Origin of the sequence: Planotetraspora mira, from assembly GCF_016863275.1 — a bacterium.
GTDB lineage: Bacteria > Actinomycetota > Actinomycetes > Streptosporangiales > Streptosporangiaceae > Planotetraspora > Planotetraspora mira.
Map to the genome: position 1 here is coordinate 1 of NZ_BOOO01000009.1, position 114,220 is coordinate 114,220.

Here is a 114,220-nt window from a genome sequence, read left to right on the forward strand (position 1 = left end):
CATTTCACGAGAATGGGCGTCGGACAACCAATACCGGCGAGTAATTAGCACGGCAATACGAGAAAGAAGCCCCATTCGCCTAATTTAAAAGAATTGAACATAATTGTCCGATATACGCCAGAAGCCCGTCCGCAACGGGACGCGACTTCTGCGTAATTGCGTGACAAAATCCGCAATATGAATGGGGTTGACGGAAGCCTTTCGGGGGTCTTCTATTTCACTCTGAGCCTTGTCAACGCCGGACTCGCACAGGGCAAGGGACGCTCCGGGCTCGCGTGGTGGGCGCTTTCTCTGCTGCTCGGCCCGATCGCCACGCTGCTCATCGTGCTCCTGCCGCGTTTGGAGCCGTACGACCCGGACGACCTCTGACACCGACCGGCCCCCGGACCGGCCCCCACACGGACACACCCACGAACCGGCCCTCAAACGGACACACCCACGGTCCAACCCCGGACCGAACACCCCCGGACCGGCCCCGGACCCACCTCTGAACACACCCACCCAGGACCGCCCGCCCGCCGTCCGCCGCCCGAGTCACTCATCCATCACTGCCGCTTATGGATGGACCACGGGTAGCCGGTCATACTGGAGCATGGATTCCGGTCCGCCACTGCGCGATATCGGCTGCTTCGCGCTTGTCGCGCGGCATTTGAGCTTCTCGCGTGCGGCGGCCGAACTCGGCGTCTCGCAGCCTGCGGTGAGTCAGGCCATCGGCAGGCTCGAGCGGTCACTCGGCGTCCGCCTCTTCGACCGGACCAGCCGCGACGTCCGGCTGTCACCCGCCGGAAAGGCACTGCTCCCGGACGCCGAGACGCTCCTTCAGGCCGCCGCGAGGTTCTCCGCCGAAGCGGCCCGCCTGGCCGTACCGGCTGGGCCGGCGATTCGCCTGGCCTATCCCTCACTCGTCGGGACGCTGGCGGCACGGGTCGCCCGACGGCTGGCACATCGCAGGCCCGCGATCGACGTGGAGTTGATCGCGTCCGGTCGGAGCGATTCTCTCGCGGCGCTGGCGCAAGGGGAGGTGACGGCGGCCATCGTCGGCACGCCGTTCCCTCTGGGGTTCACGACCGCCGCCCGGTTCCATGTGCCGGTCGCGCATCTGGCCGTTCCCGCGGGCCATCCGCTCGCCTCCAAGTCCCGCCTGCGTCTCGGTCAGCTCGTACGGCAAAGGATCGTGGTGCCGCGGAACCGCCCGCCAGGCGGGATGTGGGCCCGGGTCGCCGCCCTGCTGCCCGGCGCCGATCAGCTCCACGTCGTCGCCGGCGACCTCGACGACTTCGCCGCCGCGCTCGACCTCGTGGCGGCGGGCGCCGGCCTGCTGCCGACGCCGTCCCTGCTGGTCGGCTCCATCCGCCGGCACGACGTCCGCTTCGTGCCGCTGGAGTCCGGAGAGCTCCGGATGACCTTCGGGCTCACCTGGGCAGGTGAGCGGGCCTCTCCCGAGCTGATGGCCCTCGTCCAGGCCACCCAGGAATGCCTGTGGACGAGGTGACCTCTATATGGAGCGCACCGGGTATGTCGAGCGCACCGGGACGAACGCCTGAGAGAAGTGGCCGGGAGCAATGACCGCGGCGCGGCGGAGGAGGGCCAGACGGCTCACGACCGCCTGCTCCGGATCCTCGTCGTACACGTAGGTGATCGTCGGATCGGCCAGCTGAACCGGATGGTGCAGCGCGTCGCCGGTCAAAATGTGATCGCCCACCTCCACGCACTGGTGCCCCGGTGTGTGGCCGGGGGCGTGCACGATGCGGATGCCCGGTAGGAGCCCCTCATCGCCGTTCACGACCTGGATCGAGTCCCGCAGCGGCTCGACGACGTCCTGACGCATCGGCCCGGTGACCCAGTCGAGCTCGGCCTGCTGGATCACGTGGCGCGCGTTCGGGAAGACGGGCACGCCGGCCTCGACGCAGCCGCTCGCGTGGTCGCTGTGCAGGTGGGTCAGCACGACGACGTCCACGTCGTCCGGTCCGACGCCCACATCGGCCAGTTCGGTCAGCAGATGGCCGGGCACGGGCGCCCATTCGGCCGCGGGCGAGTCCGTTCCGCCGACCCCGGTGTCCACCAGGACCGTACGGCCTTCCGCCCGCAACAGGTAGCAGTGGAAGTGGAGCACCCACTCGGCGTCATCGGCGAACGAACCCCCGGGGAACATCTCCGGCAGCGGCTTGCTGATGCGCGTGCCCATGGGCCCTACGGCGTCGCAGAGCGGGGTTATCTCGACACCGGCCACGATCTTCGACTCGTACGGCATCGCCCCACACTAGAACGCCCACCGGCCCGATCAGAAGGTCACCAGCAGTAGGTCACCAGCAGAAGGTCACCGGTGGATCTCCGATGAGGTCGGCGACGAAAGCTCGCGAAAGAAGATCCCGAAGAACAAGGAAGTCCGGCACCAGGAGCGGCGTGACCGGACGGTGGCGAGTGACCAGGATCACGCTGAAATCCCCCCATGTGAAAGGCCGTGCGCGGGCCGGACCCGAGTCGGTCACCGGGACGGGCGATGATGGGCGGATGCTCGCCGATGTCATCGATCTCCTGCTCTGCCCGGTCTGCGGCGGCCGGTTGACCCTCGGGTCCGGCACGGTCCGCTGCGAGAACGGGCACGGCTTCGACGTCGCGCGGCAGGGATACGTGAGCCTGCTGACCGGGTCGGGGGTGCCGGGCACGGCCGACACCCCGGCGATGGTCGCGGCCCGCGCGGACTTCCTCGACCGAGGCCATTACGCCCCGCTCGCGGACGCGGTCGCCGGGTGGTGCGGGACGGCGGACGTCATCGCGGACGCCGGGGCCGGCACGGGCCACTACCTGTCGCGGGCGCTCAGCGCGCGTACGGCCGAGCCAGGAACAACGGGGCGTACGGCTGAGCCGGAAGCAGTGGGGCTCACACTCGACGCACGTACGGCCGAGCGAGAGACGGTGGGGCTCGCGCTCGACGTCTCCAAGCACGCGCTCAAGCGGGCGGCCCGAGCGCATCCCCGGATCGGAGCCGTGGTGGCCGACGTCTGGCGGCCGCTGCCCGTCCGGGACGCGAGCGTCGACGTGCTGCTCAACGTCTTCGCACCGCGCAACGCCGCCGAGTTCGCGCGGATCCTGAAGCCCGGCGGCACGCTGGTGGTCGTGACCCCCACCGCGGCCCACCTCCGGCCGCTGGTCGACCGCCTCGGCCTGCTCTCCGTCGACGCGGACAAGGACCGGCGGCTCGAGGAGACCCTGGCAGACCGGTTCGCCATGGCCGTACAGGACGACCTGGAAATCCCGCTGGCGCTGGACCACGAGGCGGTCGAGGCGGTGGTCGGGATGGGACCGAGCGCCTGGCACACCGGCGGCGAGACACTCGGCAAGAAGATCAGAGAACTGCCCGATCCGGTCCACGTGACGGCGTCCTTCCGCTTGTCCACGTGGGTGGTACAGAAGTGACCTGAGAGCCATATGACGGGAAATTCCCCGCGAACATCAGCGATTTGTCGGCCATTTTCCACTTGTACGGGACATACTTGACCGCAACCCCGCCGAAGGACAGGGGAGGGCGTATGAAGGCCGAGGAACGCTGGCAGTCCAGGTTCCGGGCACCACGCACGACCCTGCCGATGTGGGCGCGTCAGTCGCCGCATCGTGCCGTCTACCGCAGCAACGCCTCGGGCGCCTGGGAGATCTACGCCTGGGATCGTTCCACGGGCCAGAGCCGTCAGGTCACCGACCGTCCCAACGGCACCTCGTACGCTGCCGTCGACCCGACGGGGACCTGGATCTGGTGGTTCGCCGACACCGACGGCGACGAGTTCGGCGTGTGGATGCGGCAACCCTTCTACGGCGGCCCCGACGTCCCTGTGGCGATGCCTCCGGGAAACCCGTCCGGCCTCGGTCTCGGAGGCAACGGCGTCGCGGCGGTGGGCCGATCGTTCCGGGGCGGATTCGACGTCCTGATCACCGAGGGTGAGTCGGAGGCCGTCCCGATCTACCGTCACGACGAGTTCGCCGCGGTCGTCGGCATGTCCCTCGACGGATCGCTCGTCGCGATCAACCACAGCGAGCACGGCGACTTCCTCCACCCCGCTCTGCGCGTCCTGAAGACCGACGGCCAGGTCGTCGGCGAGCTCCACGACGGACCGGGGAAAGGCGTCACCGGCATCCGGTTCGCCCCGGTGCCCGGCGACCGCCGGATGCTGGTCCTCCACGAGCGCCGCGGCCGCCGCGAGCCGCTCGTCTGGGACCCCGCCACCGGTGAGCAGCGCGAGATCTGGCTGCGGGTGCCCGGTGAGATCACCTCCGACTGGTACGACGACGGCCGCGCCCTGCTGATCATGCACAGCCATCGCGGCCGTACCGAACTGCTGCGGTACGACCTCGCCGGCGGGGGTCTCACGCCGATCGAGAGCCCGCACGGGGTGATCGACGCCGCCGCCCCGCGTCCCGACGGCTCGGTGGAGTACTCCTGGTCGAGCGCCGCCCACCCCCCGGTGATCAAGTCGAGCAGCGGCCACGTGGTCATCAACCCGGGTCGTACACCGCCGCCGTCGGTGCCGCTCGAGGACATCGACGTGGACGGCCCCGGCGGCCGCATCCACGCCCTGGTCTCCCGGCCTGAGCGGCTCGTCCCGCCGTACCCGACCGTTTTCCTGCTGCACGGAGGGCCCGCGGCGCAGGACGACGACTCGTTCCTGCCGGCCGTCGCGGCCTGGGTCGACAGCGGCTTCGCGGTGATCCGGATCAACTACCGGGGCTCCGTCGGGTACGGCTCGGCCTGGCGCGACGCCCTCCACGGAGACGTGGGGCACATCGAGCTGGCCGACGTGGCGGCCGTACGGGACTGGGCGATCGACCACGGCATCGCCGACCCGGAGCGGCTGGTGCTCTCGGGGTCGTCCTGGGGCGGCTACCTCACGCTTCTGGCCCTCGGCACCCAGCCCAAGAGCTGGGCGGCGGGGATCGCCGCGGTGCCCATCGCCGACCACGCGGCGGCCTACGAGGACGAGGCCGAGGGGTTGCGGGCCGCGCATCGGGCCCTGTTGGGCGGTTCACCAGCGGAGCTGCCGGAGAGGTACGCCGCGTCCTCTCCCATCACCTACGCGGACATGGTCCAGGCGCCCCTGCTGGTCCTCGCGGGGGAGAACGACCCGCGCTGTCCCATCCGCCAGATCGAGAGCTATCTGAGCGTCCTCGCCGACCGCGGCCACGAGGCGTCGGTCTACCGGTACGACGCGGGCCACGGCTCCTTGGTCGTGGAGGAGCGCATCCGCCAGATGGAGGTCTCGATCGACTTCGCGGTCAGGGCGCTCGCAGCACGAGGATAGCCAGGTCGTCGGCGCTCGGCTCGGGCGCGAAGTCCTGTACGGCACGGCGGATCCGCTCGGCCACGGCGCGCGCGGACAGGTCCACGCACTCGGACAGGAGCTTGGCCAGCCCGCCGTCGTCGTCGAGGAGCCGCGAGCCCGACCGCCTCTCCGTCACCCCGTCGGTGACCCCCAGCAGCACGTCCCCCGCCGCGAGATGGACGCTCTCCTCGCGGAAGTCGGCCTCGGGGAAGACGCCGAGCAACGACTGGGGCTGGGCGACCGTGTCGACCACACCGCTCGGCCGCAGCCGCAACGCCTCGGGATGCCCGGCGGAGACCAGGCTGATGTCGAGCCCGTCGGCCACGCGGGTGATCTCCCCGTGGAGCAGGGTCAGGAACCTCGCCCGCTCCCCCTCCTCGAGGATGGCCTGATTCAGCCGGTCGACCACGTCGGCCACGCCGTACCCCTCGCGGGCGAGCAGGCGCAGGGTGTGCCGTGCGAGGCCGGTGACGGCCGCGGCCTCCGGGCCGGTGCCGCAGACGTCGCCGATGGCGAACCGCCAGACCCCCTCACGCATGGGGAACAGGTCGTAGAAGTCGCCGCCGACCTCGTTCGTCTCGCCTGCGGGCTCATAGATGACGTGAGAGTCCAGGCCGGGCGTCTTGGGCTCCTCCGGCGGCAGCAGGCTGCGCTGAAGCGCGCGGTTGGCCGCCGCCTGCTGGGCGTAGAGGCGGGCGTTGTCCATCGCCAGCGCGGCCCTGCGGCCGAGGTCCTCCGCCAGTTGCAGACCCTCGTCGGGAAAGCGGTCCCGCCGTCCCAGGCACATGATCCCGAGCCGGCGGCCCCTGGCGGTCAGCGGGAACGCGAGCGACTGCCACTCGCCCATGTGCAGCACCGCGGGGCCCTCCCCCGAGGGCATCTGGGTCTCGCCCAGGAGATCGCGGAGCGTGTCGATCTGGGCCTCGTCCGCGTGCCAGAGGTAGGCGGGCCGCAGCGGCCCCGCCCCGTGCTCCGCCGTGTAGACCGCGCACCAGGTCGCGAGACGGGGGACGACGATCTGCGCGATGATCGCCGGGACCATGTCGGGGTCGAGCGTGCCGGCCAGCAGATCGCTGGCGTCCGCCAGGAATCCGAGCCAGCCCGGACCTGCGGCCGTCTCCGCGACCCATTCGTCGCCCCCGCCCGGCCCGCCGCCGGGCAGGTCGATCCTGGCCCAGCGGGTGCGTGTCGACGCGGTGAAGGTCACACCCCAGGAGACGGCGTCGGCGGGCGGCCCGTAGGCGGTCGACCCGGACTTCTCCCTGACCTCGACCTGCACGGACTCGCCCTGGTGGATCCACACGACGTCGAACGGCTCGCCGGACACCTCGGCCACGAGATCACGCGCCAGGCGTTCCGCGTCATCGCATATGGACATGACCGCCCACGCGGTCATCACTTCACGAGTGAACCGCACGGCAGCCGGTATGGCCGTCTCTCCTGGCGCGAATGACGCGCCCAGAACGGCACGAGGGGTTGTTGTCACCGGTTCGTGCTTACCACAGTTCCGCTTGACCCGGGGTAAAACAAGGGGGCACCCCGCGCCACGGATCGTGACAGACTGACAAGGAGTCCGCCCCCCGAAGGCCGCTGTGCCTCACCTGCGGCGCTAGACCCCCAAGGGGTGAAGGAGGCCACATGTCGCCCGTCGGCGTTGAACTGGCCGGAACGGAACGGTCGTACACCGAGTCCGATCTCGTGCCTGTTCTGGAAACCCTCATCACGTGGCGCGACGGCGACTTCCGCCGTCGCGTCCCGCACGCGCCTCCCGGCATCCTCAGTGAGATCCGCCTGCTCCTCAACGAGGTGGCGGACCGGCGTGAGCATCTCGCCAACGAGCTGGCCAGGGTCCGCCGTGAGGTGGTCAAGGAGGGCAAGTTCAACGAGCGGCTCACCCCCGGCCCGGGCGTCGGCTCATGGGCCGAGAGCGTGGGCTCCGTCAACGACCTGATCGACGCGCTGGTGACCCCCGTCAGCGGCGCCGCCGACGTCATCGACGCGGTGGCGAAGGGCGACCTGTCCCTGCGGATCGACCTCGATCGCAGTGCCAGGGGCGAGGTGCGCCGGCTCGGCAAGGCGATCAACGGGATGGTCGACCAGCTCGCCCTGTTCACCTCCGAAGTGACGAGCGTGACCCGGGACGTCGGCACCGAGGGCAAGCTCGGCGGACGGGCGAACGTCCGCGGGATGTCCGGAAGCTGGCGCGACCTCACCGAGTCGGTGAACACCATGTCCAGCCGCGTCTCGGCCCAGGTGCGCGACATCGCCGAGGTGACCACGGCCGTCGCCAGGGGCGACCTGAGCCGCAAGGTCACCGTCGACGCGGTCGGCGAGATGTTCGAGCTGAAGAACACCGTGAACACCATGGTCGACCAGCTGTCCGCCTTCGCGGAGGAGGTCACCCGAGTCGCCCGGGAGGTCGGCACCGAGGGCAAGCTCGGCGGCCAGGCCCAGGTGCGGGGGATCTCCGGCGTCTGGAAGGACCTCACCGACAACGTCAACTTCATGGCGAACAACCTGACCTCCCAGGTCCGTCAGATCGCCGCCGTCTCCACCGCCGTCGCCCAGGGCAACCTGTCCAAGAAGATCACGGTGGACGCCCAGGGCGAGATCCTGCAGCTCAAGGACACCATGAACACGATGGTGGACCAGCTGTCCGCCTTCGCCGACGAGGTCACCCGAGTCGCCCGAGAGGTCGGCACCGAGGGCCGCCTCGGCGGCCAGGCCCGGGTTCAGGGCGTCTCCGGCGTCTGGAAGGACCTCACCGACAACGTCAACTCGATGACCACCAACCTGACCTACCAGGTCCGCAACATCGGTGAGGTCACCACCGCCGTCGCCAACGGCGACCTCACCCGCAAGATCGACGTGGACGCCCAGGGCGAGATCCTGGTCCTCAAAACCACGATCAACACCATGGTCGACCAGCTCTCCTCCTTCGCCTCCGAGGTCACCCGAGTCGCCCGAGAGGTCGGCTCCGAGGGCCAGCTCGGCGGCCAGGCCCGCGTCGAGGGCGTGGAGGGCACCTGGAAGCGGCTCACCGAGAGCGTCAACGAGCTGGCCGGCAACCTCACCACCCAGGTCCGTGCGATCGCCGAGGTGACCAGCGCCGTCGCCAGGGGCGACCACACCAGGTCGGTCTCCGTGGAGGCCCCGGGCGAGCTCGCCCAGCTCAAGGACAACATCAACACCATGGTGTCGACCCTGCGCGACACCACGAAGGCCAACGAGGAGCAGGACTGGCTGAAGTCCAACCTGGTCCGGATCTCCCGCCTCATGCAGGGTCACCGCGATCTCATCGAGGTCTCCCGGCTGATCATGAGCGAGCTGACGCCCCTGGTCACGGCCAGCCACGGCGCCTGCTACCTGGTCGTCAACGGCGAGCTGAGCCTCATCGCGGGCTACGGCATCCAACCGGGATCGAGCCCGCGCCAGCGGTTCGCGCTGGGCGAGGGCATCGTCGGGCAGGCCGCCCTGGAGGCCCGGCAGATCATCCTGGAGAACGTCCCGGCCGAGTACATCACGATCGAGACCGGGCTGAGCAGCGCCAATCCCGCACAGATCGTGGTCCTGCCGATCCTGTTCGAGAACCAGGTCCTCGGCGTCCTGGAGATGGCCTCGTTCAACCAGTTCGGCGAGGTCCACCTGGCCTTCCTGACCCAGCTCGTGGAGACCATCGGCGTCACGATCAACACGATCATCGCCAACTCCCGTACGGAGGACCTCCTCAAGGAGTCGCAGCGCCTGGCCACCGAGCTGCAGGAGCGCTCGGACGAGCTCCAGCGCCAGCAGGAGGAGCTGCGCAGGTCCAACGCCGAGTTGGAAGACAAGGCGGCCCTGCTGGCCAAGCAGAACCGCGCGATCGAGATCCAGAACTTCCAGATCGAGCAGGCCCGGCGCACTCTGGAGGAGCGCGCCGAGCAGTTGGCGGTGTCCTCGCGCTACAAGTCCGAGTTCCTCGCCAACATGTCCCATGAGCTGCGCACGCCGCTGAACAGCCTGCTCGTGCTCGCCAAGCTGCTGACCGAGAACGCCGAGGGCAACCTGACCCCACAGCAGGTCGAGTTCGCCAGGACGATCCACAGCGCGGGCTCCGCCCTGCTCCAGCTGATCAACGACATCCTCGACCTGTCCAAGGTCGAGGCGGGCCGGATGGACATCCACCCGCAGCAACTGTCGTTGTCCAAGCTCGTCGACTACATGGAGGCGACGTTCGCGCCGCTCGCGCAGGACAAGGGGCTCGCCTTCGCGGTCGACGTCGATCCCACCGTCCCGAACGAACTGCGGACCGACGAGCAGCGCATGCAGCAGGTGCTGCGCAACCTGCTCTCCAACGCGGTCAAGTTCACGCCGAAGGGCGAGGTCCGGCTGGAGGTCACCCACGCGCCGCCGAACGTGCCCTTCGTCGACGACACCCTGAAGGGCTCGGACAACATCCTCGCCTTCAAGGTCGTGGACTCCGGCATCGGCATCGCGCCGGACAAGCTGGAGGTCATCTTCGAGGCCTTCCGGCAGGCGGACGGCACCACCAGCCGCAAGTACGGCGGCACGGGACTGGGCCTGTCGATCTGCCGGGAGATCGCCCGCCTTCTCGGCGGCGAGATCCACGTGGACAGCACGCCGAGCAAGGGCAGCACGTTCACCCTCTACCTGCCGATGGCCTACTCGGGGCCGCTGGCCGCACGTGACGGCGGCGCGATGACGACCGGGTCCGTCGGAGGCATGAGGAGGGCCCTGGAGCCCCCGATGGACGACGAGGACATCCTTCCGGAGATCCCGTTGCCCACCGACATGCCGCTGCCTCACCTCGAGCCGCTCGCGGAGGGCCAGGAGTGGCAGGGCGAGGACCCGCTCACCGGAGCCAAGATCCTGATCGTCGACGACGACATCCGTAACGTCTTCGCACTGACCAGCGTCCTCGAACGGCACGGCACGGTCGTGGTCTACGGCGAGAACGGCCGTGAGGGGATCGAGCAACTCGAGCGCAACGAGGACGTCGCGCTCGTGCTGATGGACATCATGATGCCGGAGATGGACGGCTGGGCCACCACCTCGGCGATCAGGAAGATGCCGCAGTTCGCCGACCTGCCGATCATCGCGCTGACCGCCAAGGTCATGCGCGGCGACCGGGAGAAGAGCATCGCCTCCGGCGCCTCCGACTACGTGCCCAAGCCCGTCGACGTCGACCGGCTCCTCGAGCGCCTTCGTGGCTGGCTCATCCGGGGACGCGTCGCGACGGCGGAGAATGCGGAGTACGCGACCAGCTCCGACCTACCCGATTCCCGTGAAGGTGCGTGATCGATGCCTGACCGCGCCAAGGTCCTCCTCGTCGACGACCGAGAGGAGAACCTGATCGCGCTGGAGGCGATCCTCAGCTCGCTCGATGTGGTCCCCATCCGGGCCAGATCCGGCGAAGAGGCGCTGAAGGCCCTGCTGGCGACCGAGTTCGCGCTCATCCTCCTCGATGTGCGCATGCCCGGCATGGACGGCTTCGAGACGGCCGCCCACATCAAGCGGAGAGAGCGCACGCGCAACATCCCGATCATCTTCCTGACCGTGGTGGACAGCGCGCCCGACTACGCCTTCCGCGGGTACGCCGCGGGCGCGGTCGACTACCTCACCAAGCCGTTCGACCCCTGGGTGCTGCGGGCGAAGGTCGCCGTGTTCGTCGAGCTCTACAACATGAACCGGCGGCTCGCCGAGCAGGCGGCACTGCTGCGCGAACGGCTTTCCGGCGAGCTGCCGGGTGGCGCGAGCGACCAGGCCGCCGTCCTGCCGGAGCTGTCGAGGCGGATCACCGCCGTCGAGGAGGAACTGGCCCGGGTCCGCGATCTCGCCCGTAAGACCGCCGACGCGACGATGGAGGGCACGCTCTCCGACCTCTCGGACCGCGTCGCCCACCTCCGCGCCGGATTCGACGCCCTCACCTGATCACGGCCGGCGTCGTTTAACCAGTGGAGGACGTGGGGCAGGTCGGACAGGGTGGGTTCATGGACCGCCAGACGATCAGTGCCATCGCGCACCTCGACCACCCCGTCGCCGCACCGGTGAGTGAGCCGCACCTCGAACGCCTCCTCTCCCTGAGCAGGCTCGAGACCGGTGCCCGCATCCTCGACCTCGGCTGCGCCGAGGCCTCCTGGACGTTGCGGGCACTCGAGTTGTTCCCCGGGACGAGGGCCGACGGGGTGGACATCTCCTCGCAGGCTCTGGACACCGCCGCGAGGAACGCGGAGAGCCGAGGCCTCGCCGACAGGATCCGGCTGCACGAGAAGCCGGCGACCGAGTTCCCCGTCGCCGAGCCGTACGACCTCGTCCTGTGCGTCGGAGCCACTCACGCGTTCGGCGGGCTCACCGCGACCATGGAGGAGGTCAGGCGGTTCCTGCGACCCGGCGGCCTCGCGCTGATCGGAGAGGGCTTCTGGGAGACGCCTCCCACGCCGCCGCTGCTGCACCGGCTCGGCGCGACCCTCGACGACTACGCCGACCTTCCCGGCACCGTCACACGCGTGGAGGACGCCGGTTTCCGCGTCGTCTACGGGCACACGAGCGAACTCGCCGAATGGGACGAGTACGAATGGTCCTGGACCGGCAGCCTGACCCGCTGGGCCCTCGATCACCCCGGCCCGGACGGCGACGCGGCTCTGGCGGCCGCCCTCGACCACCGTGACATGTGGCTGAACGGCTACCGCGGCGTCCTCGGCTTCGTCACATTCCTGCTCCGCCTCACCGGCTGAGCCTCAGCGCCGCGCCCGTCCGCACAGACCGGCTCAGCGCCGCGCCCGTTCCAGGGCATCCCAGAAACCGCGGCGCAGAGCATGGCGGACCTCGTCGTGCAGGAGGAAGTCGATGGGCAACGACGAGCCCTGAAGCAGGCGCGCCTCGAGATCCGAGGGCATCCTCGGCTTGCGGGCGAGCACCGCCTCCAGCCACAGGGCGGGCGCGTCCTTGGCGACCGAGTCGCCGAAGTCGTGGCCTTCCTTGTGCGCGGCCTTCACCGCTTCGGCCAGCGTCGTGGTGCCCGCACTCTGGAACGGTACGGGAGCGGGCTGCGGACCGGTGTACGGCCCGAGCGGCGCCGAGTAACTCCCCGTGCCGGACGAGTAGGAGCCCGCACCGGACGGATAACCCCCGGTGTTACCGGTGTTACCGGTGTTACCCATGTTCCCGGCGTTCCCCATGTTCCCCGTGTTCGCCGAATACGGGTTCGACACCGGAGGAGCGGTGGGCGGCGCCTGCGTCACCTGCGGCGGAGGGGCCTGCGGCGGCGCGGGAGGAGGCGGTGCGGGCTGCGGGGGCGGCGGCGTGGGTTGCGGCTCGGGCGTGTACTGCGTGTAAGCGGGCTGCTGCGGCGGCGGAGCCGGAAGAGCCGGCTGGGAGGGCTGCGCGGGCCGCGCGTGGGCGGCGTTGGACGACCGGCCTCCTGCCTGTGAACCGTTCGCGAGCGGCACCACGCCACCCTGCGAGCCGTTCGCCAGGGGGACCACGCCGGCGCCCGGCGAGCCGTTGGCGAGGGGCACGACACCGTTGCCCCGCTGCTGGCCGTTCGGCGAGGGCTGGTGATGCTGGCCGTTCCCGGCGGAATGCCCCTGATCGGCACCGGCGAGGAGATTGACGTACGGGCGGAGATGCCCGGAACCGATCTCGATGAGGTCGTCGCACTCCTGGCGGAGCGTGCGGGAGACCGCCCAGCTTCCGTCGGCCGCGATGTGCACGACCGTCACCCGGATGCCGAGGTCCTGGGCGTCGCTGACCACCTGGGCGAGATCCTCGTCGCCGCTGACCACCACCGCGTCGCAGACCGCGTTGTTGCGGGCCAGCGTCATGAGGTCGCGGTGCACCTGGGCGTCGACGCCTTCACGCCTGCCCGGCCGGATGCGGCCCAGACGGAGCTTGAGACCCGGGATGTCGGCCAGCACGTCGTGCTCAGGGGTTCTGCGCCCCTCGACCGTCGCCTCGTACCAGTAGCAGCGCAACATCGGCAGCCCGGTGCGCTCGCGCGAAAGGTTGGTCAGGAGTTGCAAAAGGCCGGCGAAGTCCCAGGAGACAGCCTCACGATGACGGGTCCCGTGCACGGCCATCGCGCCGTCAGCCAGCAAATAGCCGGCATCAACGAACAGCGCACACCGATCCACGTGACACCGCCCTTCCTCCGTGGTTTTCCCAGGGTAATGAAACGGGTGATCGTCCGAGGGGGAATCCCGGCGATTCAGCCCGCGCGCGCACGATGGGGATCTTGTGGGCCCGCGCCCTGGGGTGGGAGTGTTCACGGAGACCGTACCAGTTTGTCCCCATCTTTCCTTCCCCCTGAACGGTTAGGACCATGAGCGGGCGCTGACCGCCACGACCCCGAAGAGCAGGCTGTTCTCCCTGGCCCTCAGACGGAGCACGGCGTGACGCCCGAGGACGGTGTGAACCGTCTCCACGACGACTCCGCGCAGCCCTCCGGCGGCGTTGGCGCCGGCCGCGTGGGACGAGTGATCGGCCAGCGCCATCGAGCCGTCCTGCGCTCCGTCGGCCTTCCACACCACGAGATCGATCCGGGCCGGGACGGCCGCCGGGGCGAGCCCCGAGAGCGGCACCTTCAGGGGTCCCCTGCCGCCCCCGACGACGGTGGCCGTGTCCAGCACCGCCGCCCTGCTGTACGGCCGGCTCCGGTCGGCGGCCAGGACGACCAGGCTCCATCCCGCACGTTGCGACGTCCCCCAGCGCATCGACGGGTCGGCGACCCACCATCGGCCGCCGCCCGCCCCGCGGACCAGGGACGTCACGTCCGCGAACGCCTGATAGCCGTGCTGGATGGGCAGGTCGCTGCCGGCCACCTCGGACGCGTGGACGGTCGCGTAGCGGGCGGACCCCGGCGCCTTCACCCGGACGGCTCCCACGGGCGTCGTGCCGTGCCCGGTGGCGGACCAGTAGAGGCCGGCCCACAGCACCTGACCGCCCGCGGGCAGATCGAGACGGGCACAACTCGAGCTTCGGGTCGAGGAGTCCTGGTCGAGGTCCACGGGCACCGCGAGCCGTCCGGCGGCCGGATGGGCCGTCGTCGCCTCGCAGTCGGACGGCACGGGCGAGGAGCTCAGCAGGGTGTTGCCGGCGGCCCGGGTGGTGACCCGTCCGTCGGCGGCGAAGCGGGCCGTGGCGCCCGAGGTGCGGACGCCCGTGGTGGATCTCGCGGACACGACCTGGCCATCCGTCCGCACCCGAACCGCGAGCCCGCCACCCGTGGGAGCGTCGGCGGCGACCGTGACGCGGAGGAAGACGGTGGTCGCCGCCCCGGGGGCCAGCGCGCCACGCGAGCAGGTCACGACCTTCCCCGCCGTACGGCAGGCCCAGCCGTCCACCGTGCCGACGGGGGCGGCGGCGCCCCGCGTGGCGGCCTCCGTCATGGCGACTCCCTGAGGCAGGCTCACCGCGGCCTGCAGGTTCCGGGTCTCCGTACGGCCGGTGTTGTGCAGGCGCACTCCGATGATGCCGGGCCTCGCCCGCACCAGAGAGCCGAGCGGGTCGATGCTCGCGGCCAGCGTCGAGCCGAGCGGGTCGGGACCACTCCGGTCAGCCGGCCGCCTCGCGACGGGCGCGGACAGGCGCGAGGGCCTCCCAGCCTCCGGCGACGGCCGCGGCTCCGGCGATCTCCGCGCCTCCGGGGGTTGTCGCACTTCCGGTGGTCTCCGCGCTTCCGGAGACCGTCGCGCCACCGGTACCTCTCCAGCGGGCTTCTTCCGCGGGGAAGGCGTCGCCCGTGGGGCCACTGGGGGAGACGTCCCCGGACGGACCGCGGGCGTCGGGGACGCGGGGAGACGATCGGCTCCCCGCCGGGGTGCCGGTCCCTCGTCGGAGAGCGGCTCGGAGATCAGGATGAACGCGGCGGCGGCCACCGTCGCGGCGACGCCCAGGACGAGGGCCCTGCGAGGAACCGGCACGCGCCTGAACACGGCCGTGGCTCCGCGTGTGGGGGTGCTCGCGGTCTCACTCGCCCTTTTGAGCTCGGCCAGGTAACCGTCGATGTGCGGACCGGCGACGAGCTGCCCCACGATCACCCGCAGCCCCTGAGGCACGTCCGCGAGCTCCAGGAAGACCGCCCTGCAGTCGATGCACTCGGCGACGTGACCGTCCACCACGTGGGCCTCACGCTTGGGCAGGCTGCCCTCGACGTACTTGATGATGTTCGACAGGATCGGGCCGCATTCCTCGCCCGGACCGCCCTCCCGGTGGAGCTGCAGGTACGCCTGGCGAAGCCCTTCACGGGCGCGGTCGGCGAGCGCCGTCACGCCGCCCGCGGACATGCCGAGCAACGGGGCGAGGTCACCGGGCCTGGCGCTCTCGACGTCGGCGTGCCACAAGACCATCCGCCAGCGTTCGGGCAACGAGAAGAACGCCCTGGCGAGCACCGCCCGTTCCAGCCCGGTCAGCTCGGGATCGACGTAGACGGCGTCGGGGTCGGTCAGGTCGACCGCACCGATGGCGGCGTAACGGCGCACCGCCATGAGCAGATGGGGCCGGAACGCGAAGACCGGCCCCGCACCCGCCCTGATCAGGTCCAGGATCCCCGCGAACGTCTCGACGAGGGTGTCCTCGACCTCCTCCTCGCCCTGGATGAACTGCTGGGCGAGCGACCGGGCGGCGACGGCGTGACGCTGGTAGAGCGTGCCGTAGGCCGGGGCGTTTCCTCCCCTTACGGCCTCCAGCAGCTCCACATCGGTTTGCCGATCTGTTCTACGCATTGCGACCTCACGATTACGTTGAGTTGCAACGCCATTAATTCCGCAGCGGGTGTCATGGCTAAACCGCGTACCCGTCTTTACCTGAACGGCCTGTGGTTTCGTGCCCCGTCGCCCGGCCGAGGCCGGAGACGGCTCCGGACGCGCCGGCCGTACGCTGTGCACCATGAGTGACCGTGAACAGCTGCTTGACGAGATCAAGAACAAGGGGGTCGTGCACGGCCGGGTCGTGCTCTCCTCCGGCCGGGAGGCCGACTGGTATGTGGATCTGCGCCGGATCACGCTCGACGGCGTGGCGGCCCCCCTCGTGGGCCGGGTGATGCTCGACCTGACCGAGGACCTGGGCTACGAGGCGGTCGGCGGCCTCACGCTCGGGGCCGACCCGGTGGCGACGGCGATGCTGCACGCCGCGGCGGCCCGCGGCCGCGTGCTCGACGCGTTCGTCGTGCGGAAGGAAGGCAAGGCGCACGGCCTGCAGCGCCGGATCGAGGGCCCGGACGTCGCAGGCCGCCGGGTGCTCGCGGTCGAGGACACGACGACGACGGGCGCGTCGGTGCTGACCGCCGTCGAGGCGCTCAAGGAGGCGGGAGCCGAGGTCGTGGGCATCGCCACGATCGTGCACCGCGGCGGAGACGAGAACCTGGCCGCGACCGGCCTGCCGTACCGGTCGGCCTACACCCTCACTGACCTGGGGCTCTCGTGACCTTGAACGCCTCGCGTTCCCCCTGCTGACCCGCGGGCCGGGCGGTGCCGTTCTCGAACACCTGCACCGTCCCGGCGTCGTCGAGGACCACGTCGAGTTCGGGGTTGAAGTACGAGGCCTGCTCGCCCCGGGCCATGTCACGGTCGATGAGGACGTCTCCGCCCGGCACCCGCACGAAGACGGGACAGATGTCGGCCTGGCAGACCACCTGAACGGTGGGCACCTTCTCCGCGGAGGGCTGCTGGGAGGTCGGCGGAGCACTGGACGCGGCGGGCGCGCCGGGAGGGGTGGCGTCGTCGGAGCTGAGCGAGGAGATCAGCGCCTTCGCACCCACTCCGATCAGTGCCAACAGCACGACGACCGCCAGGCCGGCTAGCGCGAGCCTGGCGATGCCCAGCGGGTCAGACCGGTGGCGTCCCACACTTTGGAGACTAGCGGGTACGGGGGTTCCGGGACGGGGTCATCTCACGGCCCCGACCCGGCGGGTGCACAGGAGTCAACGCCCGGCGTGATGGCGGCCCTTGGGTTCGGGGACGACCACCCTGCGGCTCTTGATGACCTCTCGGACGATGGGGATCAGCGAGAGGGCGATGACGACGAAGACGCCGGGCAGGATGTACTTGTCGATGTTCTCGACCTTGGCGCCCAGGAAGTATCCGACCAGCAGCAGCGCCTCGACCCAGACGACGCCGCCCACGACGTTCCAGACGAAGAAGCGGCGCGGGTCCATCTCCAGAACGCCCGCCACCGGGTTCATGAAGGTGCGGACGATCGGCATGAATCGTGCGGCGACGACCGCCTTGGCGGGGCCGAACTTCTCAAAGTAGAACTCGGCCTTGTCGACGTGTTCCTTCTTGAAGAGCCGGGAATCGGGCTTCTCGAACAGCTTCCGGCCGAACCTGCCTCCAAGGAAATGCCCGAATTGCGCACCCGCGACGGCGGCGACGGGGGCGAAAATCAGCAGGGTGGGGAATGAGAGGGGCGCGATCCCGAGCCCCTGCGCCGCGGCCGCGGAGCTGAAAATGCCCGCGGCGACGAGCAGGGAGTCACCCGGCAGAAAGAAGCCGACAAGTAGCCCTGTCTCGGCAAATATGATGGCAATAACGCCAATCGTGGCAAGAGGGCCGAGCATGCCCAGCCACCACTTAGGGTCAAGAAGTTCCAAGAGCACGTCCACGGTGTGAGCCTACCTGTCCCTTATGAGACGAGACTGAGAACCGGCGGGCCCAAGTGCGCCGTTGTGGAATGACCATGAGCCTCGACGCTTCCCTGACGGGCATGGCCTTGGGGATACTGGCCACCGTTGAACCGTCCAGAAGGAGATGACTTCGATGCCTATCGCGACTCCAGAGGTCTACGCCGAGATGTTCGACCGCGCCAAAGCGGGCGGCTTCGCTTATCCGGCGATCAACGTGACCTCGTCGCAGACGTTGCACGCGGCGCTTCGCGGCTTCGCCGAGGCGGAGAGTGACGGAATCATCCAGGTGTCGACCGGTGGCGCCGAGTTCCTGTCGGGCACGACGGTGAAGGACATGGTGACCGGAGCCACCGCGTTCGCCGAGTTCGCCCGCGTGGTGGCCGCGAAGTACCCGATCACGGTCGGCCTGCACACCGACCACTGCCCGAAGGACAAGCTGGACACGTTCGTCCGGCCCCTGCTCGAGATCTCCCGCGAGCGCGTGGCCCGTGGCGAGGAGCCGCTGTTCCAGTCCCACATGTGGGACGGCTCCGCCGTACCGCTGGAGGAGAACATCGACATCGCCTCCGAGCTCATCGACAAGACCCGCGAGGCGCGCGTGATCCTCGAGGTCGAGATCGGCGTCGTGGGCGGCGAGGAGGACGGCGTCGTCGGCGAGATCAACGAGAAGCTCTACAGCACCCCCGAGGACGGGCTCGCGCTCGCCGAGGCGCTGGGGCTGGGCGAGCGCGGCCGCTACATCGTGGCCGCCACCTTCGGCAACGTCCACGGCGTCTACAAGCCGGGCCACGTCAAGCTGCGCCCGAGCGTCCTCAAGGACATCCAGGACGCCGTCGGCGCCAAGTACGGCAAGGACAAGCCGTTCTCCCTGGTCTTCCACGGCGGATCCGGCTCGGCGGTCGAGGAGATCCAGGAGGCCATCTCCTATGGCGTCGTGAAGATGAACATCGACACCGACACCCAGTACGCCTTCACACGGCCGATCGCCGACCACATGTTCAAGAACTACGACGGCGTGCTCAAGGTCGACGGCGAGGTCGGCAACAAGAAGGCCTACGACCCCCGCGTGTACGGCAAGGCCGCCGAGGCCGGGATGGCCCACCGGGTCGCCGAGGCCTGCGCGCAGCTCAAGTCGGCGGGCACGAAGCTGAAGTAATCCGAGGTCAGCCGGGAACGGGAGATCATACGCAAATCGATCTCCCGTTTCCTGTGACCGATCATTACTCTTTCGGTCTTCCACAGGTAAGACTGTGTCCATGGAAACGCACGAAAACCTCCTTGGCGGTCCGCCGCCGACCCTGCTGCCGGACAACACCGAGGCACGGGAGATGCTCGAGGCAGGCGCCAAGGCGGCCGACGTGGCCGCGCGCTTCCCCACCTACTCGGCGGCCTGGGCCGCCCTGGCGGACGACTTCTTCACCGCGGGCCATGCCGTGACGTCGTATGCGTTCGCGCGAACCGGTTACCACCGGGGGCTCGACCAGTTGCGCCGTGCCGGCTGGAAGGGCCATGGCCCCATCCCCTGGGAGCACGAGCCGAACAAGGGTTTCCTGCGCTGCCTGAACGCGCTCGCCCGTGCCGCCCAGGCGATCGGCGAGAAGGACGAGGCCGAGCGTTGCGCCCAGTTCCTGCGCGACAGCAGCGCCACGGCAGCTGAGGAGCTCGCCGGATCCCGGTGACCTTCGCCGCCTCACCTGGCGCGACACCGCCTCCCGCATTCCGCGGGGGGCGGTTGCGTCTGCGGCCGCCCCGCCCCGTGACGCGTGGTCGGCCGGGGATTCCTGAGACGGCGCGCCATGAGCGGCGGCGCCGGAGATCCCCTAAATCGGAATGCTCAGGTAGTCTCTGTTTGCAAGAGGCCCTTGTCGCGCTTGCGTCAGGGGCTTTCGTTTTGTGCGCAGGAGTAAGACCATGCCGGCTGTCGTTCTCGTGGGTGCCCAGTGGGGCGATGAGGGTAAGGGAAAGGCCACCGACCTGCTCGGCGGCGACGTCGACTACGTGGTCCGCTACCAAGGGGGGAACAACGCGGGCCACACGGTGGTGATCGGGGACCAGAAGTACGCTCTGCACCTGCTGCCGACCGGGGTGCTCTCCCCCGACGTCGTGCCGGTCATCGGCAACGGCGTCGTCATCGATCCGGGCGTGCTGCTCGGCGAGATCGACGGGCTGGCCGGCCGGGGGATCGACTGCGACCGCCTGCTGATCTCCGCGAACGCGCACCTGATCATGCCCCACCACAAGGCGATCGACAAGGTCAGCGAGCGGTTCCTGGGCAAGTCCAAGATCGGCACGACCGGCCGGGGCATCGGCCCCGCCTACGGCGACAAGATCTACCGCGTGGGCATCCGCGTGCAGGACCTCCTCGACCCCGGCATCCTCCGCCAGAAGATCGAGGCCGCGCTCGCGGAGAAGAACCAGATCCTCACCAAGATCTACAACCGGCGCGGGCTCGACGCGGACAAGGTCCTCGACGAGTACCTCGGCTACGCCGAACGGCTGCGCCCCCACATCGCCGACACGTCGCTGATCCTGAGCAATGCACTCGACGAGGACAAGGTCGTGCTGCTCGAGGGCGGCCAGGGCACGCTCCTCGACATCGACCACGGCACCTACCCGTTCGTGACGTCGAGCTCTCCCACGTCGGGCGGCGCGTGCGCGGGGTCCGGCATCCCGCCGAACCGGCTCACCCGGGTCATCGGCATCCTCAAGGCGTACACGACCCGCGTCGGCTCCGGCCCCTTCCCCACCGAACTGCTCGACGAGCAGGGCGAGTGGCTGCGCCAGACCGGAGGCGAGTACGGCGTGACCACCGGCCGCAACCGCCGCTGCGGCTGGTTCGACGCGGTCATCGCGCGCTACGCCACCCGGATCAACGGCGTGACCGACTTCTTCCTGACCAAGCTCGACGTGCTGTCCGGTCTCGAGCGGATCCCCGTGTGCGTCGCCTACGACGTGAACGGCGTTCGCCACGACGAGATCCCGATGACGCAGACCGAGTTCCACCACGCCACGCCGATCTACGAGGAGTTCCCCGGCTGGCAGGAGGACATCACCAGCGCCAAGACCTTCGACGACCTGCCGCCCAACGCGCAGGCCTACGTCCGGGCGCTGGAGGAGATGAGCGGCGCTCGGATCTCCGCGATCGGCGTCGGCCCCGGCCGCACGCAGACCCTGCAGATCCGTTCCCTGCTGTGATTTCCGCAGGCATGTGCCGTACGGGATGTTTTGCGGGCATGCACGCCAGGGACCGGGAGATGCCCGGGGACAAGCGGCGGAGACAGTAAGGTACGCCGTTGTGCACGGATACGTTGAGCTACACGGTCACCGGGGAGCGCGCGGGCTGAGGCCCGAGAACACGCTCCCCGGTCTCGCGTTCGCGCTGGAGCTGGGTGTCGACGCGTTGGAGTTCGACGTGGCGATGTCGGCCGACGGGCAGCTCGTGCTCACCCACGACCTGATCGTCTCTCCCGTGACCAGCGCCGACACCGGCATGGCCACGCCGGACGACGAGATGTTCCCCTACGTGGGGAGGCCGATCAACTCGCTGACGCTCGCGCAACTGCGCACGCTCGACGTCGGCGTACGGCTGCCGCAACGCCCCGACGACGTGTTCGCCCTCACGCAGGTGCCGTTGCCGGACACCCGGATGCCCACGCTGGGCGCGGTGCTCGGGCTGATCGGCGCCCTCGGGGCGGACAAGGTCCGGCTCAACGTGGAGCTGAAGTCCAATCCCACCCGCCTGGACCTGTCCGCCGACCCGGTCGAGTTCGCCGAGCGGGTCGTGAAGGAGCTCGACAAGCACGACAAGCTCTCCCGGGCGTCCCTGCTCAGCTTCGACTGGCGCGTCCTGAAGGCCGCCGAGCAGCTGGTCGACCAGCGGTACGCGCTGATCGAGCGGGTGACGGCGAACCCCGAGTGGATGAACGGGCTCGACCTCGCCGACTTCGACGGCGACATCCCCGCGGCCGCCGCCGAGGTGGGGGCGACGACGCTTTCTCCCGACCGCGTGCTCGTCGACGAGGCCCTCATGGCCGGCGCGTCCCTGCGCGGCATGCCCGTCGTCGTGTGGACGGTCAACGACCCCGAGGAGGCGTCCCGGCTGATCGACATGGGCGCGTCCGCGATCGTCACCGACTACCCCGATCGCATGCGCCGCCTCTGGAAGGCGCGCAACCTCCCGTTGCCGGAGCCGGTCCGCCCGCTCCGGCACGTCGACGCCTGACCAGGTCGTCGTAGGAGGCCTGGGCGCGTCACTCCTCGATCGAGAGCGCTCCGGACGGGCAGAGCTGAACCGCGCGGCGGACCGCCGCCTCGCGGGACGCGGGGGGATCATGATCGAGCACGACCACCGTCCCGTCGTCCTCGCTCTGGTCGAAGACCTCCGGCACGGTGAGCGCGCACATGCCCGCCCCCACGCATACGCCGGTGTCCGCCTTGATCTTCATCGCGTTCCTCCCTACCAGGTGACCGGCAGGCGGTGCACCCCGTAGATGGCCATGTCCGAGCGCATCGGGACGTCCTCGGCCGGCACGGCGAGGCGCAGACCGGGGAAGCGCCGCAGCAGGGCCGGATAGGCGATGCGCATCTCCGCCCTGGCCAGCTGCTGGCCGAGGCACTGGTGCACGCCGTGCCCGAAGGTGAGATGGCCGTGGACGGGCCGGGAGACGTCCAGCGTCTCGGCCTCCCCGAACCGCTCCGGGTCCCGGTTGACCACGGCCGCCGCGATGGTCACCGCCTCACCGGCCTTGATCAGATGGCCGTCCAGATCGACGTCCTCCAGGGCGGTCCGGATCGGGCCGATGTGGATGATGGTGAGGTAGCGCAGCAACTCCTCGACGGCACCCTCCACGACGGCCGGATCATCGCGCACCGCCGCGAGTTGCTCGGGGTTGGTCAGCAGCGCGAACGTGCCGAGCCCCAGCATGTTCGCGGTCGTCTCATGACCGGCGACGAGCAGAAGCAGGCCGACTCCGGCGAGTTCCTCTTCGTCCAGCTCTCCTCCGGCCACCAGGCCGCCGAGCAGGTCGTCGGAGGGCTCGGCGCGCTTGCGCCGGACGAGGTCGCGCAGATAACCGAGAAGGTCGTCCATCGCGGCCTTGGCCTGCTCCGGCGTCGAGCGCAGGCTCAGCATCACCGCGGAGTCCCGCTGGAACCTCTCCCTGTCGTCGTACGGCACGCCGAGCAGCTCGCATATCACCAGCGAGGGGATCGGCATGGCGAAGGCCTGGACGAGGTCGACGGGGCCGCCCTGGCTCTCCATGGCGTCCAGGCGGTCGTTGGTGATCTGCTCGATCCTCGGCTCGAGCTGCTTCATCCTGCGCACCGTGAACTGACCGGTCAGGAGCTTCCGGAAGCGGGTGTGCTCAGGCGGATCCATCCGGATGAAGAAGCCGGGCGGCGTCTTGAACTCCTTCATCTTGATCAACCGGTTCTGGATGGGCGGATGGAGGAGCTCGGGCCGGGTGCTGAACGAGGGGTGGGCGAGCACCGCACGGGCCAGGGCGTAACCGGTCACGAGCCAGCCCTCGTGGTCGTCCGCATAGATCATCCGGTGGATCGGCGTCTCCTCGCGGACCCGGGTCAGTTCGTCAGGCGGGTCGAAGGGGCGCTCGCGAGCAGTCGTGTACGTCAGGCCGGGTATCGCCTCTGTCATGACTCACTCCTTGTCTGCTTGTCAGCTTCCTCCACACCTAGCATCATTCGGTGCAAATTTGCAATGGATGCAAATATGATTTGAATGTCGTAAAGTTCAAGTTATGGGCGATGCGGTGGGCTTGCGGGAACGCAAGAAGCTACGCACCAGGCGAGCGCTGATCGAGGCGGCCCTGCGTCTGTTCGAGGAGAAGGGCTACGAGGAGACGACGGTCGCGGAGATCACCGCGGCCGTGGACGTCTCGACGAGGACGTTCTTCAGCTACTTCACGAGCAAGGAGGACGTCGTCTTCTTCGACGGCGAGTCCCGGGTCGAGGCCGCCCTCAAGATGATCGCCGACCGCAGGCCCGCGGAGACCGTCGTCGACCTCCTCCTGCGGGTCACCAGCCACAGCCTCGACGCCGTCAAGGACGCCGACCTGACGGTGGAACTGACCCCCGCCCGCCGCCACCTGATCACGACGGTGCCGGCCCTCCGGGCCCGCGGGCTGGACCTGCTGTTCGAGACGCAGCAACGCCTGGCCGACGCCCTCCACCGGGCCTACGCCGACGAACTCGACCCCATCGAGGCCGCCGCCGCCATCGGGTCCCTCATGGGCGCGGCCCATCTGGCCACGACCATCAGCATGGAGCGAGGCGAGACCCCCGAGCAGGTGTGGGCCGCGGGCAGGCGGGCCATGGAAATCGCGATACGCGGCCTATCCTCAATCGGCTGACCCCCCACCCCCACCCCCACCCCCCACCCCCTCGCGCGTGATCATGCACACATTCGCGAACCTGCCCCCTGACCAGCCACCCTCTCCGCCGTGATCATGCACACATTCGGAAATCCAGGCCCTGAACAGCCATTTCCCGGTTCGTGATCATGCACATGTTCTGCGGCGGATGCGCTGTGCTGCGGAGAAACCGTTCGTGATCATGCAATTGCCTGATCATGAACTGCATTTCCGCAGGTCGAGACCTGCCTCTACGAATCTGTGCATGATCACAAAATGCGTTGTGGCAGGTGGAGGGGCCTTTCCACGAACCTGTGCATGATCACGCGGAGCGTTCGCGCAGGTCTGTACGGCTCATGCCGAATGTGTGCATGATCACGCCGGGAGGGGTCAGAGCCAGCCGTTGCGGCGGAAGGCTCGGTGCAGCAGCGTGCAGGCCACGATCATGAGGCCGATCACCACGGGATAGCCGTAGGCCGCCCGCAGTTCCGGCATGTGATCGAAGTTCATCCCGTAGATGCCCGCGATCATCGTGGGGACCGAGATGATCGCGACCCAGGACGAGATCTTCCGCATGTCCTCGTTGGCGAGCGCGTTCGAGCGGGCCAGCGCGGCCTGCAGGATGGAGTCGGACAACTCGTTGGACGCCTGGACCTGCTCGCACACACGGGACAGGTGGTCGCCGACGTCGCGGAAGTACTCCCGCATCTCCGACGGGATCATGCGGCGCTGGGGGAGGGCGTTGAACGGCGTCTGCAGGGGGGCGACGGCCCGCTTGAGCTCGAGCATCTCCCGCTTGAGCTGGTAGATGCGGTTGATGTCGCGAGAGCTGACCTCGGCGAAGACGGCCGCTTCGACCTCTTCGAGCTCGGCCTGCATGAGATCGGCGACCTGGAGGTACTTGTCGACGACGTGGTCGGCGATGGCGTGCAGCACACCCGTCGGGCCACGGCCCAGCAGCTTCGGCTTGTCCTCGAGCTTCTCCCGGACGTCGGCGAGCGGGCAGTGCCTGCCGTGCCGTACGGTCACGACGAAGTCGGGGCCCACGAACAACATGATCTCGCCGGTGCCGATGATCTCGCTGGTGGCGGTCAGCACCTCGTGATCGAGGAAGGCGACGGTCTTGAGCACGACGAAGATGGAGTCGCCGTACCTTTCGACCTTGGGCCGCTGGTGGGCCTTGATCGCGTCCTCGACCGCCAGGGGGTGCAGACCGAAGACGTCGGCCAGCCATTCGACCTCGGGCGCCGCCGGCTCGTGCAGGCCGACCCACACGTACGCGTTGGGCAGGGAATTGCCGGTGTTGTGCGCGCGGACGAGGCTCACGGCCTCCGCGATGCCGTCGGCGGCGACCTTCGTCCCGCCGATGTAGGCGCCGAATTCGACGAGGGACTTGCTCGGGGGAACACAACCGCTCAGCTTCTCCGGGGGATTGATCACGGACGCGCTGAGACGAGTAGGGATGACCCGGGTGTTCCTAGTGATACGGGGGAAAATCGCTGAAGAGCGCATGGCGGTCCCTTCCCGCCCGAGCCGGCACGCTCCACGCGCGACGTGATGTCACCCCTTATAAGGCGTGAACTGCCCCTCGGGCTCTGTTGTGAAGTGGTCGGGAGTGCGCACGTCGCACGTGCGCGAGCACGTACTGACGGGATCACCAGAACTCATCCCGAACCACCTCCAATCGCCACGAGAGGGGACGAAGCCTGCCTAAGTTACCACATGCAAGGGTTGGCCGCCTTTTGAGCGTACCCAACCCCCACGTGTGATCATGCACTACTTGTCAAAATCAGCCCGTGCCTCCCGCGATGCGGCAGCGAGCGGAGCGAGCGCACACGAGCAGGCGCGACAATGGACACGTGCGCGTTCTCGTCATCGGATCCGGGGGCCGCGAGCATGCTCTGTGCCGCGCCCTGCGACTCGACCCGGCCGTCTCAGAGCTCCACTGCGCCCCCGGCAACGCCGGGATCGCGGAAGTGGCGACCCTGCACTCCGTGACACCCACGGACGGGGCCGCCGTCTCCGCTCTGGCCGTGCGGCTGGGTGCCGACCTGGTCGTCATCGGGCCGGAGGCCCCGCTGGTCGCGGGCGTCGCCGACGCCGTCAGGGCTGAGGGCGTCCCCTGCTTCGGCCCGTCGAAGGAGCCTGCCGCGATCGAGGGCTCCAAGGCCTTCGCCAAGGACGTCATGGTGGCCGCGGGGGTCCCCACCGCGCGGTCGTTCACCTGCGCGACCGACGACGAGGCCGCCGCCGCGCTCGACGCGTTCGGCCCGCCGTACGTAGTGAAGGACGATGGCCTGGCCGCGGGCAAGGGCGTCGTCGTGACGAGCGACCGCGACGAGGCGCTGGCCCACGCCCGGGCGTGCGAACGGGTCGTCATCGAGGAGTACCTCGACGGTCCCGAGGTGTCGTTGTTCGCGCTGTGCGACGGGGCGGCCGCCGTGCCGCTCCAGCCCGCGCAGGACTTCAAGCGCGCCTATGACGGCGACGAGGGGCCGAACACCGGCGGCATGGGCGCCTACACGCCGTTGCCCTGGGCTCCCGGCGATCTGACCGAGCAGGTCATGGCCGAGGTCGTCAGGCCGACGGTCGCCGAGCTCGCCCGCCGCGGCATGCCGTACAACGGGGTCCTGTATGCGGGGTTGGCCCTCACGAAGGCCGGGCCGCGGGTCATCGAGTTCAACGCCCGGTTCGGCGACCCGGAGACGCAGGTCGTGCTCGACCGGCTGGCGACGCCGCTCGCGGGCCTGCTGCTCGCCTGCGCGACGGGAGACCTCGCGGCGCACGAACCTCTCCGCTGGCGTGGCGGCGCGGCGGTGACCGTGGTGGTCGCGGCCGAGAACTACCCGGCGGATCCGGTTAAGGGCGACGCCATCGAGGGGCTCCCGCCGGCGACCCCGAACGCGTACGTCCTGCACGCCGGCACCGCCTTCGACGGCGACCGCCTGGTGTCGAACGGAGGCAGGGTGCTCAACGTGGTCGGCACCGGCGCGGACATCGCGGAGGCGCGGGCGGCCGCCTACGGGGCGCTCAAGAGGATCTCGATGCGCGGCTCCCACCATCGGTCCGACATCGCGCTGTCCGCGGTGGCCGAGGCCTGACCCGGGCGGTCTCCGCCTGTGCGGGGCCGAATAAACTCGGCACGGTGAAACACCTCCACTCCGGCAAGGTCCGCGACCTGTACGAGACCGACGACGGCCTGCTGTTGATGGTGGCCTCCGACCGGATGTCGGCGTTCGACCACGTGCTCGAACCAGGCATTCCCGACAAGGGCGAGATACTGACCCGCCTGTCGTTGTGGTGGTTCGACCAACTCAAGGACGTCGTCCCCAACCACGTCGTCTCGGCGGACGTGCCGGCCGAGTTCGCGGGCCGTGCCGTCCTGTGCCGCAAGCTGCGGATGGTGCCCGTGGAGTGCGTGGCGCGCGGGTATCTGACGGGCGGCGGGCTCCTCGAGTACCGCGCCGGCGGCGCCGTCTCCGGCGTACGGCTCCCGCCCGGTCTCGACAACGGGTCGCGACTGCCCGAGCCGATCTTCACCCCCTCGACGAAGGCCCCGATGGGCCGGCATGACGAGCCGATGACGTTCGACCAGGTCGTCGATGAGGTCGGCGCCGAGGTCGCGGAGATGCTCAGGCGGATCACGCTCGACGTCTACGCGCGTGGCGCCGAGATCGCCCTCGAGAGGGGCATCATCCTGGCCGACACCAAGATCGAGCTCGGCTGGGACGCCGACGGCGTGCTGACCCTGGGCGATGAGATCCTGACGCCGGACTCCTCCCGGTTCTGGCCGCGTGAACTCTGGGAGCCGGGACGGCCGCAGCCGTCGTTCGACAAGCAGTACGTCAGGGACTGGCTGGTCTCCCCCGAGTCCGGCTGGGACCGTAACTCCGGTGAGGCGCCCCCGCCGCTTCCCGACAAGGTCGTCGAACGGACCCGGCAACGCTATGTGGAGGCATTCGAACGGCTGACCGGATCGGCCTTCAGGAGTTAGTCACTCCAGTCACACCCGCATCAGTGGCATGGAGCTCCATCTAGGGCCCTCCGGGGGTTGTTCCCCCGCGAAACGCCCGGGATAGCGGCTACTCTGGGCCGACGGCGTGGCTGCCGCCATTTTGCGGGTCCCCCACCCTTCCCCCGACTTAGGAGTCTCATTCATGGTTCGTTACCGCGTGCGCGGTGGCAACGTACTGCGTGGAACCGCCTTCATCCAGGGCGCGAAGAACGCCGTACTGCCCATGATCGGGGCGGCGCTGCTCGCCTCAGAGGGCCGCACGGTGCTGCGCAACGTACCCGTGATCGAGGACGTGCGCAGAGCCGTCGAGCTCGCGGAGGCCATCGGCGCCAAAGTGGAGTTCCACGAGACCGAGCGGACGCTGGTGATCGATGCCTCGCGGCTCACCAGCCCGGTTCTCCCCGCCCACATCGCGCGACGGTTCCGCGGCTCCGTGTTGTTCGTCCCCGCCCTGCTGCACCGGCTCGGCGAGGCGATCATCGAGGGCATCGGCGGCTGCAACCTCGGCAGCAGAAACCTGGACTTCCACTACCTCGGCTACAAGCGCCTCGGCGCGATCGTGGACGAGGGTGAGAGCGTCATCCACATCAAGGCGGCCGGGCTCCTCGGCGCTCCGCTTTACCTCGACACGCCCTCTCACACGGGCACAGAGAACCTCATCATGGCCGCGGCCCTCGCCAAGGGCACCACGATCATCGAGAACGCGGCGCTGGAGCCCGAGGTCCTCGACGTGATCGGGATGCTCTCCCGCATGGGCGCCAAGATCAGCGGTGGCGGCACCGGCTTCATCACGGTCGAAGGCGTCGACGAGTTGACCGCGGTCGAGCACACCGTGATGCCGGACCGGCTCGACGCCGGCGTCTTCGCGATGGCCGCCGCCATCACGGGCGGCGAGGTGAACCTCGTCGGCGCCTCCCTCGAGCACCTCGGCGTCGTCCGGTGGAAGCTGGAGCAGATGGGCGTCGAGTTCGAGACCGACGGCGCGGTCCTCCACGTCCGGCGCGACCGTAACCTCCGGCCGATCAACGTGATCACCGACACCTACCCGGGCTTCGCGACCGACCTGCAGTCGCCGCTCATGACGGTGGCCTGCCTCGCGGACGGCTCCAGCTACATCCACGAGCGGATCTTCGACGGGCGCTTCGCGCTCGCGGGAGAGCTCAACAAGATGGGAGCCCAGATCGAGGTCGACGGCAGCCGCGCGGTGGTCCACGGACCCACACCGCTGCACGGCACCGAAGTGACGGCTCACGATCTGCGATCCGGAATCGCACTCGTGCTGGCCGGTCTGGCCGCCGATGGAGAGACGACGATCGACTCCGGATATCTCATCGATCGCGGACACGCTGCCCTCGCTCAGCGTATGCAGGCGCTCGGCGCAGATGTGGAACGGGAAATTTCCCCTTTGAGTGAGGGCTGAGTTCAGAAACCCATTTATCCGCGTCGACCAGCGGAAACATTACATTTCCCGGAACCACCGGCCCCTCGCAGAATGGCATTCGGCAAATCCGGGCGTGACATTACGGCCTTAACAAGCGATCGTTCCAAAGAGAACCACAACAACGAGGGCACGTGGGATGGGACGAACATTGGTCGAACGCACGGAAGAGACTCCGCGCGGGTCGCGCCTGAGCGCGGGGACGCCGGACCTCACCATCGGAGTGGTGGGGTCGCACGACCTCGTCGAGCGGGTGATGCTCATGGGGCATGCGGCGGCTCCGGTACCTTGCCGGTTGGTCGCCGCCGCCTACCGGGACGAGCAGGAAGCGGCCGACAAGGTGACCCGGCTCGGTCCCGGCGTGGACGCCTGCCTGTTCGCCAGCCCGGTCCCGTTCGAGCTGGCCCGGCGGGCGGGGGTGCTGACGGTGCCCGCGACGCATGTGCAACTCGGCGGTGCCGCTCTGGTCTCGGCGATCGCGCGCGCGATGCTGGACGACCGCATCGATCCCCGGCGGGTGAGCATCGATGTGCTGAGCCGATCGGAGATCGACGAGGCGTACTCGGATCTGAACCTCCCCTCGGGGGATGTCCACAGCCGGGACGAGCCGGGGGCCACGGGAACCATCACGGCCTTCCACGAGCGGCTGCTGCGTCAGGGCGTCACGACGGGCGTGCTCACGTGCGTCCAGGGAGTCGCCGACCGGCTGGCCGCCGCGGGGATGCCGGCCATCCCGATCCGGCCGACGTCGGCCGCGATCCGCTCCGCCCTGCACACGGCGGGCCTGCTGGGCGCCCGGCACCGGCTGGAGGAGTCGCAGCTCACCGTCATCCTGGTGGAGGTGCCGACACTGCGCGAGCCCGTACGGCGGGCCTCCCCGCGTTACTGGCGCGACGAGTTGCGACTGTCCCTGCACCGGTTGCTGGTCCAGGAGGCCAACCGGATCAACGCGAGCGTGTGGCCCATCGACGACCACAGCTATCTGGTGGTGGCGACCAAGGGATCGATCGCCGCGGCCACCGACGGCTTCCGGGTCCTGCCGTTCGCGGCCAGGATCCGCGAGGAGCTGGGGCTGGCCGTCGAGGTGGGTGTGGGCATGGGCCGTACGACCCATGACGCCGAGACCCACGCACGGGGCGCGCTGACCCGGAGCCAGGGCGGCAAGCAGGCGCAGGGCTTCGCGGTGGACCGCGAGGGCAGGGCGCTCGTCCCGCCGCCCCGGATGCCGCCCCAGTCGGGCGGGCAGGCCAAGCCCAGAGGCGTCGAGGTGCTCGCCCGCCTGGCCGCCAAGCTCGAGGGTGGGGACACGGTCGTGGACGCGGAGGGTGCGGGGCGCATGCTCGGCGTCACGCCCCGCACGGCTCGGAGGTTGTTGCGCACGCTGGTCGACGAGGGACTCGCGTGGCCGCTTCCGCCGAACCGCACTCCGCAGCCCGGCCGGCCGCGTCAGCTCTATCGGCTCATCGTGGAGAAGCTGAGCCGCTGACCGTGCCCGCCTAGCGGCCGACCCAGGCCGGGATCGTCCGGCTCTGGGAGATATTGTCATGCGCCATGGGGAAGAACGGTCGTGACATCCGGGTCTGGTTGGCGCTCGCCGCGGTCTATGTCGTGTGGGGATCGACGTATCTCGCCATCAAGTTCGCCACCGAGAGCATCCCTCCCCTTCTGAGCGGTGGGATCCGGTTCATCACGGCCTCGCTGATCCTGGGCACGGTGCTGCTCGTCCGCAAGGGGTTCGCGGCGTACCGGATCACCTGGCGGGAGTTCGGCGGCGCCGCGCTCGTCGGGCTGCTCCTGCTGACCGCCGGCAACGGCATGGTGGCCCTGGCCGAGCAGTACATCTCCAGCGGCCTGGCCGCTCTGCTCGTCGCGTCGGTGCCGTTGTGGCTGATCGTGCTGAGGACGGTCGTCCGCGACCGGCCGCACGTGCTGACGATGGCCGGCGTGCTCGTGGGCTTCGTCGGCGTGGCGGGGTTGTCACTGGGCGGCGGGACGTCGGCGGGCACCGTCGGAATCGTCGTGATCCTGCTGGCCTCGGTGTCCTGGTCGCTCGGCTCGTTCCTGTCGCCGCGGATCCCGATGCCGAAGGATCCGTTCATGGCCAGCACCATCGAGATGGTCGCCGGAGGCGCGGGTCTCCTGCTGCTGGGCACCTCGTTCGGCGAGCACCTCGACATCGCGGCCGTGACCGGGCGCTCGTGGCTGGCCGTCGCCTATTTGGTGGTCGCCGGATCGCTCGTCGCGTTCACGTCGTACGTGTGGCTTCTGGGGAACGCGCCGATCTCTCTCGTGTCGACCTACGCGTACGTGAACCCGGTGGTGGCGGTGCTCCTCGGGATGGTCGTCGTCGGCGAGCAGGTGACGCACGGCATGCTGCTCGCCGGGGCCCTCATCGTGGTCGGCGTGGCCCTTGTGGTCTCCACCGAGCGACACTCGCCGGCGGTTGAGGCGGATGCCTCGTCACCTCGGGTCGGCTCCCCGGAACCCCGGACATGAGCCTCCACAGGCCGGTCAGCCCCTGAACTCCTCGGCGACGGCGAGGAAGACGTCGTTGGCCTCCACGTCGCCGATCGAGACGCGCGCGCCCTCCCCCGGGAAGGGACGGACGGCCACGCCGCTTGCGGCGCAGAGGTCGGAGAACTCCATGGTGCGGTCACCGAGACGCATCCACACGAAGTTGGCCTCGGTAGGCGGCACCGTCCAGCCCTGTGCGATCAGGGACTCCCGCACGCGGGTCCGCTCCTTGACGACGGACTCGACGCGCTCGAGCAACTCGCCCTCGGCGTCGAGGGACGCCAGGGCCGCCGCCTGAGCGAGGTGGTTGACCGCGAACGGCAGTAACGTCTTCCTGACGGCCGCCGCCACCGGCGCATGGCCGATGAGGTAGCCGACCCGCAGCCCCGCCAGGCCGTACGCCTTGGAGAACGTCCGCAGGACCGCCACGTTGGAGCGGTCACGGTAGAGGGTCAGCCCGTCGGGCACGTCGGCGTCCCTGACGTACTCCCGGTAGGCCTCGTCGAGGACCACCAGCACGTTCTCAGGCACCCGGTCGAGGAAGCGCCGCAACTCGGCCGTGCGGTTGACCGTGCCGGTCGGGTTGTTCGGGTTGCAGACGAAGATCAGGCGCGTCTCCGGCGTCACCGCATCCGCCATGGCGTCGAGGTCATGGGTCTCGTCCACGAGCGGAACCTCGACCGACACCACTCCGGCGAGGCTGGCGAGCGTCGGGTAGGCCTCGAAGGACCGCCAGGCGTACATCACCTCGGCCCCCGGCTCCCCGACGGTCTCCAGCAACTGCTGGGCCACCGCCACCGATCCCCCGCCCAGGGCGACATGGTCGTACGGCACGCCGTACCGCGCCGCGATCGCCTCGGTCAGCTTCACCGAAGCCGGATCGGGATAGCGATTGACCTCGCCGGCCGCCTTCGCGATCGCCTCGACGACGGAGGGCAGCGGCTCGTACGGGCTCTCGTTGGAGGAGAGTTTGAACGACCGGCCTTCTGCGGAAACCACGGTCTTGCCCGGCTTGTAGGCCGGCATCGTGTCGAGGATCGCACGGAATCGAGGCATGTTCTTACCTTAGGAGATGGGTGGGAGAGCATCGCAACCCGCCGGGATTCGGCGGCTTGGAGCGGGCTTGGGCCGAGTTCCGACCTCCGGCCCGATTCGTCATGATCACGACCCTGCCGGCTCCGCTGCGGGACGAGGAGTCGCGTCGCGGCCGGATCCACCCGCGCGGGCCAGGTGGCCGTCCGCGCTGATCGAACGGTCGAGTGCCGCCTTCAGAGGGCGCTGCAGGGGCTTCTCCACCAACCGGTGCACCGCGAAAGCGACTCCGAGAGCGATCATCACGATCACCGGCAGGGCCAGCCGGTGGCCCAGCGGCTCGTGCAGCCAGCCGATGAGCAGGAAACCGACATGGTGGTGGAACAGGTACAGCGGGTAGGTCAGCGCTCCCAGCGTGGTCAGCCACCGCCAGTCGACCCGGTCGAACACGCCGACGGCCACCAAGATCATGAGCACGAAGATGAGGGTGATGACGCCGGCCAGGAGGGCGGACCCCAGCCCGCTCCCGAAGCGGTCCACGGCGGCCGAACCGGTCCTCAGCTCCTGGATGACGCCCAGCGCCCAGGCCAGGCCCACGAACAGCCAGAGCAGGAGCGACCCGCCGAAGCGGTGGATCAGGAACAGCGCCATGCCGCCGATGAAGTACGGCGCGCTGTAGGGGACGAGCACCGCCTTGATCAGACTCGAGTTCACCTGCTGGGCGAAGACCATGAGGATCACCCAGATGCCGAGGAACGCCAGGCACCGGCGATAGGTGATGCCGATCGCGGCGAAACACATCATCAGGACGTAGAAGACCAGTTCCGGCCACAGCGTCCAGTACACGATCTCCAGGTCACGTATCCGCAGCCCGTTCTGCATCATGGTGAGGTTGGCCAGCAACTCGGTGAAGGTGGGCCGATGATCGGTGATCAGACCGCCGAGTGCCAGCCCGCCGAGGAGGATCACACTCGCCCAGTACGCCGGGTAGAGTCGCGCGATCCGCGAGGAGGCGAACGCGCCGGGGCTGCGTCCCCACGCGCTCATCAGGATCACGAAACCGCTGATGACGAAGAACAACCGCACGCCGTACACGCCGAACATGGTGACCGTGCTCAGAGTAGGGAACGCATGCGTGGTGCCCCAGGCTCTCGTCTCCGTGTAATGAAAGAGCACCACCATGAGTGCGGCGCAGAATCGGAGCAGGTCGAGAACTCGCAACCGTCGCGAGTTAGCCACTTTGACCGACAAATCGGAAGTACGTGGCAAATCAGAAATAGGGGGCGCCGTGTCCAGCATGTGCCGGAATATATCGGCACTGCCATCTTAGTAGGAAAGCGCCCAGAGGGGACGCGCTAGACGCGGAGCATGGGGGGGTGAAGCAGCACAGCGGGGCCGCGGCGGTGGAGCATGGCCGGCCGGCCGCCGTCCCTGGTCGTGGTGTGCCCGGTGGGCATGAGGAAGCCCTCGGTCTTGGTCACCTTGCGGTGGAAGTTGCGCGGGTCGAGTGGGCGCCCCCACACGATCTCGTAGACGCGGCGCAACTCGGCGACGGTGAACTCGGGTGGACAGAAGGCGGCGCCGAGCGAGGTGTACTCCAGCTTGGCCCTGGCCCGTTCGACCCCGTCGAGCATGATCCGGCGGTGGTCGAACGCCATGTCCGTCAGTGAGGCGACCGGCTGCCAACTCATGTGCGCCTCGGTCGAGGCCGGCAGGTCGGGAGCGAGCCCGAGGTAGGCCACGCTGACCACCCGCTGACGCGGGTCACGGTCGGGATACCCGTACGTCTGAAGTTGTTCCAGATGGACGGGGACACCAGGCAGTCCCGCGCGTTCGGCCAGGACGCGGCCGGCCGCGGCGGGCAAATCCTCCTCCAACTGGATGAACCCGCCCGACAGTGCCCAGCGGCCTTCGTACGGCGGCTTGTTCCGCCGCCATACGAGCGCGCTCAACTCCTGGCTCCTGACAGTGAGGACGACCAGATCCACGCTGACCGGTATTCGCGGGATCACGGAAGGCACGCTACACGCCGTTGTCGTAATAAACCGGTTCCGCCGCCTTGCGGCCGTCCGCCGAGGTGATCTCGACCTGCACCCAGGTGTTCTTCGGGACGGCGGCCCAGTCGAACGGGACCCACACCTTCTCCGCGCCCTGGGGGAGTCCGGCGATCGGCGTGGTGTCATGCCAGCCGACCTTCGCCGAGTCGATCTTTCGCGGCTCCTTGAGCGTGCTCCAGGACACGCTGACCACGGCGTCACCGAGGTGGTAACCGGTGATCTGCAGCCCGTCCTGGATCTGCCGCGACTGTCTGCTCGCAGCGATGGGAATCGGCCGGTCCCAGTCCTCGGCGATCTGCTTCGACAGCGGCGGCGATCCACAGGTGTAGAACCCGTTCCACATGTAAGAGATGATCTTCGAGACGTACGGCCCGGCCAGCGTCACCTGGGTGTCGAGTCGCGGCTTGTTGATGTTGCCGCGGTAATCCTGGTCACCGCAGCGCCCGACCGCGGTCGGCTGGAACGCCTCCAGGTTGGCCCAGAGTTGGACGTTCACGCCCTCCTTGGCCAGTTCCTCGCGCGCGACGGACATCGCCGCGAAGTACCCCCGGGTCGCCGCGTGGTAGGCCTTGGCGTACGTCGTGTCGCCCACGATGGGCTTCAGCCGCGAGTCCACCGGCTGGTCCGTCCAGTTCGGCCAGAACAGGCCCAGCTTGCCGGTGCCTCTGCCGTCCTGGGGCGCGATGATGTCCACACCGGTCTTGGCGAGGACCTTGAAGCCCTCAGCCACCTGACCCGGCGTCGGAGAGTAGCTGTACTTCTTGCGGGCGTCCATGTACGGGCTGACCATGATCGGCACGCCCGGCATCTCCTCGCGGACGACGCGGTTCTGCGCGCTGTACACCTGGAGCGTCCCCACCCGATCCGGTTCGGGCCAGTTCCTCAGTGCCAGCTCATAGGTCTGATAGACGCCACCCAGGGACGCACGCCCCTTGAAACGCATGGCGTAATCGCGCGTGACCCGCCGGGTCAGGTCAGTGAGGGGACCGATGTGCCGTACGTCGGCCTGGAATGTATCCGCATCGCGCGGCGAGGGGGGAAGTGAGGGGAAGACCTTGATGCCGAACCGGTCACCCAGGTCCAGCAGTTTGCTGAGGCTGTCCGTCGCGCCCCCGGAGACCAGGATCAGGTCATAGCCGGTTCCCTTGGAGAAGTCACAGGTGGCGTTGTCCGCCCCGTCCGGCAGGACGATCAGCCGATAGAACACCGAGGTTCCGACAGTGATCTTGTGCTCCATCGACGGGCAACTGAAGACGCCGGGGCCGAACCGCTCATCGGTGTCGTAGGCATAGGTGCGGAGGATCTTGTTGCCGGGGTTGGCGGCCTTGAGGTCCTTCTCCGCCGCCCGCACACAGGTGAGCCCGTTCTCCTTGCACGCGCCGTAACGAGCGTCGGGCTTGGCCTTCTTCTTCGGACCCTCCGTCAGGACCCTGCCCTGGGAGTCGACCTCGCGCGGCGAGAGCTTGAATCCGAACCGTATGACCGTGTCGCCACCGATTTGGTGGACTCCCTCGAACTGGCGCTGCCAGGTGCAGGGGTCCTTCTCCGGCATCACCCAGAAGCCGGTCACCGGATACGCCACAGGCGACGGCGCAGCGGAGGTGCCACACGGATCGGCACTCGGACTTGGGCTGGGGCTTGGACTGCGACTCGTTGGGCCCTTGGAGGCGGTCGATCCAGTCGTCCGTACTTCGGCGACGCGGGAATCCCAGGCGTCATGCCGGAAGACGGTCACGGCGACGGCGACGCCGAGAAGAACCACCACGCCCAGAACTACAGAAAGGCCGCGCACGCTCGAACACTACCGCCCGTCGAGTAAGACAAATCGCATCCGGCGCCTTAACTCTTGACGCCCGCCCACTCCTCCAGGTGACTGACGAACCGTGGCGCGGAGTTCGGCCAATGGTGGTTCGCCCGTGCGGCGGCGTAGCCGCGCGCGCTCGTCCCGGCACGCTCCACCGCGTCGTCCCGCAGTCGGAGCACGGCCCGCGCGATGGCCTCGGCGTCCCGCCAGGGGACCACCGTCCCGGACCGGTAACGTTCCACGAGCTCGACGGCCCGTGGTGACGGCGTCGTGATGACCGGAACGCCGTGTGCCATGTATTCGACGATCTTCGTGGGCATGGAGTGGCGGTAGTTCGGCTCGTCGTGCAGGAGCGATAGCCCGGCGAGCGCACCGTCGAGCCGCTTCAGAGCCTCGTCGTTCGGCATGAAGTCACGCCATTCGAGGATGCCCTGCTCGACCGCCTCCTTCAGGATCGGCCGGGTCCTCGGATCGGCGTACCCGATCAGCTCGACCGCCACCTTGTTCCGCTGGAGGATCCTGGCCGCCTCGACGGCCTCGTGGACTCCCCGGGCCTCCGATAACCAGCCGAGATAGACGACTCGGTCGTCCCCGGAGGGGCTGACGTGGTCGGGCACCCAGGTGTCGTTGGGGACCACCGGGTGAGGCCGGCGGAACCGTCCCGTGTACGCGCTCTCGGCGAGCAGCAGGTGCAGGTGGCGCTCCGCCGTCCCTTCCATCAACCGGGCGAGGAAGCGCACCGGCGGACGGAGGAAGGCGGGGAGCCACGGCTTCAGCGACAGTGTCGCCGGAGTGTCCTCGTGCACGTCCCAGACGACGGGCGGGCGCTTGCGCACCCCCGCCACCGCGAGCAGCAACTCTGGGTCGTGGATGAGCGCCAGGTCGACGCGGCCGCGCATGCTCTTGAAGAGCCGGCGCGCGGCCCGTACGGCCGTGACGCGGCGCCGTTCCGCGGCCCGGGGCAGGTCGACACCTGTCACCCAGGAACGTGGAACGGCGCCGCGCGCGGTGTACGGCGCGGCATACGTGACCTCATGACCGGCATCGACCAGCGCGCGGATCTGCCGGTGCAGGATCCGGGCGTCTTCGGGGTGATGGACCACCGTCATGACGAGCACGTGCACGAAACGGACCCCCCTACAACCGCTCGACGCGATCGCTCGTGGTGAGCACGCCCCGCGTGTCGAGCACAAGGTTGGACCGCTCCTCGATGAGGTCGAGGTCGAACACCGAGTGCTGCTGGAGCAGGACGGTGACGTCGGCCTTCGCGAGGGCCTCGGCGAGATCGGCCTCGCGCGGAATCGGGGCCCCGTTGACCGACCACTCCTTGACGTACGGGTCGCAGAACGAGAGCTCGGCCCCCAGTTCCAGCAGTGCCTCCGCCACGGGGATCGCGGGCGTCTCCCGTTCATCCGCGATGTCCGGCTTGTACGTCACACCGAGGAGCAGCACGCTGGAGCCGTTCACCGGCTTGCGCGCCTGGTTCAGCAGTCGCTGCACGCGAGTCGTGACGTACGACGGCATCCGCTCGTTGATCTCCTGCGCCAGCTCGACGAACCGGAACGGGTAGCCCAGCTTGCGGACGGTGTACGACAGGTAGGACGGGTCCACGGGGATGCAGTGGCCGCCCACGCCCGGGCCGGGAAGGAACTTCTGGAACCCGAACGGCTTGGTCGAGGCCGCCTCGATGGACTCCCACAGGTTCACGCCGAGCTCGTCGCAGAAGATGGCCATCTCGTTGACCAGAGCGATGTTGACGTGGCGGTAGGTGTTCTCGAGCAGCTTGGCCATCTCCGCCTCACGCGTGCCGCTCACCGGCACCACGCGCTCGACGAACTGTCCGTAGAAGGCGCTCGCCCTGTCCTTGCAGGCGCTCGTGTACCCGCCGACGACCTTCGGCGTGTTGCGCAGCCCGAACTTGGCGTTGCCGGGGTCGATCCGCTCCGGCGAGAACGCCAGGTGGAAGTCGACGCCCGCGACGAGCCCCGACTTCTCCAGGATCGGCCGTGCGACCTCGTCCGTGGTACCGGGCCAGGTGGTGGATTCGAGAACCACGAGCGTCCCCCGCTGGAGGTGCTCGGCCACGGTCCGCGTCGCGCCTTCGACGGCCGACAGGTCGGGACGGTGGTCCTCGTCAAGGGGAGTCGGCACACAGATGACGATGGTGTGCGACTGTGCCAGCACCGACGCGTCCAGGGTGGCGGTGAAGCCACCCGAGATCATTGCGTCGAGATCGGCGTCGGTCAGGTCGTCGATGTACGAACGACCTGCGTTCAGCGCGTCGACCTTACGAGGGTCGACGTCGAGACCTGCAACCCGGAGCCCGGCGGCCGTGGCCTCTTTGGCCAACGGCATGCCCACATAGCCCAACCCGATGATCGTGAGATCGAAGCCGGTCACGACGCTACCTGGGTGTAGAGACAACACTTCATGGTTGCAAAGGCTATCCCAAGCTAGCACCAAGAATGCCTAAACCGGCGCATCCGTATTTGGGGGGATTATCTGGATTCGGTCAGGATCTCGTAGATCCCACGGTACGTCCGCGCGAGACTACTCCAGGTACGCCGGGCGGCCACCTCGGCCCTGCCCGCCTCACCCATGACACGCCGCCGCTCCGGGTCGTCACGCAGGGCTGCGAGAGCCTTCGCGAAGGCCTCCGGGTTGCCCGGCGGCACCAACAAGCCGGCGCCGTCGGCGCCCACGAGCTCGGAGAGCGCCGGGAGGTCGCTCAGGACCACCGGCTTGCCGAGCGCCATCGCCTCGACCGGCTTCAGCGGAGTCACCAGACGACAGACCCGCAGATCCTCACGGGGGCAGGCGAAGATGTCGATCGCCGCCTGCGCCTGGAGCGCCTCGTCGGGACCCACCCGTCCGGGCAGGAGGGCGATGTCCCGCAGGCCGAGACGCTCCACCTGGGCGAGCAGTGCGGGCCTCTCGGCGCCGTCGCCGACGATGAGGACCCGCACCGGCGTACCGGCATCCCTGAGCAGGGCGGCGGCGCTCAGCAGGGTCGCGAACCCCTCATAGCCCACGATGCTCGACACCGACCCGACGACGATCTCGTCCTTGGCGATGCCGTACATGTCGCGGAACGCGGAACCGTCGTAGTTCGCGGTGAGCAACGCGTCGTTCACGGCGTTGGGTGCGAGGTGGATGCGGTCCCGGGGGACGCCACGCTCGACGATCTCGGCGGCCATCGTCTCGGCGAGCGTGACGACCGCGTCGGCCTCGCGCATGATGTGCGCCTCGCGATCGCGCTGCATGACATGGCGCTCGCTGCCGATGCGGACCGGGTCCCTGGACGTCCAGGTCTCCTCGAGGAAGCCGCGCACCTCGTAGACGAACGGGGTGCCGGTGCGCTCACGCACGGCGAGCGCGACCGAGCCGTTGCGATGGTCGGTCGCCGCGTGCAACACCTGCGGCCTGAGGGTCCGTACGAGCTCCGACACGTCGGCCGCGCCGCGGATCATGCGGCCCCTGCTCTCGAACGGGATGTCGCCCTTCGGCAGCAGCCGGTAGTAGGGCACGCCGTCGATCTCCTCGTACGGCGTGGCCTCGGTGTGCCCCTGGAGCATCGGCCAGCCCCAGCTCGTCACGACGTGGGGGTCGAGCCCCTCTTCGGCCTGCGCCGTGACGATGCGATGCGTGCGGACGGTGTAGCCCGCCTGCGTGTACGGCAACGCGTTGGTGACCATGTGCAGAACCCGGCCGGCCACGCGCTCACCCATGATGACCCTGGGCTTGGGCGGGATGGGGTCGGCCCCGATGGCCGCCTTCTCCCCCTCGTAGTACGCGATCCGCTTACGGACCAGCGGCCACTTGGTGCGCGGCCGCAGCAACTCGACGGCCTCCGTCATACGTCCGGCCTCGAACTCGGCCTTCGCCTTGTCCAGGGCCGGGCTCATGATCCTGTGCACCGTCAGCCTGGCGGACTGGGTCACCCAGCCCACCATCGGGCGCATCCGGGTCGGCATCGCGTCGGCGGCGGCATGTGCGACCCGGGCGGGGTCGGACGTGACCTTGCTCACGAATATTCGTGAGACGACGACGGGGTTCTTCACTAAGCCACGAAGAAACCCGCGAAAACCGGCCTTCGCCGACTTAGCTGAGACCTTGGATGGCTTGATGGCCTCGGATTCCACGGCGTGACCGTACCATAGGCTCCGGATTGCCCCAGGCTTACATGAAAGGCGAGGTAATGGCGGAGAACGCCCTTGTTCTACACGTGCTGGGCGCCCGGCCCAACTTCGTCAAAGCGGCCCCCGTGGTCAGCGCGCTGGCCGAACTCGGAGTGCGGCAGGGCATCGTTCACACCGGCCAGCATTACGACGCTCTCATGTCGGACGTCTTCTTCGCCGACCTGGGCCTGCCCGAGCCCATCGCCAATCTCGGCGTCGGTTCGGGAACACACGCCCGGCAGACGGCGGCCTTGCTGACCGGCCTCGAAGACGTCATGACGGAGCACTCCCCGTCGCTCGTCGTGGTCTACGGCGACGTGAACTCCACACTGGCCGCGATCCTCGTCTGCGCGAAACTGCACGTGCCGACGGCGCATGTGGAGGCGGGCCTGCGCTCGTTCGACCGGGACATGCCCGAAGAGGTCAACCGGGTCGTCACCGACGCGCTCGCGGACCTGCTGTTCGCCACCTCGCCGGAGGCCCTGTCCCACCTGGCCAACGAGGGTGTGGACCCGGCGAGGGTCCATCTCGTCGGCAACCCGATGATCGACAGCCTTTTCTCGGCGCTGCCCAAGCTCGACCCCGCACCGATCCAGGAACGCCTGGGCCTGTCCGGCCGCTATGCCGTCGCCACGCTTCACCGGCCGGCCAACGTCGACGACCCCGAATCGGCACGCGAACTCGTGAACGCGGTGGCGGAGGTGGCCGAGCAGGTGCCGCTCATCGTGCCGCTGCATCCCAGGGGACGCGGGCGGCTGGCCGAAGCCGGGCTGGTCGACGGGCCGAACATGAAGATCATCGATCCGCTGGGCTACGTCGACTTCCTGTCCCTCGTGCGAGGCGCGGCACTGGTCGTGACCGACTCCGGCGGCGTGCAGGAGGAGACGACCATGCTCGGCGTCCCCTGCCTGACCATCCGTCCCAACACCGAACGGCCGATCACCGTCACGCACGGCACCAATCGGCTGGTCACCCCCGCCTCGCTGCCCGCCGCCGCGGGCAAGTCGCTGGCGGACGGCGCCACCACGCCGAGCGGCGAACTTCCCCCATTGTGGGACGGCGCGGCCGGCCCTAGGATCGCGCGGGTGATCGCGGCCTGGCTGCGGGGCGACAACCTTTCCCCTGCGGCCAAAGGCAAGGTCGGCTAGCTCCCGTGCACGGCAGCACGAAGGTGGCGAGGGCCACCGCACGACAGATCTTCCTTAGGGGGACGAAGCATGGCTGAGAATCCAGACCCGCCACGTTTTCAGCGGCTCGGCCCCGCGAACTGGCTGCCTGAGGAACGCAAGATCATTGAGCGTTACGAGCAGCGGATCCGCGAGCTGGAGTTGAAGCTCGCCGGCAAAGAGGCCCGCGCGGAGTACGCGGTCTGGAAGCTCAAGGCCACCCAGGTCCGGCGCCCCTACCGGGTCGTGCAGGCGCTCGCGGGGGCTGCGAAGTCGGCGGATTTCGTCCGCCTGCCGCGGGACCTGGGCAGGGCCATCAAGGGACGCAAGAGCCCCAAGCCGCCCTTGCCGGTGGTCGAAGCGGTGGCGCGCGTCAAGGGGCGGGCTCCCAAGGTGGAGATCCCCACTCTGCAGTGGCCTGACGGCCCCATCGTGCGGCCCGACATGCGCGTCGCCGTGATTTTGGACGACTTCTCCCGCATGGCATTCCGCTACGAGTGGGACCAGATCGAGTTCGGCCTCGACGACTGGCGAGAGGTCTTCGCCGACAAGCGCCCCGAGATGCTGTTCTGCGAATCGGCCTGGCACGGCAACGAGACCAGATGGCGCTACCAGATGACCGGCACCAACGCTCCCAAGCAGGAGCTCCGCGACCTCATCGCGTGGTGCAAGCAGGAGGGCATTCCCACGGTCTTCTGGAACAAGGAGGACCCGCCCAACTTCGATCTGTTCATCGACACGGCCAAGCTGTTCGACTACGTGTACACGTGCGACGGCGACATGGTGCCGAAATATCGTGAAATTGTGGGTCACGACCGGGTGGGAGTCCTGCAGTTCGCGGCCCAGCCGCGGATCCACAACCCCATCCAGACCCGCGAGGGCCGGCCGTACGACATCGTGTTCGGCGGCATGTACTTCCGGGACAAGCACCCCGAGCGGCGCGAGCAGATGGAGACGATCCTCGCCCCGGTCCGCAAGCTCGGCCTGCACATCTTCGCCCGCAACGGCACGGTGGACGACAAGTACGCGTGGCCCGAGGAGTACGTCCCCCACATCGTGGGCGAGCTTCCGTACGAGCAGATGCTCGCCGCGTACAAAATGTACAAGGTCTTCCTGAACGTGAACTCGGTGATCGACTCGCCGACCATGTGCGCCAGGCGGGTCTTCGAGCTGTCGGCCTGCTCGACCACCGTGCTGTCGGGCTGGTCCCGCGCGATCGAGGAGACCTTCGGCCCGCTCGTCCCCATCGCCCGCACGGAGGAGGAGGCCTACAACCGGGCGCTGTACTTCATCAACAGCCCCGAACTGCGGGCCCGCCAGGGGCACCTGGCCATGCGCGAGGTGTTCGACAAGCACCTGTTCTCCCACCGGGTCGACCAGATCCTCGCCGATGTCGGCCGGCCGGTCGTCCCCCGGTCACGGTCGGTTTCCATCGTCCTGCCGACCAACCGGCCCGGCCAGATCGACCACGCGATCAGCCAGGTCGCGCGACAGCGGCACCGCAACCTGGAACTCGTGCTGGTCCTGCACGGCCTGTCCGAGGACACGAACGTCATCAGGGACAAGGCGCTGGCCGCGGGCATCCCGGCGGTCAAGGTGCTGAAGGCCGACCGTTCATGGACGTTGGGCGAGGTGCTCAACCACGGGATCGCTCACGCCGAGGGTGAGCTGATCTCCAAGATGGACGACGACAACCTCTACGGCGAGCACTACCTGTCCGACCTTCTGCGCGCCTTCGACTACAGCAATGCGGAGATGGTGGGCAAGGGCGGGCATTACACCTACTTCGCCCACCAGGACGTCACCGTGTACCGCCTCCCCGGGCTTGAGCACCGTTACACGCATCTCGTCCAGGGCGGGACGATCACCGCCAAGGCCGATCTCATGCGGTCGATGCTCTTCGAGCCGGTCAACACCGGCGAGGACACCCGCCTGGTACGGCGCTGCCAGGAGGAGGGCATCCCCATCTACTCGGCCGACCGGTTCAACTTCGTCTACATGCGCAACTCCGACGCCGCCGCCCACACCTGGCAGGCCGCCGACCACGTGCTGACCCGGAACGCCCAATTCTCCTTCGTCGGCAACCCGGAAGCCCACGTAATGCTCTGATCACCGCCCTGACGCCTGAACCCCTGCCTCTCGGCTGCGATCACGTGTGATCACGGCGGAGAGGCAGGGGTTCATGTCGTTCAGGCGGGGTTGACGGGCTTGACTGGGGCCGCTGGCGGTTCGGAGCCGTTGACGCCCGCGGGCCCTTGCTTGGCGAGCAGGGACCGGGCCAGTCCGAGGCCGGTGCCACCCAGCGTCAGGGCCTTGGCCAGCATCTCCTCGATCCCCTGTGCGCCGTTCAGCACGACCATGTGGTCGATGTTGCCGAACGCCTTGGAACCCGCCTCCACGATCTGCGGCCAGTTCTCGGCGAGTTGCTGCGCGATGACGGCCTCCTGGTTCTCGGCGAGGGCCTCCGACCGTGCCCGGATCGCCTCGGCCTCGGCGAGACCACGGGCCTTGGCGGACTCCGCCTCGGCCAGACCGCGGGCCCTCGCCGCCTCCGCCTCCGCGAGACCGCGGGCCTTCGCCGCCTCCGCCTCACCGACTCCGGTCGCCTTCGTCGCCGCCGCCGCGGCCTCTCCGCGAAGCCGTACCGACTCGGCCTCGGCGGCCGCCGCCTGCTTGACCTGAGACGCCTGAGCCGCCGCGCGGAGCTCCGTCTCCCTGGCCTCCGCCTCGGCCTGCGCGATGCGCGCGTCCCGCTCGGCCTGAGAGAGCGTCACGGTCTCGTACGCCTTGGCGTCGGCGGGCTTGCGAACCTGGGACTGCAACCGCTGCTCGGCCAGCTGGGCCTCGAGCTCGGCGGCCCTGGTCTCCTGGACGACGACCTCCTGGCGAGCGGTGGCCTCCGACAAGGGCCCGGCCTGCCGCGACTTGGCCGCGGCCTGATCGACGTCGGCCTGGTATCCGGACTGCTGGATCTGAGATTCACGGATGGCGGCCGCCTTCTTCGCGGCGGCGATCTGCTCGGCCTCGGTCGCCTCCTGGTCCCGCTGCGCCTGGGCGATCCGCGCCGCGGCGGCGATCTTGGCGGCGTACGGCTTGCCCAGGTTGATGATGTAACCGGTCTCGTCGTCGATCTCCTGGATCTGCAGGGAGTCGACGACCAGGCCCAGCTTGCCCATCTCGTCGGCGGCCGAGCTGCGGACCTCGGCCGTGAGCCGCTCGCGGTTGAGGATGAGGTCCTCGACGGTGAGGTTGCCGATGATCGAGCGAAGGTGGCCGGTGAACAGCTCGTGGATCGCGCTGTTCATGAACTCCTGCTGGTCGAGGAAGCGCCGGGCCGAGTTGGCGATGCTGGCGAAGTCGTCGCCCACCTTGTAGATCACAACGCCCCGCACCTGGACGGGGATGCCCTGCTGGGTCACACAGGACACCTGCAGGTTCGATACCCGGCTGTCGAGCCGGAGCCGGCGCGCGGTCTGGAACCCCGGCATCACGGCGGTGCCCTTACCTGTGACGATCTTGAAGCCCAGGCTGTCGGCGAGGTCGTTCCTCGACCGGGCGCCGAGACCCGAGATGATCATGGCCTCGTTCGGCTCGGCCACCCGCCAGACGGCCTTGAACAATAAGACGATGACGACGAGGGCGACGATGATCGCGCCACCCAGAACAGCGATCTCCGTAGGCATGCGAGCCTCCGCGACGTGGGGAGTGGAAGGTCAGACGACCGCGCGAGCGACGTAGACCGTGCGTGGCGGTGAATACTCCACGACAACGATGATCGACCCCACCGGAATCTCTTCGTCGGGCACGCTCGGATAGGCGTAGAACGCCTCGACCCCCCCGCGGATCGGCACCATCACCTCGCCGACAAGGCCTGGGCCGATCTTGCCCGTGACTCTGCCCTGTCTCCCGACCACCCGTGTCACCCCGTCGTCTTCGCATTCACTGCGAATACGCAGGCTACTCGCCGGAAACCGAAACGTCAGTATTCGTAGGAGATGTAACGGCGTGTCTGCCGTACGACTTTCAGGCGATTCACATGTGCCCAGGTGAACCGCGTTGCGCCCATGTAGAAGGTCTCACCCGTGTACGGCAGGCTCGCGGGAGTGCACGCTTTCGCCGTCGCTCGCAGCCGGCGCCGCGGATGGCTGCGAGCCCGCCTTGGTACGCGACTCCGGCCGCCTGAGCTTGGTGAAGGCCCAGGACATGTTCGGTTCGACCGCCCAACTGGTGAGGCGCCGGACAGGCGGCGTACAGAGCACGGTCGCCAGCACCAGGCCGAAGACGATCACCAGCGTGACACCGAGCGGGTTGTCGAGCCGGCCGTAGAACCGTTCGACCATCTTGACCACGAAACCGTGCAGCAGGTACGCGTACATGGTCGCGGCACCCAGCCCGGTGAACCACATGCGGCGCCGCGGCGTGATCGCGATGAAGGCCGCCACCAACAACGCCCCCGCCACCAGCAGGGCGAGCCGGATGAGGCTGCCGCTCAGATCGTCCACGCCGATCTGTGAGTTCGCCTGCCGCCAGCGGATCCACTCGGTCGGCACCTTCATGTGCACGGCGAAGGCGACAACGAGCCCCACGAGCAGGACGGCCGCTCCGGCGAGCCTCGCCCACCGCTGTCGCAGGATGTCGAGATGCTCCGGCTTCAGCATGAGGCCGAGGACATAGAACGGCAGCAGGGCGAGCGTGCGGTTCATGGACAGCTCGTCAGGCAACGCGCTCGTCCCCGACAGGAGCGACAGGCCCACCGCGACCACCAACGGCCACCGCAACTGCTGCCACACCGGCGTGGAAAGCCGCCACAGGAAGAGCGACATCAGGAACCACGTCAGGTAGTACGGATCGAGCAGGCTGATCTCCAGCTTGCCGTACAGAAACAAACGCGGCAGCGAATAGGCGACCTCGAAGATCACGTACGGCACGGCGAGGCCGCTGATGAGCTTCCGCGCCTTACCTGCAGAGAACGTGAAATTTCGTGACAAATAGCCGCTGATAACAATGAAGAGCGGCATGTGAAACAGATAGATGTAGAAGTAGAGGGCGTGCGCGCCCTTCACATCCCGCAGATTCTCGATGAGGTGGCCACAGACCACGAGAAGGATGGCCAGGTACTTGGCGTTGTCCAGGAGGGGGTCCCGAGCGGACGTGCCAGGCTTCACAGAGGCGGCGGGAGACGCGGTCACGGTGCCGGACCCTACCGACTGCGCGTATGTCGTGATAGGTAACGGCGAACAAATTTTGCCGTAACCCTCATCGACCACTCCACTACGTGATCACAAACTGAATATTCGCAGCTCAGGCCGTATTCATACGAATTCGCGCATGATCACGAACCGTGGTTTCGCAGCTCAGTCGTCATCTTTCCGAATGTGTGCATGATCACGCACCATGATTGCGCAGGTCGGAGGGGCTTTCTCCGAAGGTGTGCATGATCACGCGGGAGGGGTGGGTGGTGCGGTGCGGTGCGCCTGAGCGGGGGTCACAGGGAGCAGGCGGTCTGGCTGGCGGACCAGAGGGCCTCGGCGAGCCGGGGATCGGTCATCGTCCGGGGCACGGTCGCGGGGACGTTCTTGACGAAGAACCGGCCCGGGTGGCCGACCCCGTCGGCGTGGGTGACCAAATGGACGATCCTGTCCGCCCCCGCCTCCGGCGGCTCGCTCATTCCCGGCACGACCGTCAGGAACTTCATGAAGAACGTGCCCGCGGCGAAGCCCGTGTTGAGGACGCCGGGATGCAGACAGGTGGCCGCCAGCCCGCGGTCGGCGAGCGCGACGGTGAACAGGGCGTTGGCCTGTTTGGTGTCGCCGTACTGCAGCCATCCGCTCCACCGGCGCCGATCCCTGGACAGGTCGGCCGGATCCAGGCGGCCCGTCCTGGCCGCGCGCGACGAGGTCGTGACGACCCGCGCGGACGACTCCTTCAGGCGGTCGAACAGCAGGTTCGTCAGGAGGAACGGAGCCAGATGATTGACCTGCATCATGAGCTCGTGCCCGTCGGCCGTCCGCTCCCGCCGGGTCGTCATCACGCCCGCGTTGTTGACCAGGACGTCGATGCGTTCGTAGCGGGCGAGCAACTCGTCCGCGAGTCTCCGGACGTCGTCCAGGACCGCGAAGTCGGCCTGGAACGTGCCAGGCGCGGTTCCGGTGGCGGCGGCGACTTGATCGGCCACCGCTGCCAGCCTGGCGGGGGTACGCCCCACGAGCACTAGTTGGTGCTCCCGCTTTGCGAGTTCAAGCGCCACAGCAGCACCGATTCCGGCACTGGCCCCAGTAAGCACTGTAATCATCAGGACCTCCACTGCGCCAGAACTGTATCGGTGCTAGTCTCCTATGCGATCTTCCGGAGGTGCATTTCCCCATAAATGCGGCGTGAGCCTCCACGCACTGCAGGAGTGGCCATGGGTTCCAGAAACCGGTCGATTCGGTTCAAGATCTTCTTGTTACTACTGCTCCCATTGCTCATGCTGAGCGCTTTGTGGGGATTTGTCCTTAAGCTCACGGTCGGCGACGGCGTCGCCCTCCTCCAGGCCAAATCGTTGTACGACTCGATCGGCGTGACCTCCGCCGACCTCGGCCTGCACATCCAGGCCGAGCGTGCGCTGACCATCCGCATGCTCAGCGCGAACCAGACGAGTTCGTCCGCGGTCACCACGCAGCAGGCCAAGACCAGCTCCGCGGCCGACACCTTCACCAAGGCCGTGCACGAGCAGGAGGACGGGGGCGCCCTCGGCGGCGACCTCAAGGCCCCGCTGGACGCCCTGCTCGCCTCGCTCGACCGCCTGCCGTCGATCCGCGAGTCCGTCACTCTCGGCAAGTTCGACCGGCTCGAGGCGATGAACGCCTACAACGGGGTCATGGACGAGTTGTTCGGGCTCTACGACCGCCTCGTCTCGGTGCCCGACCTGTCCATCTTCCAGCAGGCCAGTGCCATGCAGGCGATGGGCAACGCCTACGAGATGATCGCCCGCGAGGACGCCCTGGTCCGCGGGACGATCATGAGCGGCGGCAGGCTGACCCGCGACGAGCACAAGGCCTTCACGGAATGGGCCGCCGACCGCCGGTTCATCTACCAGAAGTACCGGCCGATCCTCAAGGGCGGCATGCGGCAGCCGTACGAGGACGTGCTGAACTCCCAGACCTTCGACCGGTTCGCGACGCTCGAGGACGGCGTCGTGACCGCGACCACCGGCAGCCTGTACGCCATCGACCGTGACAAGTGGGCGCCCACCGTCGACTCCCTCAACGCCCGGCTGGACACGGCACGCGTCAAGGCGTCCGACGCGCTCACGACGGAGGCCACCTCGGCGGCCGGCGCCATCGTGACCCGCATCGCGATCGCCGGCGGGCTCGGCCTGCTGGCGATCCTGGCCACGATCGTCTTCTCCGTCCGCTTCGGCCGCCGCCTCGTCGGCGACCTCGCCGGCCTGCGCGGGGCCGCGCTCGACCTCGCCGATGTACGGCTTCCCGATGTCGTGGACCGGCTCCGCCGCGGCGAGGACGTCGACGTCGACGCGGCGGCGCCGCCGATCAAGGCGACCGGCTCGAGCGAGGTCGTGGACGTCGCCAACGCGTTCGGCACGGTGCGGCGCACAGCCGTGGAGGCCGCCGTCGGCCAGGCCAACCTGCGGCGGGGCGTCAGCCAGATGTTCCTCAACCTGGCCCGTCGCAAGCAGAGCCTGCTCCATCGCCAGCTGACCCTCCTCGACTCCATGCAGCGCCGGTCGGCGGACCCCGAGAGCCTGGAGGACCTCTTCCGGCTCGACCACCTGACCACGCGCATGCGCCGGCACGCGGAAGGCCTGATCATCCTCTCCGGCGCCACGCCCGGCCGCTCCTGGCGCAAGCCGGTGCCGGTCATGGACGTGGTCCGCGCGGCGATCTCCGAGGTCGAGGACTTCACCCGCATCTCCCTGCCGACGATGCCGAACGCCTCCGTGACGGGCTCGGTCGTGGCGGACGTCGTCCACCTGCTGGCCGAGCTCCTCGAGAACGCGACGGTCTTCTCCCCGCCGCAGACCAAGGTGCTGGTGCGCGGCGAGGTCGTCGCCAACGGACTGGTCATCGAGATCGAGGACCGCGGTCTGGGCCTGTCGCCCGAGGAGTACGCCGACATCAACGAGCGGCTGGCGAACCCGCCGGAGTTCGACCTGGCCGACAGCGACCGCCTCGGGCTCTTCGTGGTCGGCCAGCTCGCCGCCCGTTACGGCATCGGCGTGTTGCTGCGCGGCTCGCCGTACGGCGGCACGACCGCGATCGTGCTCATGCCGCGGGCCCTGGTGGCCGACGACGGATCCCCTGCGGCGATCACCGGCTCCGTGGCCCATGCGACGGGCGTGGGACCCGGCGCCAGGCGGGCCATCACGGCGCCGGTCACCGCGGAGGTGACCGAGCGGGAGGCGATCTCCGAGCTCGCGCTCTCCCAGGGCGCGGCTCCGGAGACCGCGGCCTCCCCGGCTGCCGATCAGTCCAGCCCGGACACCTCGCCGTTCTTCACACCCGCCGCGCTGCGGACCGAGGCCGTCCCCTCCGCGGCGCGCGACGACCTGCCCGAGAGCGAGCCGGCACCCGGTCTGCGGGCGGTGCCACAGGACTCCCCTCTCGTTCCCGGCCTCGACGACAAGCGGATGGGCGCGTTCGCGGACCTCTCGGGGGGCGGCCCCGGCGCGGGTTCCTCGAACGGATCCACCGTCAACGGCCTTCCCGTCCGCGAACGCACGACGCGCGGCCGCACGGTTCACGAAGGCGCACCCCACGCGGACCTCGCCAGGCCGCCGGCGGCCGGCGCCTCCAACGCGAACGGCACGCACGCGGGATTGCCCCGGCGCGTACGGCAGGCCAATATCGTTCCTCAGCTCCGCGACGGGTCGCAGCCGCTGGGCGCTCCTACGCCGGACCCCGAGGAGCGATCGCCGGAAGAGGCCAGGGCCATGTTCTCCGCCTTCCAGGCGGGCGGACGGCGTGGCCGCGAGGACTCCGAGCAGCCGGAAGGCAACGAGTACGGAAGCTTCGCAAACAACACGCATGGCGAGAAGGGTGACGAATGACCGGCAAAGCGACGTCGACCGGCGAGCTCAACTGGCTGCTCGACGATCTCATCAGCAGGGTCGCCGCCGTCCGCCAGGCGGTGATCCTCTCCACGGACGGCCTCGTCGTCGGAGCGTCCCAGGGCCTGAGCCGGGAGGACGCGGAGCATCTGTCCGCCGTCGCCGCCGGCTTCCAGAGCCTGGCACGCGGCGCGGGGCGTCACTTCGGCGGCGGCGAGGTGCGTCAGACCATCGTCGAGATGGAGTCGGCGTTCCTGTTCGTGACGGCCGCCGGGCAGGGCACCTGCCTTGCCGTGCTCGCGGCGTCCGACGCGGATGTGGGCCACATCGCCTACGAGATGGCCATGCTCGTCAAGCGTGTCGGCCAGCACATCTCCACGAGCCCGCGGCGGTCCCCGTCATGAAGCGGGGCGCCGTATGACGGGGCCGCGCTGGATGGACGAGGAGGCCGGACCAGTCGTCCGGCCTTTCGCCCTGACCGGGGGCCGAGCACGGTCCTCCGGTGACAACCTCGATCTCATCGCCATGGTGAGGTCGACCGGAACGCCTCCGCACGGTGACACGACCATCGGTCCCGAGCAGCGGCGGATTTTGGAGATCGCGCGCTCGGGGGCGTCGGTCGCGGACATCGCATCCGACGTCGACCTGCCACTCGGCGTGGTCCGCGTACTGATCGGAGATCTGCACGACCAAGGGCTGATCGTCGTACGGCCTCCGGTCACGGTCGCGCCGCAGCCCAGCGAGCGCATTCTCAAGGAAGTGATCAATGGCCTTCGCGCCCTCTGACGAGCCGGTCGCTCTGAAGATCCTCGTCGCCGGCGGCTTCGGCGTCGGCAAGACCACGCTGGTCGGCGCCATCAGCGAGATTCGTCCCCTGCGCACCGAGGAGGTCTTGTCCGACCGCAGTGTCGGTGTGGACGACATCGACGGGGTGGAGGGGAAGACCACCACCACCGTGGCGATGGACTTCGGCCGGATCACGATCCGGGAAGGCCTCGTGGTCTACCTGTTCGGCACCCCCGGGCAGGAGCGCTTCTGGTTCATGTGGGATGAGTTGTCCTACGGCGCCCTGGGAGCGGTCGTGCTGGCCGACACCCGTCGCCTGACGGACTGCTTCCCGTCCATCGACTACTTCGAGCAGCGCGGCACGCCGTTCATCGTCGCCGTGAACTGTTTCGACGGCGCGGAGCGCCACGAGCCCGACGACGTGCGGGTCGCACTCGACCTCGATCCCGAGGTCCCGGTGCTGCTCTGCGACGTCCGCAGGCGGGCGTCGGCCAAGGTGGTCCTGGTCACTCTGGTCGAGCACGCGTTGAAGACCCTGACGGCCGCCCAGCGCTGAATCACGCAGCGAGCTTCGGGGGCCCCGCGGACGTCAGGGCCCCCGAAGCGCCCGCCGGGTCCAGCGGCCGCACAGCGGCCCGCTCCCCGACGGTCACGAACCGGCGCCGCCGCACATCGGCCACCTCTCGCAGCGTCCCCGCCCACGTGAGCCGCAGCAGCCGTACGGCGAGCACCAGGAGAACCGCCACCTCGGTGCCGAGGAGAAGCCGTTCGACCAGGCCGACCATCACGCCGTGCCCCGGCAGCGCCACGTAGGTGATGGCCGCGAGGCCCAGCCCGCCGGCCAGCGCGAGCCACTCCACCGGCCGCGCCGCCGGGCTCCATCGCTCGTCCTGCGCCAACCGCCCGACCAGGAGTGTCGCCGCGGCCGGAAGGCTCACGAAGGCGGCCGCCGACAGAACGAGGTGCACGGCGGTCGCCCAGCCGCGCCCCGCGCCCGCGGCCGTCGTCGGCACGAACGCCGCCGCCATGAGCGACATGCTCCAGACGATCATCAAGATGCGCGGCCAGCCCTCGACCGGGGCGCGCACGGCGCGCATTCCGGCCAGCAGCGCCAGAGACGAGAGCCCGAGGACCGCCATGGCCGCCTCGATCCCGACGCCGCGGTCCAGTGAGGCGTACTCGCTGATCGTCATCGTGACCGGGTCGAGGGCGGAGTCTCCTGCCACCTGAGCCGTGACCACGTAGATCACCGCGAACAGGATGCCGCCACAGGCGATCACGGGATAGAGCCTCTTGACCATGTCTCGAGGATCCCGCGAGTGGGTGCGTCCGGGCATCCGGGTAAACGCCCAAGATGTCCCGGACACACCCTCAGGGTCGCCTCAGGGTAGGTGTTTCCGCCCTCGCCTCCGGCAAGGCACGCCGGGGCCGCTCTAGAGGTCGCTCGCTTCCCGGTAACGGTCGCGGAGCCCCTTGGTGACATCGGCCTCGTAGAGCTCGGTGTCCGCCGCCTCCCAGCGAGGAGGCTCGGGAGCACCCGAGACCAGCCACGCCGCCTGGCGGGCCGCCCCGTCCGCGACGTACTCACCCGGGCTCGGCACCAGCACGGGCGCGCCGAACACGGTGGGAGCGATGCGCCTGACCGCCTCGGACCGGGCTCCGCCGCCGATGAGCAGCACCCTGTTCGCCGTGAGCCCGAGCGCGTCGAGCGCGTCGGCGAGGCCGCAGAGCATGCCCTCGACGGCCGCGCGGGCCAGGTGCTCGGGGGTCGCCGTGGCCAGCCTCAGCCCGTGCAGCGAACCCGTCGCGTCAGGCCGGTTCGGCGTGCGCTCCCCTTCCAGGTACGGCACGAGCACCAGGCCGTCGGCACCGGGCGGAGCCTGCAGAGCCAGGTCGCTGAGCTGTTCCTGGGTGACCCCGAGCATGCGGGCGGCCGCCTGCAGCACTCGGGCCGCGTTCAGCGTCGCGACCAGCGGCAGGAACCGTCCGGTCGCGTCGGCGAACCCGGCGACCGCTCCCGAGGGATCGGCCGACGGCAACTCCGCGACGGCGAACGCCGTACCCGATGTGCCGATCGAGACGACGACGTCTCCGGGCCCGATGCCGACTCCGAGCGCGGCGGCCATGTTGTCGCCCGTGCCCGGCGCGAGCCGTACGGCGCCGGCGACACCGGCCTGCTCCGCCGGACCGAGCACGCGCGGCAGTGCCGGGGTGGCGCCCATCGCCATCTGGAGGAGATCGGTCCGGTAGGACCCGGTCGCGGGCGACCAGTAACCGGTGCCGGAGGCGTCTCCCCTGTCGGTGGTGATCTCGGTGGGCCGCCCGGCGAGCTTCCACGTCAGCCAGTCGTGCGGAAGGCAGACCGAGCTCGTACGGCCCGCCTGCGCGGGCTCCTGCTCGGCCAGCCACCGGAGCTTGGTCACGGTGAACGACGCGACGGGAACGCTGCCGACGGCGGCGGCCCACTTGTCCGGGCCGCCGAGCTCGGTCACCAGATCGGACGCGGCCCGGGCGGAACGGGTGTCGTTCCACAGAAGCGCGGGCCGCACGACCTCGCCGTCCTCGTCGAGGCACACCATGCCGTGCTGCTGGGCGGCCACGCTCAGGGCCTCGACGTCGTCGAGGCCTCCGGCCTGGTCGATCGCCGTCCGCAGCGCCGCCCACCACGCGTCGGGATGAACCTCTGTCCCGTCCGGATGCGTGGCGCGCCCTTCACGCACGAGCGCGCCCGTCTCCGCGTCGCGGATCACCACCTTGCAGCTCTGGGTCGAGGAGTCGACCCCCGCCACGAGGCTCACGATCGTCCTCCAGCCCCGATCGTCCCCGCGCACGTCGTCCGTGCGGGTGCACGTCCCACGAGCGGACGCCTCATCCGCGCACGCCTCATCCGCGCACGCCGAACAGGTGCTCCAGGGCGAGCTGGTTCAGGTGGGTGAAGTGGAAGCCGCGCTCGGCCGCCGCGTCAAGGTCGAAGTCGTCGTTGAACAGGTCCGCGACCGTCTCGCCCTCGGCCATCGTCGGCACGGCGATCTCGGTCACCCGGCTGGCGGCGAGCGCCTCCTGGACCTCGGGGTCCGCGCGGAAGGCCTTCGACTTCTCCTTCAAGATGAGGTAGGTCCGCATGTTGGCGGCGGCCGAGACCCAGACGTCGGCGGCGTCGTCGGTGCGCAGCGGCTTGTAGTCGAAGTGCCTGGGGCCCTCGTAGCCGCCGTTCTCCAGGAGGTCGACGAGGAAGAACGCGTTCTTCACGTCGCCGTGCCCGAAGATCAGGTCCTGGTCGTACCTCGGGCCGTGCTGGCCGTTGAGGTCGAGGTGGAAGAGCTTGCCCTGCCACAGTGCCTGGGCGATGCCGTGCGCGTAGTTGAGGCCCGCCATCTGCTCGTGGCCGACCTCGGGGTTGAGGCCCACCATCTCGGGGTGCTCGAGCATGCTGATGAGGCCGAGGGCGTGCCCGATGGTCGGGAGCAGGATGTCGCCCCGCGGCTCGTTCGGCTTGGGCTCGAGCGCGAAGCGGATGTCATAGCCCTTGTCGATCACGTACTGGCACAGGATGTCGAGGCTCTCCTTGTACCTGTCCAGGGCGGCCCTGACGTCCTTGGCGGCGTCGGACTCCGCACCCTCGCGGCCACCCCAGCACACGTAGGTCGTGGCACCCAGCTCGGCGGCGAGGTCGACGTTGCGCATGACCTTACGCAGCGCGTAACGGCGTACGTCGCGGTCGTTGCTCGTGAAGCCGCCGTCCTTGAACACCGGGTGGGTGAACAGGTTCGTGGTCGCCATCGGCACCTTGAGCCCGGTCTCCGCGAGAGCCTTCTTGAAGCTCTCGATGGCCTTGGCCCGGTCCGGCTCGACCGCGAGCAGGTCGTCGTCGTGGAACGTCACGCCGTAGGCGCCCAGCTCAGCAAGCCGGTGAACGCTCTCGACCGGGTCCAGCGGCGCCCTGGTCGCGTCACCGAAGGGGTCGCGCGCCTGCCAGCCCACTGTCCACAGCCCGAATGTGAACTTGTCCTCGGGAGTGGGGGTGTACATGTTCGCCTCCTGAATTAGTCTACGTTGTGGACTAAATATCGGACTCCGCGTGCGGCAGGTCAAGTGGCTCATGTCTACGATTTCAATTCCCGGCCCCGGAGGGTGTGATGGCACAGGCCGTACGGCATGACGCGATGCGCGCGCGGAACCTGGCACTCGTCCTCGGGGAGGTGAACGCCAGGGGTTCGCTGACGCGTGCCGCGTTGGCCGAGATCACCGGACTGACCAAGACGACGGTGTCCAAGCTGGTGGCCGACCTGATCGAGGCCGGGCTGGTGGTCGAGACCGGCGCCGTCCGTGACGGCGAGCGCGGCCGGCCCGGCGTGGTGGTCCGCGTCAGCGGCGAGCACGTGGCCTCGGTCGGTCTGGAGATCAACGTCGACTACCTCGCGGTACGCGTCGTCGATCTGTCCCGCACCGTACGGCTCCGCCGTACACAGGCTGTGGACAACCGATTCGCACAGCCTGGGGATGTCGTCGCGCTCCTCCGGGATCTGGCCCTCAAGGCTGTGGACGACGCTGTGGACATGGGGTTGCGCGTGGTGGGCGGAGTCCTCGCCGTCCCCGGCCCGGTCGACCAGCGGACCGGGACCGTGCACAACGCCCCCAACCTCGGCTGGCGTGACGTGCCCGTGGCGGCGCTGCTCGAACTGCCCTTCCCCGTCCAGGTCGAGAACGAGGCGAACCTGGCGGCGTTGGGAGAGTTGTGGTTCGGGTCGGGCCTGTCCGACTTCCTGCACGTCTCGGGGGAGATCGGCATCGGCGCCGGCCTCGTCGTCCGCGGCCGCCTGTTCCAGGGATCACACGGCTTCGCGGGCGAGTTGGGCCATGTGGTCGTCTCCCCCGACGGCCCCGCCTGCCGGTGCGGCGGCAAGGGCTGCCTGGAGCAGTACGCGAGCCAGGACGCCCTCGCGGCCGCGACCGGCCTCCCGCCGGGCGCGGGCCCGCACGGGAACGGCGCCCAGCGGACGGGTGCACAAGCAGGCGGCGCCTCCGGGAACGGCACGCAGGCGACGCCTGGCGGCACCACGGCCGGGGACATCTCGTGGATCGTCTCGCGACTGGAGGCCGGGGACGCGGCCGCCCTGGCGGCCTGCGAGCGGGCCGGGTGGGCGCTCGGGGTCGCCCTGTCCTCCGCGATCAACCTGGTCGACCCCGACACCATCGTCCTCGGCGGGATTTACGGCCCCCTCTTCCCCTGGATCGGCGAGGCGGTGGCCGCCACGCTGACCTCCCGCCTCGGCCAGATGCGCGACGCGGTGCCCCCCGTCGTGGTGTCACGGCTCGGCACAGAGGCCGCCGCGCTGGGCGCGGCCGGTCAGGTCATCCAGCGCGTCATCGCCGACCCCGCCGCCCTGCTGCAGACCTGAACACCCCCGGGAAGCCCGTGGGTCTCACAGGCCCGAGGGGTCACGGCCGACGCTGATCTCCTCTGCGATCCGGCGCAACTCGGCCTCGTCGAGGCGGGGCGTGCCCGGCAGGGTGCTGGCGAGCGCGGACACCACCTGGTGGAACGGCTCGCCGGCATGGCGGCGCGCCACGTCGTGCACGGCCCGGAACAGGACCATGTTGGCTTCACGCTCTCGCGAGACTCTGTCGGCGGCCATGATGAGTTCCCCCTCTGTCGGCTCCCGTCCGGAGGTCACCGTACGGCCTGGCCCCGACAGTTTCCGGGAACGCCGCTCGCGGTAGAATTAGTTGAGAGTTCAAGAGTGCGAGGAGGGGTCATGCCGATCCAACGTCTCAACCACGCGGTGCTGTACGTCCGCGATGTGGCGCGCAGTGTCGCCTTCTATCAGGAGGCGCTCGGCTTCCGCGTGGTCAACTCGTTCCCGGGAGCGGCGTTCCTGCAGGCCTCCGGATCGACGAACGATCACGACCTCGGCCTCTTCCAGATCGGCGCGCAGGCGGGGCCGTCCGCGGCCGGACGTTCCACGGTGGGGCTCTACCACCTCGCGTGGGAGGTGGACACGCTCACCGAACTGGAGCGCATCTCGGCGAAGCTCACGGAGATGGGCTCGCTGGCCGGGGCCTCCGACCACTCCACCACCAAGGCGTTGTACGCCAAGGACCCCGACGGGATCGAGTTCGAGGTGTCCTGGCTCGTCCCCGCCGCCCTGCTCGACGAGGAGACCCTCGCCGGCCGCTCCCACATCAGGCCGCTCGACATCCCGAAGGAACTGGAGCGATACGGAGCGCAGACCCGCGGCGGCGTCGGCGTATCCATTTAGCGCAGGAGCGCCCCTTCTCGCCGCAAAACGGTTCCCAGCGGACAAGATCACAATTATCGTGATCTCGACCAGCGCGCCGCGAAGCGATCAGGGATGGGCCCGTGCCGGACAGAGACCACGCTGTGACGTCCACCGATACTCCGAAGGACAACGCGCGATCCCCCGTGGACACGACGAAACCGAGCATCTCGCGGGTCTACGACGTCATGCTCGGAGGCAAGGACAACTTCGCCGTCGACCGCCAGGTGGCCGAGATGGCGTTGCGGATCGCCCCCGACGCGCCGGCCGCCGCCCGGGCCAACCGTGACTTCCTGAAGCGCGTGGTCCGCCATCTCGCACGGGACACCGGCGTCCGGCAGTTCCTCGACATCGGCTCGGGCCTGCCGACCCAGGGCAACGTGCACGAGATCGCCCAGGAGTTCGCCCCCGATGCGCGCACGGTCTACGTCGACATCGACCCGATCGTGCTGGCCCACGGCCGGGCGATCCTGGCCAAGGACGACCGCACCACGGTCATCGAAGCGGACATCCGCGATCCGGGGTCGATCCTGGGCCACCCGGAGGTCACCAGGCTCATCGACTTCAGCCAGCCGGTGGGCCTGCTGCTCTTCGCGATCCTGCATCACCTGAACGACGACGAGGACCCGGAAGGGACGGCCGGGCGCTACCGTGACGTGCTGGCCCCGGGCAGCTACCTCGCCATCTCGCACTTCCACAATCCGGGCGCCAGTCATCCCGAGGTGTCCGCCCAGGCCACCTCTGCCGAGAGGTTGTTCAACGAGAACCTGGGCACCGGGCGGTGGCGCACCCACGACGAGATCGTGTCCTATTTCGGCGACCTGGAGCTCCTTGACCCGGGGCTCGTGCCGCTCGCGGAATGGCAGCCGGAACCGGACGTCATTCCCGAACAGGGCATCACCTATCACACCTTCGTAGGAGGCGTCGCCCGCAAGGCGTGACGCACCCCCCGCCAGGGAGATCGTTGCGCACATCGGTTGACAGGCGTCGTCACGGGCGATGATGCTCGAAATGGTCCCGCCCCACGAGAGGAAGGCGGCGCTGCCCGATGGCGAAGGTCAATGGACGCCCGTCGACGGCTTCGACGCCGGACGTCCTCTACACGGACGCGCAGCTCAACATCCGGTGCTCGGGCCGCGGCCACATCCGGCTCAGCGGCCAGATCGACGTGACGAACAGCGACGCCGCGATCAAGGCCCTGCTGCTCCTGTACGGCGGAAAGCAGGCCCCGACCTGCGACGTCGGCGACCTGGAGTTCATCGACCTCTACGGCCTGCGCACCCTCGCCCTGCTGTCCGACGACCCGGTCGACCATCCGGTACGGCTGCGCAACGTCCAGCCGGGGCTGGAGCGCGTCCTCGAACTGCTCGACTGGCCCACCTTCGCGATCACTTAGGCGATCCTCCGCCAGGACTCACCCATCTGCCCGTTTTCTGGACCGGTGCGAGTTTCCGCCGCGGCCGATGGAGGAAAGGTAGAAGGGACGGCTTCACGGCCGCCTGAACACACGTCACACAAGTCCGCCCAGCTCGGGCGGATTTCATTTTTCGGACCCCCCGGTTCGTGCCAGGAGGGGTCATGACTGACATGCGGGCGGGCGGATGTTGCTGACCCGCGTGCTCACGACGTCGGCCGCACTGCTGCGTGGCGTGTTGCCCGACCCCCTCAAGGACGTCCTGCCGTGCCCTCGCCAGATCAGGCCCTGCCCCGCCGGCCTGCGGATCGACGTGCACGGCATCGGAGCCCCCGGCACCGAGCGCTCGGCCGAGCGGCTGGAGAAGCAGCTGTGCGCCGTCCCCTACGTGGAGCGGGCGGAGGTCAACGGGCGCCTCGCCTGCGTCTTCGTCGGATGCGACCCCGAGGAGGTCGACCAGGACGAACTGCTGGCGATCGTCACCGAACTCGACGAACAGGAGGAGCGCCCGCACCACACGCCGATCCGGCTGGCCGAGGAGCACCTCCGCGCGACGATACGTCTGGCCGCCGGCGTGACGGGCATCGGGCTGGTGTTCGCGGGCAGGGCGGCGCAGCTGCCACGGCTCACCCCTGCCGTCCCCGCACTGCTGCATCTGGCGCACTCCACGCCGATTCTGCGCGAGGAACTGGACCGGCGCCTCGGCCGCCGCGCCACGAACGCCATGTTCACCACGGCGACCTTGATCACGCAAACGCTGACGCTGCGCCCGATCGGGCTGCTCGTGCACTCGTTCGTGTCCTCCGCACGTTACGTCGAGGCGCGAGCGGGTCGACATGCCTGGGAGTCGCTTGAAGAGCGGCTGGCCCGTCAGCCGGGCGCCTACCGTCACATCAGGACGGCGGCGCGGCCGCGGCCGTGCCCCCGGCCCCATGGCCCGATCGAGCGCTACGCGGACGTGGCGAGCCCGGTGGCGGCAGGCGGGTACGCCGTCACACGGATCGTCACGCGCAGCAACCAGCGGGCCCTCGCCATCCTCATCTCCGCGACGCCGAAGGTGGCCGGCGTCTGTCGCGACGCCTTCGCGGGAGCGGTGAGTCGCGCGCTCGGGCAGCGCGACTCCCTCGTCTTCGAAACCGAAGCCCTGCGCCACATGGACCGCGTCGACACAGTGATCTTCGATGCCGACAGCGTCACCACCGGTTCGTGGACGATCGACCGGCTCGTGCCTCTCGGCAACGGCATGGACACCGGCGAGCTCTACGCCCGGCTCTACTCACTGATCGACTTCACCGATCCGGCCGGGCCCTGGACCAGCGAGGACATGGTCGTCGAACCACTCACCGACCTGGACAGGCACCTCCCGGAGGAGGCCGCGGCGTGGCGCCGGCGCGGGCTGCGTCCCGTCGGAGTCACGCGCGGAGGCCGCCTGGTCGCCGTCGCCGGGCTCGCCCACGAGATCGACCCGATGGCGGAAACCGTGATCGCCACTGCCAAGGCGTCCGCGACGACGGTGATGCTCGCGGGAGACGATGAAGGGCTCGCCCAGCGACTCGGCATCGAGCGGCTGGTTCCCGGCGGCCCCGATCTCGGTGACACGGTCCTCGAACTGCAGTCCGAGGGTCACTGCGTCATCGTGGTGTCACGAGGGTCCGGTCAGGGCCTGGTCCAGGCCGACATCGGCGTCGGCGTGATGGACGAATCGGGGACCGTGCCCTGGGACGCCCACGTGGTGGGTGAGCTGAGCGGCATCCATCTGCTCTTGAGCTGCCTGCCCAGAGCCGTGAGCGTCAGCCGCAACGGCGTACGGCTCGGCGCTGCGGCGGGCGTCGTCGGCGGCCTGCTGGCGATCGCGAGCCCGGAGGAGACGTCCCTCCACCGAGGGCAACTCGTGAGTGCCGGCGTGTCGACGATCGCCCTCCTGCTGGGCGAATGGGCCGGGCGCAGCGCCGGGCGCGTCCCGGTTCCACTCCGCGCCGACACCACGCCCTGGCACGCCATGTCGGCCAAGGACGTCCTGTCCCGCCTGCGCTCGTCCACCCACGGGATCGCCGAGACGGAAGCCGTAGAGCGCCGGGTCGCCACGGGAGACGGCGGGGAGCCCGAGGGGCCGCCGTCACTGGTGCGCACGACGTTCGAGGAGCTGGCGAACCCGCTGACCCCCGCTCTGGCGGCCGGGGCGGGCATCTCGGCTCTGGTCGGATCGGTCCTCGACGCCATGCTGATCGGCAGCGTCATGATGATCAACGCCCTCCTGGGCGGCGTGCAGCGGTCCCGGGCCGACCGTGCGCTGAACCGGCTCACCGAGGCCACCGCCATTCGTGTACGGCTCCGCCGCCCCGAGGGGACGGTGGAGGCGTCCATGGAGGACCTGGCTCCCGGCGACGTGATCGAGTTGCGCGCCGGCGACGCCGTGCCGGCCGACGGGCGCGTGATCAAGGCGGTCGGCCTCGAGGTCGACGAGTCGACCCTCACCGGCGAGTCGCAGCTGGTCACCAAGACGGCGGCGCCCACGGTCGCCACCGCGGTCGCCGACCGGAACTCGATGGTGTACCAGGGCACGACGATCGCGGCGGGCAGCGGCCGTGCCGTGATCGTCGCCACAGGCGAGATGACGGAGTCGGGGCGCAGCGCGATGCTCGCGGGAGCGCCCAGCCCGCCGACAGGCGTCGAACTGCGGCTACGCGAGCTGAGCAGCCGGATCCTCCCCGTGTCGATCGCGTCCGGGTTCCTGCTGCTGGTCATCGACCTGTTCCGGGGACGTCCCCTGTCCGCCGCGCTCACGCCGGCGGTGAGCCTCACCGTGGCGGCGGTGCCCGAAGGTCTCCCCTTCGTGGCCACCGTCGCGGAGCTCGCCGCGGCCCGGCGACTGTCGAAGCGCGCCGCGCTGGTGCGCAACCCGTCCACGATCGAGGCACTCGGCCGGGTGAACGTGTTGTGCTTCGACAAGACCGGGACGTTGACGGAGGGGCACATCAGCCTGCGCTACGTGTCCGACGGCCGGGAGGGCGGCCCCACCGACGCTCCGAATCCGGCACTGAAGCGGATCGTCGCCGCTGCGGTGCGCGCCAGTCCCAAGTCAGGTGGCGGCCGGGTCATCGCCCACCCCACCGACCAGGCGGTCGTGGACGGCGCCGAGCGGATGGGCGTGACCCCGGAAGAGGGGCTGAACACGTGGAAACGCGTCGACGAGCTGCCCTTCGAGCCTGGACGCGGCTACCACGCCGTGCTCGGTCTCACGGAATCGGGACACCTGCTCAGCGTCAAGGGCGCGCCCGAGATCGTGCTCACCCACTGCACCACGATGTTCGACGGGACACGACAGGTGCCGTGTGACGAGGCCGCGCGGCGGGAGCTGGAGCGCGAGGTCGACAGGCTCGCGCACCAGGGGTACCGCGTCCTCGCCGTCGCCCAGCGGCCTGCCTCCGACCGCCGTGACCTCGACGAGTCACGCATCGACGACCTCTGCTTCCTGGGCTTCCTCGGTCTCGCCGATCCGGTGCGCCCCACCGCGGCGGAGAGCGTCGGCCGGCTCAGGCGCGCCGGCGTACGGATCGTCATGGTGACCGGAGACCATCCCAGCACCGCGGAGGCGATCGCCGCCGAGCTCGGTGCGCTCAACGGTGGACGCGTCATGGCGGGCCCCGAGCTCGACGAGATGGACGACGAAACGCTGACGAAGGCGCTCCCCGAGGTGGTGGTGTTCGCCCGGGCGACCCCGGCCCACAAGGCGCGGATCGTCACCTGCCTGCGCCGGGCCGGAGAGGTCGTCGCCGTCACCGGCGACGGCGCCAACGACGCCCCCGCCATCCGCATGGCCGACGTGGGCATCGCCCTGGGGACGCGCGCCACTCCCGCCGCCCGCGGCGCCGCCGACCTCGTGGTCACCGACGACCGGATCGAGACGATCGTCGACGCGATCGTCGAGGGCCGCGCGATGTGGGCCTCGGTCAGGGACGCGCTGAGCATCCTGCTGGGCGGGAACATCGGGGAGATCGTCTTCACGGTGGGCTCAGACGTGCTCGCCGGCAAGAGCGCGCTCAACGCCCGTCAGCTCCTGCTGGTCAACCTGCTCACCGACATGGTGCCGGCCATGGCGGTGGCGGCCCGGCCGCCCACGGCGACCGACCCGGAGAAGCTGCTGGCCGAAGGACCGGAGGCATCGCTCGGAGCCTCGCTGACCAGGGACATCTACCTGAGGGCCGCCGTCACGGCGACGGCCGCGACGGCCGCGTGGATGCTCGGACGTGTGACCGGCACACGGGGAAGGGCGGACACGATCGGGCTGGTCGCGCTCGTCTCGGCGCAGCTGATGCAGACCCTGACCAGCGGCTGGAGGGACAAGGTGGTCCTGCTGGCCGCCCTGATGTCTCTCGCCGTCCTGTGGACGATCGTCACCGTTCCCGGTGTCAGCCGGTTCTTCGGCTGCCGTCCGCTCGGCCCCCTGGCCTGGTCCATCGGTCTCGGAAGCGCAGCGGCGGCAGCGGTCGTCGGCATGATGCTCCAGCCGATCGCCGAGGCGGTGACCGATCTGGAACAAGAGCCGGAGCCGGAGATGGAACCGGAGAGAGAACCCGAGCCCGAAGCCGCCTGAATCAGACGTCAGACCGCTCTGAAGTCGGCGAAGTCGAATCCGGGGGACACCACGCAGCTCACCAGCACGCCCTCCGCGCCCGCCGGGCGGGCAGCCTGCCAGGTCCCCGCGGGCACGAGCGCCTGAGGCACCTGGCCGTGCTCGACATCGGGACCGAGCGTGACCGTCCGCTCGTCCCCTGGCCGGTCGCCTGACCCTCCGAGCACGAGGGTCAGCGGGCCGCCCCGGTGCCAGAACCAGACCTCGTCCGAACGGACCACGTGCCACACCGACTCCTCTCCCGGGTGAAGGAGGAAGTAGATGCCCGTGGCGCTCTGGCGTGCGCCGCCGTACCCGGGAGGCTCGAAGCTCGCGGACGTCCGCCATGTCTCGCGGAACCACCCGCCCTCGGGGTGCGGAAGCAGACCGAGGGCCTCGGCGATGACCGGCCGCTCCTGGACCGCGACGAACGCGCCCGTCACGTCTCTGCGCAGGAACCGGACCCGCCCGTCGTCGCCCACGGCGACGACCGGCTCGGGTCCGCCGAACTTTTCGGCCGCGACCCGCAACGCGTCCGCGTCGTCCGAGGCGGAGGCGGAGGGTCCGTCGGGATAGGCGGCGAGCGTCATGACCAGCACGCCGCCGATCGTACGGCAGGGCTCCGCGCGGGCGGCACGTGCCTCATCCGGCGGCGGGTCAGGTGACCATGGCGAGCACTCCGCCGACCTGGTCCGCGACGGCGTCCACGCCCTTGGGACTTTCGGCCGCCGTGAGCAGCAGGGCGAGGGCCCGGTGTGCGAGACAGGCGCGAACGGTCTGTTCGTCGCTCGCGGCGACCGCACGTTCGAGGACGAGATCGGCGATCGGCCCGGAGCCGGAGGCGACCGAGGCCAGCAGCGACACCAGGTCGATGGTGCGGGTGCCGCGTCCGAAGCCCTCGACGTCGACGACGGCGCTCAGCCTCGGGCCACGGGCGAGCAGGTTGCGCGTGGTGAAGTCGCCGTGCACGAAGTCTCCGCTCGGCAACGCGGGAACCGGCCGCGGCACCAGGGCCAGGGCCCGGTCGGCCAGACTCGCGAGCCGCGGGTGGAACCGGTGCTCCGCGATCCCGCCGTTGAGGAACTCGGTGATCATCGTTGACCAGTCGCGGATCTCCGGCGGACGCACCGCGGAATGCAGATCGACGGCGGCCAGCACGTCGCGCGCCAGCCCCGCGTCCAGCCCGGCGGGCTGGACGCCCGGGACGAACTCGGTGGCCAGGTAGAACCGGTCCCCGCCCAGCGGCCCGAAGCCCAGCACGGGTGGCGTCGGATATCCGGCGGCGCGCAGCGCGTCCACGAGCTCGGCCGCCCGTTCCAGCTGGGCCGCCCACCACGCACCGTGTTTGATCTTCAGTACGGCACGGGCCCGGCCGTGCCCCAGCAACTGCACGATGTCGGATCTGCCGCCGGTGAGCCGGCCCAGCACGCTCCACGCCCGGCCGGTGGCCCGGTTCACCACCGCCAGATCGTCCGGTCCGGCCGTCCCGTGCTGCGCGTGGTCGCCTGGCATGAGCCCCATCCTGGCGACGCGCCCTGACCTCGCGCACCACATTTACGCCCGTCCCGTTCGCGCCCGGCGCCCAGGCAGGCCGTCGTGGACCCGACCGCCCACAGGTGAGATCAGCCGTTATGGGGTCTTAGACTCCGATTCATGCGGCGGCTGAGCAGCACTGTGGTCGTGGTGGCGGGAGATCGGGCGCCGGACGTGGTCTCCGCGCTCGACGGCCTGCACAACGTGCGAGCGATCACTCGTGGCGAGCGTCCGGCGGCGGAGGTGACCGAGACCGTGACCCGCGCTCGGGCGACCTACGTGGTGCACGACGCCGATCCCCTCGCCGACGTGGGCGCCGCCTGGGCGGACTTCTTCGACGGCACCGCTCCCACCGGCGGGCTGGAGGTCGCGATAGAGGCGGCTCTCACGGGGCTCCGGGGCGACCGGCTCATCCTGCCGGACTACTACGTCGTCCTCGACCCCGACGACCTGCCGGCCACCCGACGGCACTGGTGGCTGGGCGTGCTCGCCGGAGCCGCGCCGACCCGCGTGGTGCCCGCCCCGGCGTCCGCGGCAGTGGTCGGAGAGATGCTCGGGCACCTGGCGCCCGGCCGGTGGTGGCCCGACGACCTCGACGGCTGGTTGCGCGCGCTCCCTCAGGCCGTACCGGACCGGGTCGGGCTTCCCCGCGATCCGTCGATGCGCGGCTGAGACCGACCAGACCCAGGCAGCCAACCGGCACGCCACCGTCGCCGGACCCGTTGGGTTATGGAAGAGGTGCCGCTGGCAGCAGTCCTGCAGCTACGGACATATTCCCTCCGCACAGCGGCGTCACGACCGGCGGTGCCTCGACTTGATGTAGTCGTTCACCCACTTCTTGCTGCTCCGCCACATACCGTCGTCCCCCTTGACCGCACGGAGTCGCCCCCGTGCGGCAGCGACCCGGAGCGCGTTTTCGGTCAGGTCCCGCGTCGCGAGAGCGGGTCGAGAGCGGGTAGGGGAACAAGCTTGACCGGACCGGCCACCGCTGGCATGACAAAGCGGTACAGATTTGTCGTCACACTGCGTGCGATGAGTTCACCCAAGGGGCCGAACCCGTCGTTGTCGGCTCGACGCATCGCCTGGAGGTACTTGTTGCGATCGCGCTTATAGATGATCGCTGGTGGATATCCGATTCGACAAAGGATCAAGTTGAGCACCAAACGGCCCGTCCGGCCATTGCCGTCGAGGAACGGGTGTATCTGTTCGAATCGGTTATGAACGCCGGCCAAGCGTTCGGGTAGGGCTTCGTCGGATGCGCCGCGAAGGTCATCGACCGCCTTTACCCAGTCCCGCATCTGGGCGTCGACTTCCGGCCATGGACACATGGCTCGCCGGGCCCGTTCGACCTCACGATCCTGCGGCCGGTTGCAATCCAGTGGGCGATGCGTACAGCGGACTCGTCGAGGTGGAACCTAGGAGAGCGACCTGTGTCACTTCCCGCTTTCGCGCGACACGTCAAGGCGACCATGGGTCACTGACTGGTGAAGCGGGTGGGCCGCACGACGAGGACCACCCTGCGCTCGGCGTCGCCGACCGGCGCTTCGTACTCCAGTTGGTAGCGCTTGGCCAGCACGTCGAAGAAGACGCCCTCGGGGTCGGGGTCGATTCGCTCGACGATGCCCCGGACCTCCAGGTAGCGGTATGGCCGGTCCGGGTCGTTGATCGAGATGGCCACGTGAGGGCGGGCGCTCGCATTGCGCCCCTTCTGCCGATCGGTCGTGGTGGTGAAGCGCAGGAACTCGCCATCCCAGATGGCCCACACCGGCGTCACCTGCGGCGTCCCGTCGGGCATCAGCGTCGCCAGGTGAGCGTACAGAGGGCGGGTCAGCAGGTCGAGGTGGCTATCCGGAATCACAGACATGAAGAGCACAGTATCAAAGCTTTTATATCTATAAATACTCTTATGAACGGCAGGGCTTATAGGCTCCGCGCATGGACATGCCGGCGGAGGAGCGGCTCGGCCTCGACGTGAAGCGTGCCGAGCAGCGGCTCATGGCGGCCAAGCACATAGCGGTGAAGGCCGCGGGGCTGACTGTGCCGCAATACGCCGCCCTGCTCGTTCTCGCCGCCAACCCGGGCATCTCCGCAGCCGCCCTGGCCAGGGAATGCCTCGTCACCCCGCAGGCGATGACCGTCGTGCTGAAGAACCTGCTGGAGCACGGCCTGATCGAGCGCGGCCCGCATCAGTGGCATCGCACGATGCTGGAGACCCACCTCACCGACGCGGGACGCGAGGCATTGCGCACCGCGGACGCGGCGGCCGTGGTCATCGAGCGCAGGATCGCCGACGCCTTCACCCCGGACGAACGCGACACCTTCCGCGACCTGCTCGCCCGCTTCACCCAGGCGATCTAGTCCCGCGCCGGGGGCCCACCGGCCGGCGCGGCTTCTTGGGCAACCGCTCGGACACCGCCGCGACGAGGTCGTCGAAGGACGGGGTGAGGCCCCGCGTCTCGCTGGACGGGCCCGCGCGCATCCAGACGTCCAGCCTCGCCGACCAGGACATGGATCCCGATCGCATGTGACGTCGCCGACCCTCACGTGTCATACGAAGGACGAGCAACCCCTGCCCCCTCAACCGCCGGCGGGAGAAGCCGTCGATGTCCTCCCACGGAATCGGCTCCGAGGTCAGCCGGCGATCGTGGAAGCCCGCAGGACCCACCCGGATGACCACGGGATCGCGGGCGAGGAGCGGCCGCACCCAGCGGTAGACCTGGATGACGAAGAGCAGCACCACCACGCAGCCGATGGCGATTTCGTCCCCTCTTGCGGGCTCGAGCACCATGTACTTGATCACCATGTATACGCAGAGGGCCACGAAAGGGACGACGCCGAGAAGTGTCAGCAACATCTTCGGCACGGACCTGCGCCATTCCCGTACACCGTCGTCCGGCAACTCCACCGCCGCCCTCCGTTCGCACTGGCGCGCCATTCGGGGCCCAGATCGGATGATCTCACCGCGAACGCGCCACTAGGGTGACGCGGGTGGACATCGACGCCTGGTGGACGCTCATCGAGCGCGCACGTACGGCCGTCGGCGACCGGGCCGACGACAGGAATCATCCCGACGACCCGCTACCGCACGCCCTCACGGATCTGCTCGCCGAACTCGACCCGGCCGAGATCATCGATTTCGCGCGGCTTGAGATCCAGGTCACCGACTCCGCCTATCGATGGCCACTCTGGAACGCGGCGTACCTCATCGAGGGCGGCTGCGGAGACGACGGCTTCATGGACTTCCGCGACGGGCTGGTCCTGCAGGGCCGGGAGACTTTCACGCGCGCCGTCGCCGATCCCGACTCGCTGGCCGATCTCCCCGTCGTCGCGCTGATGAGCCGTGACGAGGGCGGGTGGCTCGGCTACGAGAGCCTCTCGTACCTGCCGCGCGAAGCGTACGGACGGGTCACGGGCGAGACCGGCTCGTTCGACGCGGCGATGGAGGCCGCGGTGCCGCACATGGACAGACCCGCCCGCGCGTCCGGCGAGGACTGGGACGTGGAGGACGACGACGAGAACCGCCGCCGCCTTCCCCGTCTCGCCGCCCTGTTCCTCGACGGGGACGACTGACCGCCCGGCTCAGCCCGCGCGCTCGGCCGCACTGCGCTCGACGCAGAACTCGTTGCCCTCGATGTCGGTGAGTGTCGCCCATCCGGTGCCGTCCTCACGCCGGTGGTCGCCGACGAGGGTCGCGCCGAGCGCCAGCAGCCGTTCGACCTCCTCGTCCCGCGTGCGGTCCTGCGGCTGCAGGTCCAGGTGCAGCCGGTTCTTGACCGTCTTGCCCTCCGGCACCTGGATGAACAGCAACGAGACGCCCGGCGTCTTCACCAGCGCCTCCGGATCGCCGGGGTTGTCGTCCTCGCCGAGGGAGCCGCCGAGCACCTCGGCCCAGAAGGTGCCGAGGCGATAGGCGTCGGCGCAGTCGATTGTCACGTGTCGCACGGAAGAGGTCATGGCGGCCATTGTGGGTTCCGCGCGACACCGCGGTCCACTCGGAATCGGCCGGGTCAGCGGCGGGTCATCTCCATGATCCAGTTGGTCACCCAGGTCTGTCCCTCGTCCACGGAGAACGCCTGCTCCCAGCGGGCGGTCGTCTCCGTGATGCCCGACCAGACGAAGCGCGCAAGGATCTCCTTGCCGGCATAGGTGTCGTAACCGAGGAACTCACCCCTGCCGTCGGTGAACCGGCCGACCACCGGGGGGTACAGCTTGCCGGTCGTCGAGCTGGACCAGTACAGCGACCACTCCTCGCGCTCGACGTCGTAGAGCCGGATGGTGAGCCCGCTGAAGCCCTTCGTCGTGAACTCGAGCTCGTCGAAGTTCGCGCCGCCGTCGAAGTGCCGGGAGGCGTGGCTGACGGCGGGGAACTCCTCCCACTCGCTCGTCTCGTCGAGATAGTCCATCCGTCGCCGGTTGGCGACGTCCCAGGTGCCGGTGAGGAAGTCGAAATCGTTCATGAGCGGTCTCCTGTGGTGCCTTCGGGGAGCGAGTCGGCGAGGTAGGCGTCAAGGTCGGGGAGGTCGGGCGTGAGCATGTGCCGCACCCACGCGTCGCGTTCGTGCAGGATCGGCGGCAACTCCCACACGCAGCCGATCAGCGGGCCGGCCAGCCGTACGAAGTGGGTGGAGTCGTCGTCCGGGCAGTCGAGCACCGGCTGGCCGGCCACCGCACCCGCGAAGTGCAGGGCGTTGTCCCACATCCAGCTGTAGGCGTTGAGGTAGGCCCCGTCATCGCCGCCCCGGTGGAGGACGACGAAGGTGGCGGGCGGCGTGCCGTCCGGCTCCGGGAGTATCTCAGGAAGGATCGCATAAGCCGCCATCTCGATCTCGGGATCGATGCCGGCCGGGTCGGCGGAGACGTGGTACCGCTTCACATATCGGCCTCCCACCTCGATCGGCGGCGGCACCCACAACAGTTTCTCTGCGAAGGCCATGACTGGACCCTAGGGCCACTTCACTGCCATCTTGTGTCAGTGAAGTCGAGCCGCCTTCTGTCGATCCTTCTGCTGCTCCAGACGAGGGGCCGGATGACCGCCGCCGATCTCGCCGCGGAGCTGGAGGTGTCCGTTCGGACCGTGTACCGCGACGTCGAAGCGCTGCACGCGTCGGGCGTGCCGCTCTATGGAGACGCGGGGCACTCCGGCGGCTACCAGTTGGTCGCCGGTTACCGCACCCGGCTCACCGGGCTGAGCGCCCCCGAGGCGGAGGCGCTCTTCCTCTCCGGCGTCCCCGGACCCGCCGCCGAACTCGGGCTCGGCTCGGCGCTCGCGGCCGCCCAGCTCAAGCTGAGTGCGGCGCTCCCGCCCGAGATGCGGGCTCAGGCCGACCGGATGCGGTCGCGTTTCCACCTCGACGCACCCGGCTGGTACGCGGAGGACGCCGACGTCCCCCATCTGCCTCAGGTCGCGGACGCGGTGTGGCGCAGCCGGGTGCTCGATGTCCGTTACCGCCGCTGGAAGGAGCCGACCGACGTCGATCGGCGGCTGGAGCCGTACGGCCTGGTGCTCAAGGCGGGCCGCTGGTACATCGTCGCCGGGCCGGGCCCGCGGACGTACCGCGTCGACCAGATCCTCGGCGTGACCGTACGGGACGAGGAGTTCGAGCCTCCCGAGGAGTTCGACCTGGCCGGCTACTGGGCGCGCTATCAGGCGGAGTTCCACGCGCGCCGGTTCCAGGGCGAGGCGGTCGTCCGCGTCTCTCCGCAGGCCGCGTCCCGTCTCACCGGCGCGGCCGCCCAGGCCCTGGCCGCGACGGGAACCGCGGAGCCGGACGGCTGGACCCGGGCGGTGCTCCCCATCGAGTCGCTCGATCACGCTCACGGGACGTTCCTCGCCCTGGGCGCGGAGATCGAGGTCCTCGGGCCGCCGGAACTGCGCGCCCGCCTGGCCGAGACGTCGCGCGCCATGGCGGCCCATTACACCTCCGGATGACCGAATCGGACATTTAGCGCATAATGGCGCAGCGATCCGGTCGCGCGCATGCCGTCCGGCCGAGGTCCGGAAATCAGGTATCGAACTTTCCGAGTCGCCCCCGCATCTGGTCGGGGGGCGCCGAGTGCGCCGGGGAGGGGGAGCAGCGTGCTGTTGAGCACGGAGTCGGATATGGAACTGGTGCGTGCCGCCCAGGCCGGAGACGCGGCATGCCTCGGGCTGCTGGTGTCGCGGCATCAGGCCGGCATGCGGGCGGTGGCGTTGAGCCTGCTCGGATACGGGCCCGACGCCGACGACGCCGTCCAGGACGCCATGCTGGCGGCGGTGCGGCGGATCGGCGATCTGCGCGACCCGGCGGCCGCGGGCCCGTGGTTGCGGGCGATCGTACGGAACGCGTGCCGGATGCGCCTCAGGAAATCGACCGCCGTGCCGATCGGCGACGTGGAGTCCCTGGCGCTGCCGTCCAGCGAACCGACGCCGGAGGAACTGCTGGAGCATCGGTCGCTCCGCGACTGGGTCTGGCACGCCGTGGGGGAGCTGTCCGAACCGGTGCGCATGGTGGCCCTCCTGCGTTATTTCAGCGACGTGTCGTCGTATGAGCAGATCGCCGCGCTGTGCGGGGTGCCGATCGGCACCGTCCGGAGCCGGCTGAGCCAGGCCAGGATCAAGCTCGCCGAATCGTTGCAGGACACGGCCGCTCTCCCACACGACGACGCGGCGGCGTTCACCGCGGCTCGCCGGCAGGAGGCCGAGGAGATGATGGCGCAGGCCCAGCAGGGCGAGTTCGCCGGAGTGGTCGAGGAGCACTGGTGGCCCGACGCCGAGTTCATCGGGCCCACCGGGGAACGGCTGGCCGACGATCGTTACTTCGCCGTCAGGGCGATGGAGTTCGACCTGTCCAACGGCGTACGGCAACGCATCGCCGACGTGGTGGCCAGCCGGAATCTGACGATCTGGGAGGCCGACCTGATCAGCCCGCCCGACGACCCGACGCACTGCCCGCCCGGTGTGGTCTGGATGCACGTCCTGCGAGAGGGCCGGGTTCAGCGGCTCCGGCTGTTCCACCCGCGACCGGCGAGGGAGCCCTGAGATACCCGCCTGAAAAACGACAGCCGGCCGATCGAACTTCTCCCCCGGCCGCGGCATCCGGATGACGTCAGCTGAGGCCCGCCTTCCGGCGGGCCGCTACGTCAGGAGATTCGAAATGAGTTCCACCGCCGCGCTTTCGCAGGGAACGCGTGAGATCAGCGTCGACGGCGTCCGGCAGGTCTTCCACGTCGCAGGGACGGGACCCGTCTGCGTGGTGCACTCCGGAGGACCCGGCATCGGCTGGGAGTACCTGCGGATGCCGGCCCTCGAGCAACACCTGACCATGGTGTACCTGGAACCGATCGGCACCGGGGCCTCCGGCCGCCTCGCCGACCCCCGCGACTATCGGCTGGACACCTATGTCCGGTTCGTCCATGGCGTCGTCGAACACCTCGGCCTGCCGAAGGTGTTCCTGCTCGGCCATTCTCACGGCGGATTCGTCGCGCAGCGATACGCCCTGGAGCATGCGGACCGGCTCGCCGGCCTGATCCTGTTCGCGACGTCGCCGGTCACAGGGCCGGAGTTCTGGGCCGACGCGGTGGCCAACGTCAACCGGTTCCCGGAGCGGCACCCGAACCGGCGGGAGGCGGCCGAGATCCCCCAGGCCTTCCAGGAGGCCGCGGCCGCCGCCGACGACAAGGCGTACACCGAGGGGCTCCGGCGGATCCTGCCCGCCTACTTCGCCGACTACTGGGCGCATGAGGACGCGCTCGAGCCGATGCGCGCCGTCCTGCAGGCGTGGATCGACCCGATGCGCGGGGAGGAGCCGGCGCCCTTCGACGTGCGGGACAGGCTCGGCTCGATCGCGCTCCCGTCGTTGGTCGTCACCGGCGCGCACGACTTCATCTGCGGAACCCGCTGGGCGTCGATGTTGCATGACGGCATCCCCGGCTCGCGTCTGACGCTCCTTGCGGACAGCGGCCACATGGGCCACCTCGAGCAGCCCGAGGATTTCATCCGGGCGGTCGCCGAGTTCGCCCGCGCCTGACGATCGCCCCTCAGCGCCTGGCCGCCGCCCCCGGCGGGAGACGGCCGGGCGCGGAGGGCCTCCACGCTGTCGCGCCTGCTCAGCAGGGCCGACGCCACGCCTCAAATGAGGCTTCCTGGCCTGAGACGGTTTCACGAGCGATCATGACCCTCGTTGGCTTCACACAGTCTCGGGGGAAAAAATGATAGGCAAGCTCGTATCGGCCGCGGCGGTCGCCGCCCTCGCGGTCGGGTTGTCCGCGTCTTCTTCCTGGGCGGCCTCGGCCGGCTCCGCGTCGCGTACGCAGGCCATGTGCACGCCGGACGGGACGTCGTCATGCGCGGCCGTCATGTGCGCGCAGGGCTACACCTGCGTGCCCGCGCCCAAGCAGTGCTTCACCACGCCGTGCCCGCAGTTCGACTGCGTCCCCGTGGTGACCACCGCCACGCCGCGCTCGGGGGCCTCGGTGGTTCTCGGCGTCTTCGCCCAGGTCGGAGTCCCGGCCACGCGCACGGTGTACGTCCGCTCAACGCCGACTCCGGTGTTCGTCCGCACGACCCGGACGACCGCTCCGGTGCTCGTCCGTACGACACGGACGACGACCCAGACGACCGGTCCTGTTGTGGTCCGCACGACGCGGACGACCACGCAGACGAACCAGACGACCCAGACGACGACCCAGACCACTGGGTCGACGTTCGCCGGAACGACGCAGACCGCCACTCAGGTGCCGTAACTCGACGCCGCCGTACGGAGAAATCGAAGGGTCGCTTCCGACGATCGGGAGCGGCCTTTCGGCCGCCCGAAGTGGGCTCCCCGGCGGGGATCAGCCCGCGGTCCGCTCGTAACGGGCGAGCCGGCCCTGCATGTCCGGGTACGGCGTGGCCGTGGGGACGGCCAGGCCGTCGCGGACGGCGATCGCCACCTCGGCGGCGGCGTCGATCGCGACGCGGTAGGGCAGGGATCCGGTGCTCACACGGCGCACACCGAGGTCGGCCAACTCGCCGATCGAAAGCGCGGGGACGACGAGCACGTTCAACGGAACGCCGATGCCGCCGGCCAGTTCGCGGAGTACGGAAGGCTCAGTGGCGCCGGGGACGAAGACTCCGTCCGCGCCCGCCTCGACGTAGCGAGCGGCGCGTTCGAGCGTCGCATCGACCGTGGCCTCCTCGCCGAGCCAGTACGTGTCGACGCGGGCGTTGACGAACAGGCCGGGACAGCGGCGTTTGACCTCCCTCACCTTCGCGGCGTGCGCCTCCGGCGCGATGAGCTTCCCCGCGGAGCTGTCCTCGATGTTGACCCCGGCCACGCCGAGTCCGGCGACATACTCGGCGACCTCGTCCGGTTCGTCGGCGTAGCCGTCCTCGACGTCCACGCTGATGTGGCAGGGAAGCCGCGACAGGGCACGGGCGAGGGAAAGGTTCGCCTCTCGCGTCGACCTCCCGCCGTCCGGGCGGCCGAGGCTGGACGCGACGCCGAAGCTGGTCGTGCCGATCGCCGCGAAACCGGCGCGGAGGAATGCCAGTGCGGACGGCACATCCCAGGCGTTGGGAAGGATCAGGGGCCTGTCGCCGTGGTGAAGTTCGTGGAAAGTCATTCGTCCGATGCTCCTGTCTGCCCGATCGGTTCAACGGCGAGCGCGACGTACACGATGACGATGCTCGGCGGACCTCGGGTCGGCCTGCTCGCAACACTAGGTCCGGATCGCTTCGGCGACCGTCGAAACGACGCCTGAACAGGCTCACACTCAGCCGGGCTCCCCGGTCGATGCGACGGTGACCCGCCCGGTTCCCTCTGACGGGGGACCACATCCCCCCGCCAAGGGGAGGCCTCCCGCGCAGGCGGACGGGAGAGTCGGCGGCATGGAACTCAGATCGCCGCGATGGCGGCCGTGGGCGGCGCCGGCGTGGACCTTCTCCTACGGCGCGCTGCACGTGTGGTGGCTGACCGGCCCCGGCGCATCGTCCGCCCCTCCTGACGAGCCGTTCTCGCCCGGCCGGTGGGCGGCCGTGACGCTCGCCCTCCTCGCCGCGGCGGCGTGCTCGCTGATCGCGGCGGGAGCCGGACGCCGTTGGACGTCGCCCGCACGATGGGCGCTTGTGATGGCGGCGTGGGCGGCCGGCGCAGGCCTGATCCTGTACTCCTACCTGCTCGCCATCAGCCTCGTCGCCACGGTCTTCGGCCAGTACGGCGACTGGGCGAGCCTGCTCACCCGGGCGGCCGGAACGACGGGCGGCGTGCTGACAGTGGCGTGCGCCGTCGCCGAGCAGCGCCGGGTCCGGCGGGGCTGCCCCGCCTGCGGCCGGGTCCACGGCCGCTCACCCGAGCGACGCACCGACCCCACACCCCGCTGGGCATACGTCGCCGCGTACGTCGCGGTCGCCGGATGCGTGGCGCGCGTGGCCGCGTGGGTGATCGACGCCGTCCGGCCGGGCGGGCCGTCACCGATCGCACTCGGCTGGCCGTTCATGCTCTTCGTCGTCCTGCTGATCCTCGCCGGCACCGTGTTGCCGCTGTCGCTGGTGCATCGCTGGGGCCGGATCTGGCCGCGCCGGGTGCTGCCGGGCGGGCGCGGGGTGCCGCGATGGCTCGTCCTCGGTCCCGCCTTCTTCGTCGGCGCGAGCCTGACCGGCTACTTCGGCCTGGCGGGGATGACGGCGTGGATACTCGGCGAGGGCAACCTGGCCGGGGACACGATCGTGGTCTGGCACCTGGCGATGGAGATGTTCGGCTACACGCTCTGGGGCCTGGGCCTACTCGTCGCCGCGACCTCCTATTACGGCCTGACCAGGCCGGACTGCCCTCTGCACGGGGTTGCGACACCCCGGACGGACGGCTCCGCCCTGCGCGTGCCTCCCGGGGCGTGACCTCACGTGACCCGCGCCCTGGGATGCGACGTACATCGCCGGTGGAAGGGCGGCCCCGCTCCTTCTTCTGAGGGAACGGGGCCGCCCTTCGATGCAGGTCAGATCACCTGCAGATTCGCCTGAACCCTCTCTCATAGCCGGCCATCCAGCCGGTCATGAACTCGGTCGGGGCCGACCGGCGCAGATGCGCGCGGGGGTTGTAGCCGCGGCGGCAGTCGGTGCGGCCGTCCCGCATGCCCTGGGTGTAGCCCTCTTTGTATCCCCGCTGGTGAGGGTCGCGCGGCTGCGCGCTCACCCCCGCGGTGGTGTCCGCGGAAGCGGGGGCGGCCGAGGCCTGCGCCGTGTCGACGGCTCCGAGACTGAGAATGGTGAGGAACGCTGCACCGAGCAGCATGGATCGTGGCTTGTTGTACATGGGTGTCTCCTCCGATCGGGGGCCACCCGCATGATCGTTCGTTGGCGGCATGGCCAGTCCGAAACGGTCATCAGGGATATTCCCGTCACTTAACGCCGGGACTCCAGACGTAACCCAAAAGGTGGGAGCCCCAACGGGGACGGCCCCGGTTTCGAGGAAGGGAACGAAGGAGTCATCATGGTCAAGAGCGAGCCCGCATGTACGCCCTGCTCGCATAGCCATGTGGTCCCGGAGGCGAAGGCCGGCCCCTGATCGGTGCAGCCGACCGGAGAATGCCCGCGTATCGCTCTGGCGCCTGTGCGACGGTCGATCACAGGTGTGGTCCGGGCGAAGAGTCGAACTAGAGGCGGTCTTGGTGGCTGTGGTTTCATCGGTGGTGCGGAATCCCAAGAGGCTGGCGGCTGTGCGGGCCACGGGTCTCCTCGACACCGACCCGGAACCTCAGTTCGATCAGTACACGCGACTGGCGGCCCTGACCACGAAGGCCCCCCGGGCGTTCGTGTCGATCGTCGACGATCGGCACGCGTTCTGGAAGAGCACCATCGGCTTCGGGGACCTGGCGGTGGCGGATCGGCAGTACCCCGTACAGGGGACCGCCTGCCAGGTCCTGATCGCGACGAATCAGCCGTTGATCGTCGAGGACGTCGCCCGCGATCCTCTGATCCGGGACCTGGCCATGGCGGAACGCTGGAGCATGGGCGCCCTGGCCGGTCATCCCGTGCACGGTCCCGGCGGTGAGGTCCTGGGCGGGTTGTGGGTCATGGACTCGGCGCCCCGGGCCTGGTCGGAAACCGAAGTCCTGGTGCTTTCGACTCTGGCCCAGGCGATATCGGCCGAGATCGCGCTCCGCGACGCACTGAGCCGCGCGAACCGCCACGTGAGCCTCCTGCAGGCGGCGGGAAAAGTCTCATCGGAGCTCGCGCAGACACTGCAGCGAAGCCTGTTGCCGCCGCTGATTCCGAAGATGCCGGGCATCGATGCTGCCGCCTCGTTCATTCCGGCCGCAGGCGGCGTGATCGTCACCGGGGATTTCTACGATCTGTTCCCGACGGGGGGCTCCCGCTGGTGCGCCGTGTTGGGTGACGTCTCCGGCCACGGTGTGTCGGCCGCCCAGATCACCGCACTGGCCAGATACACCATCCGCGCCGACGCGCTCAACACGCTCTCGCCGAGCAGAGTCCTGGAACAGCTCAACCAGGCGTTGCTGGCCCAGCGAATCCCCGACGAACGTTTCCTGACGGCGGCGTGCGCCATCCTGCGGCCGGAGGAGGACGCCTTCACGGGCCTCCTCACGACCGCGGGGCACCCTTCAGTGCTCCTACGGCGGGCCGACGGCTCCGTGGAGTCCCGATGGACGTCCGGCACCTTGCTGGGTCTGTTCGAGGACGCCGACCTCGGGCAGGACCGCTTCACCCTCCGGCCGGGAGACGCGCTGGTGATGTATTCCGACGGGGTCACCGAGGCGCACATTCCGGACGACTGGGACCTGTTCGGAGAAGGACGTCTCATCAAGCTGCTCTCCGAGTCCGCCCATCTGGACGCCGAAGCCCTGGTGAAGCGGATCAGCGACGCCGCCTTGCACCACAGCCGCGGACACATGATCGACGACATGGCCATCTTGGCGCTTCGCGTCCCGCCGCCCAGCTGACACCCGACCGATCTTGCTCAGGCGAGAAGCATCCACGGGCTCGGGATCTCCTCGATCAGGAAAGCGAAGGCGGTTCAGTCCGGCTTGGCAGCGCCGGGACTCTCGCAGTGGGGACCAGGCCGAAGGGTCCGGTCACAGGTCCTGAGGTCGCCCCGTATCGGACTGGTAACAACATCTCGCCCTTATGTGAACCAATGCGTACTGTCGCGATCCATGAGACCCCCCATTCCCCTCATGTCCCTTGCGGTGCTCCTCGCACTGGCCGGATGTGGCTCTGACGCGACCGCTGAGGACGCGCCCTCCGGTGCGCCATCCGTTGTGGTGGCGAGCATCGCTTCCGTGACCGGGCTTCCGCCGATGCCGGACGAGGAAACGGAGGCGAAGTACATCAAAGCTCTCGACGTGATCGACCCGGAGATCGTGGGCGACCAGGACGAGACCGAGGTCGTGAATCACGGCCGCGACCAATGCGTCTCGGTCAAGGAATGGCCGAAGGAACAGGCGAAGCTCCTCGAGTTGACGGCCAAGCGCTTCAAGGCGCCCGGTCACTCTGACGGGTTCGGCGCCACGAAGAACAAGCTGATCCTCGCGGCGGTGCGGAAGTACCTCTGCCCCAAGTACTAGCTCCCTATATGCGAAAGCCCTGCTCGGGGGCAGGGCCGTTCGGCCTTGCGGGGCAGAGGGAGGCGCTCGGCGATCGTGGGGGTCGATGCCGTCGCCACCGTCTGGTCAGCCAGGACGAGTTCCGCGACGAGGCGGTCCGATCCCGCCTGAGCGTGATCGGAGGGCCTCGTCCGACGAACGCGGCCCGAGTCGTACAGCCATGGCCGTACGGCTCCACGCGACACGTCGAACCGCGAGCGCTTGCGGAAAGCGGCGAGAAAGGTCTCCGTAGCCAGGTCGTCGGCGACGTCCGCGCCGAGACGCCGGGCGATGTAGCGGTGGATCTCAGTGAAGTAGCGGTGGAAGATCTCGGCGAACCGTTCGGGCTCATGCCACGACGACTCGATCACCGCGACGTCGGATGGCGGCGCGGCCGCCACGTCGTGGCTCGTATTCATAGGAGTCCTCTGAAGCCGGGGGTCGGTCACCCCGTTCTCATCCGAACCACCCGAATCCCTTCACGCAGGCCCGGCGGCGGACGGGAGCGGCTCCCCGAACGCCTGCCCGCGAACCCCGACCAGGTGGCAGAGCCTCCCAGGTCAGCCTGAGCCGTGCCCTCGACGGGGGTGGGCCGACATAGGGTTTGACGAGCGAACCGGGGGTGACGGGTCTCGTGCCACACCGCCTGCTCACCGGCGCCGATGGAGCGAGGGGGAATGACGCGGATGGGCTTGGAGGTCGAGAGTCGATCGTCCGATTCGCCGTACATCGAGCGGGTGTGGCGGAGCCGCAGCCACGGCGTCGACCGGATGACGTCGATCGCGACAGCGCATTGGGATCTGGTCTTCTGGGAGCACCGCGGTCAGGTCAGCGCGTCTGTTCAAGGGCCGGAGTCGGGTGCGGGTCCCGCCCCCGTCCCCGAAGACACCACGTTCTTCGGGATCAGCTTCTCGCTCGGCACTTCGATGCCACATATCCCGATCAACCAGCTCGTAGACGGTTTCGCCGAGATTCCCGATGCGACGCACAGATCGTTCTGGCTGAAGGGTTCCGCTTGGCGCCTTCCCGACTACGAAAACGCCGAGGCGTTCGTACAGCGGATGGTGCGTGAGGATGTTCTGGTCCGCGACCCGATCGTCGCCGCGGTGCTACGTGGCACGTCGCCGGACGTGTCCGAACGCACCATCCAGCGGCGCTGCGTGGCGGCGACCGGACTCACCCGCGGCGCCATCCGGCAGATCAACCGAGCCAGGCAGGCGGCGGTCCTGATCCAGGAGGGCGTGCCGGTCCACGACGTGATCCACCGGCTCGGATACTTCGACCAGCCGCACCTGGCGCGGTCGCTGACCCGTTACATCGGGCGGACCGCCACGCAGTTGAGCGATCGGGATCCGTCGGAGCCGCTGTCGCTTCTGTACAAGACCTGAGCACCCGGTCCCGCCTAGCCTTCCAATCGCACGGAGCACTCGACCGGCTCGCCGCTCCTCGCATATATCGAGACAAACCTGGAGATCAGCCATGAACACCGTCACCTCCAAGGACGGCACCCTCATCGCCTTCGAACGCCACGGCGAGGGCACGCCCTTGATCCTTGTGGACGGCGCCTCCTCCTACCGGGCGTTCAACCCGCTCGGAGCCCAGCTCGGCGATCTGCTCGGCGCGTCCCACACGGTCTACGCGTACGACCGCAGGGGTCGCGGAGACAGCGGTGACACCGCCCCCTTCAGCGTGGAGCGCGAGATCGACGACCTGGCGGCGCTCATCGCCGAGGCGGGCGGAACGGCCCACGTTTGCGGCTTCTCCTCGGGCGCGGTGCTCGCCCTGGACGCGGCCGCCGCCGGGCTGCCCATCACCCGGCTGGCCGTGTACGAGCCCCCGTTCGTGGTCGACGACAGCCGCCCGGCCGTACCCGACGACTACCTGGAGCGCCTCGACGCGCTGCTGGCCGAGGGGCGTCGTGGCGACGCCCTGGAACTGTTCTTCACCACGCCGTGCGCCTTCCCCGCGGAGATGGTCACCGGAATGAAGGACGCTCCGATCTGGGCCGCGTTGGAAGCGATCGCCCCGACGCTGGCCTACGATGGCCGCTTCATGGCGGACACGATGTCCGGCCGTCCGCTTCCGCGCGACCGTTGGTCCTCCGTCTCCGTTCCCACGCTCGTGATGTACGGCGGGGCGACCGAGCCCTGGATCGTGAGTGCCGCCCACGCGATCTCCGACCTCCTCCCCCAGGCCGATCTGCGCGACCTGCCCGACCAGACGCACTCTGTCACCGCCGAAGCCCTGGCCCCCGCGCTGGCCGCCTTCCTGGCCGACGGAGACCGCGCCTGAGCCTGCGGGGCATTCTGAGCACACATCACGACCGAGTCACCCCGTTCCCGACGACAGGCCATCCACCCGCCGTCCAAACGATCTGGTGAACGAGAAGGCCCCTGACGGCGCATCGCCCGTTCAGGGGCCTTCTTTTCGGGGTTCTCCCCCGCGGGATCAGCGAACGCCCACCCATTGTTCGCTCAACATTTATGTCCTATTTGCCGAGGTGCCCGAGGCTGCTGTGCGAGTACTGCCCGGCGTCTGCTGCGGCGACCTGCGAAAAGGACATCAACGTTGCATAAGAATTGGCGTGCGCCAATCAAATTGATAATCGCGTTCCTGACCGCTGCACCGTTTCTCGTCGCGGTGTCGCCCGCCTCGGCGGACGATCTGGCTCCCTCCACCGTGAAGATCAACGAGGTCGAGTCCAACGGCGGCACGCCGGGCGACTGGGTCGAACTCGTCAACACCGGCACGACTCCCGTCGACGTGTCCGGCTGGATCGTCAAGGACAACGACGACTCTCACGCGTACACGGTCGCAGCGGGCACCACGATGGCCGCCGGCGCCTACTTGGCGCTCGACGTCGAAGCGGCCTTCGGGCTGGGCGGCGCGGACTCCGCCCGCCTCTACCTGGCGGACGGCACCACGCTCGCCGATTCCTACACGTGGACCGCCCACGCGGCGACGACCTACGGCCGATGCCCCGACGGCAGCGGCGCGTTCGTGATCACCGCATCCTCCACCAAGGGCGCCCCGAACGACTGTGGCAACCCCTCGGCGGCCGTGAAGATCAACGAGGTCGAGTCCAACGGCGGCACGCCAGGCGACTGGGTCGAACTCGTCAACACCGGCACGACTCCCGCCGACGTGTCCGGCTGGATCGTCAAGGACAACGACGACACCCACGCCTTCACCATCGCGGCCGGCACGACGGTGGCAGCCAAGGGCTTCCTGGCACTCGACGTCGACCCGGTCTTCGGACTCGGCAGCGCCGACTCCGCCCGCCTGTACCTGCCCGACGGCACGACGCTGGTCGATTCCTACACATGGACGTCTCACGCGGCGACGACGTATGGCCGGTGCCCCGACGGCAGCGGTGCGTTCATGACCACAACGTCGTCCACCAAGGGCGCCCCGAACGACTGCGGTGCGCCGTCCTCGGTAGTGAAGATCAACGAGGTCGAGTCCGACGGCGGCACGCCGGGGGACTGGGTCGAACTCGTCAACACCGGTACGGCTCCCGTCGACGTGTCCGGCTGGATCGTCAAGGACAACGACGACTCTCACGCGTTCACGGTCGCGGCGGGCACCACGATGGCCGCCGGCGCGTTCCTGGCGCTCGACGTCGATCCGGTCTTCGGGCTGGGCGGGGCGGACTCCGCCCGCCTGTTCCTGCCGGACGGCACCACGCTCGCCGATTCCTACAGTTGGACCGCCCACGCGGCGACGACCTATGGCCGGTGCCCCGACGGCAGCGGTGCGTTCGTGACCACAACGGCATCGACCAAGGGCGCTGCGAACGCGTGCCCCGGTCAGGTTTCCGCCTCGCCGTGGCCGGGCGGCGCCGCGGTGGCCACCGCCGACGACGCCAACGTGTTCGGCACCAACATGAGCGGCCTGGCCTACGAGGCATCCGGCGACGCGACGCACGGGGTGCTCTGGGCGGTGAAGAACGGCCCCGGCACGCTGTACCGCCTGGAGTGGGACGGCACCAGGTGGACGCCCGCCACGACCGACGGCTGGAACGCGGGCAAGGCGCTGCACTACCCGGACGGCACCGGCGATCTCGACTCCGAGGGCGTGACCCTGACCGGAGCCGGTCCGGCCGGCGGCGTGTTCGTCTCGACCGAACGCAACAACGCCAACAGCGGCGTCAGCCGCCCTGAGGTGCTGCGCTTCGACCCGGCCGGTACGGCGACCAGCCTCACCGCCACGAAGGAGTGGAACCTCACCGCGGACCTGCCGGCGGTGGCCGCGAACAGCGGCCTGGAGGCGATCTCCTGGATCCCCGACTCGTTCCTGACCTCGCACGGCTTCCTCGACGAGCACACCGGCGCGGCCTACGACCCGGGCGCCTATCCGGGCCACGGCGACGGCCTGTTCTTCGTCGGCCTCGAAGCGAACGGGACCATCTACGCCTACGCGCTCGACCAGACCGGCAGCGGATTCACCCGGGTCGCCACGATCGCGAGCGGGTTCCCCAGCGTGATGGACCTCGAATTCGAGCCCGAGACGAACCACCTCTGGGCGGTCTGCGACGACACCTGCAACGGCCGCACCGCGACCCTCGACATCGACGCCGGCGGGAAGTTCGCCGTCACCGACGTGTACGAGCGGCCGGGCACGATGCCCAACCTCAACAACGAGGGCTTCGCGATCGCGCCGCAGTCGGAGTGCGTGGACGGTCACAAGCCCGTCTTCTGGTCCGACGACAGCAACGACGACGGGCACGCGCTGCGCGGCGGAACGCTCAACTGCACGGTGCTCGACCTCGACGCGGACGACGACGGCGTCAACGACGACGTGGACGTGACGTTCCCGCCGGGTACCTCGAAGGCGGACGACCCGACCAACGAGACGTTCTCCGACGCGCTCGCCGGCGGCACCACGTCGGGCAAGATCCTCGGCCGCGGCGGCCGCACGCTCACCATCTCCGACGTGCGCGACCCCGCGGGCGTACGGGTGAAGGCCGGCGCAGGCTCCTCCGCGGCGCGGTTCCAGTTGGCCGGCAGCGGCGCGACGATCGCGCTGGGACAGGGCTCTTATGAGGTCACCGGCTCGGCGAAGACCACGACGATCACGACGGTCGACGGCGAGCAGGCTGTCGTCACGGTGAGCGTGAACGGCACCCCGGTCACGCTGACGATCGCCGAGGGCGGATCGGTCACCTACACCGAGGTGTCGGCCAACGGCAAGGTCACCGGGCTCACCGGCATCCAGCAGACCGGGACCGTCGACATCCGCGCGGACGGCGTGCCCGTGACCGCGTGCGCCGGCATCGCGATCCAGAACGTCGTCGTCGCCACGACCGGCAACAACCAGATCTCCGGTACCGGCGGCAACGACCTGATCCTCGGCCGAGGCGGCAACGACACGGTCACCGGCAACGGCGGCAGCGACTGCGTCGTGACGGGCAGCGGCAACGACCAGATCACCACGACCGGCGGCGACGACTGGATCGACGCGGGCGGCGGCAACAACGTGGTCCGCGCCGGTGGCGGCGCGAACACCGTGACGACCGCCTCAGGCAACGACCAGATCACCACCGGCGACGGCGACGACACGGTCAACGCCAGCGGCGGCAACAACACGGTGACGACCGGCGGCGGCGACGACACCATCGCGACCGTTAGCGGCAACGACACCATCGACTGCGGTGCCGGCTCGGACGCGGCACAGGCCGGTGGCGGCAACAACACCAACGTCGGCAAGCGGTGCGAGACCTTCAAGGCCTGACACCGGTCGACTGAAAAAGCAGGGCCGGCCGACGTGGCCGGCCCTGCTTTTTCAGCAGCGGATCAATCCGTGACGATCAGCAGCCGGTCACTGGGGAGATTGAAGATCCGGGTGCCGCTCCACCTGATGCCGACCACGCCGTCACGGGCCTGACTGACGGCCAGGGTTCCGGACGTGGAGTCACCGCGGGACGGCGGCCGGTCCGGCAACCTCATCGAATGCAGCAGCCGCCCGGTGTGCACGTCCAGCACGAGGAGATCGGTGCGCCCCTCCCGGGGCTGCCCTGTCCGTTCCGGCAGGGGCTGCCGCACGACGTACACCTTGTCATCGACGATCACGGGACCGCCGAGGCTGTCGCCCTCGCCGGGCTCGTACGACCACATCGGCCGCCCGTCGCTCAGGCCGTATGCCTGAAGGGGGTCGGACAGGGTCCGGCCGGCCGTGGCGAACGTCAGCAGCACGCCGCTTCCCGCGTCCACCGTCACATGGTCGTCCGGGATCCGCAGCGTGCGGATCGCGGGCTTCGGACCGGAGACGTCGACGACCGCGCCCTGACCGTATTGCTGCCAAAGAGCCGTGGCCAGAGTGTGGTCGTCGGCCGGCTGAAAGTCGTTCAGACCTTGGGGAAGCCGCCAGCGCTCGGTGCCGCGTCCCGCGTCCAGTGCGATGAGAGAGACGGCGTCGCCACCACACCGCTGGGGTGCCACGAGCACTCCAGGCATCGCGTAGCGGACTCCGGACCTCCACTCGCATCCCTCGGGGGCCATGGCCGTCCACAGGAGGGTGCCGTCATCCTCCGAGAAGGTGTCCAGCCGGTGCCGATTCGCGGTCACGACCCGGCCGCCCGTCACCCGTACGTCGTCGAAGGCCTCCGAGCCGCCGTCGTACGATGCCTCGGCGTGCCAGCGCGGTCGCCCACTGCGAAGATCGATGCCGACGACCACGCCGTCCGTCCACCACACGGCCACGGCGCCGTCCGCGAAGCTCACCTCGCCCACTTCGGCGCCGTCGCGGCCGTAGCGCCAATAGTCCTTTCCGGTGCGCAGATCCCGGGCCACCACCCCGTCGCTCGACGGGTCGATCGTGAGGCCCCCAAGGACGCCGTAAGTGGCGGAGGTGGCCCGCATCACCTGGCTGGGCGCAGACGGCGCCCCGGTCCCCAGCGCCGTCGGGAACGCCCCCTGGGCGCCGCTGATGTGTTCGTGGAATCGCGTCAGGTGCGTCCAGATCTGCCAGCCGGAGACGGCCAGTGCCAGCGCGGCGACGACGATCAACGGCCCGCGTGCCGCACGCAGGGCACGTCCGGCCCGTCCCCGCACACCCACCGGCCGCTCAGGCTCCGGCGTCTCCCCGTGGTCCTGTCGAACCCGGCCGTCAACGTGATCCGCTCCCTGCGACATGACCATGGACTCTAGGGCCTCGCGATCACACGCCGGTAGGAGTTCCCGGCTCGAGCCAGCGGACGACGGAACGAGAACCGGGATCGGCAGCCAGCGTGCTGCGCAGGTGTTGCGGTGGTTCGGAGAAGTGTGACCAGCCGTCGTAGTGAACGGGAACCGCCACACGCGGTCGTGACAGGGCGAGGAGTTCGACGGCGTCCCCGCTGTCCATGGAATAGCGCAGAGGGCCGGTCTGCGGGAAGCGGACGCCGCCGAGGTGGAGGAGCAGGACGTCGACGTCCAGCCGTCGCGCGACCCGGCGGAGCGGCCGGTTCAAAACGGTGTCGCCCGTCATCCACACCGCGACGCCCGGCCGGTCGCCGACGGCGAGGGCGAACCCGACCACGGCTCCGGCGACGGGTCGGCTCAGGGGTGGCCCGTGCCGGCAGGGGGTGGCGGTGACCGTCAACTGCGGCTTGCCCGGAGCGGTGAGGCGCGTCGTCCCGCCTGCCGCGAGACCGCGGACGTCGGGCAGTGCCAGACGTCGCGCCCCCGGCCTCGTTGTCACGACCGTGGTCGCGCCGGGGAGCAGGGCCCGGCCGAGGTCGTCGAGGTTGTCGGCGTGGTGATCGTGGCTGAGCAGAACGACGTCGACGGGGCCGACGTCCTCGGCCGCCACGGCGGGGCCGCGCTGTTTGACGGACGAGGTGCCCCACCCGAATCCATACCGTCGTCCCGCCGGGTCGAAGGTGGGGTCGGTGAGGATGCGCCAGCCGTCGAGTTCCACCAAGACGGTGGGCCCGCCCACGTGGGTGAGGATCGTCATGGGCGGGCCCACCTTCTTCCACATGGGTCAGGATTCCGCGTGGGTGTCGCGAGGGGAGGACGTCGCGTGCTCCAGGGCCCAGGCCAGGCCGTAGTCAGCCACGGCCTCCCATCCGGGCGCGGCACAGGTCCAGTGGTCACGGCCCTCGAACTCGTGATACTCCGTGACTGCGGGAGACTTCTCATAGTGCTTGGCGTTCGACTTGTTCACCGACGGCGGCATGATGTGGTCCTTCTCGCCGCCGATGAACAACAGCGGAGCACGGTCGGCGGAATAGTCGACCCACGTGTCCTGGTGTCCAGGCTTGAAGTTCGCGAACAGCCCGTACTCCCACACCCAGTATCCGGGTGCCGCGATGGCGTAGCGGTCCCACGCCCTGCGGGACTCGTCCTCGGTGAGGGTGTTGGTGAAGGCGTAGTGAAACTCTTCGGGCGTGAAGCCGACGGCCTTGTGGCGGTTGGCCGGGTTCTTCAGCGCCGGGAAGAGCGACTTCGCCTGAGACAGCGGGTTGACCCGGACTCCCTCGGTGGGTGCGGAGTCGATGACCACCCCCGCGGATCCCAGCCCGCGGGCCAGGAGCAGTTGGGTGAGCGTGCCCCCGAAGGAGTGACCCATGATGATCGGCGGGGTCGGGACCGATTCGATGACGCCGGCGAGGTGGTCGAGGGTCTCGTTGACGGTCAGTTTGGCGATGACGTCTGGATTCTCGCGGAGTGCCTCGACTTCGATCTCGAAGCCCGGGTAGGCGGGGGTGAGCACGGTGAGGCCCTTGGCCTCGTAGTGCTTGACCCAGTTCTCCCAGCTGCGGGGCGTCACCCACAGGCCGTGAACGAGTACCACGGTATCGGGACGAACGGTGTGGTTCATGAGTGCTCCTTTCGGCGGATCAGGCGTCGATGAACGCGAGCAGGTCGGTGTGCAGGCGGTTTCGGTCGGTGTCGGGCAGAGCGTGCCCGCTGCCCTCGTAGACCTTCAGGACGGCGCCGTCGATCATCTCGGCCGACCGCTTCCCTCCGACCTCGAACGGCACGATCTGGTCGTCGTCGCCATGGACGACCAGGGTGGGGACGTCGATCTTCGCCAGGTCCGGCCGGAAGTCGGTGGCCGAGAAGGCCGCGATGCACTCGTACGCGGCCCGGTGCCCGCACGCCATGCTCTGCAGCCAGAACGCGTCCCGGAATCCCTGGTCGACGTCCTGCCTGCGGTTGTGCCCGAAGAACGGGCCGTCGGCCAGATCGCGGTAGAGCTGGGACCGGTTCGCGGCCTCGCCCGCGCGGATGGCGTCGAAGGTCTCCGGCGGCAACCCCTCGGGGTTGTCGCCGGTGCGCAGCATCAACGGCGGGACGGCCGACACCAGGACCACCTTGGACACGCGACTGGTGCCGTGCCGGCCGATGTAGTGGACGACCTCCCCGCCACCGGTCGAGTGACCGACCAGGGTGAGGTCGCGCAGGTCGAGGTGTTCGATCAGGCAGGCCAGGTCGTCGGCGTAGGTGTCCATCTCGTTGCCGTGCCAGGTCTGCGACGAGCGTCCGTGGCCCCGCCGGTCGTGGGCGATCGCACGGTGCCCGTTCCTCGCGAGGAAGAGGGCGGTCGCCTCCCAGGCATCGGAGTTGAGCGGCCAGCCGTGGCTGAGCAGAACCGGGGATCCGTCGGTCCCCCAGTCCTTGTAGAAGATCTTGGCTCCGTCGTCGGCGGTGACGTGGGGCACCGTGGCCTCCTTTGGCTCGATGGGTGAATCGAGCGTGCCGCCGGTGCCCCCTCTCGTGGACCACGTGATCCACGTAGTCGGTCAGCCGTCGGCGGCGTCCAGCCTGTCCGCGAGCTGACGCCGCGAGGAGATGCCGAACTTCTGGAACACCTTGCGCAAGTGGTAGTCGACCGTGTTCGCACTGATGAAGAGGTTGACCGCTATCTCCGCATTCGTATGCCCGACCGCCGCCAGCCTGGCGATCGTCGACTCCTGAGTGGTCAGATCGGGTGTCCCGGAGTCGGTGTGGGCCACCGGCTTCGCTCCGACGGCCTCGAGTTCCGCCTTGGCCCGCGGGAGGAACATATGTGCGCCGCTGTGTTCGAAGTGCTGGACCGCCAGCTGTAGCTGCTCGCCTGCTTCACGGCGACGTCTCATCCGCCTCAACCACTCGCCGTAGAGCAGATACGCACGGGCGAGGTCGATCTCCGCACCCGTTTGCCCAAGCGTCTGGATCGCCGCCACGAAGTGGGGTTCCGCCGCTGAGTCGTCGCTGGTCAACGCTTGAGTGCGTTCGGCGACTCCACGGCACCACAGGGAGTCGTTCGCCGCGGCCCGGTCGACGAGGAGGTCGACGTACGGCTGCGCCTCGGGTGCGTGTCCGCTCCGGACCACGGCTTCGACGAAGTCGGGGTACTGAGTGGGCGTCACCTGCAGAAACGGGTCCTGGACCAGCGGCTTGAGGCGGTCGTAGGCGTCGCGGTAATTGCCTTCGGCGAGGTTGCGAAGCCCGACGGCCCCGATCGCGGTGGCGCCGACACCACCGAAGCCGGCGGCGTTCGCACCGTCCGCGATGGCGAGGACGACGTGGCGCGGCGAACCGGTCCACGCCATCAGGGCGGCGTTGATCACGTTCTCCGCGTCGTAGCCCATCGCAAGCCGTACTTCGCGGACTTGTTCGATGGCCTCCTCGGCCCGTCGCACGGTCCCACCGGTCAGCTCAGACAGCGAAGTGGTCCACATCAACACGTCGAGGGCCTGCAGCGCCCCGGCGTCGCGGGCCGCCGCGGCAGCCCGTGCGAGCCCGGCCCTGCGACCAGCGTCATCCCACAGGAAGGTTCCCAGCGCTGCGATCGCCGAGCCCATGTGCATCATCTCGCGGTCCGGCAGCTTCACGATCGCCTCGAAGGCTGCCCTGGCACGTGGAACCGCCTCCGCGTAGGGCCGCAGGATGAGTGCCCCGAGGCCAGCCAAGATCGTCGATCCCACTCCGCTCCCCGACTTCGACGCGGCCTCGATGCGCCGGCCCAGGGCGTGCTGCGAGATGCCCTTCATGAGCCGGTCGGCGACCGTACAGGATTCGAAGGCCTTGAGGAGTGTCCGTTGTTCACGTTCGGTGTCGAGTCCGTGGAACTCGTCCGCGGCACGGACGAGTTCGGCCGCCGCAGGCAACACCACGGCCGGATCCGCCGTGAACGTACCGAGCGCACAGCGAACGACGATCATCCGCCCGCGATCGACGCGATCGGCGGAGCCGGCGTCGACCCTCTCGAGCAGCTCGTGGGCTATCTGGGCGGCGCCCACGGCGAGCGCGGCCTCTGCCGCGCCGACCAGGCGCGAGTCCTTGACGCGGCCAGGCGGGGTCAGCTCCGCTGCACGGGTCAGAATGCTCGCCCGGGACGCGAAGCCGCCACGACGCGCGGCGAGGTCTGCCGCGTGCTCCAGCCGGTCGGCCACGTGCGCGTCCGTTCCCAGCGTGGCCTTCGCGGAATGCCATGCCTCGAGCTCGACCATCCCGTGCCGGTCCGCGGCCCTGGCCAGGGCGCGGTGTGCTCGCCTGCGGTCCGCGCCCGATGCGGCGTTGTAAACGGCGGATCGCACCAACGGGTGCCGGAACCGGACCGTTTCCCGCAGCTCCACCAGCCCGGCGGCCTCGGCCTGATCCAGCACGTCCTCACCGAGACCCATCGCGTGTGCCGCGGACGTGATGAAGTCGATGTTCCCCGTGGTGTCCGCGGCGGCCAGCAGCACCCACTGCTGGACCTCGTCGCCCGTCTCCCGCACCCGCCGCGCATAATGCGCCTCGAGACGACGGCCCACCGGGATCGGATCGTTGCCGAGGCCCAGGCCGCCGAGCTCCTGCGCGGACAGGCCTTCGGCGAGATCGATGAGCGCGAGCGGATTCCCTCCCGTGGCCCGCGCGATCGCGGCCGCCGAGGCCGGGTCGATCGGAGCGGCGAGCGACCTGCTGAGAAGAGCCGTGGCCGACTCCTGATCGAGCCCGCCGAGCGCCAGCTCGGGAACACCGCCCATCCGCGCGGCGACGGTTTCCTCATCCCTGGCGGCGAAAAGCATCGCGACCGGCTCGACGGCGATACGCCGAGCCACGAAGGCCATGACGTCCAGGCTCTCCTGGTCCAGCAGGTGTGCGTCATCCACAGCACACACGACGGGCGTCTCGGCGGCGGCCGCGGCAAGGAGACCGAGCACTCCCAGCCCCACCAGGAAGCGGTCGGGTGGCGGGCCCTCGGCGATGCCCGAGGCGACCTCGATCGCCTGCTGCTGGCGGTCGGAGAGCGCGGGTAAGTGCTCACTCAGCGGGATGGTCAGCCGCTGGATGGCCGCGAAGGGGAGCGTCATCTCCGACTCGAAACCGTCGAGCCGGAGCAGTGACAATCCGGCCGCGCCGGCAGCGGACGCCTCGAGCAGCGCCGTCTTGCCGATCCCCGGTTCTCCGGTGATCAGGAGTGATCCGCCGCGACCGTTTCGCGCATTGCCGAGCAGGAGACCCAACCGCCTCCGCTCGTCATCCCGGCCGAAGAGCCCAGCGATTCTGATCATGTGAACGACGTTAGGCCTCGCACTCGGACAGCACCAGCGCGGGAGGACTACGAACATCACGTGGTCCGATGATCGCTCCCGCCGGCCAACGATGTGCGGGTCCCATCGACTTGAGGAGTCCCCATGGCATCCCACAACTCCCACTCCGGCGCACCCCCGCGCTCCCGCCCGCGTCGCCGGTTGCTCGGGACGATCGCCGGCGCCCTGGCCACTGTTCTTATGGGCGGGCTCGCTCTCACCGGGCCGACCACCTCTGCGAACGCATCCTCCGGCCCCCTCACCGTCGCCGGGCAGACGCCTCGAACGTCATCGGCGAAGCCGACGATCGTCCTGGTCCACGGCGCCTTCGCCGACGCCGGCGGCTGGAACGCCGTCGCCGGCCGGTTGCTCGCGGCCGGCTACAAGGTGGTCGCGTTCCCCAACCCGCTACGTGGACCGCAGGCGGACGGCGAATACCTCCGTCAGTTCCTGACCGGCGTCGACGGTCCCGTCGTGCTCGTCGGCCATTCCTACGGAGGGGTTGTGATCAGCAACGGCGCCACCGGAAACCCGAACGTCAAGGCCCTTGTCTACGTGGCGGCCTATGCCCCGGACGCGGGCGAGAGCGTCGCTGCCGCAAACACGCTGGGCGGTGGCCACACCGACGTGACCGACCATCTCATCGTGCGGCCCTACCCGGGTGCCGCCCCCGGAGACGGGGATGCCTACATCGATCCGGCCTACTTCCATAACCTGTTCGCGCAGGATCTTCCGCGGAGCACGACCGGCGTCATGGCCGCTACCCAGCGGCCCGGCGCGCTGGCGGCGCTCGTCACGCCATCCGGTCCACCGGCGTGGAAGTCGGTGCCGAGCTGGTACCTCGTCGCCCGGCAGGACAGGATCATCCCGCCCGAAGCCGAGCGGGTGATGGCGAAGCGAGCCCGCGCCACGACCGTTGAGATCGACAGCTCACACGTCGCCATGATGAGTCACCCCGACGTGGTGACGAAGTTGATCCTTCGGGCCGCCCGCTAGCCGGTGGAATCACGACATGACGGCTCAGCCGGCCGACGCGCGACGAGGCACTAGAGTCGTCCGCCATGACCGAACCCCCCTCGTATCTGACTGCGACCGCGGAGGCTTACGACGACGTCGCCGTCCTCTACGCCGAGTTCACCCAGGGTGCGCTCGACCGCCTGCCGCTGGACCGCGCGATGTTCGCCCCGTTCGCCGAGCTCGTGCGGGCCGCCGGTGCCGGGCTTGTCGCCGAGCTCGGTTGCGGCCCCGGATATGTCACAGCGCACCTGCGGGACCTGGGGCTGGACGCCTTCGGCGTCGACCTGTCGCCCGTGATGATCGGCCTTGCCCGTGAGGCCTACCCCGGCCTGCGCTTCGAGGTCGGTTCGATGGATGCCTTGGACCTCGCCGACGGCGAGCTGGGCGGCATCGTGTCCTGGTACTCCATCATCCACACTCCGCCGCAGGAACTGCCGCCGTACTTCGCCGAGTTTCGCCGCGTACTGGCTCCGGATGGCCACATCCTGCTCGGCTTCTTCGAATCCGAGGGCGACCCCGTGGTGGTATTCGACCACAAGGTGACGCCGGCCTACCGATGGCCGATCGACGACCTGGCCGAACTGGCGCGCAAGGCAGGGTTCGTCGAAGTCGGACGAATGCTCCGTGAGCCTCTCGAGGATGAGCGGTTCCGCCGAGGCCACCTGCTCATGCGCAGACAGTAGACGGAGTCCCACTCGTCGAAGTCCCGATGGTCCGGCCGAGCCGTTCGGCGACGGCTCGGCCGGACCCGGCGCGAGAGGCGCGTGCACGCGGAACGTGCCCGTACCCGCCATCTCGCTGTGGCCCTCTCCCTCAGTGCCGCATCGCGAGCCGCCCGAGCCGTACACCATGATGGATCCGTGGACTTCGAGCCTTACCGGGGTGAGCTGGTGGCTTACTGCTACCGGATGCTGGGCTCGTTCCATGAGGCCGAGGACCTGGTCCAGGAGACCATGCTGCGGGCGTGGAAGGCTCGCGACCGGTACGACCACACGCGCGCGACCGTACGGACCTGGCTGTACCGGATCGCGACCAACGCCTGCCTGACCGCGCTGGAGGGACGTGCACGGCGTCCGTTGCCGTCCGGGCTCGGCGCGCCGAACGACGACACCGAGGCTCCGCTCACACCGGCCTTCGACATCCCCTGGCTGCAACCGTTTCCCGACGTACGGTTCGACACAGGGGTGCGGGCCGACATGCGGCTCGCGCTGGTGGCGGCCATGCAGGTCCTGCCGCCGCGGCAGCGGGCCGTACTCGTGCTCCGCGAGGTGCTGGAGTTCAGTGCCGCCGAGGTCGCCGCCCAACTGCAGACCACGGTCCCGGCCGTCAACAGCGCTTTGCAGCGAGCCCGCGCCGCCCTCGCGGACCAGGGTGACATGGGAGAGGTCGCCGAGCCGGACGATCCCGAGGTGCGCGCGGTGATCCAACGGTACGTGCGGGCGTTCGAGGCGGCCGACGTCCCCGCACTCGTGCGGCTTCTCACAGACGATGCGGTCCTGGAGATGCCGCCGGTGCCACTGTGGTACCGGGGCAGCCGCGACTACGGCCTGTTCATACGCCGCGTGTTCGAGATGCGCGGGACGGGATGGGGCATGAGGCCTCTCACCGCGAACGGGCAGCCCGCGCTCGCCGCGTACGCGCCGGAGCCCGGCGGGGGGCGTCGGCTGCACACTCTGCAGGTCTTCACGATCACCGGCGGCCGCGTCGCGCGCAACGTCGTGTTCGCTGATCCAGCCGTGTTCGATGCCTTCGGCCTGCCCGAGCAGATTTCCTCCGACGAGGTTCGCCAGGCGCGATGAGTCAGGCCGATGCCGCCAGTACGTACAGGTGAGCATCGACCGAAAGGGCATCCATCGTGAGCGTCATCGTCATTGAGTTCATCACCATGGACGGGATCGTGTCCGACCCGGACGGGCGGGGGGGCACGCCGACCGGCGGCTGGGCGTTCCGGCACGGCCCCGAGACGGTCGCCGGGGACAAGTTCCGGCTGGGAAACGTGCTGGACGACGGGATCATGCTGCTGGGGCGTACGACATGGCAGCTGTTCTCCCGGCTCTGGCCGATGCGCGACGACCCGTTCTCCGTTCAGATGAACGCAGTGCCGAAGCTGGTCGCCTCCCGTACGCCGACCGACACGTCGGCATGGGCGAACTCGCGGGTCATCGACGGCGACCTTCTCGATGCCGTCAAGCGCGAGAATCGCGATGTGATCATCGCGGGGAGCCTGAGCGTCGTGCGGGCACTCATGGCCGCGGACCTGATCGATGAGTACCGGCTCCTGACCTTCCCCACGATCCTCGGCACCGGCGAGCGGCTGTTCCCCGCCGGCAGCCCGCCCGCGTACCTGGAGTGCCTGTCGGCCGAGCGGGTCGGCGCCGCCGTCCTCGCGCGATACAGGAGGGCAGACAATGCAACGTGAGGTCCCCGTTTCTCACGTTGCATCCAACGTCGTCAGGAATCGGACACCGTTAGGAAATGAGGGGCGATCCGGTGACGTCCCAGGTGGCAGGGGACTTGCCGTCGTCGGCGATGTCGTAGGTCACCGTCGCGTCGGCGCTCCAGCCCCCGCGCAGGGTGCTGGTCGTGTCCACGAGGTAGATGTAGGGGCTGGAGCCGTCGGCGTGGGCGTTGAGCGAAGAGGCGAGCTCATGCGACAGGCTTCCCTTGCTCACGTCAGAGCGTTCCAGGCGCAGCTGAACCTTGATCGAGTTGAAGCGCTTGCGACTCGCCTTGGTATCCCAGCTGCCCCACTTCACATCTGCGGTGGCGCGCGGCCGGCCGCCGGGGCCGGTGCGGCTGACGCACAGGTTGATGGTCATCGACTGATCGGCCTTGCCGGGGAGGTTGAAGCTCTTACTGCTGGACCTGCACGTGGACGCGGCCTGCGCGTGTGACACGCCCAGCGCGGCGACTCCCATCAAGGTGGCCGCCACGATACTGGTCGCTGCGATTATTTTCATGATCATTACGCTCCGTCCTGCTGGTATACAGGTGTCTTCGAGACAGACAGTCGTGCTGCGGATGGGTTGGCGGCCGGCGCCATCTCGCTGATCGCGGGCTTCCCCCGGGGCGTGGACACCTGGTTCGTGCAGCCTTGAGCCGATCTTCATTGACGGCCGGGGGCAGGTTCCCTGGAGCCGCGCCCTCTAAGATCACCAACCGGCTCGAACCTATGTGCCAGAAGGAGACGCCTGATAGAGGCGGATGACTAATCCGGAGAACGCCCAGACTCGGTGCGACGTAAGTCATTTGACTCAGTCGACGGCCGGATTCGGAGTCCTCACCCGTTGCCCGGACCACGTCCCGCCGAGTGACGTGCCTCCAGCCGATCATGCGGGGTCGGCGAGCATGATCGTTGTGACCGTGACGCGGCCAGGCCGGTGGACGCCAGGGGTTCGGACAGATCTTCGGGCGACAGAAACGCTCGAAACCTGACATCTGGGACGATGGGAAGATCAACGAAGGAGGGGACGACCATCCGAGCCGCTTACGTCGAACAGCGCGGCCCTGCGTCATCGATCCGGTACGGCGAGCTCCCCGACCCGGTGCCCGCCTCCGACGAGGTCCTGGTCCGGGTGACCGCGACGGCCGTCAACCGGGTGGACACGTTCGTGCGCTCCGGCGCCTACCACACGCCGATCCCCCTGCCTCTGGTGCTCGGCCGCGACCTCGTCGGCGAGGTGGCCGACCCCGGCGCCTCCGGGCTCGCCCCCGGCACCCGCGTCTGGTCCAACAGCCTCGGGTACGGCGGGCGCCAGGGCGCCTCGGCGGAACTCGTGTGCGTGCCCGCCGACCGGCTCTACCGGCTGCCCGACGGGGTGGATCCGTTCGACGCCGTCGCCGTGCTGCATCCGGCCGCCACCGCTTACACGGGCCTGGTCCACCACGCCCGGATGCGCTCCTTGGAGACCCTGTTCGTGGCCGGCGGCAACGGGGCCGTCGGAACATGCCTCATCCGGATGGCCAAGGACCTCGGCGTCCGCGTGATCGCCGCCGCCCGCGGCCCCCGCAACACCGAGTACTGCGCCAGGCTGGGCGCCGACGAGGTGATCGACTCCGCCGCGGCCGACCTGGTCACCGCCCTGCGCGGACCGGCCCCGCGGGGCGTGGACGTCTACTGCGACACGACCGGGCGCGGCAACGTCGGCTCCGCGGTCGACGCGCTCGCCGACCGGGGACGCGTCCTGGTGATGGCCGGGCTGGCGAGCGCGCCGGGCGGAGATTCTCTCGACGTGGGCCGTCTCTACATCCACGACCAGTCCGTGGTCGGCTTCGCGATCAGCCTGGCCACGACTACGGAACTGGCCGAGGCCGCCGCCTGGATCAACCGGCGGCTGCCCCGCGACGGCCTCCGCCTGGACACCACGATCCTCCCGCTGGCACAGGCCCGCGAGGCGCACGAGGACACGGAGGCCGCCACCCGGGGCGAGGCCCACCGATACCGCGGACGCGTCGTGCTGCGCGTCGGCCCGTCAGCCGAGGAGCCCGCCGATCAGCCCGGAGTCTCGTGCACGTAGCGGCGGGCAGTACCTGGTGGAGCCGAGGTCAGCGTCAAGCGGAAGTCATGAGCACGCCCGCCCTACGGAGTGGACCACTCCGCGCGTAGCGATTCGATCACAGACGCGCTCGACGACGTCCGGGAGGCGCACCTGACGATGCGGGGCACCGGATGAACGACCGGACTGAAGTGATTCTTCGCGCCCCCGATAACCTGGTTCGAAGGTGGCCCCAGACCGCGAGGAAGGGGGCTCGTACATGTCGAACATGATCAACATGACGGACGACCTGGTCAATGCGCTGAACGCGCACGACCTGGAGGCCGCCCTGCTGTGCTACACCGACGGAGCCGTCTACGTGTCGCCGGCCGGCGTGGGTGAGGGCCGCGGCGAGATCGCCTCGTTCCTGGGCGCGTTCCTCACGGGCTTCCCCGACATTCACTGGACGCCGTGGAGCAGGGCCGTCGTCTGCGGCAACCTCTTGATCACGCAGTGGGCCGTCACCGGTACTCACGGCGGCCCGTTCCTGATGCCGAACGGCGAGATCATCGAGGCCACCGGCCGTTGCGTCAGCGTCCGCGGGTGCTCTCTGCGCACCATGGACGGCGATCGCATCGCCGTCCACTGCGTCTTCTACGACCAGCTCGAGCTGTACGCCCAACTCGGCGCAGAACTCGTTCTCAAACGCCCCTGACCACCGCTACCGGAGCGGCCGTCGAGCAAGGCAGGGCGTTGGTGCAGAATGCTCCGCATGACCAAGACAGTGAACCTGCCTGGCGGTACTGCTCTGCCGTTGATCGGTTTCGGGACCTGGCAGCTGGCGCCTGAGCAGGCGTACGAGTCGGTGCGTGCGGCGCTTGAGATCGGTTACCGGCATGTCGACACGGCGACCTTGTACCAGAACGAGGCGGAAGTCGGCAAAGCCGTCAAAGACAGCGGCCTGGACCGGGAGCAGGTCTTCGTCACCACCAAGCTCCGCCCGGCCGACGCGCGGCAGGCCCGTCGAACCCTGGAGTCGAGTCTTCGGCTGCTCGGCACCGACTACCTGGACCTGTGGCTGATCCACTGGCCGACGGACCAGGACGAACTCATCTCGTCGTGGCAGGAGATGTTGTCCGCCAAGGACGCCGGACTGGTCCGCAACGTCGGGGTGAGCAACTACAGCCCGGAACTGATCGATCTGCTGACCGAGGCCACCGGACGGCAGCCGGCGGTCAACCAGATTCCGTGGAGCCCGGCGCAGCACGACCCGGCCCTGCTGGAGGAGCACCGCGCCCGAGGGGTGGTCGTCGAGGGCTACAGCGGCCTGAAGAACACCGACCTGCACAACCCCGTCCTCACCGAGATCGCCCGGAGGCACGAGGTCACTCCCGCCCAGGTCGTCCTCCGCTGGCACCTGGAACACGACATCGTGATCTTGCCCAGGTCCTCCCGGCGGGAACGCGTCGCCACCAACTTCGACCTGCAAGGCTTCGACCTCACAACCGAAGACGTCGCCGCAATCGACGCCCTCACCCAGGTCGGCTGACCGAAGACGACGGGCGAACCCCGCGCGAAGCCGATTCGCTGCGGGGTCGCGGCATGGCCTGACGTTCCGCTGGGAGCCGCCTACGCTGAGGCTGTGTCCGATGATGACGGAAGCCGGCCGGCCCGCGTCGAGGACGTGCACGAGCTGGCTCTGGCCATGCCGCACGTCACCGTCGAGTACGGGACCGGCGACAATCCGGTCTACCAGGTGGGCGGCAAGTCGTTCGTCTTCTTCCGCACCCCACGACCGGACGCGGTCGACCCCGACACCGGGGAGCGCTATGCGGATGTGATCGTCTTCTGGGTCGAGTCCGAGGCGGACAAGCAGGCACTGGTTCAGGACGAGGCGTCGCGGTTCTTCACCACCGCGCACTTCGACGGTCACCCGTCTGTGCTGCTGCGGGCCGGCCGGATCGGTGAGCTCACCCGGAACGAACTGGCCGAGGTGGTCCAGGACGCGTGGCTGTCCCGCGCATCAGCGCGCAGAGCGGCGGCCTGGCTCCGCTCGCGTCACCCGGAATGATCACACCTCGCCTCCTTGTCCTGCCCACGGGGCGGCGTGGGCCTCGGGAACGTCGTTCGGTTCCCGGGTGCAATCGGGTCAGGCGGCGGCTTCGGCGATGGGGCGGACAACGATCTCGCTGACGTCGATGGAGGCGGGTTGCTCGATCGCGTAGGCGATGGCGTCGGCTACGGTGCCCGCCGGCATGTTGAGTTTGTCCGCCATGGTGCGTACCCAGGCCATGGTGCCGGGATCGCCGCCCAGCGTGTTCAGTTCGGATTCGGTGAACGACGGGCTGATCACGGTGACCCTGATGTCCTGTTGTTCCTTACGGAGCCCTTCGGCCAGCGCGCGGACCGCGAACTTGGTGGCGCTGTAGACGGCGGAGTTGGGTACGACGTCGTGGCCGAGGGTGGAGGACACATTGATCACGTGGCCCGACCGTTGCGCGCGCATCAGGGGGAGCACGGCCGCGATGCCGTGCAGAGTGCCGCGGAGGTTGACGTCGATCATCTGGTTCCACTCCTCGACGCGCAGTGCGTCGAGGCGCGACAGGGGCATGACGCCGGCGTTGTTGACGAAGACGTCGACGCGCCCGTGCCGGCGGTGGGCCGCCTGGACGAAGGAGTCGACGCTGTCCGGGCTGGTCACGTCGAGGACCATGTGCTCGGCGGAGCCGCCGTCCTTTCGGATGGCGGCGGCCAGGTCGGCGAGCCGGTCGGCGCGACGGGCGCCGAGCACCACATGGTGACCCGACATGGCGAGACGCAGTGCGGTCGCGGCGCCGATTCCGCTGCTGGCTCCGGTGATCAGGACGATCTTCTTGCTCACTTCATGTCCTTTGGTTCGTGGGTCTTGGGAGGGTCATCCGTGGCCGTGTGAGTCCGGCGAGCCGACAGAGGGGTCCAGTACGGCCAGCACCCGTTGCAACATCACGATGTCCTGGTGCGCCTCGGCTCTGTCGAGGGTCTCCAGCCCCGCGTGCACCGTGCACATCCGCCGGACCGCCTGGTCGGCGATGTGCCGTCCGGCCGGTTCCAGGCGGGCCAACTGACCGCGAGGTGTCTGCGGGTCGAGGTGCCTGCTCACCAGGCCGCGTTCACACAATCGGTTCACCTGCTTGGTCACGGCGCCGGAGGTGACCATGAGCCGGCGAAACAGCTGGGTCGGGCTGAGCGCGTAATCCGGTGGGGATCGGCGCAGGGCCAGCAGGATCCGCATCTCGGACGGCAGCAGGTCGTACTCCTTGGTGAGTTCCGTGAAGTCCTGTTCGAGGAGTTGCGCGATCCGGTGGACCATCGATGCCAGCACGATGTTGGTGACGTCGAGATCCGGTAGTTCCCGCTGCCAGAGGGAGGCCACCCCCATGGGATCGGGGCCGCTGACGCGAGGGGCGCTGAACGGCGCTACGTCGTCGGGATCCCTGCGGCTGGGGGCACCGGGACGGAAATCTGAATCGCTCACAAGCCTGTGACCAGTATTTCTTCCTAGGAAACCATCTTCCTGGGAAGATAGCGACGAATCCGGTGCGGCGCAAGCAGGGAAGCTGCGGCAGTGGGACACGTCACGTCGAAGGCCTGCTCAAGCGCGGCGGCGCAGGATGGTCTCGGTTTGCTCGTCGGCCGGAAAGAACAGCTCGATCGACAGGTCGGACAGGGTGACGTCCATCGGGGTCCCGAATGTGCTCAGCATGGTGAACATCGATAGTTCCTCGCCGTCGAGCTCCAGCCGCCACGACAAGACCGGGTCGTCCGCTTCGTCTGAGGAAAGTCGGCTCCAGGTGTGGCGTTCCGGGATTGCGGGCCAGGTCGCGATCTCGTCGGCGAGTGCGGCGAGGCAGGGGTCCTGGGTCCGCACGACGGCCCGGTCGAGCCGGCGCAGCAGGTAGGCGGACCACTGCGGAAAGTTTCGGGTACGGCCGGCGAGCCCGGCGGGGTGCAGGGCCATCCGGAAAACGTTGGCCGGCACGCCAAGCACGTCCTTCGGGATGCCGGAGACCAGTCGGCGCGCAGCGCGGTTGCTGAGCTGTATGTTCCACTGCCGGTCGATTGCGATGCCGGGGAACGGGTCGTGCGTGTCCAGCAGCGCCTGCAACGAGGCTCGGACCCGGGACAGAGCCGACTCGGTCAGGGGTGTCTCCGGATAGCGGGGAGCGTATCCGGCCGCCAGAAGCCAGTCGTTCCGCTCCCTCAGCGGCAGGTCCAGATGTTGGGCGATCTTCATCAGCACGTCGGCACTCGGCTTCGACTTGCCCAGCTCGACGAAGCTCAGGTGGCGGGGCGAGATGCCGATCTCATGCGCCAGATCCATCTGGCTGCGCCGGGCCAGTCCCCGTTGCCGGCGGATCAGGTGACCGACGTTCGAAGCTGTCACGAGACGTCACGATAGCCGCCGGGCCGGCGCGCGCCGGAATGAGTACCTGCCAGGTATTCGCATCCCCACCCACCAAGCGCGCAGGATGGCAAGGCCCCCTCAAGGCGTGAAGGGAACCGAGAATGCCGCTCCTCCTCACCGCGGACGGAACCCGACGCTCACTGCTCGCCGCCGATATCCGCGAACAGACCACACGCAACCAGCCATTGAAATAATCGGCATCACACATGAAAAGAAGGTGGAACGGTGACCGCCACTGTCCGTCAGTTGCTCCGTGACCGCAAGCGACAAGGAAGCGTTCCCGGAAATCGCAGCGACGACGCGCGCCTGGTGTTACTGGTCGAAGGCGGAAGCTCTCGTGGTGCGTATTCGAGCGGCATGACGATCGCCATCGAACAACTGGGGCTGTTGCCGATGTTCGATGCCGTGTACGGCAGTTCCGCGGGAGCACTGAACGCGGCGTGGCTGCTGTGTGGTCGCGCCGAAAGCAGCATGCACGCATGGTGGGATCCGATCATCATGCGGACGACCATCGACCCGAGGCGTGCACTGCTCCGGCAGCCGATCGTGGACACTCGTTTCCTCGTCCACACCGTGTACACCGAGATCCTGCCGATGGGGTTTCAGGAGATCCTCGACAGCACCGTTGAATTCCACCCCATCGCCACAGACGCCCGCACAGGCCAGGCCATCGATCTGCACGAGCGGATCCGTGACCAGGCAAGCTTGCAGGCCGCACTCCGCGCGTCGACTGCGATGCCGCTTCTCGCAGGCGAACCGGTTGAGATCGACGGACGGCCGTTCGTCGACGCCGGGCTGAGCGAGGCGATCCCCGTGCGGACGGCACTTGCTCAGAAAGCCACACACATCGTTGCGCTTCGCACTCGACGTATCGACGAGACCGCGTCGGCTCCGTCCCGCGGCGAACGCCTGTTGTTGTCGCGATGGTTCACCCGGCGCGCACCAGGGGCCATCGAGACATGGCTGCGCCGCGAGGCCATCAGAGCGGAGGAAGAGCGGCTTCTGGCGTCGCACCCCGCCACCCTGCAGATCCGCCCACCCATCGGCAGCGCGAAGATCGGCCGTACCGAACGACGCCCACGCCTGCTCCGCGCAGCCGTCGACACAGGTCGGCAGGCGGCATTGAACGAACTGCGCTGCGTCGAAGACGCCTCCATGAGGTTCGCCCCGAGGTGACGCCGATCCCCGAGGAGGTCGGCATGCTCGACCCGGCTCTTGGCACCGGCAAGACCGTGGCCCTGCCCAGCGGCCGGGTCGCCTACACCGAGCGCGGCGCCGGCCCGCCTGTCGTGTTCGTGCATGGCCTACTGGTCAACGCCAACCTCTGGCGCAAAGTCGTGCCGGCCGTCGCGGACGCGGGATTGCGCTGCATCGCGCCGGATTGGCCGCTCGGCGCGCACCGGGTCCCCATGCCGGCCGACGCCGACCTGACGCCCTCCGGGGTCGCCAAGCTGATCGCGGAGTTCCTCGACGCGCTCGACCTGACTGACGTCACCATGGTCGCCAACGACACCGGCGGCGCACTCACCCAGATCCTGATGGCCGACCATCCGGAACGGATCGGCCGTGTTGTGCTCACCCCGTGCGACGCGTTCGAGGAGTTCCTGCCCGATCCGTTCACCTCGCTGCCCAAGCTGGTTCGGCCGCCCGGTGCGGTCTGGCTGGCCAGCCGGCTGCTCCGGCTGCCGATTGTGCAGCGGCGGCCGTCCGCGTTCGGCCTGCTGGCCAAGCGCGGCATCCCCGCCGAGATCATCGACTCCTACCTGCGGCCGAGCTACGACAGCAGGCAGATTCGCAGGGACACCAAGCGGTTCGTCATTGGTGTGCACAACAGATACACGCTGGCCGCTGCCGAGGCACTGACCGGATTCAGCAAGCCGGTGTTGCTGGTTCGCGCGGAGGACGACCGAATCTTCCCTGCCCGGCTCTTCGAACGACTCGCGGCGACCCTGCCCGACGCCCGACTGGTCACGGTCGCCGATTCCTATACCTTCGTGTCGGAGGATCAGCCGTCCGAACTGGCCCGGCTGGTCGTGGAGTTCGCCGCATGAAGAAGTCAGGGTGAGCATCGCGATCACCAAGAATGTCTACGGGCACTCGTGGAGGGCGATAAGCGCGGCGACGGAGGCCATTTCGAGCGGTCTCCTGGGGAAACAGAGGCGGGTGGCTCCCAAAGAGGGAGAAGAGACCGTGTGAGTCCCGAGATCAAAAAGCGCCTGACGGCATATTTCAGCTCAATGTGATGGGGACGCCCCTCGTGGGTCGAGAACGATCTATGAAGGATCTCCCCGGCACACACGGCAGTCTCTTTCGGAATACATACCCTTAAGAGATTATTCGCCGTTTGGGCGGATTGCACAGGTGGTGGGCAAGGGGGAAAAACCGCCATGACAGCCAGCGACGGCCTGGAGGACTGGGCGGGGTATGGGTTCAGCGCGGAACTCGTCAGAGCCCTGTTCCACGGTCTGCGCGTGGGTCTGTACGTGGTCGACCACACGGGGAAGATCCTCCTGGTCAATCCGTATGCCGAGAGGCTGCTCAATCGTCCCGCACGGCAGTTGATCGGGGTCGACCCCCACGACCTGCTGCACCGCAACGCCGACGGAAGCCCGATCCCCCGGGAGGACTGCCAGATTCTGGCCGCGTTCGCCGAGGGGGTGTACGTCCGCAGCGAGGAGGCGTGGTTCACCCGCGGATCCGGAGGCCTTATCCCGGTGGGCGTGATGGCGGCCCCGCTCCCGTTGGACGGGGGGAAGGACATGGGCTCGGTGGTCCTGTTCTACGACCTGTCGCGGCACAAGGCCGTGGAGCACAAGCAGGCGATCGCCCTGGCGGCACTGGAGAAGCTGACCGACCGGTTGTCGCTGATGGCCGAGACCAGCAGCGTGCTGGCCTCCACCCTGAAGGTGGATGAGGCGCTGCGGCGGCTGTCGCGTCTGGTGGTGCCCCGGCTGGCCGACTGGGCGATGATCGACCTGCTCGGCCCCAGCGGTGACAGCGTGGACAGGGTGGCGGTCGTGGTCAAGCAGGGCCGGAGCGGTGTCGAGTGCAAGCAGTGGGAGGGGCCGCTTCCGGCGTTTCCGGAGACCTCCCGGGCGCCGATGGCGCGAGTGCTGCGCGGCGGCCCCGCGGTGCTGTTCGGTCCTGAGGACGTGGCCGAGCGAATCGACTCGGAGGAGTGCAGCAGTCAGCGCCGGCGGCCGTACGAGGAGTTGGGTGCCCATTCGGTCATCGTCGCGCCGCTGCGTACGCCGCGCCGGGTGCTGGGTGCGCTCACCCTGGCTCGGTACGAGACCTCCCCGGCGTACGACTCGGCCGATCTATCCCTTATCGGCGACATCGCCAGCCGGGCCGGGCTCGCCGTGGACAACGCGAACATGTTCGAGGAGCAACGCCGGTTCGCCGCCTCCACCTCTCACGAGCTCAGAACGCCGCTTGCCGGTCTCCGCACCCGGCTCGAGGAGGCGGTGCTCTACCCCGCCGACGTCGACCCGCATGTGACCATCAGGGAGGCGCTGACGGTCACCGATCGGCTGGAGACGATCGTCGACGACCTGCTGGTGTCGGCTCGCCTCCGTGCCGGAGGGCCGGCCGCGTACGAGCCGATCGACCTCGGTGCGCTGGCGGCGAAGGAGGTGGCGGCCATGGCGAGTGGCGTCCCGGTCCACGTCGACGCGGACCGGGATGTGAACGTTCTGGGCAACCGGATCCAGCTGATCCGGGTCATCGACAACCTCCTGGTCAACGCCCGGCGGCACGCGGACAGAAGGGTCGAGGTCACCGTGGGACGAGTGGAGGGCTCGGCCGTCGTCACCGTGTGCGACGACGGTGCTGGAATCGCGCCACAGGACCGAGAGCGCGTCTTCGAGCGCTTCGTCCGACTGGACGAGGGCCGGCGCAGGGAGCCGGGAGGCAGCGGGCTCGGCCTTGCCATCTCGCGCGACATCGCCCACGCCCACAACGGGACCCTCACGATCGAAGACTCCCCGTGTGGTGCCCGGTTCGTCCTCCGGCTTCCGCTGACGGACAGGCGTCCGTAGCCTTCGCAAGCCACCACCTCGGGCCACCCCTCGTCGGGGGAAAGGCGCTCGAGGTCGTCTTCGGCCCGTTGGCGGCCGCATGTAAACCTTGATCATCCATTGGTAGTCTCACCGCTGTGCCGACACCGTTGAACCATGCCACCTCCTGGCGCAGGCCGTTCGCCCTCTTCTTAGGCATCGCGCTCGCCGCCATGCTGATCGTCGTCGCCCACCCGGCCTCCGCCGGGGCGCTGACGATCCGATCCGCGAAGGCCACCACGCCGGGGTCGAGCACACAGATCGAGGTGAGCGCGGCCTCGGACAGCGGCATCACCAAGATCACGGCAAGGCTGCGGCTGTACGGCAAGGACCCATTCGGGACGGTCGAGGACTTCGAACTGGTCAGCGGAACCGCCACCGACGGCATCTGGCGCACTTCCCAGCCGGTTTCGCTCGAAACGGCCATCGTCTACGTCGATGTCGACGCCACCGACGCTTCCGGCGCGACGCTTACCAGGAACTCCGCCGGCAGCATCGACAGGCGTGCCAAGGCGCGGTTCAGCGAGTTCACCGCCTCCCCGTCCAGCGTGGACATCGACCACGACACCGTGACCTACGCGGGGCGACTGGTCTACGAGGACAAGGACGGCAGCGAACACGGGATACCAGGCGCATCGCTGTGTCTGGCCCTCGAGGGCAACTGCATCAGCGAGGGAACGACCGACTCGAACGGAAGGTTCTCCAGCCCCGTCCGTCTGGGTCTTGGGCCCAACAGCACTTACGCAGTCCAGCGCAATGCCGTTGCGCTCTACTACGGAAGCGCGCACTACGGGCTCGCTACGTCCCCGTGGGGCCATTTGTGGTTACGCCCCCAGCAGACCCGGCTGTCCATCGGCTTCTCCTCCCAGCCGAAAGTCATCGGCGACAGCGTTCGGGTCACCGGCCGGCTCGAACGCGAGATCGCCGCTGGTCGGTGGGCGGGCCTTCCGGATCAGCATCTTGACATCTACACCTACGACTCCGACACACAGAAGAACACTCTTGTCGCGACGGCGCGGACGGGATCGGACGGGAGCTACTCCAAGTCGGTGGTCGTACCGCAGGCCACCCAGTGGTCAGTGTCCTTCCCGGTACGGCGGACGTCGGACGGCGGTTTCGAAATCGGCCCCTATGCACCTACCAATAAGGGCGTCGACAGGGTCATCGTCTCCCAATACCGCACGTCCATCAGCCGATTCGCGCTGTCCCCGAACCCGGTCGGCAAGGGTACGCAGATCACCGCGAGCGCGCTCCTGACCAAGCGCACCGCCACGGGAGCGGCGCTTCCGGTGAAGACCGGCTACGTGGATCTGCAGTTCTCCAAGGACAAGAAACACTGGTCCTGGGCGGGACAGAGCACCCCCGGCGCCAACGGGCAGCTCCAGGTGCGCGCGACCGCCGTGTCATCCGGCTACTGGAGGCTGGTCTACGACGGTTGGGAACACCGCAATCTCGAATCCGTCAGCGCCACCGCCCACGCGACGGTGAAATACCGGACGGCGATCTCATCGCTCAACGCGAAACCGGAGCCGGTGCGCAAGGGTAAGACGATCACGGTGAGCGGCGTCTTGAAGCGCTACACCTCGGCCTGGCACCCCCTCAAGGCCAAGGTGAACATCTACTTCCGGGCACACGGGTCGAAGACCTGGTCCTACGTGGGCACTGCCGGCGCCGACAGCCACGGCAAGTGGCACAAGGGCTTCAAGGCGCGCAAGGACGGCTCCTGGATGGCCAAGTACCAGGGCACTTCCGTGTACCTGCCTGCGACGAGCGCCCAGGACTACGTCGACGTGCGCTGAGGCCTGTCAGCACCTCGGCGGGCGAGCGCCGAGGTCGAGACAGTTACCGCTCCCGGACCGCGTAGGTCAGGTGGGTCACCCGCTGCGTCGGCTCCGCGCGGACCGGCTCCAGGGCCACGCGGCCCGCGTCCACGCCCTCGAACAGGCGGATTCCGGAGCCGAACAGCACGGGTGAGAGCGCGATCGAGAACTCGTCGACCAGGCAGGCGTTCACGTACTTCAGGATCGTCGCGCCGCCGCCCGCGATGCGGACGTCGCGGTCGCCGGCGGCCTCGCGGGCCTGGTCGAGCGCGGTCTCGATGCCGTCGTCGACGAAGTGGAACGTGGTCCCACCCGGCCGCTCCCAGGGGTCACGCTTCTCGTGCGTCACGACGAAGACCGGCGTGTGGAACGGCGCCTCCTCCGGCCACATCTGCTCGCCGAGGTCGAACATGCGCTTGCCCATCACGCTCGCGCCGGTGCGCTCGAACGTCTCCCGCGCCACGTCGTTGTCGCGGCCCTCCTCGCCGCCCTCGCCCAGCTTCAGGTTCTCCCGGATGAACCGCAGCGGGAACAGCCACTGCTGCAGCTCCGTCCACTGTGCCATCCAGCGCTGAACGTCCGGGTCGTCCTGCTTCTCGGGGGCGAAGAAGTCGCCGACGGGCACGGACTCGGGCGCGACGAAGCCGTCCAGCGACATCGACACGCTGAAGAACACCTTTCCGGCCATCCCTCAACTCACTTCCGAACGATCTCGGTGACGTAGGCAGCCAGGTTGCTCAGGGTCTGCCGGCCGCCCTCGATCGCGTGGTACTTCTCGACCGCCTCGTCGCGCAACTCCTTGGTGGGGAACACCGTGCGCATCTCGATCCGGGTCACCGCGCCGTCGGGCGCGAACGTGATGACTGACTCGAAGGCGTTCGGGTCGCCGCGGGACTCGCCGTGCAGCAGCGCGATCCGCTCCGGCGGGGCGATCTCGGTCCAGGAGATCCACTCCTGGTAGTCCGTCCCGTCCGGTCCGTGCATCACGAAGTCCCACTCCGCGCCGACGCGGAACTCGAACGCCCGCGTGGTGGTGGTGAACCCCTCCGGTCCCCACCATTGCGACAGATGCCGGACTTCGGTGAACGCCTCGAACACCAGCTCCCGTGGGGCACTGATGACCCGGGAGATCACGATCTCGCGGTCGGCCGTCGCTGACTGCGCCGGCGCGTCCCGTCCTATCGCTGCCATCGGTTACTCCTCCTGCCTTGCCTGCTTGAGGTCCTGCACGTACGCGTCCAGCCGGTCGAAGCTCTCGTTCCAGAACCGCTCGAACCCGCCGGTCCACTCGTGGACCGGTCGCAGCCCGCGGGCGTCAAGGCCGTACAGGCGCTGCTTGCCTGCCTTGCGGTCCCGCACCAGCCCGACCTCCCGGAGCACCCGCAGGTGTTTGGACGCCCCCGGCTGGGTCATCCCCAGCTCCTGGGCCAACTCGGTCACCGGCCGCTCACCCGCCCGCAGCAGCAACAGGATCTCCCGGCGCTGCGGCTCGGCGATCGCGTTGAAGACGTCCGACGTCGTCGCTGCTCGTGCCATGGGCAGCATCATATGCCGATATCGGAATGCGTCAACCGGAGGAATCAGGCGGGTCTTGTCAGATGACGATCGTGACCCTTGTCAGCGGCTGCGGAACCGCGTATCCCGGAGACGGCACGCGCGACGGCGGCGACCACGGCTGATGGCATGCTGATGGCGCGACGATGAAGTGGGTCGGTTCGCTCCGGCCGACTCGTACGACGGGGGGTGTAGTCGCGGGGACATCAGGGAGACGACGCGAAACGGCGGGAGGATCGAAACGCTGTCTCCATGCGAATAAGGTTCCCATTGCTGATCTTGGCCGCCGCCGTAGCCTTGCTGCCGGGGACAACGCATGCGCAGGCGTCGGGTGCTCCCCAAAGGGCCACCGTGCACACCACCGAGGGCACCCTGGGGGGTGTCGTCACCTCAGACGTCCGGACCTTCTCCGGCATCCCCTACGCCGCGCCGCCGACCGGCGCGCGGCGCTGGCAACCCCCGGGCCGCGCTCCGGTGTGGACGGGCGTGCGCGACGCCACCAAACCCGGCAGCCCCTGTCCCCAACTCGACGGCAGCACCCCCGGCCGGCCACCCAAGGTGGTCGGCAACGAGAACTGCCTCTTCCTCAACGTCACCACGCCCGCTGCGCGCTCGACCGGGCCGCTTCCGGTCATGGTCTGGATCCACGGCGGAGGGTTTGTGCAGGGCGCGGGCAGCGACTACGACGCGACCCGACTGACCACGCAGGGGAAGGTCATCACGGTGACCCTCAACTACCGGCTGGGAGCTCTGGGCTATCTGGCCCATCCCGACCTGCGCGACCCGTACGCGGGCAACTACGCGCTTGCGGACCAGCAGGCCGCGCTGCGCTGGGTGAAGAGCAACATCGCGGCCTTCGGCGGTGACCCCGCCAACGTCACGATCTTCGGCGAGTCGGCCGGCGGCTTCAGCGTGTGCGCCCATCTCGAAGCGCCGGGCTCACGAGGGCTGTTCCAGAAGGCGATCGTGCAGAGCGGTCCCTGCGGCAACGACTTCGTCACCCTCAAGGAGGCCCGGGCACGGGCCACGAAGATCGCATCCGACCTCGGGTGTACGACGCAGGTGCTGGCCTGCCTGCGGGCAAAGCCCGTGATGGATCTGCTGCCCATCGGCTCCGACCGGGTCTTCACCGCGACCGCCCGCATCGGCGACATGCCCTGGATCTTCACCGCGGGCACGCCCGCGCTTCCGCTGCAGCCGCTTGACGCGCTGCGCCGCGCGCGCACCGCGCGGGTGCCGCTGATCCAGGGCGGCACCCATGATGAAATGCGTCCCTTCGTCGCCGTGCAGTTCGACGCACAGGGTCTGCCCGTAACGGCGCAGCAGTACCCGCAGATCCTCCTCGACCTCATGGGCGACGACGCCAGAGCCGTGCTCGATCGCTATCCGCTCGGCCGCTTCGCCACCCCAAGCCTGGCGCTGGCCACCGTCCTGAGCGACTGGGGCCGTAAGCTCGGCGCCTGCTCCCAGATTCCCGCCGCCGAGGCGGCGGCCCGCCATATGCCGGTATACGAATTCGAGTTCGCCGAAGACTCTGGACAGCAGATCGTCGGTCTCCCGCTCGGCGCCGCGCACGGCACCGACGTGCCCTACCTCCTGGACGGCCAAGGCACGCCGCTCACCACCCCTGCGAAGCAGGAGCTGTCACGCGACATGATCGCCTACTGGACGCGCTTCGCCGCGACCGGCGACCCCAACGGTCCCGGGCTGCCGCGGTGGCCGGCCTACCGCTCCGGTGGTGGCGCCACGCTCTCGCTCGCTTCCGGGCCGGACGGCATCCGGCAGGTGGACCTCGCCACCGAGCATGACTGCGCCTTCTGGAACGGCAACTGAACCCCCACGGCACGCCCGGCTGACGGTTCGGTTGGCCGGGCGTGGCCCAGCGAATCCGGCAATCAACTCAGAGGGAGTTCCAGTGGACAGGGGACAAGGCGCGCAGGCATCCCCCGGCAGGTCGAGGCCGCCTGACGCGCGCGGGACGGTCGGAGCGCGGCAGCGGCCCGGGGCTCGGCTGTCCCCGCCGTGGCGCAAGGCCCTGCGCACCTTGCATGTGATCAGTTCGGTGGGGCTGCTGGGCGCCGACTCCGCCATCCTCGCTCTCGTCATCGCCGGCTGGCAGGGAACCGACCCTGTGATCATCTATCCGGCCGCGCACCTGCTGGGCCTGGCGCTCATCGTCCCCCTGGCGCTGCTCTCACTCACCACCGGCCTTGCGCTGGGCCTGCTCACTCCGTGGGGGGTGCTACGCCACTGGTGGGTGCTCCTCAAGTTCCTGCTCACCGCCGGCGGCACCCTCCTGGCCCTGTTCGTCCTTGTGCCCACCCTCGAAGACGCTGCCGCCACGGCACTCGCCGGTCGAGCTCTCGCTGACCCGTTCGCGCTGGTCAAGGACTCCGGGGGTGCGTGCGGCGTGCTGATCGTGACCGTCGCGCTCAGCTCCTACAAGCCGTTCGGCCAACTGCCCTGGGTGCCCGTCCGGAAGGCAAGACATCTGACGTAAGCGCGACGCGATCTTGCGGCTTGGTGCCTTCTGCTGGACGAGTCGGAGTAGGTGGACATGGTCTCCGACGCTTCTCGGCAACCCGTCCGACCCGGATACCTTCCCGCACCTGTTCTCCAAGCTGGCCCAGAAGACCGGCCGAGGCGGGTGGCTTCCAGAGATCGAGTCGCGAGTAGATGGTCAGCAGCGGTTCGCTGGAGATCTGGAAGGGCCGGTCCCGAGGATCGGAACCGGTCTCTGCTACCGGTGGAGCCAGGGGGATTCGGTTGGCCGGACGCGTCAGCGACCCTTCACAGACACCGGAAACCATCGGTTCGCGATGATCTGGACCTTTCCTTTGCCCTTCGGAGGGATGTAGGCCAGTATCTCGTTGCGCTCTACGCTCGTGATGGACGATCTGACCGTCGAGGGGATCCCGAAGCCTTTCTGGAAGTCGCCGAAATCGGCGCTCTTCCACGTCATGCCCGCTGCGTTGTCCTTGCCGCGATAGGACGCGTTGACGTCGATTCCGAACCAGGCCAAGGCGCCGCCTGTTTTCGTGCGAACGGCATAGATGGGGGTTTTGGCGGCAACCGCCCGGCTTGTCCCTGTCCAGTTGTTCCCCACGTACGCCTTGCGGGTGTTGAGGAGTCCTTGGTACTGGCTCTTGACCAGCCGGCCGAAGTCGAACTGCTTCGCCCAGGCACTGCGTGTGCCACGGGTGATGACTTCTGCCAGCGCCGGGGCGACCTTGCTCGGTGGGACCACAAGGCCGGGATCACCGGCCGGCACCACATCGGGGAAGTCCGCGACGTCGACTCCGGAGGCTATGGGTCCCGTCGCCTTCCTCGAGAACGGCGCATACGCCACCCGCCACGGGGCGCCCGCCCGCTCCTGGACGAACAGCAGGATGTCCCGCGTGGCGGGCTTCGACCCGCTATCGGTGGCTGCGGCGAAGAACCATTTGGGATAGCCGGAGAACTTCGGTGCCGCAGCCAACCCCGACGTGTACTTCACCGGGCCGAAGTTCAGCCCGTTCCGCTTGAACACCTTGTACTGGGCGTTGTGGATCTGGTGCGCGGAACCGCTCTCCACCTTGCTCGCAAGGCTGCTGTTCAACTTGCCGTTCGCGGCGTTGATCCCCTGCATGTAGCGCTTGATCACGCTCTGGGCGGCCTTCTCGCTGAGGGCGGGAGTCGGAGACGGCGGTGGGACCGGTGGCTTGCTGACGGACGGGGGCTCGCCACCGTCGACGAAGCTGCATCCACCGACGACCACGGGCAGGACCACGATTGCGGTAGCGAGGATCAGGCGCACCATTTCTCTCTTTCAGGGAATTTGCAGGCGACATACTGCTACTAGTCAGACGAGTCGGAACCCAGCGGAGGCTCCCCGTGCCCAAATCAGGGTGAAGACCGTGGCGGCGAACCGATCCGGGCTGCCCTGGTAGACAGAAGGTCTGGGGTTCGACTCCCCAAGGACGCCCTCGTCCGTCAGTTGCCGACGGGCATCGGAGGACGGTAGTCGACGGGGATGCCCATCTGGGTGAACCAGCCACGCAGGCTCGCGACGGCCGCGGGATCGGCCACGACCCGCGCGGCGTACTGGTTGATGTCGACCTCGTTGCCCACCGGGTCGAGCAGCTTGGCAGGACCCGTCCAGGACAGCGTCCACCGGGCCTTACCGTGGCTGATCAGTACGCCCTCGATCGCGCGGGCCAGGACCTTGGCCACCAGGTCCGGCGACGGACGCCAGTTCAGCCGGATCAGCTCGTCGTGGAGGGCGGCGGCCCGGCCCCGGGCCAGCGCTTCCAGCGCGGCGTCCAGGAACGGCTCGCGCGCACCGACGACCCGCTGACCCGCGACGGACAGGTCGTGCACCGCCTCCTCGTTGACGCCCGCGTACATGCCCTGGGCGACCATCTCCTCCCATGGCAGCGGGCGCAGTCGGAGCGCCTCGTCGGTCCAGAAGGTCTGCTCCACGGCATTCGCGGCGATCGCCGGATCGCGGAGGAGGACCAGCGCCGGACGGCCATCGCGTTCGCGCGGCGCATCGGCCAAGGCCGTGATCGCGTCGAGCCGCTCGCGCAGGCTCGGGTGCGAATCGTACGGACTGGTCTCCTCGCCTGCCCCATCCGCCTGGGCGATCTCCGTC

At 69.0% G+C, this 114,220-nt stretch carries 105 protein-coding genes (1 of these 105 cut by a window edge); 56 read left to right on the forward strand and 49 right to left on the reverse strand.

Annotation, left to right across the window (positions count from 1 at the left end; all coding sequences use genetic code 11):
- Positions 1-177 precede the first annotated feature (177 nt).
- Together Pmi06nite_RS08655 and Pmi06nite_RS08660 are read left to right on the forward strand one after the other, a co-directional pair.
- Positions 178-369 carry a hypothetical protein gene (locus Pmi06nite_RS08655; RefSeq protein ID WP_203952379.1) on the forward strand — a complete coding sequence of 64 codons (192 nt, stop codon included), beginning with the start codon at positions 178-180 and terminating at the stop codon, positions 367-369.
- A 223-nt stretch (positions 370-592) separates the two neighbouring features.
- Entirely contained in the window at positions 593-1,492 is a 900-nt protein-coding gene (locus tag Pmi06nite_RS08660) for a LysR family transcriptional regulator (RefSeq protein WP_203952380.1), read from the forward strand.
- 3 nt (positions 1,493-1,495) lie between these two features.
- On the opposite strand, the gene Pmi06nite_RS08665 is transcribed toward Pmi06nite_RS08660, so the two are convergent.
- Entirely contained in the window at positions 1,496-2,251 is a 756-nt protein-coding gene (locus Pmi06nite_RS08665; RefSeq protein ID WP_203952381.1) for an MBL fold metallo-hydrolase, read from the reverse strand.
- A gap of 260 nt (positions 2,252-2,511) precedes the next feature.
- On the opposite strand from Pmi06nite_RS08665, the gene Pmi06nite_RS08670 reads away from it, so the two are divergent.
- On the forward strand, positions 2,512-3,417 hold the full coding sequence (locus Pmi06nite_RS08670) for a putative RNA methyltransferase (protein WP_203952382.1): 906 nt from the start codon (positions 2,512-2,514) through the stop codon (positions 3,415-3,417).
- A gap of 113 nt (positions 3,418-3,530) precedes the next feature.
- Positions 3,531-5,291 carry a S9 family peptidase gene (locus tag Pmi06nite_RS08675; protein ID WP_203952383.1) on the forward strand — a complete coding sequence of 587 codons (1,761 nt, stop codon included), beginning with the start codon at positions 3,531-3,533 and terminating at the stop codon, positions 5,289-5,291.
- Here the strand turns inward: Pmi06nite_RS08675 and Pmi06nite_RS08680 are convergent.
- A complete protein-coding gene (locus Pmi06nite_RS08680) occupies positions 5,266-6,729 on the reverse strand; it encodes a PP2C family protein-serine/threonine phosphatase (protein WP_239113764.1) in 1,464 nt (487 codons plus the stop codon). The genes Pmi06nite_RS08675 and Pmi06nite_RS08680 overlap by 26 nt on opposite strands.
- A gap of 221 nt (positions 6,730-6,950) precedes the next feature.
- On the opposite strand from Pmi06nite_RS08680, the gene Pmi06nite_RS08685 reads away from it, so the two are divergent.
- The 3 genes from Pmi06nite_RS08685 to Pmi06nite_RS08695 are packed head-to-tail and all read left to right on the forward strand — an operon-like array spanning position 6,951 to position 12,046.
- Positions 6,951-10,610 carry a HAMP domain-containing protein gene (locus Pmi06nite_RS08685; RefSeq protein WP_203952384.1) on the forward strand — a complete coding sequence of 1,220 codons (3,660 nt, stop codon included), beginning with the start codon at positions 6,951-6,953 and terminating at the stop codon, positions 10,608-10,610.
- A 3-nt stretch (positions 10,611-10,613) separates the two neighbouring features.
- Positions 10,614-11,243: a response regulator gene (locus Pmi06nite_RS08690; RefSeq protein WP_203952385.1), complete on the forward strand. Its 630-nt coding sequence runs from the start codon at positions 10,614-10,616 to the stop codon at positions 11,241-11,243.
- 59 nt (positions 11,244-11,302) lie between these two features.
- Entirely contained in the window at positions 11,303-12,046 is a 744-nt protein-coding gene (locus Pmi06nite_RS08695; protein WP_203952386.1) for an SAM-dependent methyltransferase, read from the forward strand.
- A gap of 33 nt (positions 12,047-12,079) precedes the next feature.
- On the opposite strand, the gene Pmi06nite_RS08700 is transcribed toward Pmi06nite_RS08695, so the two are convergent.
- Together Pmi06nite_RS08700 and Pmi06nite_RS08705 are read right to left on the reverse strand one after the other, a co-directional pair.
- Positions 12,080-13,444: an NYN domain-containing protein gene (locus tag Pmi06nite_RS08700; RefSeq protein WP_203952387.1), complete on the reverse strand. Its 1,365-nt coding sequence runs from the start codon at positions 13,442-13,444 to the stop codon at positions 12,080-12,082.
- A gap of 180 nt (positions 13,445-13,624) precedes the next feature.
- Positions 13,625-16,033: a hypothetical protein gene (locus Pmi06nite_RS08705; protein WP_203952388.1), complete on the reverse strand. Its 2,409-nt coding sequence runs from the start codon at positions 16,031-16,033 to the stop codon at positions 13,625-13,627.
- A 163-nt stretch (positions 16,034-16,196) separates the two neighbouring features.
- Between Pmi06nite_RS08705 and pyrE the strand changes: the two genes are divergently transcribed.
- The gene (gene pyrE, locus Pmi06nite_RS08710; protein ID WP_203952389.1) at positions 16,197-16,733 is read left to right on the forward strand and encodes an orotate phosphoribosyltransferase; all 537 of its coding nucleotides are present in this window, start codon (positions 16,197-16,199) and stop codon (positions 16,731-16,733) included.
- On the opposite strand, the gene Pmi06nite_RS08715 is transcribed toward pyrE, so the two are convergent.
- The gene (locus Pmi06nite_RS08715) at positions 16,711-17,154 is read right to left on the reverse strand and encodes a hypothetical protein (protein ID WP_203952390.1); all 444 of its coding nucleotides are present in this window, start codon (positions 17,152-17,154) and stop codon (positions 16,711-16,713) included. The two genes, pyrE and Pmi06nite_RS08715, sit on opposite strands and share 23 nt — an antisense overlap.
- Before the next feature lie 75 nt (positions 17,155-17,229).
- Entirely contained in the window at positions 17,230-17,910 is a 681-nt protein-coding gene (locus Pmi06nite_RS08720; RefSeq protein ID WP_239113765.1) for a DedA family protein, read from the reverse strand.
- A gap of 154 nt (positions 17,911-18,064) precedes the next feature.
- On the opposite strand from Pmi06nite_RS08720, the gene fbaA reads away from it, so the two are divergent.
- From fbaA to Pmi06nite_RS08740, 4 genes are all read left to right on the forward strand, one after another.
- On the forward strand, positions 18,065-19,087 hold the full coding sequence (gene fbaA, locus Pmi06nite_RS08725; RefSeq protein ID WP_203952391.1) for a class II fructose-bisphosphate aldolase: 1,023 nt from the start codon (positions 18,065-18,067) through the stop codon (positions 19,085-19,087).
- A gap of 100 nt (positions 19,088-19,187) precedes the next feature.
- A complete protein-coding gene (locus Pmi06nite_RS08730; RefSeq protein ID WP_203952392.1) occupies positions 19,188-19,610 on the forward strand; it encodes a DUF3151 domain-containing protein in 423 nt (140 codons plus the stop codon).
- A gap of 232 nt (positions 19,611-19,842) precedes the next feature.
- Complete coding sequence (locus Pmi06nite_RS08735) at positions 19,843-21,126, forward strand: adenylosuccinate synthase (RefSeq protein WP_203952393.1); 1,284 nt, start codon at positions 19,843-19,845, stop codon at positions 21,124-21,126.
- 100 nt (positions 21,127-21,226) lie between these two features.
- Positions 21,227-22,153, forward strand: coding sequence for a glycerophosphodiester phosphodiesterase family protein (locus Pmi06nite_RS08740; RefSeq protein ID WP_239113766.1), 927 nt, complete (start codon positions 21,227-21,229; stop codon positions 22,151-22,153).
- A gap of 28 nt (positions 22,154-22,181) precedes the next feature.
- Here Pmi06nite_RS08740 and Pmi06nite_RS08745 read toward each other — a convergent pair whose 3' ends face one another.
- Both Pmi06nite_RS08745 and Pmi06nite_RS08750 read right to left on the reverse strand, forming a co-directional pair.
- Complete coding sequence (locus Pmi06nite_RS08745; RefSeq protein ID WP_203952395.1) at positions 22,182-22,376, reverse strand: ferredoxin; 195 nt, start codon at positions 22,374-22,376, stop codon at positions 22,182-22,184.
- A gap of 11 nt (positions 22,377-22,387) precedes the next feature.
- Positions 22,388-23,584 (reverse strand): cytochrome P450, encoded by a 1,197-nt coding sequence (locus Pmi06nite_RS08750; RefSeq protein ID WP_203952396.1) that lies wholly within the window; start codon positions 23,582-23,584, stop codon positions 22,388-22,390.
- A gap of 103 nt (positions 23,585-23,687) precedes the next feature.
- Between Pmi06nite_RS08750 and Pmi06nite_RS08755 the strand changes: the two genes are divergently transcribed.
- On the forward strand, positions 23,688-24,299 hold the full coding sequence (locus tag Pmi06nite_RS08755; protein ID WP_203952397.1) for a TetR/AcrR family transcriptional regulator: 612 nt from the start codon (positions 23,688-23,690) through the stop codon (positions 24,297-24,299).
- Between the two features lie 390 nt (positions 24,300-24,689).
- Here the strand turns inward: Pmi06nite_RS08755 and Pmi06nite_RS08760 are convergent, their stop codons facing one another.
- Positions 24,690-25,739: a magnesium and cobalt transport protein CorA gene (locus Pmi06nite_RS08760; protein ID WP_239113767.1), complete on the reverse strand. Its 1,050-nt coding sequence runs from the start codon at positions 25,737-25,739 to the stop codon at positions 24,690-24,692.
- A gap of 419 nt (positions 25,740-26,158) precedes the next feature.
- Between Pmi06nite_RS08760 and purD the strand changes: the two genes are divergently transcribed.
- The 5 genes from purD (at position 26,159) to Pmi06nite_RS08785 (ending at position 32,248) form a co-directional block, all read left to right on the forward strand.
- Positions 26,159-27,400, forward strand: a complete 1,242-nt coding sequence (gene purD / locus Pmi06nite_RS08765) for a phosphoribosylamine--glycine ligase (protein ID WP_203952399.1) — start codon at positions 26,159-26,161, stop codon at positions 27,398-27,400.
- 44 nt (positions 27,401-27,444) lie between these two features.
- Positions 27,445-28,293 carry a phosphoribosylaminoimidazolesuccinocarboxamide synthase gene (locus tag Pmi06nite_RS08770; protein WP_203952400.1) on the forward strand — a complete coding sequence of 283 codons (849 nt, stop codon included), beginning with the start codon at positions 27,445-27,447 and terminating at the stop codon, positions 28,291-28,293.
- 163 nt (positions 28,294-28,456) lie between these two features.
- Positions 28,457-29,734, forward strand: coding sequence for a UDP-N-acetylglucosamine 1-carboxyvinyltransferase (gene murA / locus Pmi06nite_RS08775; protein WP_203952401.1), 1,278 nt, complete (start codon positions 28,457-28,459; stop codon positions 29,732-29,734).
- A 274-nt stretch (positions 29,735-30,008) separates the two neighbouring features.
- Positions 30,009-31,238 carry a GTP cyclohydrolase IIa gene (locus tag Pmi06nite_RS08780; RefSeq protein WP_203952683.1) on the forward strand — a complete coding sequence of 410 codons (1,230 nt, stop codon included), beginning with the start codon at positions 30,009-30,011 and terminating at the stop codon, positions 31,236-31,238.
- 65 nt (positions 31,239-31,303) lie between these two features.
- A complete protein-coding gene (locus tag Pmi06nite_RS08785) occupies positions 31,304-32,248 on the forward strand; it encodes an EamA family transporter (RefSeq protein WP_203952402.1) in 945 nt (314 codons plus the stop codon).
- A gap of 15 nt (positions 32,249-32,263) precedes the next feature.
- Here the strand turns inward: Pmi06nite_RS08785 and hisC are convergent, their stop codons facing one another.
- From hisC to Pmi06nite_RS08820, 7 genes are all read right to left on the reverse strand, one after another.
- Positions 32,264-33,322: a histidinol-phosphate transaminase gene (gene hisC, locus Pmi06nite_RS08790; protein ID WP_203952403.1), complete on the reverse strand. Its 1,059-nt coding sequence runs from the start codon at positions 33,320-33,322 to the stop codon at positions 32,264-32,266.
- A 105-nt stretch (positions 33,323-33,427) separates the two neighbouring features.
- Entirely contained in the window at positions 33,428-34,519 is a 1,092-nt protein-coding gene (locus Pmi06nite_RS08795; RefSeq protein WP_203952404.1) for an acyltransferase family protein, read from the reverse strand.
- 134 nt (positions 34,520-34,653) lie between these two features.
- Entirely contained in the window at positions 34,654-35,310 is a 657-nt protein-coding gene (locus Pmi06nite_RS08800; RefSeq protein WP_203952405.1) for an NUDIX hydrolase, read from the reverse strand.
- A gap of 10 nt (positions 35,311-35,320) precedes the next feature.
- A complete protein-coding gene (locus tag Pmi06nite_RS08805; protein WP_203952406.1) occupies positions 35,321-36,925 on the reverse strand; it encodes a DUF4434 domain-containing protein in 1,605 nt (534 codons plus the stop codon).
- A gap of 269 nt (positions 36,926-37,194) precedes the next feature.
- Positions 37,195-38,283, reverse strand: a complete 1,089-nt coding sequence (locus Pmi06nite_RS08810; protein ID WP_203952407.1) for a glycosyltransferase — start codon at positions 38,281-38,283, stop codon at positions 37,195-37,197.
- Positions 38,284-38,296: 13 nt separating this feature from the next.
- The gene (locus tag Pmi06nite_RS08815; RefSeq protein ID WP_203952408.1) at positions 38,297-39,559 is read right to left on the reverse strand and encodes a nucleotide sugar dehydrogenase; all 1,263 of its coding nucleotides are present in this window, start codon (positions 39,557-39,559) and stop codon (positions 38,297-38,299) included.
- Positions 39,560-39,657: 98 nt separating this feature from the next.
- On the reverse strand, positions 39,658-41,187 hold the full coding sequence (locus Pmi06nite_RS08820; protein ID WP_239113768.1) for a glycosyltransferase family 4 protein: 1,530 nt from the start codon (positions 41,185-41,187) through the stop codon (positions 39,658-39,660).
- 170 nt (positions 41,188-41,357) lie between these two features.
- On the opposite strand from Pmi06nite_RS08820, the gene wecB reads away from it, so the two are divergent.
- Both wecB and Pmi06nite_RS08830 read left to right on the forward strand, forming a co-directional pair.
- On the forward strand, positions 41,358-42,485 hold the full coding sequence (gene wecB, locus Pmi06nite_RS08825) for a non-hydrolyzing UDP-N-acetylglucosamine 2-epimerase (protein ID WP_239113769.1): 1,128 nt from the start codon (positions 41,358-41,360) through the stop codon (positions 42,483-42,485).
- A 69-nt stretch (positions 42,486-42,554) separates the two neighbouring features.
- Positions 42,555-44,612 (forward strand): glycosyltransferase family protein, encoded by a 2,058-nt coding sequence (locus Pmi06nite_RS08830; RefSeq protein ID WP_203952410.1) that lies wholly within the window; start codon positions 42,555-42,557, stop codon positions 44,610-44,612.
- A gap of 80 nt (positions 44,613-44,692) precedes the next feature.
- Here Pmi06nite_RS08830 and Pmi06nite_RS08835 read toward each other — a convergent pair whose 3' ends face one another.
- The 4 genes from Pmi06nite_RS08835 to Pmi06nite_RS08850 form a co-directional block, all read right to left on the reverse strand.
- Positions 44,693-46,186 (reverse strand): SPFH domain-containing protein, encoded by a 1,494-nt coding sequence (locus Pmi06nite_RS08835; protein WP_203952411.1) that lies wholly within the window; start codon positions 46,184-46,186, stop codon positions 44,693-44,695.
- 30 nt (positions 46,187-46,216) lie between these two features.
- Positions 46,217-46,417 carry an NfeD C-terminal domain-containing protein gene (locus Pmi06nite_RS08840; protein WP_203952412.1) on the reverse strand — a complete coding sequence of 67 codons (201 nt, stop codon included), beginning with the start codon at positions 46,415-46,417 and terminating at the stop codon, positions 46,217-46,219.
- Positions 46,418-46,579: 162 nt separating this feature from the next.
- Positions 46,580-47,692 (reverse strand): acyltransferase family protein, encoded by a 1,113-nt coding sequence (locus Pmi06nite_RS08845; RefSeq protein ID WP_203952413.1) that lies wholly within the window; start codon positions 47,690-47,692, stop codon positions 46,580-46,582.
- 296 nt (positions 47,693-47,988) lie between these two features.
- The gene (locus tag Pmi06nite_RS08850) at positions 47,989-48,795 is read right to left on the reverse strand and encodes an SDR family NAD(P)-dependent oxidoreductase (protein WP_203952414.1); all 807 of its coding nucleotides are present in this window, start codon (positions 48,793-48,795) and stop codon (positions 47,989-47,991) included.
- 186 nt (positions 48,796-48,981) lie between these two features.
- Here Pmi06nite_RS08850 and Pmi06nite_RS08855 point away from each other — a divergent pair, with 186 nt between their 5' ends.
- From Pmi06nite_RS08855 to Pmi06nite_RS08870, 4 genes are read left to right on the forward strand one after another with little or no spacing between them, the layout of a single operon-like run.
- Positions 48,982-51,552 carry a sensor histidine kinase gene (locus Pmi06nite_RS08855; protein WP_203952415.1) on the forward strand — a complete coding sequence of 857 codons (2,571 nt, stop codon included), beginning with the start codon at positions 48,982-48,984 and terminating at the stop codon, positions 51,550-51,552.
- Positions 51,549-51,956 carry a roadblock/LC7 domain-containing protein gene (locus tag Pmi06nite_RS08860; RefSeq protein ID WP_203952416.1) on the forward strand — a complete coding sequence of 136 codons (408 nt, stop codon included), beginning with the start codon at positions 51,549-51,551 and terminating at the stop codon, positions 51,954-51,956. The genes Pmi06nite_RS08855 and Pmi06nite_RS08860 overlap by 4 nt, the downstream gene beginning before the upstream one ends.
- 13 nt (positions 51,957-51,969) lie before the next feature.
- Positions 51,970-52,338: a DUF742 domain-containing protein gene (locus Pmi06nite_RS08865; protein ID WP_203952417.1), complete on the forward strand. Its 369-nt coding sequence runs from the start codon at positions 51,970-51,972 to the stop codon at positions 52,336-52,338.
- On the forward strand, positions 52,319-52,894 hold the full coding sequence (locus tag Pmi06nite_RS08870) for a GTP-binding protein (protein ID WP_203952418.1): 576 nt from the start codon (positions 52,319-52,321) through the stop codon (positions 52,892-52,894). Before Pmi06nite_RS08865 ends, Pmi06nite_RS08870 begins: the two co-directional genes overlap by 20 nt.
- A 1-nt stretch (position 52,895) precedes the next feature.
- On the opposite strand, the gene Pmi06nite_RS08875 is transcribed toward Pmi06nite_RS08870, so the two are convergent.
- The 3 genes from Pmi06nite_RS08875 to xylA all read right to left on the reverse strand — a co-directional run bounded on the left by Pmi06nite_RS08875 (position 52,896) and on the right by xylA (position 56,367).
- A complete protein-coding gene (locus tag Pmi06nite_RS08875; protein WP_203952419.1) occupies positions 52,896-53,639 on the reverse strand; it encodes a DUF998 domain-containing protein in 744 nt (247 codons plus the stop codon).
- A gap of 132 nt (positions 53,640-53,771) precedes the next feature.
- Positions 53,772-55,136, reverse strand: coding sequence for a xylulokinase (gene xylB / locus Pmi06nite_RS08880; protein WP_203952420.1), 1,365 nt, complete (start codon positions 55,134-55,136; stop codon positions 53,772-53,774).
- A gap of 85 nt (positions 55,137-55,221) precedes the next feature.
- Positions 55,222-56,367 carry a xylose isomerase gene (gene xylA, locus Pmi06nite_RS08885; protein WP_203952421.1) on the reverse strand — a complete coding sequence of 382 codons (1,146 nt, stop codon included), beginning with the start codon at positions 56,365-56,367 and terminating at the stop codon, positions 55,222-55,224.
- 107 nt (positions 56,368-56,474) lie between these two features.
- Between xylA and Pmi06nite_RS08890 the strand changes: the two genes are divergently transcribed.
- Positions 56,475-57,737 carry an ROK family transcriptional regulator gene (locus tag Pmi06nite_RS08890; protein ID WP_203952422.1) on the forward strand — a complete coding sequence of 421 codons (1,263 nt, stop codon included), beginning with the start codon at positions 56,475-56,477 and terminating at the stop codon, positions 57,735-57,737.
- A gap of 24 nt (positions 57,738-57,761) precedes the next feature.
- Here Pmi06nite_RS08890 and Pmi06nite_RS08895 read toward each other — a convergent pair whose 3' ends face one another.
- Complete coding sequence (locus Pmi06nite_RS08895) at positions 57,762-57,974, reverse strand: hypothetical protein (protein ID WP_203952423.1); 213 nt, start codon at positions 57,972-57,974, stop codon at positions 57,762-57,764.
- A 120-nt stretch (positions 57,975-58,094) separates the two neighbouring features.
- Here Pmi06nite_RS08895 and Pmi06nite_RS08900 point away from each other — a divergent pair, with 120 nt between their 5' ends.
- The 4 genes from Pmi06nite_RS08900 (at position 58,095) to Pmi06nite_RS08915 (ending at position 64,624) form a co-directional block, all read left to right on the forward strand.
- Positions 58,095-58,598, forward strand: a complete 504-nt coding sequence (locus tag Pmi06nite_RS08900) for a VOC family protein (RefSeq protein WP_203952424.1) — start codon at positions 58,095-58,097, stop codon at positions 58,596-58,598.
- 122 nt (positions 58,599-58,720) lie between these two features.
- Positions 58,721-59,557 (forward strand): SAM-dependent methyltransferase, encoded by an 837-nt coding sequence (locus tag Pmi06nite_RS08905; RefSeq protein WP_203952425.1) that lies wholly within the window; start codon positions 58,721-58,723, stop codon positions 59,555-59,557.
- 107 nt (positions 59,558-59,664) lie between these two features.
- Positions 59,665-60,012 carry an STAS domain-containing protein gene (locus tag Pmi06nite_RS08910; RefSeq protein WP_203952426.1) on the forward strand — a complete coding sequence of 116 codons (348 nt, stop codon included), beginning with the start codon at positions 59,665-59,667 and terminating at the stop codon, positions 60,010-60,012.
- A 205-nt stretch (positions 60,013-60,217) separates the two neighbouring features.
- Complete coding sequence (locus Pmi06nite_RS08915) at positions 60,218-64,624, forward strand: cation-translocating P-type ATPase (protein ID WP_203952427.1); 4,407 nt, start codon at positions 60,218-60,220, stop codon at positions 64,622-64,624.
- A gap of 8 nt (positions 64,625-64,632) precedes the next feature.
- On the opposite strand, the gene Pmi06nite_RS08920 is transcribed toward Pmi06nite_RS08915, so the two are convergent.
- Together Pmi06nite_RS08920 and Pmi06nite_RS08925 are read right to left on the reverse strand one after the other, a co-directional pair.
- Positions 64,633-65,232 carry a cupin domain-containing protein gene (locus Pmi06nite_RS08920; protein WP_203952685.1) on the reverse strand — a complete coding sequence of 200 codons (600 nt, stop codon included), beginning with the start codon at positions 65,230-65,232 and terminating at the stop codon, positions 64,633-64,635.
- A 67-nt stretch (positions 65,233-65,299) separates the two neighbouring features.
- Entirely contained in the window at positions 65,300-66,154 is an 855-nt protein-coding gene (locus Pmi06nite_RS08925; protein WP_203952428.1) for an aminoglycoside phosphotransferase family protein, read from the reverse strand.
- Positions 66,155-66,295: 141 nt separating this feature from the next.
- On the opposite strand from Pmi06nite_RS08925, the gene Pmi06nite_RS08930 reads away from it, so the two are divergent.
- The gene (locus Pmi06nite_RS08930) at positions 66,296-66,847 is read left to right on the forward strand and encodes a hypothetical protein (protein WP_203952429.1); all 552 of its coding nucleotides are present in this window, start codon (positions 66,296-66,298) and stop codon (positions 66,845-66,847) included.
- Between the two features lie 248 nt (positions 66,848-67,095).
- Here the strand turns inward: Pmi06nite_RS08930 and Pmi06nite_RS08935 are convergent, their stop codons facing one another.
- Entirely contained in the window at positions 67,096-67,503 is a 408-nt protein-coding gene (locus tag Pmi06nite_RS08935) for a Fic family protein (protein ID WP_239113770.1), read from the reverse strand.
- Between the two features lie 146 nt (positions 67,504-67,649).
- Positions 67,650-68,039 (reverse strand): PPOX class F420-dependent oxidoreductase, encoded by a 390-nt coding sequence (locus Pmi06nite_RS08940; protein WP_203952430.1) that lies wholly within the window; start codon positions 68,037-68,039, stop codon positions 67,650-67,652.
- Between the two features lie 71 nt (positions 68,040-68,110).
- Here Pmi06nite_RS08940 and Pmi06nite_RS08945 point away from each other — a divergent pair, with 71 nt between their 5' ends.
- A complete protein-coding gene (locus Pmi06nite_RS08945) occupies positions 68,111-68,533 on the forward strand; it encodes a MarR family winged helix-turn-helix transcriptional regulator (protein ID WP_203952431.1) in 423 nt (140 codons plus the stop codon).
- On the opposite strand, the gene Pmi06nite_RS08950 is transcribed toward Pmi06nite_RS08945, so the two are convergent.
- Positions 68,517-69,080: an STM3941 family protein gene (locus Pmi06nite_RS08950; protein WP_203952432.1), complete on the reverse strand. Its 564-nt coding sequence runs from the start codon at positions 69,078-69,080 to the stop codon at positions 68,517-68,519. The genes Pmi06nite_RS08945 and Pmi06nite_RS08950 overlap by 17 nt on opposite strands.
- Before the next feature lie 83 nt (positions 69,081-69,163).
- Here Pmi06nite_RS08950 and Pmi06nite_RS08955 point away from each other — a divergent pair, with 83 nt between their 5' ends.
- Positions 69,164-69,745, forward strand: a complete 582-nt coding sequence (locus tag Pmi06nite_RS08955; RefSeq protein WP_203952433.1) for a DUF4240 domain-containing protein — start codon at positions 69,164-69,166, stop codon at positions 69,743-69,745.
- 9 nt (positions 69,746-69,754) lie between these two features.
- On the opposite strand, the gene Pmi06nite_RS08960 is transcribed toward Pmi06nite_RS08955, so the two are convergent.
- From Pmi06nite_RS08960 to Pmi06nite_RS08970, 3 genes are all read right to left on the reverse strand, one after another.
- Positions 69,755-70,117: a VOC family protein gene (locus Pmi06nite_RS08960; RefSeq protein WP_373317279.1), complete on the reverse strand. Its 363-nt coding sequence runs from the start codon at positions 70,115-70,117 to the stop codon at positions 69,755-69,757.
- Between the two features lie 65 nt (positions 70,118-70,182).
- A complete protein-coding gene (locus tag Pmi06nite_RS08965) occupies positions 70,183-70,632 on the reverse strand; it encodes a hypothetical protein (protein WP_203952435.1) in 450 nt (149 codons plus the stop codon).
- The gene (locus Pmi06nite_RS08970) at positions 70,629-71,108 is read right to left on the reverse strand and encodes a hypothetical protein (protein ID WP_203952436.1); all 480 of its coding nucleotides are present in this window, start codon (positions 71,106-71,108) and stop codon (positions 70,629-70,631) included. The genes Pmi06nite_RS08965 and Pmi06nite_RS08970 overlap by 4 nt, the downstream gene beginning before the upstream one ends.
- Before the next feature lie 39 nt (positions 71,109-71,147).
- Here Pmi06nite_RS08970 and Pmi06nite_RS08975 point away from each other — a divergent pair, with 39 nt between their 5' ends.
- The 4 genes from Pmi06nite_RS08975 to Pmi06nite_RS08990 all read left to right on the forward strand — a co-directional run bounded on the left by Pmi06nite_RS08975 (position 71,148) and on the right by Pmi06nite_RS08990 (position 74,896).
- Positions 71,148-72,104 (forward strand): helix-turn-helix transcriptional regulator, encoded by a 957-nt coding sequence (locus tag Pmi06nite_RS08975; protein WP_203952437.1) that lies wholly within the window; start codon positions 71,148-71,150, stop codon positions 72,102-72,104.
- Between the two features lie 171 nt (positions 72,105-72,275).
- The gene (locus Pmi06nite_RS08980; protein WP_203952438.1) at positions 72,276-73,193 is read left to right on the forward strand and encodes an RNA polymerase sigma factor; all 918 of its coding nucleotides are present in this window, start codon (positions 72,276-72,278) and stop codon (positions 73,191-73,193) included.
- A 115-nt stretch (positions 73,194-73,308) separates the two neighbouring features.
- Positions 73,309-74,181: an alpha/beta fold hydrolase gene (locus Pmi06nite_RS08985; RefSeq protein ID WP_203952439.1), complete on the forward strand. Its 873-nt coding sequence runs from the start codon at positions 73,309-73,311 to the stop codon at positions 74,179-74,181.
- A 181-nt stretch (positions 74,182-74,362) separates the two neighbouring features.
- Positions 74,363-74,896 (forward strand): hypothetical protein, encoded by a 534-nt coding sequence (locus Pmi06nite_RS08990; protein WP_203952440.1) that lies wholly within the window; start codon positions 74,363-74,365, stop codon positions 74,894-74,896.
- A 90-nt stretch (positions 74,897-74,986) separates the two neighbouring features.
- Here Pmi06nite_RS08990 and Pmi06nite_RS08995 read toward each other — a convergent pair whose 3' ends face one another.
- Positions 74,987-75,757: an isocitrate lyase/PEP mutase family protein gene (locus tag Pmi06nite_RS08995; RefSeq protein WP_203952441.1), complete on the reverse strand. Its 771-nt coding sequence runs from the start codon at positions 75,755-75,757 to the stop codon at positions 74,987-74,989.
- A gap of 265 nt (positions 75,758-76,022) precedes the next feature.
- Between Pmi06nite_RS08995 and Pmi06nite_RS09000 the strand changes: the two genes are divergently transcribed.
- On the forward strand, positions 76,023-77,027 hold the full coding sequence (locus Pmi06nite_RS09000; protein ID WP_203952442.1) for a hypothetical protein: 1,005 nt from the start codon (positions 76,023-76,025) through the stop codon (positions 77,025-77,027).
- A 103-nt stretch (positions 77,028-77,130) separates the two neighbouring features.
- Here the strand turns inward: Pmi06nite_RS09000 and Pmi06nite_RS09005 are convergent, their stop codons facing one another.
- On the reverse strand, positions 77,131-77,442 hold the full coding sequence (locus Pmi06nite_RS09005; protein WP_203952443.1) for a hypothetical protein: 312 nt from the start codon (positions 77,440-77,442) through the stop codon (positions 77,131-77,133).
- Between the two features lie 355 nt (positions 77,443-77,797).
- Here Pmi06nite_RS09005 and Pmi06nite_RS09010 point away from each other — a divergent pair, with 355 nt between their 5' ends.
- Together Pmi06nite_RS09010 and Pmi06nite_RS09015 are read left to right on the forward strand one after the other, a co-directional pair.
- Positions 77,798-79,090 (forward strand): PP2C family protein-serine/threonine phosphatase, encoded by a 1,293-nt coding sequence (locus tag Pmi06nite_RS09010; protein ID WP_203952444.1) that lies wholly within the window; start codon positions 77,798-77,800, stop codon positions 79,088-79,090.
- A 339-nt stretch (positions 79,091-79,429) separates the two neighbouring features.
- Complete coding sequence (locus tag Pmi06nite_RS09015) at positions 79,430-79,714, forward strand: hypothetical protein (protein ID WP_203952445.1); 285 nt, start codon at positions 79,430-79,432, stop codon at positions 79,712-79,714.
- Here the strand turns inward: Pmi06nite_RS09015 and Pmi06nite_RS09020 are convergent.
- Complete coding sequence (locus tag Pmi06nite_RS09020; protein WP_203952446.1) at positions 79,711-80,151, reverse strand: sigma factor; 441 nt, start codon at positions 80,149-80,151, stop codon at positions 79,711-79,713. The two genes, Pmi06nite_RS09015 and Pmi06nite_RS09020, sit on opposite strands and share 4 nt — an antisense overlap.
- A gap of 258 nt (positions 80,152-80,409) precedes the next feature.
- Here Pmi06nite_RS09020 and Pmi06nite_RS09025 point away from each other — a divergent pair, with 258 nt between their 5' ends.
- The 3 genes from Pmi06nite_RS09025 to Pmi06nite_RS09035 all read left to right on the forward strand — a co-directional run bounded on the left by Pmi06nite_RS09025 (position 80,410) and on the right by Pmi06nite_RS09035 (position 85,465).
- Positions 80,410-81,120 (forward strand): helix-turn-helix domain-containing protein, encoded by a 711-nt coding sequence (locus Pmi06nite_RS09025; protein WP_203952447.1) that lies wholly within the window; start codon positions 80,410-80,412, stop codon positions 81,118-81,120.
- Between the two features lie 91 nt (positions 81,121-81,211).
- Positions 81,212-82,024, forward strand: coding sequence for an alpha/beta fold hydrolase (locus tag Pmi06nite_RS09030; RefSeq protein WP_203952448.1), 813 nt, complete (start codon positions 81,212-81,214; stop codon positions 82,022-82,024).
- Positions 82,025-82,372: 348 nt separating this feature from the next.
- Positions 82,373-85,465, forward strand: coding sequence for a lamin tail domain-containing protein (locus Pmi06nite_RS09035; RefSeq protein WP_203952449.1), 3,093 nt, complete (start codon positions 82,373-82,375; stop codon positions 85,463-85,465).
- Between the two features lie 62 nt (positions 85,466-85,527).
- Here the strand turns inward: Pmi06nite_RS09035 and Pmi06nite_RS09040 are convergent, their stop codons facing one another.
- The 5 genes from Pmi06nite_RS09040 to Pmi06nite_RS09060 form a co-directional block, all read right to left on the reverse strand.
- Positions 85,528-86,865: an outer membrane protein assembly factor BamB family protein gene (locus Pmi06nite_RS09040; RefSeq protein WP_203952450.1), complete on the reverse strand. Its 1,338-nt coding sequence runs from the start codon at positions 86,863-86,865 to the stop codon at positions 85,528-85,530.
- A gap of 25 nt (positions 86,866-86,890) precedes the next feature.
- The gene (locus Pmi06nite_RS09045; protein WP_203952451.1) at positions 86,891-87,670 is read right to left on the reverse strand and encodes an MBL fold metallo-hydrolase; all 780 of its coding nucleotides are present in this window, start codon (positions 87,668-87,670) and stop codon (positions 86,891-86,893) included.
- 27 nt (positions 87,671-87,697) lie between these two features.
- Positions 87,698-88,537, reverse strand: a complete 840-nt coding sequence (locus tag Pmi06nite_RS09050; protein WP_203952452.1) for an alpha/beta hydrolase — start codon at positions 88,535-88,537, stop codon at positions 87,698-87,700.
- Between the two features lie 19 nt (positions 88,538-88,556).
- A complete protein-coding gene (locus tag Pmi06nite_RS09055) occupies positions 88,557-89,381 on the reverse strand; it encodes an alpha/beta fold hydrolase (protein WP_203952453.1) in 825 nt (274 codons plus the stop codon).
- A gap of 81 nt (positions 89,382-89,462) precedes the next feature.
- On the reverse strand, positions 89,463-92,201 hold the full coding sequence (locus Pmi06nite_RS09060; protein ID WP_203952454.1) for a helix-turn-helix transcriptional regulator: 2,739 nt from the start codon (positions 92,199-92,201) through the stop codon (positions 89,463-89,465).
- Positions 92,202-92,324: 123 nt separating this feature from the next.
- On the opposite strand from Pmi06nite_RS09060, the gene Pmi06nite_RS09065 reads away from it, so the two are divergent.
- From Pmi06nite_RS09065 to Pmi06nite_RS09080, 4 genes are all read left to right on the forward strand, one after another.
- Positions 92,325-93,215, forward strand: coding sequence for an alpha/beta fold hydrolase (locus Pmi06nite_RS09065; protein ID WP_203952455.1), 891 nt, complete (start codon positions 92,325-92,327; stop codon positions 93,213-93,215).
- A 65-nt stretch (positions 93,216-93,280) separates the two neighbouring features.
- Entirely contained in the window at positions 93,281-93,919 is a 639-nt protein-coding gene (locus Pmi06nite_RS09070) for a class I SAM-dependent methyltransferase (RefSeq protein ID WP_203952456.1), read from the forward strand.
- A gap of 117 nt (positions 93,920-94,036) precedes the next feature.
- Positions 94,037-95,035 (forward strand): sigma-70 family RNA polymerase sigma factor, encoded by a 999-nt coding sequence (locus Pmi06nite_RS09075; protein WP_203952686.1) that lies wholly within the window; start codon positions 94,037-94,039, stop codon positions 95,033-95,035.
- A 56-nt stretch (positions 95,036-95,091) separates the two neighbouring features.
- Positions 95,092-95,655: a dihydrofolate reductase family protein gene (locus Pmi06nite_RS09080; protein ID WP_203952457.1), complete on the forward strand. Its 564-nt coding sequence runs from the start codon at positions 95,092-95,094 to the stop codon at positions 95,653-95,655.
- Positions 95,656-95,704: 49 nt separating this feature from the next.
- Here the strand turns inward: Pmi06nite_RS09080 and Pmi06nite_RS09085 are convergent, their stop codons facing one another.
- Complete coding sequence (locus tag Pmi06nite_RS09085; protein WP_203952458.1) at positions 95,705-96,196, reverse strand: hypothetical protein; 492 nt, start codon at positions 96,194-96,196, stop codon at positions 95,705-95,707.
- Positions 96,197-96,682: 486 nt separating this feature from the next.
- Here Pmi06nite_RS09085 and Pmi06nite_RS09090 point away from each other — a divergent pair, with 486 nt between their 5' ends.
- The 4 genes from Pmi06nite_RS09090 (at position 96,683) to Pmi06nite_RS09105 (ending at position 99,782) form a co-directional block, all read left to right on the forward strand.
- Positions 96,683-97,753 (forward strand): NADPH:quinone reductase, encoded by a 1,071-nt coding sequence (locus Pmi06nite_RS09090; protein WP_239113772.1) that lies wholly within the window; start codon positions 96,683-96,685, stop codon positions 97,751-97,753.
- A gap of 238 nt (positions 97,754-97,991) precedes the next feature.
- Positions 97,992-98,426, forward strand: a complete 435-nt coding sequence (locus Pmi06nite_RS09095; RefSeq protein ID WP_203952459.1) for an ester cyclase — start codon at positions 97,992-97,994, stop codon at positions 98,424-98,426.
- Positions 98,427-98,483: 57 nt separating this feature from the next.
- Entirely contained in the window at positions 98,484-99,260 is a 777-nt protein-coding gene (locus Pmi06nite_RS09100; RefSeq protein ID WP_203952460.1) for an aldo/keto reductase, read from the forward strand.
- A gap of 93 nt (positions 99,261-99,353) precedes the next feature.
- Positions 99,354-99,782, forward strand: coding sequence for an MmcQ/YjbR family DNA-binding protein (locus Pmi06nite_RS09105; RefSeq protein ID WP_239113773.1), 429 nt, complete (start codon positions 99,354-99,356; stop codon positions 99,780-99,782).
- Between the two features lie 78 nt (positions 99,783-99,860).
- On the opposite strand, the gene Pmi06nite_RS09110 is transcribed toward Pmi06nite_RS09105, so the two are convergent.
- From Pmi06nite_RS09110 to Pmi06nite_RS09120, 3 genes are all read right to left on the reverse strand, one after another.
- Positions 99,861-100,592, reverse strand: coding sequence for an SDR family oxidoreductase (locus tag Pmi06nite_RS09110; RefSeq protein ID WP_203952461.1), 732 nt, complete (start codon positions 100,590-100,592; stop codon positions 99,861-99,863).
- A 33-nt stretch (positions 100,593-100,625) separates the two neighbouring features.
- On the reverse strand, positions 100,626-101,225 hold the full coding sequence (locus Pmi06nite_RS09115) for a MarR family winged helix-turn-helix transcriptional regulator (RefSeq protein ID WP_203952462.1): 600 nt from the start codon (positions 101,223-101,225) through the stop codon (positions 100,626-100,628).
- A gap of 117 nt (positions 101,226-101,342) precedes the next feature.
- Positions 101,343-102,134: a helix-turn-helix domain-containing protein gene (locus Pmi06nite_RS09120; RefSeq protein WP_203952463.1), complete on the reverse strand. Its 792-nt coding sequence runs from the start codon at positions 102,132-102,134 to the stop codon at positions 101,343-101,345.
- Between the two features lie 246 nt (positions 102,135-102,380).
- On the opposite strand from Pmi06nite_RS09120, the gene Pmi06nite_RS09125 reads away from it, so the two are divergent.
- From Pmi06nite_RS09125 to Pmi06nite_RS09140, 4 genes are all read left to right on the forward strand, one after another.
- Positions 102,381-103,331: a patatin-like phospholipase family protein gene (locus Pmi06nite_RS09125; RefSeq protein WP_203952464.1), complete on the forward strand. Its 951-nt coding sequence runs from the start codon at positions 102,381-102,383 to the stop codon at positions 103,329-103,331.
- A complete protein-coding gene (locus tag Pmi06nite_RS09130) occupies positions 103,328-104,206 on the forward strand; it encodes an alpha/beta fold hydrolase (RefSeq protein WP_239113774.1) in 879 nt (292 codons plus the stop codon). Before Pmi06nite_RS09125 ends, Pmi06nite_RS09130 begins: the two co-directional genes overlap by 4 nt.
- A 336-nt stretch (positions 104,207-104,542) precedes the next feature.
- Positions 104,543-106,195 (forward strand): ATP-binding protein, encoded by a 1,653-nt coding sequence (locus tag Pmi06nite_RS09135; protein ID WP_203952465.1) that lies wholly within the window; start codon positions 104,543-104,545, stop codon positions 106,193-106,195.
- Positions 106,196-106,311: 116 nt separating this feature from the next.
- Positions 106,312-108,012, forward strand: a complete 1,701-nt coding sequence (locus Pmi06nite_RS09140; protein WP_203952466.1) for a hypothetical protein — start codon at positions 106,312-106,314, stop codon at positions 108,010-108,012.
- A 43-nt stretch (positions 108,013-108,055) separates the two neighbouring features.
- Here Pmi06nite_RS09140 and Pmi06nite_RS09145 read toward each other — a convergent pair whose 3' ends face one another.
- From Pmi06nite_RS09145 to Pmi06nite_RS09155, 3 genes are read right to left on the reverse strand one after another with little or no spacing between them, the layout of a single operon-like run.
- Positions 108,056-108,721 (reverse strand): dihydrofolate reductase family protein, encoded by a 666-nt coding sequence (locus tag Pmi06nite_RS09145; protein ID WP_203952467.1) that lies wholly within the window; start codon positions 108,719-108,721, stop codon positions 108,056-108,058.
- A gap of 8 nt (positions 108,722-108,729) precedes the next feature.
- Complete coding sequence (locus Pmi06nite_RS09150; protein ID WP_203952468.1) at positions 108,730-109,224, reverse strand: SRPBCC family protein; 495 nt, start codon at positions 109,222-109,224, stop codon at positions 108,730-108,732.
- A gap of 3 nt (positions 109,225-109,227) precedes the next feature.
- Positions 109,228-109,569, reverse strand: coding sequence for an ArsR/SmtB family transcription factor (locus Pmi06nite_RS09155; RefSeq protein ID WP_168509396.1), 342 nt, complete (start codon positions 109,567-109,569; stop codon positions 109,228-109,230).
- 369 nt (positions 109,570-109,938) lie between these two features.
- Here Pmi06nite_RS09155 and Pmi06nite_RS09160 point away from each other — a divergent pair, with 369 nt between their 5' ends.
- Positions 109,939-111,420, forward strand: coding sequence for a carboxylesterase/lipase family protein (locus Pmi06nite_RS09160; RefSeq protein ID WP_203952469.1), 1,482 nt, complete (start codon positions 109,939-109,941; stop codon positions 111,418-111,420).
- An 82-nt stretch (positions 111,421-111,502) separates the two neighbouring features.
- Positions 111,503-112,087 carry a hypothetical protein gene (locus Pmi06nite_RS09165; protein ID WP_203952470.1) on the forward strand — a complete coding sequence of 195 codons (585 nt, stop codon included), beginning with the start codon at positions 111,503-111,505 and terminating at the stop codon, positions 112,085-112,087.
- A 279-nt stretch (positions 112,088-112,366) separates the two neighbouring features.
- On the opposite strand, the gene Pmi06nite_RS09170 is transcribed toward Pmi06nite_RS09165, so the two are convergent.
- Both Pmi06nite_RS09170 and Pmi06nite_RS09175 read right to left on the reverse strand, forming a co-directional pair.
- Positions 112,367-113,386, reverse strand: a complete 1,020-nt coding sequence (locus Pmi06nite_RS09170; RefSeq protein WP_203952471.1) for a DUF8094 domain-containing protein — start codon at positions 113,384-113,386, stop codon at positions 112,367-112,369.
- Between the two features lie 173 nt (positions 113,387-113,559).
- Positions 113,560-114,220: the final stretch of a M48 family metallopeptidase gene (locus tag Pmi06nite_RS09175; protein WP_203952472.1), read on the reverse strand. It continues 806 nt past the right edge of the window; only the last 661 of its 1,467 coding nucleotides appear in the window; its start codon lies beyond the right edge, outside the window; the stop codon is at positions 113,560-113,562.

Bases quoted from the DNA above. Each gene is read 5' to 3' on its own strand.
- Pmi06nite_RS08900 (WP_203952424.1), top strand. From the start codon at position 58,095: ATGCCGATCCAACGTCTCAACCACGCGGTGCTGTACGTCCGCGATGTG.
- Pmi06nite_RS09155 (WP_168509396.1), bottom strand. From the start codon at position 109,569: ATGGCACGAGCAGCGACGACGTCGGACGTCTTCAACGCGATCGCCGAG.
- Pmi06nite_RS08685 (WP_203952384.1), top strand. From the start codon at position 6,951: ATGTCGCCCGTCGGCGTTGAACTGGCCGGAACGGAACGGTCGTACACC.
- Pmi06nite_RS08660 (WP_203952380.1), top strand. From the start codon at position 593: ATGGATTCCGGTCCGCCACTGCGCGATATCGGCTGCTTCGCGCTTGTC.
- Pmi06nite_RS09085 (WP_203952458.1), bottom strand. From the start codon at position 96,196: ATGAAAATAATCGCAGCGACCAGTATCGTGGCGGCCACCTTGATGGGA.
- Pmi06nite_RS08940 (WP_203952430.1), bottom strand. From the start codon at position 68,039: ATGTCTGTGATTCCGGATAGCCACCTCGACCTGCTGACCCGCCCTCTG.
- Pmi06nite_RS09045 (WP_203952451.1), bottom strand. From the start codon at position 87,670: ATGACGATCCTCACCCACGTGGGCGGGCCCACCGTCTTGGTGGAACTC.
- Pmi06nite_RS08850 (WP_203952414.1), bottom strand. From the start codon at position 48,795: ATGATTACAGTGCTTACTGGGGCCAGTGCCGGAATCGGTGCTGCTGTG.
- Pmi06nite_RS08875 (WP_203952419.1), bottom strand. From the start codon at position 53,639: ATGGTCAAGAGGCTCTATCCCGTGATCGCCTGTGGCGGCATCCTGTTC.
- Pmi06nite_RS08985 (WP_203952439.1), top strand. From the start codon at position 73,309: ATGAGTTCCACCGCCGCGCTTTCGCAGGGAACGCGTGAGATCAGCGTC.
- Pmi06nite_RS08980 (WP_203952438.1), top strand. From the start codon at position 72,276: ATGGAACTGGTGCGTGCCGCCCAGGCCGGAGACGCGGCATGCCTCGGG.
- murA (WP_203952401.1), top strand. From the start codon at position 28,457: ATGGTTCGTTACCGCGTGCGCGGTGGCAACGTACTGCGTGGAACCGCC.
- Pmi06nite_RS09050 (WP_203952452.1), bottom strand. From the start codon at position 88,537: ATGAACCACACCGTTCGTCCCGATACCGTGGTACTCGTTCACGGCCTG.
- Pmi06nite_RS09145 (WP_203952467.1), bottom strand. From the start codon at position 108,721: ATGGCCGGAAAGGTGTTCTTCAGCGTGTCGATGTCGCTGGACGGCTTC.
- Pmi06nite_RS08755 (WP_203952397.1), top strand. From the start codon at position 23,688: ATGGGCGATGCGGTGGGCTTGCGGGAACGCAAGAAGCTACGCACCAGG.
- Pmi06nite_RS09070 (WP_203952456.1), top strand. From the start codon at position 93,281: ATGACCGAACCCCCCTCGTATCTGACTGCGACCGCGGAGGCTTACGAC.
- Pmi06nite_RS09065 (WP_203952455.1), top strand. From the start codon at position 92,325: ATGGCATCCCACAACTCCCACTCCGGCGCACCCCCGCGCTCCCGCCCG.
- wecB (WP_239113769.1), top strand. From the start codon at position 41,358: ATGGCGGAGAACGCCCTTGTTCTACACGTGCTGGGCGCCCGGCCCAAC.
- Pmi06nite_RS08920 (WP_203952685.1), bottom strand. From the start codon at position 65,232: ATGACGCTCGCCGCCTATCCCGACGGACCCTCCGCCTCCGCCTCGGAC.
- fbaA (WP_203952391.1), top strand. From the start codon at position 18,065: ATGCCTATCGCGACTCCAGAGGTCTACGCCGAGATGTTCGACCGCGCC.
- Pmi06nite_RS09030 (WP_203952448.1), top strand. From the start codon at position 81,212: ATGAACACCGTCACCTCCAAGGACGGCACCCTCATCGCCTTCGAACGC.
- pyrE (WP_203952389.1), top strand. From the start codon at position 16,197: ATGAGTGACCGTGAACAGCTGCTTGACGAGATCAAGAACAAGGGGGTC.
- Pmi06nite_RS09005 (WP_203952443.1), bottom strand. From the start codon at position 77,442: ATGTACAACAAGCCACGATCCATGCTGCTCGGTGCAGCGTTCCTCACC.
- Pmi06nite_RS09025 (WP_203952447.1), top strand. From the start codon at position 80,410: ATGACGCGGATGGGCTTGGAGGTCGAGAGTCGATCGTCCGATTCGCCG.
- Pmi06nite_RS08995 (WP_203952441.1), bottom strand. From the start codon at position 75,757: ATGACTTTCCACGAACTTCACCACGGCGACAGGCCCCTGATCCTTCCC.
- Pmi06nite_RS09020 (WP_203952446.1), bottom strand. From the start codon at position 80,151: ATGAATACGAGCCACGACGTGGCGGCCGCGCCGCCATCCGACGTCGCG.
- Pmi06nite_RS08925 (WP_203952428.1), bottom strand. From the start codon at position 66,154: ATGCCAGGCGACCACGCGCAGCACGGGACGGCCGGACCGGACGATCTG.
- Pmi06nite_RS08915 (WP_203952427.1), top strand. From the start codon at position 60,218: ATGTTGCTGACCCGCGTGCTCACGACGTCGGCCGCACTGCTGCGTGGC.
- Pmi06nite_RS09000 (WP_203952442.1), top strand. From the start codon at position 76,023: ATGGAACTCAGATCGCCGCGATGGCGGCCGTGGGCGGCGCCGGCGTGG.
- Pmi06nite_RS09100 (WP_203952460.1), top strand. From the start codon at position 98,484: ATGACCAAGACAGTGAACCTGCCTGGCGGTACTGCTCTGCCGTTGATC.
- Pmi06nite_RS08890 (WP_203952422.1), top strand. From the start codon at position 56,475: ATGGCACAGGCCGTACGGCATGACGCGATGCGCGCGCGGAACCTGGCA.
- Pmi06nite_RS08830 (WP_203952410.1), top strand. From the start codon at position 42,555: ATGGCTGAGAATCCAGACCCGCCACGTTTTCAGCGGCTCGGCCCCGCG.
- Pmi06nite_RS08750 (WP_203952396.1), bottom strand. From the start codon at position 23,584: ATGACAGAGGCGATACCCGGCCTGACGTACACGACTGCTCGCGAGCGC.
- Pmi06nite_RS08910 (WP_203952426.1), top strand. From the start codon at position 59,665: ATGGCGAAGGTCAATGGACGCCCGTCGACGGCTTCGACGCCGGACGTC.
- Pmi06nite_RS08665 (WP_203952381.1), bottom strand. From the start codon at position 2,251: ATGCCGTACGAGTCGAAGATCGTGGCCGGTGTCGAGATAACCCCGCTC.
- Pmi06nite_RS08865 (WP_203952417.1), top strand. From the start codon at position 51,970: ATGACGGGGCCGCGCTGGATGGACGAGGAGGCCGGACCAGTCGTCCGG.
- Pmi06nite_RS08695 (WP_203952386.1), top strand. From the start codon at position 11,303: ATGGACCGCCAGACGATCAGTGCCATCGCGCACCTCGACCACCCCGTC.
- Pmi06nite_RS09150 (WP_203952468.1), bottom strand. From the start codon at position 109,224: ATGGCAGCGATAGGACGGGACGCGCCGGCGCAGTCAGCGACGGCCGAC.
- Pmi06nite_RS08675 (WP_203952383.1), top strand. From the start codon at position 3,531: ATGAAGGCCGAGGAACGCTGGCAGTCCAGGTTCCGGGCACCACGCACG.
- hisC (WP_203952403.1), bottom strand. From the start codon at position 33,322: ATGCCTCGATTCCGTGCGATCCTCGACACGATGCCGGCCTACAAGCCG.
- Pmi06nite_RS09040 (WP_203952450.1), bottom strand. From the start codon at position 86,865: ATGTCGCAGGGAGCGGATCACGTTGACGGCCGGGTTCGACAGGACCAC.
- Pmi06nite_RS08730 (WP_203952392.1), top strand. From the start codon at position 19,188: ATGGAAACGCACGAAAACCTCCTTGGCGGTCCGCCGCCGACCCTGCTG.
- Pmi06nite_RS08965 (WP_203952435.1), bottom strand. From the start codon at position 70,632: ATGAACGATTTCGACTTCCTCACCGGCACCTGGGACGTCGCCAACCGG.
- Pmi06nite_RS09060 (WP_203952454.1), bottom strand. From the start codon at position 92,201: ATGATCAGAATCGCTGGGCTCTTCGGCCGGGATGACGAGCGGAGGCGG.
- Pmi06nite_RS09090 (WP_239113772.1), top strand. From the start codon at position 96,683: ATGGGAAGATCAACGAAGGAGGGGACGACCATCCGAGCCGCTTACGTC.
- Pmi06nite_RS08945 (WP_203952431.1), top strand. From the start codon at position 68,111: ATGGACATGCCGGCGGAGGAGCGGCTCGGCCTCGACGTGAAGCGTGCC.
- Pmi06nite_RS08870 (WP_203952418.1), top strand. From the start codon at position 52,319: ATGGCCTTCGCGCCCTCTGACGAGCCGGTCGCTCTGAAGATCCTCGTC.
- Pmi06nite_RS08670 (WP_203952382.1), top strand. From the start codon at position 2,512: ATGCTCGCCGATGTCATCGATCTCCTGCTCTGCCCGGTCTGCGGCGGC.
- Pmi06nite_RS08655 (WP_203952379.1), top strand. From the start codon at position 178: ATGAATGGGGTTGACGGAAGCCTTTCGGGGGTCTTCTATTTCACTCTG.
- xylA (WP_203952421.1), bottom strand. From the start codon at position 56,367: ATGTACACCCCCACTCCCGAGGACAAGTTCACATTCGGGCTGTGGACA.
- Pmi06nite_RS08860 (WP_203952416.1), top strand. From the start codon at position 51,549: ATGACCGGCAAAGCGACGTCGACCGGCGAGCTCAACTGGCTGCTCGAC.
- Pmi06nite_RS08970 (WP_203952436.1), bottom strand. From the start codon at position 71,108: ATGGCCTTCGCAGAGAAACTGTTGTGGGTGCCGCCGCCGATCGAGGTG.
- Pmi06nite_RS08930 (WP_203952429.1), top strand. From the start codon at position 66,296: ATGCGGCGGCTGAGCAGCACTGTGGTCGTGGTGGCGGGAGATCGGGCG.
- Pmi06nite_RS09095 (WP_203952459.1), top strand. From the start codon at position 97,992: ATGTCGAACATGATCAACATGACGGACGACCTGGTCAATGCGCTGAAC.
- Pmi06nite_RS08735 (WP_203952393.1), top strand. From the start codon at position 19,843: ATGCCGGCTGTCGTTCTCGTGGGTGCCCAGTGGGGCGATGAGGGTAAG.
- Pmi06nite_RS08705 (WP_203952388.1), bottom strand. From the start codon at position 16,033: ATGCGTAGAACAGATCGGCAAACCGATGTGGAGCTGCTGGAGGCCGTA.
- Pmi06nite_RS08895 (WP_203952423.1), bottom strand. From the start codon at position 57,974: ATGGCCGCCGACAGAGTCTCGCGAGAGCGTGAAGCCAACATGGTCCTG.
- Pmi06nite_RS09170 (WP_203952471.1), bottom strand. From the start codon at position 113,386: ATGGTGCGCCTGATCCTCGCTACCGCAATCGTGGTCCTGCCCGTGGTC.
- Pmi06nite_RS08745 (WP_203952395.1), bottom strand. From the start codon at position 22,376: ATGAAGATCAAGGCGGACACCGGCGTATGCGTGGGGGCGGGCATGTGC.
- Pmi06nite_RS08990 (WP_203952440.1), top strand. From the start codon at position 74,363: ATGATAGGCAAGCTCGTATCGGCCGCGGCGGTCGCCGCCCTCGCGGTC.
- Pmi06nite_RS08780 (WP_203952683.1), top strand. From the start codon at position 30,009: ATGCTCATGGGGCATGCGGCGGCTCCGGTACCTTGCCGGTTGGTCGCC.
- Pmi06nite_RS08935 (WP_239113770.1), bottom strand. From the start codon at position 67,503: ATGTGTCCATGGCCGGAAGTCGACGCCCAGATGCGGGACTGGGTAAAG.
- Pmi06nite_RS08835 (WP_203952411.1), bottom strand. From the start codon at position 46,186: ATGCCTACGGAGATCGCTGTTCTGGGTGGCGCGATCATCGTCGCCCTC.
- Pmi06nite_RS08785 (WP_203952402.1), top strand. From the start codon at position 31,304: ATGGGGAAGAACGGTCGTGACATCCGGGTCTGGTTGGCGCTCGCCGCG.
- Pmi06nite_RS08690 (WP_203952385.1), top strand. From the start codon at position 10,614: ATGCCTGACCGCGCCAAGGTCCTCCTCGTCGACGACCGAGAGGAGAAC.
- Pmi06nite_RS09135 (WP_203952465.1), top strand. From the start codon at position 104,543: ATGACAGCCAGCGACGGCCTGGAGGACTGGGCGGGGTATGGGTTCAGC.